This is a genomic window from Mesorhizobium sp. M6A.T.Cr.TU.016.01.1.1 (assembly GCF_003952585.1).
GTDB lineage: Bacteria > Pseudomonadota > Alphaproteobacteria > Rhizobiales > Rhizobiaceae > Mesorhizobium > Mesorhizobium mediterraneum.
In genome coordinates this window covers 4,047,517-4,160,241 of record NZ_CP034452.1, presented here as the reverse complement: position 1 = coordinate 4,160,241, position 112,725 = coordinate 4,047,517, and the positions used below count along the sequence as shown (strand labels likewise).

At 61.7% G+C, this 112,725-nt stretch carries 115 protein-coding genes and 1 tRNA gene (2 of these 116 cut by a window edge); 82 read left to right on the top strand and 34 right to left on the bottom strand.

Features of this window, described 5'->3' with window-relative positions; genetic code table 11:
- The 6 genes from EJ075_RS20020 to EJ075_RS19995 form a co-directional block, all read right to left on the bottom strand.
- A protein-coding gene (locus tag EJ075_RS20020) for an ABC transporter substrate-binding protein (protein WP_126105439.1) crosses the window boundary here: on the bottom strand, window positions 1-513 show its start. The gene continues 1,071 nt to the left of window position 1, outside the view; 513 of the gene's 1,584 nt are visible here — the first part of the coding sequence; the start codon lies at window positions 511-513; its stop codon lies off the left edge, out of view.
- Window positions 514-893: 380 nt separating this feature from the next.
- Entirely contained in the window at window positions 894-1,703 is an 810-nt protein-coding gene (locus EJ075_RS20015) for a formylmethanofuran dehydrogenase subunit C (protein ID WP_095489042.1), read from the bottom strand.
- Window positions 1,700-2,608, bottom strand: a complete 909-nt coding sequence (gene fhcD / locus EJ075_RS20010) for a formylmethanofuran--tetrahydromethanopterin N-formyltransferase (RefSeq protein ID WP_095489041.1) — start codon at window positions 2,606-2,608, stop codon at window positions 1,700-1,702. Before fhcD ends, EJ075_RS20015 begins: the two co-directional genes overlap by 4 nt.
- A complete protein-coding gene (locus EJ075_RS20005) occupies window positions 2,596-4,227 on the bottom strand; it encodes a formylmethanofuran dehydrogenase subunit A (protein WP_095489040.1) in 1,632 nt (543 codons plus the stop codon). Before EJ075_RS20005 ends, fhcD begins: the two co-directional genes overlap by 13 nt.
- Window positions 4,221-5,327, bottom strand: coding sequence for a tungsten formylmethanofuran dehydrogenase (locus EJ075_RS20000; RefSeq protein WP_126105438.1), 1,107 nt, complete (start codon window positions 5,325-5,327; stop codon window positions 4,221-4,223). The genes EJ075_RS20005 and EJ075_RS20000 overlap by 7 nt, the downstream gene beginning before the upstream one ends.
- Before the next feature lie 118 nt (window positions 5,328-5,445).
- On the bottom strand, window positions 5,446-5,826 hold the full coding sequence (locus EJ075_RS19995; RefSeq protein WP_095489038.1) for a 4a-hydroxytetrahydrobiopterin dehydratase: 381 nt from the start codon (window positions 5,824-5,826) through the stop codon (window positions 5,446-5,448).
- 159 nt (window positions 5,827-5,985) lie between these two features.
- Between EJ075_RS19995 and EJ075_RS19990 the strand changes: the two genes are divergently transcribed.
- The 7 genes from EJ075_RS19990 (at window position 5,986) to fae (ending at window position 12,552) form a co-directional block, all read left to right on the top strand.
- Window positions 5,986-6,954, top strand: a complete 969-nt coding sequence (locus tag EJ075_RS19990) for a beta-ribofuranosylaminobenzene 5'-phosphate synthase family protein (RefSeq protein ID WP_126105437.1) — start codon at window positions 5,986-5,988, stop codon at window positions 6,952-6,954.
- A gap of 41 nt (window positions 6,955-6,995) precedes the next feature.
- Complete coding sequence (locus EJ075_RS19985; protein WP_126105436.1) at window positions 6,996-7,889, top strand: NAD(P)-dependent methylenetetrahydromethanopterin dehydrogenase; 894 nt, start codon at window positions 6,996-6,998, stop codon at window positions 7,887-7,889.
- Window positions 7,867-9,015, top strand: coding sequence for an ATP-grasp domain-containing protein (locus tag EJ075_RS19980; RefSeq protein WP_245457960.1), 1,149 nt, complete (start codon window positions 7,867-7,869; stop codon window positions 9,013-9,015). The genes EJ075_RS19985 and EJ075_RS19980 overlap by 23 nt, the downstream gene beginning before the upstream one ends.
- On the top strand, window positions 9,012-9,968 hold the full coding sequence (gene mch, locus EJ075_RS19975; protein WP_126105435.1) for a methenyltetrahydromethanopterin cyclohydrolase: 957 nt from the start codon (window positions 9,012-9,014) through the stop codon (window positions 9,966-9,968). The genes EJ075_RS19980 and mch overlap by 4 nt, the downstream gene beginning before the upstream one ends.
- 14 nt (window positions 9,969-9,982) lie before the next feature.
- A complete protein-coding gene (locus EJ075_RS19970; RefSeq protein ID WP_245457959.1) occupies window positions 9,983-11,014 on the top strand; it encodes a RimK family alpha-L-glutamate ligase in 1,032 nt (343 codons plus the stop codon).
- A 56-nt stretch (window positions 11,015-11,070) separates the two neighbouring features.
- Entirely contained in the window at window positions 11,071-11,877 is an 807-nt protein-coding gene (locus EJ075_RS19965; RefSeq protein WP_126105434.1) for a triphosphoribosyl-dephospho-CoA synthase, read from the top strand.
- Window positions 11,878-12,045: 168 nt separating this feature from the next.
- Complete coding sequence (gene fae, locus EJ075_RS19960; RefSeq protein WP_095489033.1) at window positions 12,046-12,552, top strand: formaldehyde-activating enzyme; 507 nt, start codon at window positions 12,046-12,048, stop codon at window positions 12,550-12,552.
- Between the two features lie 400 nt (window positions 12,553-12,952).
- Here the strand turns inward: fae and EJ075_RS19955 are convergent, their stop codons facing one another.
- On the bottom strand, window positions 12,953-13,651 hold the full coding sequence (locus EJ075_RS19955) for a HisA/HisF-related TIM barrel protein (protein WP_245457958.1): 699 nt from the start codon (window positions 13,649-13,651) through the stop codon (window positions 12,953-12,955).
- 60 nt (window positions 13,652-13,711) lie between these two features.
- Here EJ075_RS19955 and EJ075_RS19950 point away from each other — a divergent pair, with 60 nt between their 5' ends.
- From EJ075_RS19950 to EJ075_RS19940, 3 genes are all read left to right on the top strand, one after another.
- The gene (locus EJ075_RS19950) at window positions 13,712-14,746 is read left to right on the top strand and encodes a hydantoinase/oxoprolinase family protein (RefSeq protein ID WP_126105432.1); all 1,035 of its coding nucleotides are present in this window, start codon (window positions 13,712-13,714) and stop codon (window positions 14,744-14,746) included.
- A 491-nt stretch (window positions 14,747-15,237) separates the two neighbouring features.
- Entirely contained in the window at window positions 15,238-16,710 is a 1,473-nt protein-coding gene (locus EJ075_RS19945) for a TIGR04141 family sporadically distributed protein (RefSeq protein ID WP_164547145.1), read from the top strand.
- Between the two features lie 463 nt (window positions 16,711-17,173).
- Window positions 17,174-18,355, top strand: coding sequence for a hypothetical protein (locus EJ075_RS19940; RefSeq protein ID WP_245457957.1), 1,182 nt, complete (start codon window positions 17,174-17,176; stop codon window positions 18,353-18,355).
- Window positions 18,356-18,584: 229 nt separating this feature from the next.
- Here the strand turns inward: EJ075_RS19940 and EJ075_RS19935 are convergent, their stop codons facing one another.
- From EJ075_RS19935 to EJ075_RS33770, 4 genes are read right to left on the bottom strand one after another with little or no spacing between them, the layout of a single operon-like run.
- Window positions 18,585-19,175, bottom strand: coding sequence for a DUF447 domain-containing protein (locus EJ075_RS19935; RefSeq protein ID WP_126105430.1), 591 nt, complete (start codon window positions 19,173-19,175; stop codon window positions 18,585-18,587).
- A 3-nt stretch (window positions 19,176-19,178) separates the two neighbouring features.
- The gene (locus EJ075_RS19930; RefSeq protein ID WP_126105429.1) at window positions 19,179-20,573 is read right to left on the bottom strand and encodes a DUF6513 domain-containing protein; all 1,395 of its coding nucleotides are present in this window, start codon (window positions 20,571-20,573) and stop codon (window positions 19,179-19,181) included.
- Window positions 20,566-21,117: a flavoprotein gene (locus EJ075_RS19925; RefSeq protein ID WP_126105428.1), complete on the bottom strand. Its 552-nt coding sequence runs from the start codon at window positions 21,115-21,117 to the stop codon at window positions 20,566-20,568. Before EJ075_RS19925 ends, EJ075_RS19930 begins: the two co-directional genes overlap by 8 nt.
- A 3-nt stretch (window positions 21,118-21,120) precedes the next feature.
- Window positions 21,121-22,947: a (5-formylfuran-3-yl)methyl phosphate synthase gene (locus EJ075_RS33770; protein WP_126105427.1), complete on the bottom strand. Its 1,827-nt coding sequence runs from the start codon at window positions 22,945-22,947 to the stop codon at window positions 21,121-21,123.
- A gap of 223 nt (window positions 22,948-23,170) precedes the next feature.
- Between EJ075_RS33770 and EJ075_RS19915 the strand changes: the two genes are divergently transcribed.
- From EJ075_RS19915 to EJ075_RS19890, 6 genes are all read left to right on the top strand, one after another.
- Window positions 23,171-24,421, top strand: a complete 1,251-nt coding sequence (locus EJ075_RS19915; RefSeq protein WP_126105426.1) for an ABC transporter substrate-binding protein — start codon at window positions 23,171-23,173, stop codon at window positions 24,419-24,421.
- Between the two features lie 67 nt (window positions 24,422-24,488).
- Window positions 24,489-25,415: a YVTN family beta-propeller repeat protein gene (locus EJ075_RS19910; protein WP_245458213.1), complete on the top strand. Its 927-nt coding sequence runs from the start codon at window positions 24,489-24,491 to the stop codon at window positions 25,413-25,415.
- Window positions 25,416-25,503: 88 nt separating this feature from the next.
- Window positions 25,504-26,007, top strand: a complete 504-nt coding sequence (locus EJ075_RS19905; RefSeq protein ID WP_126105424.1) for a hypothetical protein — start codon at window positions 25,504-25,506, stop codon at window positions 26,005-26,007.
- A 207-nt stretch (window positions 26,008-26,214) separates the two neighbouring features.
- Window positions 26,215-26,967, top strand: coding sequence for an ATP-binding cassette domain-containing protein (locus tag EJ075_RS19900; RefSeq protein WP_245457956.1), 753 nt, complete (start codon window positions 26,215-26,217; stop codon window positions 26,965-26,967).
- 35 nt (window positions 26,968-27,002) lie between these two features.
- On the top strand, window positions 27,003-27,839 hold the full coding sequence (locus EJ075_RS19895; protein WP_164547300.1) for an ABC transporter permease: 837 nt from the start codon (window positions 27,003-27,005) through the stop codon (window positions 27,837-27,839).
- The gene (locus tag EJ075_RS19890; RefSeq protein ID WP_126105421.1) at window positions 27,839-28,471 is read left to right on the top strand and encodes a hypothetical protein; all 633 of its coding nucleotides are present in this window, start codon (window positions 27,839-27,841) and stop codon (window positions 28,469-28,471) included. Before EJ075_RS19895 ends, EJ075_RS19890 begins: the two co-directional genes overlap by 1 nt.
- 27 nt (window positions 28,472-28,498) lie before the next feature.
- On the opposite strand, the gene EJ075_RS19885 is transcribed toward EJ075_RS19890, so the two are convergent.
- Both EJ075_RS19885 and EJ075_RS19880 read right to left on the bottom strand, forming a co-directional pair.
- Complete coding sequence (locus tag EJ075_RS19885; RefSeq protein WP_126105420.1) at window positions 28,499-28,699, bottom strand: hypothetical protein; 201 nt, start codon at window positions 28,697-28,699, stop codon at window positions 28,499-28,501.
- A gap of 250 nt (window positions 28,700-28,949) precedes the next feature.
- Window positions 28,950-29,891 (bottom strand): LysR family transcriptional regulator, encoded by a 942-nt coding sequence (locus EJ075_RS19880; RefSeq protein ID WP_126105419.1) that lies wholly within the window; start codon window positions 29,889-29,891, stop codon window positions 28,950-28,952.
- A gap of 123 nt (window positions 29,892-30,014) precedes the next feature.
- Here EJ075_RS19880 and EJ075_RS19875 point away from each other — a divergent pair, with 123 nt between their 5' ends.
- From EJ075_RS19875 to gph, 10 genes are all read left to right on the top strand, one after another.
- A complete protein-coding gene (locus tag EJ075_RS19875; RefSeq protein ID WP_126105418.1) occupies window positions 30,015-31,061 on the top strand; it encodes a class 1 fructose-bisphosphatase in 1,047 nt (348 codons plus the stop codon).
- 5 nt (window positions 31,062-31,066) lie between these two features.
- Window positions 31,067-31,939, top strand: coding sequence for a phosphoribulokinase (locus EJ075_RS19870; RefSeq protein WP_126105417.1), 873 nt, complete (start codon window positions 31,067-31,069; stop codon window positions 31,937-31,939).
- 10 nt (window positions 31,940-31,949) lie between these two features.
- A complete protein-coding gene (gene tkt, locus EJ075_RS19865; protein WP_126105416.1) occupies window positions 31,950-33,971 on the top strand; it encodes a transketolase in 2,022 nt (673 codons plus the stop codon).
- A 30-nt stretch (window positions 33,972-34,001) separates the two neighbouring features.
- Window positions 34,002-35,081, top strand: a complete 1,080-nt coding sequence (gene fba, locus EJ075_RS19860) for a class II fructose-bisphosphate aldolase (protein ID WP_126105415.1) — start codon at window positions 34,002-34,004, stop codon at window positions 35,079-35,081.
- 36 nt (window positions 35,082-35,117) lie between these two features.
- A complete protein-coding gene (locus EJ075_RS19855; protein WP_164547299.1) occupies window positions 35,118-36,596 on the top strand; it encodes a ribulose-bisphosphate carboxylase large subunit in 1,479 nt (492 codons plus the stop codon).
- Window positions 36,597-36,614: 18 nt separating this feature from the next.
- Window positions 36,615-37,049: a ribulose bisphosphate carboxylase small subunit gene (locus EJ075_RS19850; protein ID WP_095489012.1), complete on the top strand. Its 435-nt coding sequence runs from the start codon at window positions 36,615-36,617 to the stop codon at window positions 37,047-37,049.
- Window positions 37,050-37,057: 8 nt separating this feature from the next.
- Window positions 37,058-37,996: a CbbX protein gene (gene cbbX, locus EJ075_RS19845; RefSeq protein WP_126105413.1), complete on the top strand. Its 939-nt coding sequence runs from the start codon at window positions 37,058-37,060 to the stop codon at window positions 37,994-37,996.
- 62 nt (window positions 37,997-38,058) lie between these two features.
- Window positions 38,059-38,745 (top strand): ribulose-phosphate 3-epimerase, encoded by a 687-nt coding sequence (rpe, locus tag EJ075_RS19840; RefSeq protein WP_126105412.1) that lies wholly within the window; start codon window positions 38,059-38,061, stop codon window positions 38,743-38,745.
- Window positions 38,746-38,767: 22 nt separating this feature from the next.
- Window positions 38,768-39,325 (top strand): thioredoxin family protein, encoded by a 558-nt coding sequence (locus EJ075_RS19835; RefSeq protein ID WP_126105411.1) that lies wholly within the window; start codon window positions 38,768-38,770, stop codon window positions 39,323-39,325.
- Window positions 39,322-40,023 (top strand): phosphoglycolate phosphatase, encoded by a 702-nt coding sequence (gph, locus tag EJ075_RS19830; protein WP_126105410.1) that lies wholly within the window; start codon window positions 39,322-39,324, stop codon window positions 40,021-40,023. Before EJ075_RS19835 ends, gph begins: the two co-directional genes overlap by 4 nt.
- Window positions 40,024-40,158: 135 nt before the next feature.
- On the opposite strand, the gene EJ075_RS19825 is transcribed toward gph, so the two are convergent.
- The gene (locus EJ075_RS19825; protein ID WP_095489007.1) at window positions 40,159-40,539 is read right to left on the bottom strand and encodes a cytochrome c family protein; all 381 of its coding nucleotides are present in this window, start codon (window positions 40,537-40,539) and stop codon (window positions 40,159-40,161) included.
- A 153-nt stretch (window positions 40,540-40,692) separates the two neighbouring features.
- Between EJ075_RS19825 and EJ075_RS19820 the strand changes: the two genes are divergently transcribed.
- The 7 genes from EJ075_RS19820 to EJ075_RS19790 all read left to right on the top strand — a co-directional run bounded on the left by EJ075_RS19820 (window position 40,693) and on the right by EJ075_RS19790 (window position 45,913).
- Window positions 40,693-41,022 (top strand): hypothetical protein, encoded by a 330-nt coding sequence (locus EJ075_RS19820; RefSeq protein WP_126105409.1) that lies wholly within the window; start codon window positions 40,693-40,695, stop codon window positions 41,020-41,022.
- A gap of 124 nt (window positions 41,023-41,146) precedes the next feature.
- Window positions 41,147-41,356, top strand: a complete 210-nt coding sequence (locus EJ075_RS19815) for a hypothetical protein (RefSeq protein WP_095489006.1) — start codon at window positions 41,147-41,149, stop codon at window positions 41,354-41,356.
- 37 nt (window positions 41,357-41,393) lie between these two features.
- Window positions 41,394-42,398 carry an ABC transporter substrate-binding protein gene (locus tag EJ075_RS19810; protein WP_126105408.1) on the top strand — a complete coding sequence of 335 codons (1,005 nt, stop codon included), beginning with the start codon at window positions 41,394-41,396 and terminating at the stop codon, window positions 42,396-42,398.
- Window positions 42,395-43,216 carry an ABC transporter permease gene (locus EJ075_RS19805; protein WP_126105407.1) on the top strand — a complete coding sequence of 274 codons (822 nt, stop codon included), beginning with the start codon at window positions 42,395-42,397 and terminating at the stop codon, window positions 43,214-43,216. Before EJ075_RS19810 ends, EJ075_RS19805 begins: the two co-directional genes overlap by 4 nt.
- Window positions 43,185-43,925 (top strand): ATP-binding cassette domain-containing protein, encoded by a 741-nt coding sequence (locus tag EJ075_RS19800; RefSeq protein WP_126107385.1) that lies wholly within the window; start codon window positions 43,185-43,187, stop codon window positions 43,923-43,925. Before EJ075_RS19805 ends, EJ075_RS19800 begins: the two co-directional genes overlap by 32 nt.
- Before the next feature lie 35 nt (window positions 43,926-43,960).
- The gene (locus EJ075_RS19795) at window positions 43,961-44,932 is read left to right on the top strand and encodes a quinoprotein relay system zinc metallohydrolase 2 (protein WP_126105406.1); all 972 of its coding nucleotides are present in this window, start codon (window positions 43,961-43,963) and stop codon (window positions 44,930-44,932) included.
- 117 nt (window positions 44,933-45,049) lie between these two features.
- Window positions 45,050-45,913 (top strand): quinoprotein dehydrogenase-associated SoxYZ-like carrier, encoded by an 864-nt coding sequence (locus EJ075_RS19790; protein WP_126105405.1) that lies wholly within the window; start codon window positions 45,050-45,052, stop codon window positions 45,911-45,913.
- 23 nt (window positions 45,914-45,936) lie between these two features.
- Here EJ075_RS19790 and EJ075_RS19785 read toward each other — a convergent pair whose 3' ends face one another.
- Window positions 45,937-46,290 (bottom strand): hypothetical protein, encoded by a 354-nt coding sequence (locus EJ075_RS19785; protein WP_095489000.1) that lies wholly within the window; start codon window positions 46,288-46,290, stop codon window positions 45,937-45,939.
- Window positions 46,291-46,964: 674 nt separating this feature from the next.
- Between EJ075_RS19785 and EJ075_RS19780 the strand changes: the two genes are divergently transcribed.
- The 4 genes from EJ075_RS19780 (at window position 46,965) to EJ075_RS19765 (ending at window position 51,019) form a co-directional block, all read left to right on the top strand.
- A complete protein-coding gene (locus EJ075_RS19780) occupies window positions 46,965-48,863 on the top strand; it encodes a methanol/ethanol family PQQ-dependent dehydrogenase (RefSeq protein ID WP_126105404.1) in 1,899 nt (632 codons plus the stop codon).
- Between the two features lie 180 nt (window positions 48,864-49,043).
- Entirely contained in the window at window positions 49,044-49,568 is a 525-nt protein-coding gene (locus EJ075_RS19775; protein WP_126105403.1) for a c-type cytochrome, methanol metabolism-related, read from the top strand.
- 1 nt (window position 49,569) lies between these two features.
- The gene (locus EJ075_RS19770) at window positions 49,570-50,451 is read left to right on the top strand and encodes a quinoprotein dehydrogenase-associated putative ABC transporter substrate-binding protein (RefSeq protein WP_245457955.1); all 882 of its coding nucleotides are present in this window, start codon (window positions 49,570-49,572) and stop codon (window positions 50,449-50,451) included.
- A gap of 10 nt (window positions 50,452-50,461) precedes the next feature.
- Complete coding sequence (locus tag EJ075_RS19765) at window positions 50,462-51,019, top strand: PQQ-dependent catabolism-associated CXXCW motif protein (protein WP_126105401.1); 558 nt, start codon at window positions 50,462-50,464, stop codon at window positions 51,017-51,019.
- 58 nt (window positions 51,020-51,077) lie between these two features.
- On the opposite strand, the gene EJ075_RS33190 is transcribed toward EJ075_RS19765, so the two are convergent.
- Window positions 51,078-51,215 (bottom strand): hypothetical protein, encoded by a 138-nt coding sequence (locus EJ075_RS33190; RefSeq protein WP_164547143.1) that lies wholly within the window; start codon window positions 51,213-51,215, stop codon window positions 51,078-51,080.
- 220 nt (window positions 51,216-51,435) lie between these two features.
- Between EJ075_RS33190 and pqqB the strand changes: the two genes are divergently transcribed.
- From pqqB to pqqE, 4 genes are read left to right on the top strand one after another with little or no spacing between them, the layout of a single operon-like run.
- Complete coding sequence (gene pqqB, locus EJ075_RS19755; protein ID WP_126105400.1) at window positions 51,436-52,374, top strand: pyrroloquinoline quinone biosynthesis protein PqqB; 939 nt, start codon at window positions 51,436-51,438, stop codon at window positions 52,372-52,374.
- Complete coding sequence (gene pqqC / locus EJ075_RS19750) at window positions 52,371-53,129, top strand: pyrroloquinoline-quinone synthase PqqC (protein WP_126105399.1); 759 nt, start codon at window positions 52,371-52,373, stop codon at window positions 53,127-53,129. Before pqqB ends, pqqC begins: the two co-directional genes overlap by 4 nt.
- A complete protein-coding gene (gene pqqD / locus EJ075_RS19745) occupies window positions 53,126-53,422 on the top strand; it encodes a pyrroloquinoline quinone biosynthesis peptide chaperone PqqD (protein ID WP_126105398.1) in 297 nt (98 codons plus the stop codon). The genes pqqC and pqqD overlap by 4 nt, the downstream gene beginning before the upstream one ends.
- Window positions 53,419-54,540 (top strand): pyrroloquinoline quinone biosynthesis protein PqqE, encoded by a 1,122-nt coding sequence (pqqE, locus tag EJ075_RS19740; protein WP_126105397.1) that lies wholly within the window; start codon window positions 53,419-53,421, stop codon window positions 54,538-54,540. The genes pqqD and pqqE overlap by 4 nt, the downstream gene beginning before the upstream one ends.
- Before the next feature lie 9 nt (window positions 54,541-54,549).
- Here pqqE and folP read toward each other — a convergent pair whose 3' ends face one another.
- On the bottom strand, window positions 54,550-55,389 hold the full coding sequence (gene folP, locus EJ075_RS19735) for a dihydropteroate synthase (RefSeq protein WP_126105396.1): 840 nt from the start codon (window positions 55,387-55,389) through the stop codon (window positions 54,550-54,552).
- Window positions 55,390-55,495: 106 nt separating this feature from the next.
- Here folP and EJ075_RS19730 point away from each other — a divergent pair, with 106 nt between their 5' ends.
- The 13 genes from EJ075_RS19730 to EJ075_RS19670 all read left to right on the top strand — a co-directional run bounded on the left by EJ075_RS19730 (window position 55,496) and on the right by EJ075_RS19670 (window position 72,887).
- On the top strand, window positions 55,496-55,966 hold the full coding sequence (locus EJ075_RS19730) for an SRPBCC family protein (protein WP_126105395.1): 471 nt from the start codon (window positions 55,496-55,498) through the stop codon (window positions 55,964-55,966).
- 23 nt (window positions 55,967-55,989) lie between these two features.
- Window positions 55,990-56,406 carry a GFA family protein gene (locus EJ075_RS19725; protein WP_126105394.1) on the top strand — a complete coding sequence of 139 codons (417 nt, stop codon included), beginning with the start codon at window positions 55,990-55,992 and terminating at the stop codon, window positions 56,404-56,406.
- Window positions 56,407-56,566: 160 nt separating this feature from the next.
- Complete coding sequence (locus EJ075_RS19720; RefSeq protein ID WP_164547142.1) at window positions 56,567-59,689, top strand: AAA family ATPase; 3,123 nt, start codon at window positions 56,567-56,569, stop codon at window positions 59,687-59,689.
- A gap of 29 nt (window positions 59,690-59,718) precedes the next feature.
- Window positions 59,719-60,876: a YcaO-like family protein gene (locus tag EJ075_RS19715; protein ID WP_164547141.1), complete on the top strand. Its 1,158-nt coding sequence runs from the start codon at window positions 59,719-59,721 to the stop codon at window positions 60,874-60,876.
- A gap of 4 nt (window positions 60,877-60,880) precedes the next feature.
- Window positions 60,881-61,609 carry a TfuA-like protein gene (locus tag EJ075_RS19710; RefSeq protein WP_164547140.1) on the top strand — a complete coding sequence of 243 codons (729 nt, stop codon included), beginning with the start codon at window positions 60,881-60,883 and terminating at the stop codon, window positions 61,607-61,609.
- A gap of 151 nt (window positions 61,610-61,760) precedes the next feature.
- Entirely contained in the window at window positions 61,761-62,873 is a 1,113-nt protein-coding gene (locus tag EJ075_RS19705) for a hypothetical protein (protein WP_245457954.1), read from the top strand.
- Window positions 62,874-62,902: 29 nt separating this feature from the next.
- Window positions 62,903-63,595, top strand: coding sequence for a hypothetical protein (locus tag EJ075_RS19700; protein ID WP_126105389.1), 693 nt, complete (start codon window positions 62,903-62,905; stop codon window positions 63,593-63,595).
- A gap of 980 nt (window positions 63,596-64,575) precedes the next feature.
- Window positions 64,576-65,685: an efflux RND transporter periplasmic adaptor subunit gene (locus EJ075_RS19695; RefSeq protein ID WP_245457953.1), complete on the top strand. Its 1,110-nt coding sequence runs from the start codon at window positions 64,576-64,578 to the stop codon at window positions 65,683-65,685.
- Window positions 65,682-68,864, top strand: a complete 3,183-nt coding sequence (locus tag EJ075_RS19690) for a multidrug efflux RND transporter permease subunit (protein WP_126105388.1) — start codon at window positions 65,682-65,684, stop codon at window positions 68,862-68,864. The genes EJ075_RS19695 and EJ075_RS19690 overlap by 4 nt, the downstream gene beginning before the upstream one ends.
- 683 nt (window positions 68,865-69,547) lie before the next feature.
- Entirely contained in the window at window positions 69,548-70,507 is a 960-nt protein-coding gene (locus tag EJ075_RS19685) for a helix-turn-helix domain-containing protein (protein WP_126105387.1), read from the top strand.
- A 145-nt stretch (window positions 70,508-70,652) separates the two neighbouring features.
- Window positions 70,653-72,170 carry an aldehyde dehydrogenase gene (gene adh / locus EJ075_RS19680; protein ID WP_126105386.1) on the top strand — a complete coding sequence of 506 codons (1,518 nt, stop codon included), beginning with the start codon at window positions 70,653-70,655 and terminating at the stop codon, window positions 72,168-72,170.
- 66 nt (window positions 72,171-72,236) lie between these two features.
- Entirely contained in the window at window positions 72,237-72,575 is a 339-nt protein-coding gene (locus tag EJ075_RS19675; RefSeq protein ID WP_095488981.1) for a DUF779 domain-containing protein, read from the top strand.
- Window positions 72,576-72,671: 96 nt separating this feature from the next.
- Entirely contained in the window at window positions 72,672-72,887 is a 216-nt protein-coding gene (locus EJ075_RS19670) for a DUF1858 domain-containing protein (RefSeq protein ID WP_095488980.1), read from the top strand.
- Here the strand turns inward: EJ075_RS19670 and EJ075_RS19665 are convergent.
- Complete coding sequence (locus EJ075_RS19665; protein WP_095488979.1) at window positions 72,884-73,588, bottom strand: Crp/Fnr family transcriptional regulator; 705 nt, start codon at window positions 73,586-73,588, stop codon at window positions 72,884-72,886. The genes EJ075_RS19670 and EJ075_RS19665 overlap by 4 nt on opposite strands.
- 226 nt (window positions 73,589-73,814) lie before the next feature.
- On the opposite strand from EJ075_RS19665, the gene EJ075_RS19660 reads away from it, so the two are divergent.
- From EJ075_RS19660 to EJ075_RS19635, 6 genes are all read left to right on the top strand, one after another.
- Window positions 73,815-75,017: an NnrS family protein gene (locus EJ075_RS19660; RefSeq protein WP_126105385.1), complete on the top strand. Its 1,203-nt coding sequence runs from the start codon at window positions 73,815-73,817 to the stop codon at window positions 75,015-75,017.
- Window positions 75,018-75,162: 145 nt separating this feature from the next.
- Window positions 75,163-75,609 carry a pseudoazurin gene (locus EJ075_RS19655; protein ID WP_126105384.1) on the top strand — a complete coding sequence of 149 codons (447 nt, stop codon included), beginning with the start codon at window positions 75,163-75,165 and terminating at the stop codon, window positions 75,607-75,609.
- A gap of 301 nt (window positions 75,610-75,910) precedes the next feature.
- Window positions 75,911-77,014 (top strand): copper-containing nitrite reductase, encoded by a 1,104-nt coding sequence (gene nirK, locus EJ075_RS19650; protein ID WP_095489237.1) that lies wholly within the window; start codon window positions 75,911-75,913, stop codon window positions 77,012-77,014.
- Between the two features lie 72 nt (window positions 77,015-77,086).
- Entirely contained in the window at window positions 77,087-77,959 is an 873-nt protein-coding gene (locus EJ075_RS19645; RefSeq protein ID WP_126105383.1) for an SUMF1/EgtB/PvdO family nonheme iron enzyme, read from the top strand.
- Window positions 77,960-77,980: 21 nt separating this feature from the next.
- Window positions 77,981-78,493, top strand: coding sequence for a group III truncated hemoglobin (locus EJ075_RS19640; RefSeq protein WP_245458212.1), 513 nt, complete (start codon window positions 77,981-77,983; stop codon window positions 78,491-78,493).
- A 9-nt stretch (window positions 78,494-78,502) separates the two neighbouring features.
- A complete protein-coding gene (locus tag EJ075_RS19635; RefSeq protein WP_126105382.1) occupies window positions 78,503-78,934 on the top strand; it encodes a potassium channel family protein in 432 nt (143 codons plus the stop codon).
- 12 nt (window positions 78,935-78,946) lie between these two features.
- Here the strand turns inward: EJ075_RS19635 and hemN are convergent, their stop codons facing one another.
- On the bottom strand, window positions 78,947-80,296 hold the full coding sequence (hemN, locus tag EJ075_RS19630) for an oxygen-independent coproporphyrinogen III oxidase (RefSeq protein ID WP_126105381.1): 1,350 nt from the start codon (window positions 80,294-80,296) through the stop codon (window positions 78,947-78,949).
- A gap of 156 nt (window positions 80,297-80,452) precedes the next feature.
- Here hemN and EJ075_RS19625 point away from each other — a divergent pair, with 156 nt between their 5' ends.
- Window positions 80,453-81,181 (top strand): Crp/Fnr family transcriptional regulator, encoded by a 729-nt coding sequence (locus EJ075_RS19625; RefSeq protein WP_126107383.1) that lies wholly within the window; start codon window positions 80,453-80,455, stop codon window positions 81,179-81,181.
- On the opposite strand, the gene EJ075_RS34160 is transcribed toward EJ075_RS19625, so the two are convergent.
- A complete protein-coding gene (locus EJ075_RS34160; protein ID WP_348627332.1) occupies window positions 81,178-81,852 on the bottom strand; it encodes a hemerythrin domain-containing protein in 675 nt (224 codons plus the stop codon). The two genes, EJ075_RS19625 and EJ075_RS34160, sit on opposite strands and share 4 nt — an antisense overlap.
- Here EJ075_RS34160 and ccoN point away from each other — a divergent pair.
- The 9 genes from ccoN (at window position 81,851) to EJ075_RS19575 (ending at window position 90,814) form a co-directional block, all read left to right on the top strand.
- Window positions 81,851-83,461 carry a cytochrome-c oxidase, cbb3-type subunit I gene (gene ccoN / locus EJ075_RS19615; RefSeq protein WP_126105380.1) on the top strand — a complete coding sequence of 537 codons (1,611 nt, stop codon included), beginning with the start codon at window positions 81,851-81,853 and terminating at the stop codon, window positions 83,459-83,461. The two genes, EJ075_RS34160 and ccoN, sit on opposite strands and share 2 nt — an antisense overlap.
- Before the next feature lie 9 nt (window positions 83,462-83,470).
- The gene (ccoO, locus tag EJ075_RS19610) at window positions 83,471-84,202 is read left to right on the top strand and encodes a cytochrome-c oxidase, cbb3-type subunit II (protein WP_095488972.1); all 732 of its coding nucleotides are present in this window, start codon (window positions 83,471-83,473) and stop codon (window positions 84,200-84,202) included.
- 11 nt (window positions 84,203-84,213) lie between these two features.
- Entirely contained in the window at window positions 84,214-84,363 is a 150-nt protein-coding gene (locus tag EJ075_RS19605; protein WP_065009122.1) for a CcoQ/FixQ family Cbb3-type cytochrome c oxidase assembly chaperone, read from the top strand.
- A 2-nt stretch (window positions 84,364-84,365) separates the two neighbouring features.
- Window positions 84,366-85,229, top strand: coding sequence for a cytochrome-c oxidase, cbb3-type subunit III (gene ccoP, locus EJ075_RS19600; protein ID WP_126105379.1), 864 nt, complete (start codon window positions 84,366-84,368; stop codon window positions 85,227-85,229).
- Between the two features lie 217 nt (window positions 85,230-85,446).
- Window positions 85,447-87,006, top strand: coding sequence for a cytochrome c oxidase accessory protein CcoG (gene ccoG, locus EJ075_RS19595; protein ID WP_126105378.1), 1,560 nt, complete (start codon window positions 85,447-85,449; stop codon window positions 87,004-87,006).
- A complete protein-coding gene (locus EJ075_RS19590) occupies window positions 87,003-87,500 on the top strand; it encodes a FixH family protein (protein ID WP_126105377.1) in 498 nt (165 codons plus the stop codon). Before ccoG ends, EJ075_RS19590 begins: the two co-directional genes overlap by 4 nt.
- Complete coding sequence (locus tag EJ075_RS19585) at window positions 87,497-89,779, top strand: cation-translocating P-type ATPase (protein ID WP_126105376.1); 2,283 nt, start codon at window positions 87,497-87,499, stop codon at window positions 89,777-89,779. Before EJ075_RS19590 ends, EJ075_RS19585 begins: the two co-directional genes overlap by 4 nt.
- Window positions 89,776-89,931 (top strand): cbb3-type cytochrome oxidase assembly protein CcoS, encoded by a 156-nt coding sequence (ccoS, locus tag EJ075_RS19580; RefSeq protein ID WP_126105375.1) that lies wholly within the window; start codon window positions 89,776-89,778, stop codon window positions 89,929-89,931. Before EJ075_RS19585 ends, ccoS begins: the two co-directional genes overlap by 4 nt.
- Before the next feature lie 184 nt (window positions 89,932-90,115).
- Window positions 90,116-90,814 carry a CBS domain-containing protein gene (locus EJ075_RS19575; protein ID WP_126105374.1) on the top strand — a complete coding sequence of 233 codons (699 nt, stop codon included), beginning with the start codon at window positions 90,116-90,118 and terminating at the stop codon, window positions 90,812-90,814.
- Window positions 90,815-90,874: 60 nt separating this feature from the next.
- Here the strand turns inward: EJ075_RS19575 and EJ075_RS19570 are convergent, their stop codons facing one another.
- From EJ075_RS19570 to EJ075_RS19560, 3 genes are all read right to left on the bottom strand, one after another.
- Window positions 90,875-91,423: a hypothetical protein gene (locus EJ075_RS19570; RefSeq protein WP_126105373.1), complete on the bottom strand. Its 549-nt coding sequence runs from the start codon at window positions 91,421-91,423 to the stop codon at window positions 90,875-90,877.
- Window positions 91,424-91,505: 82 nt separating this feature from the next.
- Window positions 91,506-91,775 (bottom strand): DUF6455 family protein, encoded by a 270-nt coding sequence (locus tag EJ075_RS19565; RefSeq protein WP_095489234.1) that lies wholly within the window; start codon window positions 91,773-91,775, stop codon window positions 91,506-91,508.
- 228 nt (window positions 91,776-92,003) lie between these two features.
- Entirely contained in the window at window positions 92,004-92,816 is an 813-nt protein-coding gene (locus EJ075_RS19560; RefSeq protein ID WP_126105372.1) for a universal stress protein, read from the bottom strand.
- 291 nt (window positions 92,817-93,107) lie between these two features.
- Here EJ075_RS19560 and EJ075_RS19555 point away from each other — a divergent pair, with 291 nt between their 5' ends.
- From EJ075_RS19555 to EJ075_RS19530, 5 genes are all read left to right on the top strand, one after another.
- Window positions 93,108-94,595: a PAS domain S-box protein gene (locus EJ075_RS19555; protein ID WP_245458211.1), complete on the top strand. Its 1,488-nt coding sequence runs from the start codon at window positions 93,108-93,110 to the stop codon at window positions 94,593-94,595.
- Window positions 94,585-95,199, top strand: a complete 615-nt coding sequence (gene fixJ, locus EJ075_RS19550; RefSeq protein WP_126107381.1) for a response regulator FixJ — start codon at window positions 94,585-94,587, stop codon at window positions 95,197-95,199. Before EJ075_RS19555 ends, fixJ begins: the two co-directional genes overlap by 11 nt.
- A 363-nt stretch (window positions 95,200-95,562) precedes the next feature.
- Window positions 95,563-96,009, top strand: a complete 447-nt coding sequence (locus EJ075_RS19540) for a pyridoxamine 5'-phosphate oxidase family protein (protein ID WP_095488962.1) — start codon at window positions 95,563-95,565, stop codon at window positions 96,007-96,009.
- Window positions 96,010-96,019: 10 nt separating this feature from the next.
- Complete coding sequence (locus EJ075_RS19535; RefSeq protein ID WP_095488961.1) at window positions 96,020-97,270, top strand: MgtC/SapB family protein; 1,251 nt, start codon at window positions 96,020-96,022, stop codon at window positions 97,268-97,270.
- A 126-nt stretch (window positions 97,271-97,396) separates the two neighbouring features.
- Window positions 97,397-98,044 carry a helix-turn-helix domain-containing protein gene (locus EJ075_RS19530; protein ID WP_126105371.1) on the top strand — a complete coding sequence of 216 codons (648 nt, stop codon included), beginning with the start codon at window positions 97,397-97,399 and terminating at the stop codon, window positions 98,042-98,044.
- A gap of 406 nt (window positions 98,045-98,450) precedes the next feature.
- On the opposite strand, the gene EJ075_RS19525 is transcribed toward EJ075_RS19530, so the two are convergent.
- Window positions 98,451-98,526 (bottom strand) — tRNA-Ile (locus EJ075_RS19525).
- 237 nt (window positions 98,527-98,763) lie between these two features.
- Here EJ075_RS19525 and EJ075_RS19520 point away from each other — a divergent pair.
- Complete coding sequence (locus EJ075_RS19520; RefSeq protein ID WP_095488959.1) at window positions 98,764-99,474, top strand: SIMPL domain-containing protein; 711 nt, start codon at window positions 98,764-98,766, stop codon at window positions 99,472-99,474.
- Window positions 99,475-99,890: 416 nt separating this feature from the next.
- On the opposite strand, the gene EJ075_RS19515 is transcribed toward EJ075_RS19520, so the two are convergent.
- Together EJ075_RS19515 and EJ075_RS19510 are read right to left on the bottom strand one after the other, a co-directional pair.
- Complete coding sequence (locus EJ075_RS19515; RefSeq protein ID WP_095488958.1) at window positions 99,891-100,259, bottom strand: hypothetical protein; 369 nt, start codon at window positions 100,257-100,259, stop codon at window positions 99,891-99,893.
- A gap of 329 nt (window positions 100,260-100,588) precedes the next feature.
- Window positions 100,589-101,035, bottom strand: coding sequence for a YcgN family cysteine cluster protein (locus tag EJ075_RS19510; RefSeq protein WP_095489233.1), 447 nt, complete (start codon window positions 101,033-101,035; stop codon window positions 100,589-100,591).
- Between the two features lie 199 nt (window positions 101,036-101,234).
- Here EJ075_RS19510 and EJ075_RS19505 point away from each other — a divergent pair, with 199 nt between their 5' ends.
- Window positions 101,235-103,370: an OmpA family protein gene (locus tag EJ075_RS19505; RefSeq protein ID WP_126105370.1), complete on the top strand. Its 2,136-nt coding sequence runs from the start codon at window positions 101,235-101,237 to the stop codon at window positions 103,368-103,370.
- Window positions 103,371-103,786: 416 nt separating this feature from the next.
- On the opposite strand, the gene EJ075_RS19500 is transcribed toward EJ075_RS19505, so the two are convergent.
- A complete protein-coding gene (locus EJ075_RS19500) occupies window positions 103,787-104,653 on the bottom strand; it encodes an NAD(P)-dependent oxidoreductase (RefSeq protein WP_126105369.1) in 867 nt (288 codons plus the stop codon).
- Window positions 104,654-104,818: 165 nt separating this feature from the next.
- Here EJ075_RS19500 and EJ075_RS19495 point away from each other — a divergent pair, with 165 nt between their 5' ends.
- Window positions 104,819-105,085, top strand: coding sequence for a type II toxin-antitoxin system VapB family antitoxin (locus EJ075_RS19495; RefSeq protein WP_126105368.1), 267 nt, complete (start codon window positions 104,819-104,821; stop codon window positions 105,083-105,085).
- Window positions 105,082-105,471, top strand: a complete 390-nt coding sequence (locus tag EJ075_RS19490; RefSeq protein WP_095488954.1) for a type II toxin-antitoxin system VapC family toxin — start codon at window positions 105,082-105,084, stop codon at window positions 105,469-105,471. The genes EJ075_RS19495 and EJ075_RS19490 overlap by 4 nt, the downstream gene beginning before the upstream one ends.
- A gap of 7 nt (window positions 105,472-105,478) precedes the next feature.
- Here EJ075_RS19490 and EJ075_RS19485 read toward each other — a convergent pair whose 3' ends face one another.
- A complete protein-coding gene (locus tag EJ075_RS19485) occupies window positions 105,479-106,147 on the bottom strand; it encodes a response regulator transcription factor (RefSeq protein ID WP_126105367.1) in 669 nt (222 codons plus the stop codon).
- 8 nt (window positions 106,148-106,155) lie between these two features.
- Entirely contained in the window at window positions 106,156-107,028 is an 873-nt protein-coding gene (locus EJ075_RS19480) for a S1C family serine protease (RefSeq protein ID WP_126105366.1), read from the bottom strand.
- Between the two features lie 271 nt (window positions 107,029-107,299).
- Between EJ075_RS19480 and EJ075_RS19470 the strand changes: the two genes are divergently transcribed.
- Window positions 107,300-108,247: a trypsin-like peptidase domain-containing protein gene (locus EJ075_RS19470; protein ID WP_126105365.1), complete on the top strand. Its 948-nt coding sequence runs from the start codon at window positions 107,300-107,302 to the stop codon at window positions 108,245-108,247.
- 119 nt (window positions 108,248-108,366) lie between these two features.
- Here EJ075_RS19470 and EJ075_RS19465 read toward each other — a convergent pair whose 3' ends face one another.
- Window positions 108,367-109,278, bottom strand: coding sequence for an arginase family protein (locus EJ075_RS19465; protein ID WP_206437497.1), 912 nt, complete (start codon window positions 109,276-109,278; stop codon window positions 108,367-108,369).
- 113 nt (window positions 109,279-109,391) lie between these two features.
- On the bottom strand, window positions 109,392-109,814 hold the full coding sequence (locus tag EJ075_RS19460) for a VOC family protein (protein ID WP_126105364.1): 423 nt from the start codon (window positions 109,812-109,814) through the stop codon (window positions 109,392-109,394).
- Window positions 109,815-109,880: 66 nt separating this feature from the next.
- On the opposite strand from EJ075_RS19460, the gene EJ075_RS19455 reads away from it, so the two are divergent.
- A complete protein-coding gene (locus tag EJ075_RS19455; protein ID WP_126105363.1) occupies window positions 109,881-110,507 on the top strand; it encodes a TetR/AcrR family transcriptional regulator in 627 nt (208 codons plus the stop codon).
- On the opposite strand, the gene EJ075_RS19450 is transcribed toward EJ075_RS19455, so the two are convergent.
- Entirely contained in the window at window positions 110,449-111,396 is a 948-nt protein-coding gene (locus EJ075_RS19450; protein ID WP_126105362.1) for a LysR family transcriptional regulator, read from the bottom strand. The genes EJ075_RS19455 and EJ075_RS19450 overlap by 59 nt on opposite strands.
- A gap of 110 nt (window positions 111,397-111,506) precedes the next feature.
- On the opposite strand from EJ075_RS19450, the gene EJ075_RS19445 reads away from it, so the two are divergent.
- Window positions 111,507-112,142, top strand: a complete 636-nt coding sequence (locus EJ075_RS19445) for an FMN-dependent NADH-azoreductase (protein ID WP_095488948.1) — start codon at window positions 111,507-111,509, stop codon at window positions 112,140-112,142.
- 167 nt (window positions 112,143-112,309) lie between these two features.
- Here the strand turns inward: EJ075_RS19445 and EJ075_RS19440 are convergent, their stop codons facing one another.
- Both EJ075_RS19440 and EJ075_RS19435 read right to left on the bottom strand, forming a co-directional pair.
- On the bottom strand, window positions 112,310-112,603 hold the full coding sequence (locus EJ075_RS19440) for an HlyU family transcriptional regulator (RefSeq protein WP_095488947.1): 294 nt from the start codon (window positions 112,601-112,603) through the stop codon (window positions 112,310-112,312).
- A 114-nt stretch (window positions 112,604-112,717) separates the two neighbouring features.
- On the bottom strand, window positions 112,718-112,725 hold the final stretch of the coding sequence (locus EJ075_RS19435; RefSeq protein ID WP_095488946.1) for a PadR family transcriptional regulator. The gene runs 664 nt beyond the window's last position; the window shows 8 of its 672 coding nt (coding positions 665-672); its start codon lies off the right edge, out of view; it ends in the stop codon at window positions 112,718-112,720.

Genomic DNA, 112,725 nt, shown 5'->3' with positions numbered 1-112,725 from the left:
GTGCGCCGGATAGCCGCCCTTCGATGTGTCGACGATCACCGTGTAGTCGTCCGGCGTCGTGATTGTCAGCGTCTCGGTCGGGCCTGGATACCATTGCGCCGGCCGGTCGGGCTGCGAGCCGTATTCGAACGTCGCCTTGACGTCTTCCGCCTTGAACGGCTTTCCGTCGTGGAACTTCACCCCTTCACGCAGCTTGATCTCAAGCTTGGTCGGCTCAAGCAAGGTGATCTTTGTGGCGAGCTCGTAGATGACCTCGTCGGGACTTTCGACGCGCATAGGCGTGCGCGTCAGGAACCCCATGACGAAACCCTCGATGTTCTTCTGCGACAGCGTCGTGTGCGCCGTCGGATCCCAGTTGCCGGTGATGTTCTCGGCCGACAGGAAGACCAGTTGCTTGCCCGCCTGCGCAGCCGCGCCAGAGACCAGGAATTCCGGGTTGATCACCATAAGACCGGCGCCCGCTCCGAACGCCGCCATGCCCTTCATGAAATCACGCCTGCTTGACTCGGTCATATGTCGTTCCCCTTTTTTCATTATGTGGTTTTGTGGTTTTTCTTACGTTAGCCAAAACTCTCCACTTGGCAACACGGATTCTGCTGTGCGCTGCTGATACTGCGCCAAAAAAGCGCAATTGCCTTACAATGTTGATATTTTGGGCATATTGACGCGAAAACGTTCTGCTGGAGAAACGCCGAGATAGCCTCATTGCCCAATAAGGCGGCATTGGATTAGGTTGTGGAGTGGTGTGGTTTCTTCCAAAACGTCGCAAAGCCAAACGCTGCGCGAAAATATCTCGCGGGAAGAAAATCAGCCATTCAACCGGAACATGCAGCCGCAATTTGCGGATGTCGGCTGGAGCATGGCGCTGAAGGCATTTGCGTAATCAACACGCCTCAGCGAGGGAAAAGAACCTCACCCATTCCAAGCACCGCGTTGTCGCCGCCATATTTTTGCGGCGCATTGCCCAGAAGCGGCCGTTTCAAAATACCCTCGGCGATCAGATGGCGATCGACGATGGCGGCAAAAACGCTCTCCGGCGCGCCGCATTCGACGAAGCTCGGCGACAGACTTTTCGGCGCGCGATCGAGCAGGATCGAACCGCGGCGCATCAGGTAGCCGGGCATTTCGCCGGTGCCGCCGGCCACCACCAGCGTGCCGGCGATCATGCGGCTGCCGGCATTGTCGCCTGAACCCTTCAGCACCGCGATCAGGCCGCGCCGCATGCGGTCGGCGGCAAAAGCGCCCGCTTTGCCCCTGACGATCAGCACGCCGCCATTCATGCCGGCCAGCTCCCCGGCGAGCGGCGCACCGAGGTGATCGCCGGCGTTGCCTGTTATTTCAAGCCTGCCGCCGCGCATTCCGGAGCCGGCATGCGGACCCGCATTGCCTTCGATCGTCAGCTTGCCGCCGCGCATGGCGCGCCCGGCCTGGGCGCCGGCATTGCCGACGACACGAACCGAACCGCCCCGCATGCCTTCCGCCACGCGATCGAGGCGCGCGCTTCCACCTTCGAACACGATGTCCAGCGGATCGTTGCCGGCGACGCGAAAAATATCGCCGACCTTCGATCCATGCTTCGACATGCCGATCTGGATTCTTTCGATATCGCGCCTTTCGATCCCGGCAAGCCGCTCTGGCGTCAGCGGCGACAGGTCAAGGCGCTCGGGCGGCTCGGCGACAAGGGTGAAGGTCAGCGCCTTCATGGCAGCATATCCTTCAGCGAATAGATGAATTTGCCGAGCTTGCCGCCGTAATTGCCGGCGCTTATGCGAACCGCGCCTCGCTTCGGCCCGAGCTCGATGACGGCGTTGATGCCGGCCTTCATCGCGGCGGCAACGGCATCGTTGGTCTCGCCATCGATGACGATTTCCAGGACGGCGTTGATGTCGGGACCGAGCTCACTCCTGACGACACCGCGCAGTGTCGGCGCGTAGGCTTCGTTGGCCGAGGCGATCATGCCCTTGTATTTACCGCCGATCTTGGAACCCGAACGGGCAATGCCGCCCGGAAACGGCACGATCGCGCCGGGCACCAGGCCTATCGCGGCGACCGCGGCCTCTGCGGCAACCAAGGCCTTGGCGCTGCTTTCAGCCATGACGAAGAAATTGCCGCCGCCGACGGCATCCTTCGTCAGCCCGGTCGTTGCTTCGCACAGGAATTCGCCATCCATGACGGGAACGCGCCAAAAATGCCGGCCGCCGATTTTCTTGGAGATCTGCCAGCCGTCGCCAAAATAACGCAGCGCCGAACCGAGCTTCAACTCGGCGCTGCCCTCCAGTCCGGCGAAGCAGGCCGAACCCGGCGAGGTCAAGACACACTGGCCGACGCGATTGAGCAGTTGTTTCTGCAGTTCGTCTGTTCCCATCGCAAAGATCATCACGCGGCAGCCGGGCCGGCCATCCGGTGTGGCCGATGGCGGCAGTTCGACGTCGATTGCCGCTTCGCAGCCGCAGCCGATCACCGAGGTGGCAAAGCCGGTCATGGTGATCGCCGCCTGGCGAGCCCATTTCCGGTTCGGCGCGGTGATGATGATGGCGGTCGCGCGCATGCCGAAGGCCTCGGCAAAGGTATCGTCGATCACTATGCCATTTACGCTCACGTTCGGCATGCAACCTCGCCGAATGGCTGTTCGCGCGCGATCGCGGAATCTGGGAAATTGAACCAGTCCAGCGACAGGCCGTAGCGCTGCTGGTGATAGTCCTCCAGACGCCGCACCATTGCCTTGTCCGGCGACGGATTGAGCCTGAGCGCCTTGCCCCACCGGTAATGGGTGATCTCTCCATCCTGCACGACGAGATCGCCATCCTTGAAGACATATGCCGCCTGCCCCAGCATTTTCGCGATGTTCCCGTCCCTGCGGTAGACAGCGATATCGGCTATGGCGCCGGCGCCGAGGTGGCCCCGGTCTGTTAGCCCGAGCAGCTTGGCTGGGGCCGCGCGCGTCATGATGGCAATTTCCTCGAACGTGTATTCGCGGTCGATTGCGGCCAGGGTGGAGAGCGCCATGGCGGATTTTGGGAGTCCGGCAATCATTTCGGTGCGCGCTTCCCGGCTCATCAGCAGCTCGAACAGAGCCGGGTAGACGGTAAAGGGCGCGCCATTGGGATGATCGGTGGTGAAGAAGACACGCCAGGGATCGTTGATCAGGAGAAAAAGCTCGAGCCCGATCGCCCACTGCATCGCGCCATAGAAATCCTTGCCATAGCTGTAGGGCACGATGCCGCCGCCATTGCCGTCGCCGTCATGAATGACGGATTTCTTCGGGCTCGCGCTGCCACGCGCCGAAAACTGCCGCATGACGTCGGAGGAGACGGTGACCGTCTGGCCGAACATCACCTGGCCGATATCGATGGTGACTTCCGGCGTCGCGTTGACCAGTTCGGCGAGACGCGCCGCGGCCGAGGAAAACCTGCGCTTGCCTTCCGTGCCGTAGCCATAGAACTGGAGGTGGGCGAGGTGCATCGGCAACCCCTCCGCTGCCGCGATCGTCGCGGCCGCCGTGTCCGCCGATCCGGGACTGCCCAGATTGTTGCAATGGACATGCAGAGGGTGCGGGACGCCAAGGCTGTCGACGGCGGCCTGCAGCGTCTTGACGATCTTGCGCGAGCTGACGCCATAGGAAGGCACCACATCGTCCAGCGAGAAGGTGCGGACGTTTTCCTTGAAGGCGGCCGCCGCGCCGGCGTTGATCACCTTGACCCCAAGCGCCCGTGTCGAGGCGACTGTCCAGGCGACATAGTCCTCGATCATTTGAGACGAAGCGTCGTCGCGGATCATTGACAGCAGGAAATCGTCGTTGCCGAGAATGGCGAGCGTCGCCTTGTCGATGATCGGGATGTCGGCCAATTCGAGATGGGTGTGAAGTGCCGCTCCCGGCGACATAGCCGGCTCGACGACCGTGGTGAAACCCATCTTGGCGTAGAGGCAGCCGGTCTGGAAGGTCGACCAGCCGGCATTGGAGAGCGGCGTCGTCGCCGGCCGCGCCTGATGCGCGGCATGCTGCTCGGGCAGGAGCAGCCGTGCCGTGTTCACATTGCCGCCACCGATGTGGGAATGGATGTCGATGGCGCCCGCCATCACGACGCAGCCGGCAGCGTCGATGGTCCGGTCGGCAGCGCCCCCCGCCGGCGCCGCAACGATCTTATCGTCCCTGATCCAGAGGTCGCCCTTGCCGAGACGACCGTTGACCGGATCGATGATGTCGCCGCCCGCAATTTTCGTCAGCATGGCAACGCGGCCTCGGCGGAGACATGACTGGCGACCAGGCGGATGACAGTCGCAGCGGAGGGCAGTTCGGACGCCGCTCGCGCATCGATCGACCTTAGCGAACCGGTGCGGCTGGAATAGACCACCGCCTCGTGATCGACGCCCGCTTCGCCGATGGCGATGGTGACCGCAGCGCCCGCGACCGGCTTCTGCGTTTTCGCCAACGCGATCAGCGCCATGCGGTTCCTTTTCTTCTGCGGCTGGACAATTGAGGAGGAGATCCGCAGGTGCAGGTCGGCTTCGCCGGCAGCGATCATGCGCGCGACATCGTAACGCCAGGGATCGAATTCCGGGAAGCCGCGCGCAAAGCCCGTGCGCAGCGGAAAACCCGCCATCCAGGTCGAGGCGAGCGCGCTTCCCCATCCGTTTTCGCGCGCCGGCAGATGAAGGCCGGATGCGCGTGATTTGCGGTTGAGATCGGCGATCAGTCCTTGCAGCATCTCCAGCGCCAGCCCTTCGGTTGCGTCGCCTGAAAACAGGAAGACTGGAAAATGCGCAGCCTCCAGGGCTTTGGCGAAATCGTCGAAGTTCGACACCGGCTGCGAAGTCTGACGCCCCCTGCACTGCGTCCTCAGCGCCGCCAGCGTCGCGCCGAGGCTTGCCTCGCCGCAGGAGAGGAGCGTCGCCGTCCGCCCGTTGCTCAACGGCGGCGCAGACGCCCCGTTCGACCCGACCAGAAAGATTTCACGTTGATTCTTGCCTGTGAGATCGGGGGCCGAGAGATCGGGAACCGTGGCCGAGAGTTCGCCGACAAATTCATGATGGATTTGCGGGAGTTCGCCCACGATCACCACGACATCGGCGCGCCGGCGCGTCTCGCCGGGCGCGACGGTCATCGCGCCTTTGTCGGTAAAAAGCGCGGTCTCCCGGGAAACTGCCGCGCCATCGGCATGATCGTATGCCGCGCCAACCCGCTCAGCCAGCGCGATCGCCGCCCTGGTGCCGTGTATATCCGTATCCAAGCTGAAAACCGGGCACCGGCTCGACCCCAACAACGCAGCGGCATGTGCAGCCGCGCGCTCGACCAGCGTTTCCCGGTTGCCGATCCAAGCAACCGCCATTCACTACGCTACTTTCTGGTGCCGGCCCGATCCTAGACGAAACTGGATCGGCCGTGAACCCCGCCTGCCAGCAGATTAGCGAATGTTTTCATACGCCATCAACAAATTCCGACCGCGCTTAATCATATTTGATGTAAGCGAAGCGCTGATCGGTCGGCGGAGTGCCTTCCAGCGCGCCGCCTTCCTTGGCCGGCTGCCACTGGACAACATCCTCGATCTTTTTGGCCAGCTCGAAGTCTTTGTCGGTGATGCCCTTCGCTGCATGGTTCATCAGGCGCACCTCGACCCAGGCATAGGACGCCGTGATGTCGGGATGGTGCCACGCCGCCTCGGCGAGATGGCCGACCGTGTTGATCACCATCAGTGTCGATTTCCAGCTGTGGGTCTTGTATTTGCGCCGGATCCAGCCGTTCTCGTAGCGCCACTTCGGCAGCTCCTTCTCGAGCCGGTCGGCGATCTCGGCTTCCGAATAGACCTTTTCCTTAGCTGTCTCGCTCATCTCGACCTCCGCGAATGGCCCGGTCCGTTTTCGCGCCGGGGCCAAAGAAGATAAAACGAATGCACTCTCTCCGGCTTGCCCCTTCTACGAAAACAGCTATCATGGCGACGGGCACCTAAACTTCCATGATGCGTCTATGATGCACCCATCGGGGGGTAGATGTCGAATTCTGTCACCATACGAGTGCCCTCCCGCCTGCACCTTGGCTTCCTCGATCTCAATGGTGATACCGGACGTCGCTTTGGCAGCGTCGGGCTACCTCTGAGCGAACCCGAAACCGTCGTCACCCTGTCTCGATCCAGCGAGACCATCGTCGAAGGCCCCGAGAGCCGTCGCGCCGGCGAACATTTGTCGACGCTCTGCAGCCATCTCGGCGTTCGCGGTCAGCACCGGCTGGTGGTCGAGCAGTCGATCCCGAGCCATGCCGGCCTCGGCTCCGGCACGCAGATCGCCCTTGCCGTCGCCTCGGCGCTGCGCACGCTCCACCAACTGCCTCTCGATATCGGCGGCGACGCGACCCTGCTCGATCGGGGCGGCCGATCCGGCATCGGCATCGCCAGTTTCGAAAGCGGTGGTGTCATTGTCGACGCCGGCAAGGACGACAGCGGCAGGCCGCCGCCGGTCGTGGCGCGATTGCCGTTTCCGGAAGAGTGGCGCGTCATCCTGATCCTCGACCATGGCGGGCATGGACTGCATGGCGATGCCGAGATCGCGGCGTTTCGCTCGCTGCCACCCTTCCCGGCATCCGGCAGCGGCGAGATCTGCCGGCGGGTGCTGATGGGCATGATGCCGGCTCTGGTCGAGCACGACCTTCCAGCCTTCGGCGCCGCCGTCGCCGCGATCCAGATGCTGATCGGCACCCATTTCGCCCCGGCGCAAGGCGGCGTTTTCACCTCCAAGCGGGTCGAGAGGGTGGCCCATGCTCTCAATGAAGCAGGCGCCGTCGGCATCGGGCAGAGCTCATGGGGGCCAACAGGGTTTGCCTTCGCCCCATCGCAAGACGCCGCAGTCAGGTTCGTCAGCGCGGTTCAGCAGACAGTTGAGCCCGGCATCGAGATCAGGATCGTCAAGGGCAGGAATTCCGGCGCGAAGATCAGTTCGACCAAACTTGATCTCGTCGGCAGCTGACGGCTCGGCAACACGATCAGGTTCAAGAAGAAAGGCGAGAAATGGCCCGCAAACATATCCTGCACATGCTGACGCCGTTGAAACACATGAGCCCTTTCGACGTGAACATGGCGCTCGATGCAGGCTTCGACGCCGTCGTCCCCTATGTCGACGTAAGCCTCGGCGAGGTGACAGGCCTCGTGCAGGACGCGATCTTTTCGCGCCCGCCCGATGCAGGGGTCGATACCGGCATCTTCATCGCCGGCAAGGATGCCTCGCTGGCGCTCGACATGTTCGACGCAGCGCGAAAGGCGATGGTGCCGCCTTTCCAGGTTTCGGTATTCGCCGATCCGGCCGGCTCGTTCACCACGGCCGCGGCGATGGTGGCCAAGGTCGAAAAAGCGCTGGAGAAGAAATTCGAGCGCGGGCTGAAAGACACGAGGATCGCTGTTTTCGGCGCCACCGGCGTCGTCGGCTTCTGCACAGCCGTCATCGCTGCCAGGGAAGGCGCCCGGGTCACGCTGGTCGGTCATGACGGCATCGAAAGGGTCGGGCAGATCGCGGCTGAGATCAAAAGCCGATTCAAGATCGCCGTCGATGCGGCTGATGGGTCGAGCGACGCCCGGAAGACGAAGCTGGTCGAGGCGAGCGAGGTGATCCTGGCTTGCGCCAAGGCCGGCGTCCAGGTGGTCTCGAAAGCCCAGTTGAAAGACGACGGCCTGCTCATTGCCGCCGACGTCAATGCGGTTCCGCCGGCCGGCATCGAAGGCGTGGCCGTCAACGCCAATAGCGATCCGCTCGAAGCGGCAAAAGCTGTCGGCATTGGTCCGCTTGCCATCGGCAACGTGAAATACAAGGTCGAATTCGGCCTCTTCAAAAGAATGATCGAATCCGAAAAAACCATCACGCTCGATTTCCAGGAAGCATTTTCCCTTGCACGCGAGATTGCCAAGTAACGCCGGATCCCTCCTGATCGCGGCGATTTCAGGCCGGGCGCTGGCTGCTGCCGCGCGCCGCGCCGGCTATCGTCCGCTGGTCGCCGATTTCTTTTGCGACACCGACACGGTCGCGCTCGCCGAACGCGCGGCGATGCTGCCGGGCGACCTGCAGGGCGGTATCGACGGCGAGCGCATCGTCGAGACGCTTCGGCAATTGGCTGGAGACGACCGGCCGGTCGCCATCGTCCTGGGCTCGGGCTTCGAGCGGATGACGGAGACTGTAGACGAGATCGCGCGCCATTTTCCGCTCGCCGGCAATAGTGGCGCCGCGATCCGCCGGATCAAGGACCCGCAATTGCTGGCCGCCGATTGCGCCGAAATCGGCATCCCGCATCCGCAATTCCGATGGGACCGGCCGCCCGATCCGGAGAACTGGGTGGTCAAGACCGCGGGCGGCGCCGGCGGCACGCATATCAGACGGGCCGCCGGAGAAACCCCGATATTACAGTGTCAGGCCCCTGGCGGCCGCTATTTCCAGCGTTTCGTTGCCGGCCGCAGCATCTCGGCCCTGTTCGTCGGCGACGGCAAAACCGCCGATATCGTCGGCTTCAGCCAACAATGGGCGTCCCCCGCCCCGGCAGCGCCCTACCGCTATGGCGGCGCCGTGCGGTTGAGACGCTTCGATCGCAGGCAGGCGGCGATGATCCGCGGCTGGCTTTCAGGCCTGGCGCGCCGCGCCGGCCTGGTTGGATTGTGCAGCGCCGATCTCATTCGCGGACCGGATGGCTACAAGCTCATCGAGATCAACCCGAGGCCAGGCGCCACGCTCGACATTTTCGACGATGCCGACGCGCCGCTGATCGAAGCGCATCTGCGCGCTGCGGCAGGCAGGGCCTACCACCTGCCGCGCTTCGTCGATTCGATGGCATCGATGGTGACCTACGCCGCGGCGCCGATCGCCCAGTTTCCATCGATTGCCTGGCCTGAATGGACTGCGGACCATCAGTCGCCCGGCACCCGTCTTATTGCTGGCGATCCTGTCTGCACCATCTTCGCGCGCGGTCCGAGCGCCGATTTGACCAGGCGGCTCATCAAGGGCCAAGCCAGCCGGTTGCAACACCAATGGGAAGGAGACCGGACATGAAAGATGGTTCGGCATTCCTGAACGACAATGCGCAGCGCATCATCGACGGCATGATCGGCAACGCCGAACGCCTGCGTATCGCCGTTTCCAGGGGGCCATTGGGCGAGTGCCTGATCGATGCCGGCGCCAAGGCCACCGGCGGCGTCGAGGCCGGGCTGCGCATGGCGGAAGCCGCGATGGGCGGGCTCGGCAGCATCTCGGTCTGCATGGACCGCGCGTCGGAGAAATGGCCGTTGACCATCGAAGTGCGGTCCTCGCAGCCGGTGCTTGCCTGCCTGGGCAGCCAGTATGCGGGCTGGAACCTGTCGAGCCAGGGCTATTTCGCCATGGGATCGGGACCGGCGCGGGCGCTCGCCCGCGTCGAGCCGCTGTTCGAAGCGCTTTCCTATCGCGACACCGCGTCATCCGCCGTGCTTATCCTGGAGACCGCCGAACCGCCCCCCCAAGCGATCGTCGAGAAGGTCGGCAAGGCGACCGGACTGCCAACCGAAAAGCTCACCTTCCTCTATGCGCCAACACAAAGCCTTGCGGGCAGCGTGCAGATCGTTGCGCGCGCGCTCGAGGTCGCCTTGCACAAGAGCAACGATCTCAAGTTTCCGCTGGACAATATCGTCGACGGCATCGGTACTGCGCCTATCCCCGCCCCCCATCCGGATTTCCTGACCGCCATGGGCAGAACCAACGACGCCATCATCTATGGCGGCAGCGTTCAGCTCTTCGTAAAAGGCTCGGCGAAAGACGCCAGGGAGCTCGCGGAGCGACTGCCGAGCCGCGCCTCTCGGGACCACGGCCACCCTTTCGCCGAGGTTTTCAAGCGGTTCAAGGGTGATTTCTATGCCATCGATCCACTGCTGTTCAGCCCGGCCGAAGTGATCGTCACGGCGATCGAGACCGGCGACACGTTTCGCGCCGGCGAGCGTGATCTGCGGATGCTCGAACGGAGCCTCGGCTAGACCATGGCGGTGCAATGGATTCGTCTGTCATCCGCCTGCCGGGCCGCTCGCTCGGGCTTTCGGTATACCGGTATCCGAGGCCTAACATGATCCCCCGCATCCTGATCGTCAGCGATAATTCGGACGCTCGCGCCAAAGGCCTGGCGGCAAGGCTGGACCGGCGGGGCGCCGTTGTCGCAACCGTGCCGCTGGCGGCGATCGCGTTCGACACCGGCAGCCCGAGCGGACTGTCGATCCCCGGCTTCGACGGCGCGCTGCCCGATGCCGTGCTGGTCCGTTCGATCGCCGCCGGATCGTTCGAAGCGGTCACCCGGCGCCTCGGCGTGCTGCACGCATTCGCCAAGCTTTCCATTCCGGTGTGGAATTCCGCCCAGGCGATAGAACGCTGCGTCGACAAGTCGATGACGACCTTCCTCCTGAAGAATGCCGGCCTGCCGACGCCGCCGACATTCGCGGTCGAGGGACGTGCCATGGCCGAAGCGATCGCCGAACGCGAACTGCCGTTCACGCCGCTGGTGCTGAAGCCGCTTTTCGGCGCGCAGGGCCGCGGCATCAGGCTGATCGAAACATTGTCCGACCTCCCCGCCGACGAGGAGGTGAACAGCGTCTACTATCTCCAGCATTACGTGCCGCGTCCCGGGCCTCCTTTCCGCGATTTTCGCGTTTTCGTCTGCGCCGGCGAAGTCCTGGCGATGATGAGCCGGCGTGGCGACGACTGGATCACCAACATCAATCGCGGGGCGGTGCCCGAGCAGGTCTCGGGGCACGGCGAAACCGAACTGGCGGCGCTGGCAAGAGCCGCCGCCGCCGCTATGTCAGCGGATTTCGCCGGCGTCGATATCGTGCCGGCGGCCGACGGCAAGCTGTTCGTGCTGGAGGTCAACAGCATGCCCGCCTGGTCCGGGCTTCAATCGGTCGTCGCGGTGAACATCGCCGATGCGATTGCCGACGCCCTGCTGAAATTCCTGGCCGATCGCCGAGCTGATCGCCCAGAGGGGGCGGCGGCGGCGCGCCCCTACCGCCTCACCGCGCCGGCGAATTCGTGACGAGCCGGGCGCTTTCGCGAGAACGCCTCCGGGTTGCCTACAAGGACGCCTGTCGGATGGAGATCGAGGCGCTGAAACCGGGCAACGTCCACCTGTTCGCCGACGGGCACGGCATGTCCGCCGCTCAGTTCATGATGAGCGCAGAGGTCTCGTCGGGGCCGCTGACCGATCCTCGCCTGCCGGTCGGACAGCGTATGCTGGAAGCGGTCCGCGCGACACGTCTGGCGGTCGCCACCAATACCAACCTCGGTATCATCCTTCTGGCGGCGCCTCTGCTATGCGCCGCCGAAATGACGGGCGCTCCACTGCACGACAATCGACTGCACGACAATCTCGACGCGGTGCTGCGCGCAATGAGCATGGACGATACGAGGGCGGTGTTCGAGGCGATCGTCACGGCCGCGCCAGGCGGCCTAGGAGAGGCCGCGAACGATGTACGGCAAGAGCCGAAGGTTCATCTGCTCGAAGCCATGCGGGAGGCGGCCGACCGCGACATGATCGCCCGCCAGTATGTTACCTGTTTCGGCGACGTGTTCGGCGTCGGGCTTGCGGCTCTGGAAGCGGCGTTGGCACGCGGGGAAGGCGGCATGTGGCCGACGGTGTTCGCCTATATGGCGTTTCTCGCCGGCTTCCCCGACAGTCATGTGATGCGCAACCATGGCGCTGAAGCCGCAAATCAGGCGCGGCAAGAAGCCCTTGCCGTTCAGGCGGCGCTCCATGCCAACGACGACGAAGCGTCACGCATTCGTCGGCTCATGGAACTCGACCGCCGGCTGAAGGCGGACAAGGTCAACCCCGGCACCTCGGCCGACCTGACCGTGGCTACTCTTTTAGTCCACCTCCTCGGCGTTCAGCTTGCATAATCGCAACGTTGGTGGTTGACTTTCAGGAGCGGAAGCTGGGCTTCCGCGGCTATCCAGCCAACCGGTCCGGATGTCCGGGCGCTGCCAACAAGGATAGCTGTCCATCGAGCGCTCGCTCGGTTTGCGGCGTCTTTGGACACCATAACTGTGTCTTGGAGGAAAATTGGCATGGCAAAGATCTCGAAAGTAATGGTCGGTGAATCGCTGGTAGGAGACGGCAACGAAGTGGCGCATGTCGACCTGCTCATCGGCCCGCGGGGGAGCGCGGTCGAAACGGCATTTTGCAACGCGCTTACCAACAACAAGGACGGCTTTACCTCCCTTTTGGCGGTGATCGCGCCCAATCTTCAGTGCAAGCCCAACACCGTGATGTTCAATAAGGTCACGATCAAGGGCGCCAAGCAGGCCGTGCAGATGTTCGGCCCGGCCCAGCATGCGGTCGCAAAGGCAGTGCAGGATAGCGTCGCCGAGGGGATCATTCCTGCCAGCGAGGCGGACGATCTGTTCATCTGCGTCGGCGTTTTCATCCACTGGGACGCGGCGGACGACGCCAAGATCCAGAAGTACAATTACGAAGCGACGAAGGAAGCCATCCAACGCGCCGTCGCGGGAACACCGACGGCCGCCGAAGCCACGGATAAGCGGGACCAGGTGAAGCATCCATTCGCGGCTTAGACAAGAGACAGCCCCGCACAGGCAAAACCCTCCGCTGAGCCGGATGGTCTGTTGCGCCGCCTGAAAAAGCTACTGGGCCTTTAGAGACTGTTTTCGAAATTCGCTCTGGCGAGTCATATGGTGGTGGTTTCGAGAACCGGAGCGCAGCGGACATTTGGGTCCGTGAGCACCGGAAGCGCAGAAAACGCCATCAGATGGCCGCCGGAGCAGAGTTTCCAAACGGTCTCGTAGAGCATCGGACCCAAAGCCTGCCCTCAGGTCTGACCCGAGGGTCGGGAATCGTTTTTGGGAAATCCGATGCTCCAGCAAAGAGATAGGGCGGCGACACGATCGACTGAGAGTCCGCCGCTCTAAATCCAAAGTCCCAGGTTGCGAGACCGAAGGTCGAGGTCACACGATGTCAGGCGCCAAGCGTCGCGAGGTGTTCGGGCGTGAGCGTGCCGTCGTGCAGCGAGGTCGCGACCAGCGCAGCAGTGATACCGAGTGACGAAAGGGCGCGAATGTCAGCCTCGTTGCGCACCCCGCCGGCCGCGATCACGGAGCGGCTTCCAGCCTTTGCCTTGATCGCCTCGAGCCGCGTGAAATCGGGACCGGAGGCGGAGCCGACCTTGGCCAGTGTCATGACGATCACCTTTTGCGGCCAAAGCTCCGGCTCGTCGAGAAATGATGCCGGACCGCGAAACCCGTCGTCGAAGAAATCCAGCGACAGGATAAGGTCTGGATGATCGCAAAAACGCCGGAACAGCGCGTCGTCTCCCTGCGATTCGGAACCCAGGACCGGGTAAAGCCAGGGCTCGGCAAGTGCTGCCGAAAGGGTTTTCTCGTCGGCGATGCCGGCATCGACCCAAAGCTCCGGCGGCTCCGCCATCGCCTTCAGCCGGGCAAGCGGGCCGCTGTTTGGCGTTCCGCCTTCGATGGCATCCAGATCGGCGATATAGAAGGTCGGAAAAGGGTAAAGCCCGCGCAAGCCCTCGGCGACCGCGACGACATCGGCAGTTTGGCTGAGCGGCGTAACGATCGGCCTGTAGCGATCGCGTTTTCCTTGGTGGGCGCGGACCACTTCGCCGCCTTTCAGGTCGAGAACCGGAATGATACGCAACGCTTTTCTCGCTAACCAACTGTCCCTGCGCAACTGTCCCCTGTGATGAAAGCTTGAAGTGTGGAAAAAAGAAAGAGCATCATTGCCGGCTTCGATATCGGCGGCGCGCATCTGAAGGTGACGCGCGCGCAAGACGGCCGCATCGTCGAGGCCGTAACGATCGCCACGCCGCTTTGGCTCGGGCTCGACAAGCTGGCCTCGGCATTCGAGGAAACGGCGCCGATTTATGCGGGCGCCGATCTCAACGCATTCACCATGACCGGCGAACTGGCTGACATCTTTCCGTCCCGCGATGCCGGCGTCGCAGCTCTGCTGGATGAGATTTCAAGCCGTTTCCCAGGCGAAAAACTGATCTATGCCGGGCCGTTCGGCTTCGTCGGGGTCGAGGAGGCAGCGCGGCTGAGCACCGATGTCGCCTCCGCCAACTGGCACGCGACAGCGTCGTTGGTGGCCAAACGCGCCGGCGATGCCCTGTTCGTCGACATGGGCTCCACCACCACCGACATTATCGCCGTCAAAAATGGCGCCGTCGCCAATGACGGCTACACCGATGCCGGACGGCTGCTGACCGGCGAACTGGTTTATACCGGCTTCACCAGGACGTTCCTGTTCGGTGTGGCCTCATCTGCCCCCGTCCGTGGCAGGCTGACACCACTGATGAACGAGTATTTCGCCTCGATCGCCGACGCGCACCGGATCCTGGGGGTGCTCGACGAGAAGGACGACAGGCACGCTACCGCCGACGGCAAGGAAAAGACGATCGACGGTTCGATCGCGCGGCTGGCGCGCATGATTGGGCGCGACGCCGCCGACCTGACACCGCCGGAATGGCGTGAAATCGCGCGCTGGTTCAGCGAGCAGCAATTGCGCAAGATCCACGACGCGGCATCCCTGGTTGCCGGCCCCCTTGCCCCGGATGTGCCGATCGTTAGCGCCGGAACCGGCCGCTGGCAGATCAGGCGGCTGGCCGAACGCATGGAGCGCCGCTTCGTCGATTTCGCCGAGATCATTCCCGCAGATGACACCGTTCGCGGCGAAGCGAGCAGCGTGGCGCCCGCGTCAGCGGTGGCGCTGCTGGCGGGATCTCAATCGTAGGCGCTATATCATGGCCATCCGATCAATCGGGGAGATGAGATACTGCCCTGGCTGAATCTCCGCAATTAAATATCTGCGGCCGGGAGCTGCCAATCCGCTAGCGGCCCAGAACCGGCGGACGGCAAGGCCTCTCAGTTCGGTCGGCCAGCATCTACGTTGCTGCTCCCATAAACCGCCCAAGCAGTTCAGTCGAACGTAGTTTCAGTCGAACGTAGTAAGGGAGAGCCTAGCCGGCTCGGCCGGGACGCCAGTGCAATCTGGCAGCGAGTGACGGACTCTGATAATAGTCTTCGGGGGGAAGCTAAAATGGCTGGAGAAAAGGCGCGTCTTCGCACGCTCAACGTTCGCTTAATGCGTGAAGGCCGAACTATAGATCATGCGTTCACGCCCACTTTTGCTCAGGGAAGCGACCGCGCGCTGGCGCAGCGGCCCTGGAATGGCGCGGAAGGGGCATCGCTGTATATCGGTCAGATCTATTCCAACCAGCCATCTTGGGTAGATTTTCTCAGCCCCACAGTGCGGATCTGCCGGCAGACATTTTTGCCAGCGGTGCGGGGGCGGCGGTGTTCTTGCCGATCGGAGACAGAATTGCCGCCATTTGCTTCGGGCACGTCCACATTGCGCTCAACGATGATGCTTTTGAGCGCCAGTTCGGATTGAAGGTCACTCTCAATACAGTGCCTAGAGGTCAGCTTCGCACGCTCGATCTTGCTACGCCTGACGCCGTGACGTGTCAAAAACGTGTGCAGGCGAGCCGCGACAGCGATCTGCAGGCCTTTGGTGTGGATATGTTGCGGGACTTGGCGCGCGTTGCAGGCGGTACGCCAACTGACTTAACTTTCGCTCGGTTTGTCGCGGGGAAAGACAGCCTATCGATCACGTGCGAAGTCAAAGCCGACGGTCTCCAGCAAAAGTGCGCTGAAATAATCAAAACTTATAAGAAGGTCGATTATCAGAGGGAGTTTGCCTGGGTCGACAATATGCGAATCGTGCATGAGAAGGACACGATCAAACTGCTCGATGGGCAACTTGAAGAGGCGTTAGGAAAACTGAGAGATGGGCAAGCCTCTCAGCTTCACATGGCACCTCCCGAAATCGTCAACTACACCGAAGGGAACGAACTCCACTACAACGGCTTTGGCTCACACGGCACGACGTTTCATAGCCTTTCTATTGATGATTATGTGGCGGAACTAAACCGTTGCGATTTTGACGACGAGTTCTCGGAGCTGAAGGCCAACCATCGGATCAAGGCCAAGGGAGATGGTGAGGACGAATTCAGTGAAAAATGGCGGGTCTACGATTGCTTCGTTTTCGAGACCTCGCTCGGTGTCGGCGACAAAGAAAAGCACTACGTACTTTTCGCAGGCGATTGGTACGTCGTCGAGAAACGCTTCAAGAAACTGGTAGAGGATTATTTCGACGCGCTTGAAAAGGTCGAAATCATTGGGGCGACGACGTGTGCCAACGAGCGGGACCTGATCGCAGATATTGAAGCGAATCGGCCAGAGTTGCTCAAGCTTGATCAGCAGAAAATCAATCCCTCTGGGGTGCGTTACGGCAATTTGGAGCCGTGTGACTTCCTTTCCAAGAACGGCGAATTCATTCACCTGAAGGACGGGGACTCTTCCGGTCCAATTAGCCACGTGTGGATGCAAGGTCTAGTCAGTGCTGAAGCCTTTGTGAGCGACGCGAAGTTTCGCAAGACGCTTCGCGCAAAGGTGAAGAGTCTTGGCCAAGGCTTCGAAGCGCAGCTTCCAAAAAGCGGGGAGCCCGTCGACCGAACAAAGTTCAAGGTTGTCTACGGCGTGATGAGGAAGCCGTACGCGGATGGAACCTTGGGCCTTCCTTTTTTCAGCAAGGTGAGCCTCCAGGCGGCCGCGCAACGCATTGAACAATTCGGATTTGCAATCGCAATCGAGTTGATTGAGAAGCCCGCCGGCGAGGCCGCCGAAGACGAATAATAGCTGGTGACGTTCCGCACACGGCGACGATGCATTAGCGGCATGCCCCTGATGAGGCGTTGAAACTTCATCTCTGCGCTCCGAATGTCATCTTTGCCTGATCAGAGCATGAAAGCTGTCGGCCCGCTGTCGGCGCCAGAGAAGACCGTCAAAACCTCGCCCAAAATTTGCCGTTTCACGCAGCACACCGCTAATGCCGCAACTTGCCGTTCGGTATGGACGCACCCAGGATCGGGTGCCGGTTAGGTAAACTCCGCGATTCTTAGCACTAGACGTCACCGGTTACAGATTCGATTGACGAAGCCACGAAACCATGCTCGCTTTCCAAGCTGGGGGAGAAGGTATGGCCTATCGGAAGCTACCGCTAGCATCGTTGATCGTAAATCCAGCCAATGATCGACATGGTGAACTTGAGAACGAAACCGCCGCGATAGCACAGCTCTTTGCCGCGCAAGAGCCGCATATGCGCAACCTTGCCAAGGACCTTGTCGCCAAGGGCGAAATCTTTGAGCCGCCGCTCGTCTTCCCCTCAGGCGACAAATATGTCGTCGCCGACGGCAATCGCCGCACCACCTGCCTCAAATTGCTAGCCGCGCCACGTCGCGCGCCGACAGTCGAGCTGCAGCAATTCTTCGCCGACTGCCGCAAGAACTGGCAGGGCGCCTTTCCCGACAAGATCGAATGCCGGGTGGAGAACGACCGCGACCGCGTCGACGACATCCTGTTTCGGCGCCACACCGGCGTGCAGGGCGGCATCGGCCAGAGCACCTGGAACGACCGGATGAAAGCCAACTTCGTCATCCGCACAGGCAAGGGTGGCGGCCTCAACGTCGCCGACGAGATCGAGAAGCGGCTGAAGGAGGCGAAGCTGCTGCCGGCGCGTAAGATTCCGCGCTCCAATCTCAATCGCCTGCTCTCGGCGGAGTCGCTGCGAAATCGACTCGGCATCTCGGTACGCAAGGGCAAGCTTGACATCATCCGCGACGAGACGGAGACGCTAGCGGCGCTGCACCGGGTGGCCAGCGATCTCGCGAACCGTGTCATCACCTTGGATAGTATCTGGGACACCGAATCCAAGCTCGCCTATATCGACGCGCTAGAGGCCGAACGGGTGCTGCCGAAGGTCGCGCGCAAGCCGCAGCCAAGGACGCAGGCCGCTCCTACGCCCGTGCCGCCGCAGCCGAGCCCGGCACCCCCGCGTCCGCCGGCTTGGCCGCATCTGATCCCCGACGTGAGCTATGGCGTCACTTGGCCGGCGCATCTTCAGCGGCACCGGGCGATCTGGGAGGAACTGCAATACAAGCTCGACGTAGGCGAGACACCTAACGCGGTGTCGGTGCTGCTGCGCGTGCTGCTCGAGCTGTCGATCGACAATTATGTGAAGCGCCGCCAGCCCACGGGGGTTCTGGAAACTGACAAGCTGGCAGTCAAGGGCGGCAAGGTCGCCGCCGATCTCCAGGCTGCGGGCAAGATCGACAAGAAATATCTCGGCGCGATCACCAAACTCAAGCAAGGCGAGGAAATCGTCTCGCTCGACACTTTGAATCGCTATGTCCACTCGCCCAATTTTAGCGTGTCCCCCGACCATCTAAAGATGCTCTGGGCGACGCTCGCCGACTTTGTCGTGCTCTGCCTCGAGGCGTGAAAGCCCTGTCTATCCCTGAATTTGCCGGGACGAATTGCCCCGTTTGAGGTCCGCTTTGACTATCGTCTCCCCCGGAAGCCGCCTTCCCGCTAGCGGCCCCACTCCGGTCATCGTGCATACCGGGCTCAATGACCGCAAAGGGTCAACACCGCCGTTTGAGATCACCGCCACCGTGTATCATGCTAAAACGCGTCAGCCCGGACGCTTACTCTGGTTCAGCATATCGGGCTCAGCCCCGTACTTCCTCGCCGCCGGACTCCTCGCCCGACAGGTGAGCACCGACGCGCTGCATCAGCCAGCCCCAGGCTTCCTTTTCGCCCTCGCCCGCGGTTTTTTCGATGGCGATCGAAAGGTAGGCGATTTCCGCCTCGATCTTGTCGCGCGGCAGCATGCCGAGCCGGCTGACCAGTATGGCCAGTTCCAGCACTGCCGCCTTGGCGCGGTTGAAGCCGGTGAACGGCGCATGCGTTTCCTCCCGCACCACCCGGCAGAAATGGCGAGGTCGCATACCATCGTCATCGACACTTTCGACTTCAAGGACCGAGTGCGCGAGCGCCGCCTCGAGCCGCGGCACCGGAAACCCGTCGACCGCAACGGTTGGCCAATGCTTGCGGCCGGTCAGGCAGCCGGCAAAGATGCGCACGTCGTCGGTGTAATTGGCGATGGCGAACGGCACTTCGGCGAGATTGTCGAGCGTCACCGACGGCCGGAACGGCGCGATGACCCAGCCGTCCTTCTCGGCGATGATGCCGATCGGCGCGATGTGGACGTCGCCGGCCTTGTTGACGGTGGTGATGATCGTTTCGCTGATATAGGGCATGGTTTAGCGCTCTTTCTTCGCGCGAAGCGTGTGGCCCGCTTCCGCAAGACGGGTGCGGTCGATTTCGGGAGCCGGCGCGGCCACGCCCCATGCGAGCGGCTCGTCCTGCACATAGCGCTTGCCGAGGCGCCACGCGATCTCGGCTTTCATCAGTTCCGCGCCGAGATAGAACGCGTGCGCGCCATCCGCCTCAACGCCAAGCCCGGCAAAGAGTTCGAACGCATCCGTGGCCATCGCATGCCCCTTGCCGTTGAAGACATGGATGCCGTCTTCGGCGGTCATGATGCGGAAGTTGGTGTCGCGCACCTCGGCTGCCAATGCATCGATATCCCCGGTCGAGGCCGTGAACGGCTTGCGGTCGTGGACCTGCAGGAGCCCCGGATGGTAACTGCGCGGCAGCGCACCGTCGTTCTTGGCGGCAAACAGGATGCGGCGGGCAATATCGTGCTCCTCGATCGTTCGCAGCGTGTGCGGGCTGACATGCACGGCAAGCACGTTTCGGATCTGAAGTTCCGAGCAGAGCCCGGCCAGAACGGCGGTAACGCCGGAACTGTCGGCGTCGGTCAATTCGGTGAGATTGCCGGTGCCCATCAGCAGCTCGACCTCGGGCCAGCGGCGGCGCGCCTCGATGAAGCGCGCAAGTGAGGCGGCAAAGCCGAAATGGATCGGGTCGAGCACAGGGTCGGCGATGAAGGCGACGCCGGCCTTTTGCGCCGCTTCGATGGCCCGGCCGAGCGAATCCAGATCGCCGGGGGTGGACGGGATCAACACTGGCACGGCCTTGTGGTCGAAGGCCAACGGCAGCGTGTTTTCGTCGAGGCTGAGCAGATAGTCCGCGCCGGCGCGTGCGCCGATCGAAAGCTCGTCCGTGCTGGCCGAATCAACACTGACCAGAAACCCCTGTGCTTTCAGCTCGAGCACGGCCTTTTCCAGCAATGGAAACGGCGTTTCCGGCAGGCAGCCGAGATCGATGACATCGGCGCCGGCCGCAGCCAGCGTCCGTGCCCTCGCCACCAGCGCCTCGACCGACAGCATCGGCGCATCGACGATTTCGGCGAAGATGCGCATGTCGTGATGCGAAAGATCAGGCGGCTCGCCCGCCCGGCCGAGAAAACCCGGCAGATCGGCGATCTCGTCGGGACCGCGGACGAAGGGCACGCCGAAATGGCTCGACAGATGCTCGATGTCCCCGCGATAGCGGCCGGGCAGGATGACGCGGTCGGTGCCGCCGGTCAGGGTGAGCCGCCGCTTGATGATGTCTTCGCTCATCAGCGCCGCGACCTTGACGCCGATGTCGATGATCTCCCACGCAAATTCGGTTTCGCCCAACCCGGCCAGCAGCCTTTCCAGCCGGACCTTGGCCAAATGACCGGTAAGAAAGGCCAGCCGCTCAGCCATGGCTTGCGAGTTCGGCGTGGCGCCGTCTGACCGAGGCTTCGAGTTCGGCGAGCGACTCGACCACCTCGGTCCGCTCGAAACTCTTCAGCTGGTTGGTATTCTCCAGGTCGATGCTGCGCGGATAGACCTTGACCAGACCATGCGGCGCCATGGTCTCGAGTTCCGGCGCGGTGTCGCAGGCAAAGACGATGGCTGGCACCCGGCATTTTCCGGCCTGGGCAAAGACGTTGGTGGCGAGCGTGTCGGAAATGCCGTGCACGCATTTGGCGACCGTGTTGGAACTGGCCGGCGCCACCACGACCGTGTGATAGACACCGTGATAGAATTCGCCGACCGGGATCGCGCTCGCCGTCTTGTCGTGCAGCACGCGCGTCGTCTCCGGGAAATCGAGCTTGAGCTTGTACATGCGCAGCACTTCGTTGGCGGCTTTCGACACGAAGACATCGCAATGCTCGAGTTGGTGAATAAGTGCGAAGCTCTCCGTAAAAAAATGACCGGAACCGGTCAGAACCCATGCCCAGCGCGGCGTATGCAGCTTCGCCATCGCCTACCCTGCTTTTCTTGCCGGCCGGGTCGGAGCCGCGATCGCGATGCCGGGCAGATCGCCCGACGCGAGCAGCGCCCCGGCCTCGGCGGCATCTTTCGGGCCGGCGAGATGGAAATCGACACCGTTGGGCAGCATGGCGGCGAAGCCGGCGTCGACGATGCCTCTGGCCGTCAGGCCGTCGATAGTGTCGCTGCCGAAGAAAGCGCCGGTTTGCTTGATCAGGAGCAGCGCCTTCGCGCCGAGCTTGCCGGCAAGCCAGGCGGCAAGGGAATCGGAAGTCATGTCCCAGGAAGCCGGAATGTCCGGCGCCGGCAGAGCCAATGACGACGGTAGCCACACCGGGACTTTCCCCTCATCCAATGCTCGCACCATTTCGTCCAGCGACCGTGCCGGCACCAGCCTTTCATGCCGGTCGAGGATGACCTGGCCGAATTGCTCCATGGCGAGGATCGCCATGGCGTGGGCAGCGGCGTCGGAAAAATCCATGTAAATCTGGCTCTCTCGCACCTGGTCGGCAAACTGCCCGCCGCCGGGCACGATCACGATGGGCAGCTTGGAGCCTGCCAGCGCCGCGATCCAGTTCTCCATTTCCACCGCACGGGCCGTGCTGCCGCCGAGCTTGACAATGGTTGGCCTGATGACCTCAGGCCTTTGCTGTCGCGGCTGGGAAACAGCGCTTTGGTCTTTTCGGCCGGTAGGGCCGGAGGCAACGCCGCGGCCTGCCGCTTGGCGCTTGCGCTCGATCTCGACGCCGACGCCGCCTGGGCCGAGTTCGAGTTTTTCCACCCTTACCGTGACGCGCACCACACGCGGGTTCTCCAGAATATACGTCGCCACCTGCTCGGCCAGCGCCTCGCTAAGCTGGATATGGCCTCGCGCGACGATGGTGCGAATGCCGTCCATGATGATGTCGTAGGAGAATACATGGCGCATGTCTTCGGGATGATCGGTGACCTGCAGCACGTCGGCGGTCACGTCGAAACGCACCTTTTGTGTATGGCCGTGCTCGAAGCTGTAGGCGCCGATCTGGACCGGCAGGACAAAGTCCCGCACGAAGATCTTGTCCGTGCCCAGTGTCGGGTCGGTGCCGGGCGAATAGCCCCTCGCCGCGAGCAGGCGGTAGTCGACGCTCGACGGGCCGCCGGCCCGGGATTCTTGCGGTACCAATTCGCGGATCTGCGAAACCGCCTCGGCGCTGATCGAACCCGCGCGGCCGGCGTCGCCGCACAGCGCCCCGCGAAAACCGAGAAAATCGGGAGCGAAGGGCAACAGGCGCGGAATGTCGGGGGCTTCCAGCGATCCGCTCAGTCCAACCATCAGACCAAGCGATTTGGCGCGATCGACGAACCCCGGGATACGCTCGGGCGGCAGATGATCGAGCAGCCGGCCGTTTGCCTTGTTCGCAGTGTCGACCATGGCGCCATGGAAGCGATGTTTGGCAAACACCGGCAAAAGCTCGAAATCCGGCACTAGGTCGGCGAAAAGCACGGCGATCAGCTTCGTTCGCGCGGCGAGCGGCGCGAGCGCCTCCGCACAAGCGGCGGCGTTTGCCGACGGAAAGAAGCCTATCTTGACGTAATCGACGCCGGTGGCAGCGATCTCTTCGGCCTTGGCGCGGATCGTTTCGGGTTCCATCGGCAGATCGCCGCAGACCGCGCTGACCGGCGCCCGGCCGGCGATGAATGAGGTAGCCTGGCCAATGATTTCGGTGGGTACCGCCCCAAGGGCCCCAGCTTTCGGATCCTTCAGGTCTATGATGTCGACGCGGCCTGAGAGCGCGATCTCCGCCTCGTCGACGCCGGTGACGCTGCCCAGCATTTTGGTCATTGGACTTTCTCCGGCATGAGGGACGGGACGCTCTCGGGCCCGAATACCGAAATCCGCCCAGTTGCCGCTCCGGCGACAAGGCATGACGCTAAAGCAGACGCGATAAGTCCACTTTCAGGGTTTGATAAATTTTGCGGGTCAGCTAAGCTCATCACGGGCACCTTGACTTCGCGCCGGTCCGACAACAATCGGACTTTAGCGCAAGAACGGGTAATTTTTATCGATGACGAGCGCGGTGCCGGGCACTCTCGCGGCCTTTTTGTGCTTTTTTTCCCTGACCGTCAACGTTCCGGGCGCGCTGGCCCAGGAAGCGACGGGCGAGCAACCGACCGCAACGGCCAAGCCGGAAAAAAAGCTAACCGAAATCAAGATAGGCTATTTGCGCGCTTACGCGCCGCAGCTGGCCTTGTCGGTGCTCGACGTCCCGCCGCGCGATGAAGGTGTTGCCGGCGGCAATGTGGCGATTGCCGACAACAACACGACCGGCAGCTTCCTCGGCCAGAAATTCAGCCTCGACGTGACCGAGGTAAAGCCGGACGCGGACGTCGTTCCGGCCTTCCAGGACATGATCGCCAAAGGCGACCGCTACGTGGTCGCGGACCTCTCGGCCAGGCAATTGCTGTCGATCGCCGATCTTGCCCGCGACAACGGCGTGTTGATCTTCAATGCCGGCGCCACCGACGACAGTCTTCGCGAGGAAGAATGCCGCGCCAACATCTTCCACACCATCCCGACGCGCAGCATGCTGGCCGACGGGCTGGCGCAATATCTCATCTGGAAGCAATGGCGGCGCTGGGTGCTGATCTACGGCTCGCACGAGCGCGACCAGCTTTTTGCCGAGGCGCTACGTCGGGCGGCGACGCGCTTCGGCGGCGAGATCGTCGGCGAAAAGGAATTCAAGGACACCGGCACGGCACGGCGGACCGATTCCGGCGTCGTCCAGATCCAGCGGCAGATGCCTGTCTTCACCCAGGACCTGCCGGAGCACGATGTGTTGCTGGTCGCCGACGAAAGCGAGGTGTTCGGCACCTACGTGCCGTTCCGCACCTGGATTCCGCGGCCGGTCGCCGGCACCGCCGGCCTCACCCCGTCGGCCTGGCATCCGGCCAGCGAGCAATGGGGCGGCACCCAGATCCAGAACCGCTTCGCCAAGGCAAACGGCCGCCGCATGGTGTCGAAGGACATGGCGGCATGGACCGCGGTGCGCATCCTCGGCGAGGCGGCGACCCGCACCCAGGGCGCCGATCCGCGGAAGATGGCCGACTTCATCCGCTCCGACGATTTTTCGATCGCCGCCTTCAAAGGGCAGAAACTGACCTTCCGCAAGTGGAACCAGCAATTGCGGCAGCCGATCTTCCTCGGCGATGGCCGATCGGTCGTCTCGACATCGCCGCAGGAAGGTTTTTTGCACCAGGTGTCGGAGCTCGACACGCTCGGGGTCGATGAGCCGGAAACAAAATGCGTGCTTAAGTAGAGCCAATTGGGAGGGAATTTCAGTGCACAGAGGAGCTTATGCGCTCGCCATTCTGGCGACCGGCTTCATGACCGGCCCAGCGTCGGCCTACATGGCCTATGTTTCCAACGAGAAAGACAACACGATGAGCGTCGTCGACACCGCGACGATGCAGGTGGTGAAGACCGTCAATGTCGGGCAGCGTCCGCGCGGCATCACCATCTCGCATGACGGCAAGCACGTCTATCTCTGCGCCAGCGACGATGATTCCATCGAGGTGATCGACACGGCAACCCTGGAGATCGTCGATACCTTGCCTTCCGGGCCTGACCCGGAGCTCTTCGTGCTCTCGCCTGACGGCAAGACACTCTACGTCGCCAATGAGGACGACAATCTCGTCACCGTCATCGACATAGAGGGCAAGAAGGTGCTGTCTGAGATCCCGGTCGGCGTCGAACCGGAAGGCATGGGCGTCAGCCCGGACGGAAAGACCATGATCAACACGTCGGAAACGACGAACATGGCGCATTTCATCGATACGTCGACCCACGAGATCACCGACAACGTGCTGGTGGATGCGCGCCCGCGCTTCGTCGAGTTCACGCCCGACGGCAAACAGGCCTGGGTGAGTGCCGAGATCGGTGGCACGGTTTCGGTGATCGACAATCAAACGCGCGAAGTTGTCCAGAAGATCACCTTCGAGGTTGCCGGCCTGAGGGCCGAATCCATCCAGCCGGTTGGTGTGCGCATTACCGCCGACGGCAAGAAAGCCTATGTGGCGCTCGGACCGGCCAACCGCGTCGCGGTGGTCAATACCGAGACATATGAGGTCGAGAAATACGTGCTGGTTGGCCAACGCGTCTGGCAGCTCGCCTTCACCCCGGACCAGAAGACCATCATCTCGACCAACGGCGTGTCGAACGACATCACCTTCATCGACGTGGCGACCGACGAGCCGGTGCAGTCGGTGACCGTCGGCGCGCTGCCGTGGGGCGTCGTCGTCTCTCCCAATTGAATGAGCCCACCCAATCGAATCAACCCACCCAGTCGAATCAACCCGATTGAATCAAACAGGCAGAAAAACAGCAGAAGGGCAGGCAATCATGCGGAAATTTCGGGTAGTCGCTTTCGCCGCGCTGGTGGGCATGGCACTCACGCAGGGCCAGGTCTGGGCGCAGGACAACGACGGCGATGACGATGACGCGGCCGCCAGTGCGGCCACCAAAACGGATGCCAGTCCCGGAGCCGAAAAGGCAACCCGGGCCAGCAAGGACGTGCCGGAACTTATCCTCGGCACCAAGGAAGACCAGTTCACCGCCAACCAGAAGGACTTCCAGCTGATCGCCGGCCAGGGCTATCGTTGGAAGATCACGGCGGCGGGCGGGCTGGAGTACAAATTCCATACCGACCTGTTCCGCAATGTGTGGAACAACCAGATCGTCATCAACGACCTCGAGGTGCACATGAACGGCGCACCCGCATGGCTCGAATTCGACGCCGACGGCACCATCCAGGTACAGTTCACCACCGTGAGGCCCGGCATCTACACATGGTCGGTGCCCGACCTTGCCGACAGGGGCATGAAAGGCACGATCACGATCAAGTAGGGTCACCGGAAAGCAGGACCTGTGCGATCGGGCCCGGTGCGCCAGACTGTCGGTGCGCCAGACTCCCGGTGTGCCAGACTTCCGGTGTGCCAGACTTCCGGTGTGCCAGACTTCCGGTGTGCCAGATTTCCGGTGTGCTAGACTATCGTCGACGACAGGGAGCGAGCCGGCGTGCAGCATGTGAGGACAAGCGGACCAGGAGATGAGGTGGCGGCGCTCGATGTCGCCGGCGTCAGCCATTCCTATGGTCCGAAGCGGGCGCTCAACGACGTCTCATTCTCGATCGCGCCGGCGACCTTCACCGTTCTTCTCGGCCTCAACGGCGCCGGCAAGACAACTCTGTTCTCGCTGATCAGCCATCTTTACGACACGCGCCGCGGATCGATCCGCATCTTCGGCCACGACGTCAGCCGTGCTTCGGGCGAAGCGCTCCGGCGTGTCGGCATCGTGTTCCAGGCCCGCACGCTCGACCTCGATCTCAGCGTCCACCAGAACCTCTCCTACCACGCCTCGCTGCATGGCATTGGAGGACGCGAGGCGCGGCAGCGCATTGCCGCGCTGCTCGATATTGTCGACATGCCAGGCCGTCAGCATGACAAGGCACGCAGCCTTTCCGGTGGCCAGATGCGGCGCATAGAGATCGCCAGGGCGCTGCTCCACCGCCCTGCCCTGCTGCTGCTCGACGAGGCGACCGTCGGTCTCGACATCCAGTCGCGCGCCGGCATTCTCGCCACCATTCGCAAGCTCGTCGAAACCGAAGGTATTGGCGTGCTGTGGGCGACGCATCTGATCGACGAGGTTGAAGACGGCGACCATGTCGTCGTGCTGCGGCAGGGTGAGCTGGTCGCCAAGGGCAAGGTGGCCGATGTCGTCAGGACGAGCGGCGCCACGTCGATCCGCGACGCCTTTTCGAAGCTCAGCCGCATCGAAACGGCCGGCACCGCGGAGATATCGCCATGAGCGCTCCCGCAATGCCCGAAAAAGTCGCCGGCATCATGCCGGCGAGGTTCGAGAAATTCGGCCTCGGCCACTATCTCATTTGCCTCAAAGGCGTCGTCCTGCGGGAATGCCTGCGCTTCCTGCACCAGCGCGAGCGCTTCATATCCTCGCTGGTTCGGCCGCTCATCTGGCTGTTCATTTTTGCCGCCGGGTTCCGCCAGGTGCTCGGTGTATCGATCATCCCGCCCTACAAGACCTACGTGCTTTACGAGGTCTACATCACGCCGGGCCTGTGCGGCATGATCCTGCTGTTCTCGGGCATGCAGTCTTCGCTGTCGATGGTCTATGACCGCGAGATGGGCAACATGCGCACCTTGCTGGTCAGCCCCTTCCCGCGTTGGTTCCTGCTGGTCTCCAAGATGCTCGCCGGCGTCTCGGTATCGATCGCGCAGGTCTACGCGTTCCTGATCGTTGCCTGGTTCTGGGGCGTCAAGGCGCCGCCGCTCGGCTATCTCATGGTGCTGCCGGCGCTGTTCCTGTCGGGCATGATGCTTTGCGCCCTCGGCATGCTTTTGTCCTCGATGATCAAGCAGCTCGAAAACTTCGCCGGCATCATGAACTTCGTTATCTTTCCCGGCTATTTCGCCTCTCCGGCGCTCTATCCCTTGTGGCGCATCCAGGAGGCGAGCCCGCTGCTTTACAAGATCTGCCTCGCCAATCCGTTCACCTATGCCGTCGAACTGATCCGCTTCGCCTTTTACGGCCAGATTGACTGGCTGTCGCTGGGCGTCGTTGCCGGCTGCACGGTTCTGTTCCTTGCCGCCGCCATCATCGCCTACGACCCTTCGCGCGGCCTGATAAGCCGGAAACAGGACACGGGAGGAAATGCCTGATGGCACGAATGAGCCTTGTTCGCAGCCTGGCTGTGGCTGCCATGCTCGCGCCGAGCATGAACGCCAAGGCGGCGGCGAACAACGATCCGGACTGGCCCTGCATACAGCGCAAGGTGCCGCAGCTCTCGCTCGGCCAGATCTGGAACGGGCCGGAGCTTCCTCCCGCGGCGAAGGACCTGTCGAAGGACCCTGCCGTCTCCGCTCTGGTCGAGGAGGTGGCTGCCCGCAGGATGCCGATTGCCGAAGCCCAAAAGAAGATCAAGGACTTCGCCGCCTCCTTGCCGGCCGAGCAGCTTGCGCCGAAAATGGCGATGCTGGTGCAAGGCATGTTCGATCATATGGACACTGAGCGTTCGCACGTGATCTCAGGCATTTCCCGCTACGCCCACAAGCAGCTCGAAATGGCCGCCGCCTTGCGCAAGGAAGCGTCCGACGTCGATGCGCTGCGGGAAAAGCCCGATGCAGATCCAGACGAGATCGAACGGCGAACCGAACAGCTGAAATTCGCAACGCGAATTTTCAACGAACGCATCCAATCGCTGACTTACGTCTGTGATGTGCCGACGATAATCGAGCAGCGGCTATATCAACTGTCCAAGGTCGTTTCGGAAACGCTCGCCGCGAAGAAGTAGAATCTCATTCGATCTTCGCGGCGGATCTCACGATTCCCGGCCGGGCAGCACGCGCCAGCGCCGCACGAAATAACCGGGATGCGTCTCGATCCACTGGGCCACCAGCGGCTGCGCCTGCATGAAGGCGGTCCCGGGATTCATCGCCAGGCCGTCTACCATCTGTTCGCGTTGTTCACAGGTCTGCGGCACATCCGTCAAGCAGACCATCATAACGAGCGTGTAAAGCATTACCCCTTGTCCCCATCGAATTCCCGAACCCCATGCCCGGGAGGTTTCCGAAATACCGACCAGTCTGCAGGGGTCGCACATACAGATCGCTTACGGCTGGAAAGGACGTGGCCCCTGTTCTTTCGCACTGCAACATAACATATCGCTTATCTAACGCCAACGATCGTCGGGCGTTCTCCACTCCCTTCTCGGAGCTATCTCGCGATCTCTGGCGTTTGGTCTGTCGGTCGTTCAACTCGCCCGTCCAAGGTCATCCCGCTCTGGCATGCGGATAGAGCTTGCCGAACAGGGGCAGGAACATCGCGCCCTTGCGCATCAGGAAATCGTGGAACGTCGCCATGGCCGGTGAGATCGCATGATCGCTGCGCATCACCGAAAACCATTGCCGGCGGATCGGCATGCCGACAACGTCGAGGATGACCAGCCGGCCGGCTTCGGTTTCGGCGGCGATGGTGTGGGCTGAGATGAAGGCGATGCCGAGCCCGGCCATCACCGCCTGCTTGATCGTCTCGTTCGAGCCCATCTCGACGCCGAGATCGTCGATGCGGCCGGGCACGTCGCTCAGGAATATTTCCAGCGAGATGCGCGTGCCGGAGCCGGGCTCACGAATGAGGAAGTGCTCTTCGGCGATCCGCTCCTTGGATATCTCGCGCGCCGAGGCCAGCGGGTGGTCGGGCGGCGCAATGATGACCAGCGGGTGATCGCCGAAGACCGAAGCACGCACCGGGACTTCCTTCGCCGGGCGTCCCATCAGCGCAATGTCGATGTCGTGGTTCTTCAGCCTGTCGATCGTTTCGGCGCGGTTGCCGATGGCAAGCCGCATGTCGATGTCGGGATGTTCCTTCATGAAGCCGGCCATGAGCCGCGGTGCGAAATATTTGGCGGTGGAAACGACGCCGAGCCTCAAGCTGCCGATACGCACGCCCTTGATCGCATCCATCTTGTCTTCGAGCAGGCGAAGTCGTTCCTCGATCGCCTGCGCCGTCTCGACGAAGGCCAGGCCTGCGGCAGTGGGACGCATGCCGTCCGACGTCCGGTCGAACAAGGCCAGCTGGAACTCCTCCTCCACTTGCCGCAACTGGATTGTCACCGCTGGAGGAGACAGGCCTAACACCTTGGCTGCACTGACGATTTTCCCGTGGCTGATGATCGCCTGGACGGTCTTGAATTGCTTGAGCGTGAGGTTTCTCATATGCCATACTAAATATTTTTTACTGCGGAAGTAAAGTTATTGAATTTTACTTATCCAGTGCCGTTTGTTCTCATTTCCCAATCCGGCCGATCCGAGGAGATGCGGCTGGATCGGGAGGTTACGATGCCAGCGGCAACGCTCGACGCTTTTCTGAATTCCTATCTCGGCCCACCGGACGAGTTGCGCTCGGCAGTCGTAGCAACCATCCGCCAGCTGACGCAGGCCGCCACCCAGATCCGCAACACCATCAATCAAGGGGTGCTCGGCACCGCCTTTGCCGGCACCCGCGGCGCCAATGCCGACGGCGACATCCAGAAGGATCTCGACATCTTCGCCGACGACATCTTCCTCGACGCCATGCGCCACGCTCCGGTCGCGCTCTACGCCTCCGAGGAACTGGAGCAGCCGGTCCTGCTCGACAGCAAAGCGCCTCTCGCCATCGCCATCGACCCGCTCGACGGCTCCTCCAACATCGACACCAACGTGTCGATTGGAACGATTTTCTCGCTCCTCCCTGCAACTGGCGCGCCGGACGGAAATCCGGCCGCCTCTTTTTTGCAGGCAGGCGTGAACCAGCTGGGCGCCGGTTTCTTCATCTACGGGCCGCAGCTGGCGCTGGTTCTGTCGCTCGGCAGCGGCACGCATGTCTTCGTTCTCTCGACCAGGCTCGGCACCTTCGTCCAGGCCTACGAGAGCCGGATCATCCCGCAGCGCACCCAGGAGTTCGCCATCAACGCCGCCAATTACCGGCATTGGGACGAGGCGGTGCGGCTCTACATCGACGATTGCCTCGAAGGTATCGAAGGCCCACGAGAGAAGGAGTTCAACATGCGCTGGATCGCCTCCCTGGTCGCCGACTGCTACCGCATATTGATGCGCGGCGGTGTATTCCTGTATCCAGGCGACAAGCGCAAGGGTTACCGCCAGGGACGGCTGCGCCTCGTCTATGAGGCCAACCCGATCGCCTATCTCATCGAACAGGCGGCCGGTGCCGCCACCGATACGATGACCCGCATCCTCGAAATCGAACCGGAGAGCCTGCATCAGCGCGTGCCCGTGGTGTTCGGATCGGCGCGGGAAGTCGCGCGCATCACCCGCTATCACACCGAGCCCAGCGCCATCGGCGAGCGTGCGCCGCTGTTCAGCCGCCGCGGCCTGTTCAGGGCCTGAGCACCATGTCGGCAAAGCACCCCATCATCACCATCACCGGGTCGTCGGGCGCAGGTACCACCTCGGTCAAGCGCATCTTCGATCTGATCTTCCGGCGCGAGAATATCGAGGCCGCCTTCATCGAAGGCGACGCCTTTCACCGCTACGACCGCGCCACGATGAAAACAAAGGTGGCCGAGGAAGAGAAGGCGGGCAATCCGAACTTCACCCACTTCAATGCCGAGGCCAACGAACTCGCAATCCTCGAAGAAGTGTTTGAGGAATATGGCCGCCGGGGAACCGGAAAGACCCGCACCTACATCCATGACGAGGACGAGGAAAAGCAATACGGCACGCCGCCGGGACATTTTACCGAATGGCGCGAATTCCCGCCGAGCGACCTGCTCTTCTACGAGGGCCTGCATGGCTGCGTCGTCACCGACAAGATCAATCTGGCCAAGCACGCGGACCTTAGGATCGGTGTGGTGCCGGTCATAAATCTCGAATGGATCCAGAAGATCCACCGCGACCGCGCAACGCGCGGCTATTCCACCGAGGCGGTGATGGACGTGATCCTGCGCCGCATGCCGGACTATGTCCGCTACATCGTCCCGCAATTCTCGCAGACCGCCATCAACTTCCAGCGCGTGCCGATCGTCGACACGTCCAATCCATTCATCGCGCGCTGGATTCCGACGCCTGACGAATCGATGCTGGTCATCCGCTTCGCCAATCCCCGCGGCATCGATTTCCCCTACCTGCTTTCGATGATCCACGACTCGTTCATGTCGCGGCCGAATTCCATCGTGGTGCCAGGCAACAAGCTCGACCTTGCCATGCAGCTGATCCTGACGCCGCTGATCCTGCAATTGATCGAACGCAAGAACCGTGTGTCGTGAGGAGGACGCCATGAACAGCCAAGCAGCAGCATTGAAGCCCGTCGCCGCCGTCTCGGAGCGGGACATGGCGAACGCCATTCGCGCACTGGCGATGGACAGCGTCCAAAAGGCCAATTCCGGTCATCCGGGCATGCCGATGGGCATGGCCGATGTCGCGACGGTGCTGTTCAGCCGCTTCATCAACATCGATCCGTCGGCGCCCAACTGGCCCGATCGCGACCGCTTCGTGCTTTCGGCCGGGCACGGCTCGATGCTGCAATATGCGCTGCATTACCTGCTCGGCTTCGAAGACATGCCGATCGAGGAATTGCAGCGGTTTCGCCAGCTGGGCAGCCGCACCGCCGGACATCCGGAATATGGCCATGCGCTTGGCATCGAGACGACGACCGGCCCGCTCGGACAAGGCATTTCGACGGCCGTCGGCATGGCGCTGGCGGAGCGCATGCTTGCTGCCCGCCACGGCGCCGACCTCGTTGACCATTTCACCTACGTGATCGCCGGCGACGGCTGCCTGCAGGAAGGCATCAGCCACGAGGCGATCGACCTTGCCGGTCACCTGAAGCTCTCTCGGCTGATCGTCTTCTGGGACGACAATGCGATCTCGATCGACGGACCGACGTCGCTGTCGACATCGATGGACCAGCCGGCCCGGTTCAAGGCCGCTGGATGGCATGTCCAATCGGTGGACGGTCACGATATGGAAGCTGTCGCTGCGGCAATCGAAGCAGCACAGCAGTCGGATCGGCCGTGCCTGATCGCCTGCCGCACGGTGATCGGCAAGGGCGCGCCCAATCTGGGCGGCTCGGAAAAGACGCATGGCGCGCCGCTGGGCGATGCGGAGATCGCCGCGACGCGCGAAAACATCGGCTGGGCCTACGCGCCGTTCGAGGTGCCGGACGACATCCTTTTCACCTGGCGCGAGATTGCCGAGCGCGGGCAAGCGGCGCGGCACGCCTGGGAGCAGCGGCTTGCCGCCTCGTCCCGGCGCGAGGCCTTCGAGAGTGCGGTCGCCGGCCACCTGCCCGACGCGGTCTTCGAAGCGCTCGGCGCTTTCCGCAAGGAGCATATCGAGAAGGCGACCAAGGTTGCCACGCGAAAAGCCTCCGAAATGGCGCTCGGCGCCATCAACGCCGCAACCGACCTGACCGTCGGCGGCTCCGCCGATCTGACGCATTCGAACCTGACGATCACCAAGGGGATGGATCGCATAGCGCCCGATGACTATGCCGGCCGCTACATCCACTACGGTATCCGCGAGCACGGCATGGCCGCGGCCATGAACGGCATCGCGCTGCATGGCGGCTTCGTGCCTTATGGCGGCACGTTCCTGTGCTTTGCCGACTATGCACGCGGCGCGATGCGGCTCTCGGCGCTGATGGGCCAGCGCGTCGTCTATGTGATGACGCATGATTCCATCGGTCTCGGCGAGGATGGCCCGACCCACCAGCCGGTCGAGCACCTGGCGATGCTGCGGGCCACGCCGAACCTCAACGTCTTTCGTCCGGCCGACATCATCGAAACGGCGGAGTGCTGGGAACTGGCCCTGAAGAGCAAGAACCGGCCGAGCGTGCTGGTGCTTTCGCGCCAGAACCTGCCGATGCTGCGCCAGGCACATAGCGACGAGCCACATAGCGACGAGAACCGGTCGAGCCAGGGCGCCTACGTCCTGCACGAGCCAGCCGAGCACCGCGCCGTGACGCTGATCGCCACCGGCTCGGAGGTCGAGATCGCCGTGGCCGCCGCCGAACGGCTGGAGACCGAGCACGGCATCGCCGCCGCGGTCGTCTCGATGCCGTGCTGGGAGCTCTTCGAGGAACAGGATGCGGACTACCGCAAGGCCGTCCTCGGCTCGGCGCCGCGCATTGCCGTCGAAGCCGCAACACGACTCGGCTGGGACCGCTGGATCGGCGACACCGGCGCTTTCGTCGGCATGGCCGGTTTCGGCGCCAGCGCCCCTGCCCCGGATCTCTACCGGCATTTCGACATCACGCCCGAAGCCATCGCCGCAGCGGCGCTGAAGCTCATCATCTAGCCCAACTTCCGCAGCTAAGAGGACCCGACAATGGCCCGCATCACCCTTCGCCAGCTTCTCGACCATGCCGCCGAGCATGGCTACGGCGTACCGGCATTCAACATCAACAACATGGAACAGGGCCTTGCCATCATGGAGGCGGCCAAGGCCTGCGACGCGCCGGTCATCATCCAGGCCTCACGCGGCGCCCGCTCCTATGCCAACGACATCATGCTGGCCAAGATGATGGAGGCGTTGACCGAAATGCATCCGGCCATTCCGCTATGCATCCATCAGGATCACGGCAACAACGAAGCCACCTGCCTTTCGGCGATTCGCCACGGCTTCACCTCGGTGATGATGGACGGCTCGCTGATGGCGGACGCCAAGACGCCGGCGAGCTACGATTACAACGTCGCCATCACCGAACGTGTCGCACGCATGGCGCATTGGGTCGGCGCTTCCGTCGAAGGCGAGCTCGGCGTGCTCGGCTCGCTGGAAACCGGCCAGGGCGAGGCCGAGGACGGCCACGGCGCCGAAGGTGCGCTTTCCCACGACCAGCTTTTGACCGATCCCGATCAGGCGGTCGACTTCGTCACCGCCACCCAGGTCGACGCGCTGGCGATCGCCTGCGGTACCTCGCACGGCGCCTACAAATTCAGCCGCAAGCCCGACGGTGGCATCCTCGCCATGCAGGTGATCGAGGCGATCCACGAAAAGCTGCCCAACACGCATCTGGTCATGCATGGCTCTTCCTCGGTGCCGCAGGAACTGCAAGACGTCATCAACAGATATGGCGGCGAGATGCCCCAGACGTTTGGCGTTCCGGTCGAGGAGATCGAGCGCGGCATCCGTTACGGCGTGCGCAAGGTCAACATCGACACCGATTGCCGCATGGCCATGGCCGGGCAGTTCCGCCGCGTCGCGACGGAAGACCCGCGCGAATTCGATCCGCGCAAATTCCTGAAACCCGCCATGGATGCCCTGCGCGACCTTTGCCGCGATCGCTTCGAGCGCTTCGGCACCGCCGGCAACGCCTCGAAGATCAGGGTCATCGCCATGGACGAGATGGCCAAACGTTACGCCGCGGGAAAGCTCGACCCGCAAATCGCAACCGCGAAAGCCGCCTGAGCGGCAAACAGGAGACCTGTCATGAACAAGATCGACATGCCGTCAGCGGGCACGCTCAAGGAAGGCAGCGAACGCTACAAGTCGGGCGTCATCCCCTACAAGAAGATGGGCTATTGGGAGCCGGACTACCGGCCCAAGGAGACCGACCTGATCGCCATGTTTCGGATCACGCCGCAGCCCGGCGTCGACCACGAGGAGGCGGCCGCCGCCATCGCCGGCGAATCCTCTACCGCGACATGGACCGTGGTGTGGACCGACAGGCTGACCGCCTGCGAGCTCTACCGCGCCAAGGCGTTCAAATCCGAGCCGGTGCCGAACACAGGTCCCGGCACCAAGACCGAGCAGCAATACTTCGCCTACATCGCCTACGACCTCGACCTGTTCGAGCCGGGCTCAATCGCCAACCTGACTGCATCGATCATCGGCAACGTGTTCGGCTTCAAGGCGGTCAAGGCCTTGCGGCTCGAGGACATGCGCGTCCCGGTGGCTTACCTCAAAACCTTCCAGGGCCCGGCGACCGGTATCGTGGTGGAACGCGAGCGGCTCGACAAGTTCGGCCGGCCGCTGCTCGGCGCGACGACGAAGCCGAAGCTTGGCCTGTCGGGCCGCAACTACGGCCGCGTCGTCTACGAGGCGCTGAAGGGTGGCCTCGACTTCGTCAAGGACGACGAGAACATCAACTCGCAGCCCTTCATGCACTGGCGCGACCGCTTCCTCTACTGCATGGAGGCTGTGAACAAGGCGTCGGCCGCCACCGGCGAGGTCAAGGGCCATTATCTCAACGTCACCGCCGGCACGATGGAGGAGATGTACGAGCGCGCCGAATTCGCAAAACAGCTTGGCTCCTGCATCGTCATGATCGACCTCGTCATTGGCTACACGGCGATCCAGTCGATGGCCAAGTGGGCACGCCGCAACGACATGATCCTGCACCTGCACCGCGCCGGCAACTCGACCTATTCGCGCCAGAAGAACCACGGCATGAATTTTCGCGTCATCTGCAAATGGATGCGGATGGCCGGCGTCGATCACATCCATGCCGGCACGGTGGTCGGCAAGCTGGAAGGCGACCCGCTGATGATCAAGGGTTTTTATGACACGCTGCGCGAGGAGCGCACGCCGCAGAACCTCGAAACCGGGCTGTTCTTCGATCAGGACTGGGCCTCGCTCAACAAGGTGATGCCCGTCGCCTCGGGCGGCATCCATGCCGGCCAGATGCACCAGTTGATCCATTATCTCGGCGAGGACGTCATTCTGCAGTTCGGCGGCGGCACGATCGGCCATCCAGACGGCATCCAGGCCGGTGCGACGGCCAATCGCGTCGCGTTGGAGGCGATGATCCTCGCCCGCAACGAGGGCCGCGACTATCTGCGCGAAGGGACCAAAATCCTCGAACAGGCGGCCAGATGGTGCACGCCGCTGAAGGCGGCCCTGGAGACCTGGAAGGACGTCACTTTCAACTACGAATCGACCGACACGGCCGACTTCGTGCCAACCGCAACGCCCAGCTTCTAGACGAAAGGAACCGTCGCCATGATGACCAATCCGGGAAACAAGGTCACGCAGGGACAGTTTTCGTTCCTGCCCGACCTGACCGATGAGCAGATTTCGGCGCAGATCAAATACGCGCTGAAAAACCACTGGGCGGTCAGCGTCGAGTACACGGACGATCCGCATCCGCGAAACACCTATTGGGAAATGTACGGCAACCCGATGTTCGACCTGAAGGACCCGGCGGGCATCCTGCTTGAAATCAACAATTGCCGGAAAGCCATGGCCAACATGTATGTCCGGGTCACCGCCTTCGATTCGACCAAGGGCTGGGAAGCGCCGCGCATGTCGTTCATCGTCAACCGGCCGCCCAGCGAACCCGGGTTCCGGCTGCTGCGCCAGGAGCGTGACGGCCGCAGCCAGGGCTATTCGATCGTGCCTTACGCGACCGACAGGCCCGAAGGCGAGCGGAGCTAGGCGAAACCATGCTGGACGCGATAGCAAAGGGCGCTGCCGCGCAGGACGAATCGGTCGATCTGCAGGCCGAGTTCGAGGCGTCCAACATCGATGAGGTGATGGACAAGCTCGACCGCGAACTCGTTGGCCTGAAGCCCATCAAGACCCGCATCCGCGAGATCGCGGCGCTGCTCCTGGTCGACCGGCTTCGCCGCAAGTTCGGGCTGACCTCGGGCGCGCCGACGCTGCACATGAACTTTACGGGAAATCCCGGCACCGGAAAGACCACCGTGGCGCTGAGGATGGCCGAAATCCTGCATCGTCTCGGTTATGTCCGCGAAGGCCACATGGTCGCGGTGACGCGAGACGATCTCGTCGGCCAGTATGTGGGCCACACCGCGCCCAAGACCCGCGAGGTGATCAAGCGCGCCATGGGCGGGGTGCTTTTCATCGACGAGGCCTACTATCTCTACAAGCCCGAGAACGAACGCGACTACGGCCAGGAATCGATCGAAATCCTGCTGCAATGCATGGAGAACAACCGTGACGATCTGGTTGTGATTCTTGCCGGCTACAAGAACAAGATGGACCGCTTCTTCGACAGCAATCCCGGCATGCGCTCGCGCATCGCCCACCACCTCGATTTTCCCGACTACGGCGTCGGCGAGCTCAAATCGATCGCCGAGATCATGCTGGCGGAACAGAATTACCGTCTCAGCGAGGCGGCGGCCAAGGCGCTCGAAGAGTATCTCCCGATCCGCATGCGGCTGCCGCATTTCTCCAACGCTCGCTCGGTCCGCAATGGGCTCGACCGGGCGCGGCTTCGCCAGGCCAACCGGCTTTTCGCGTCGCGCGACCGGGCGTTGACGAAAACCGACCTTATCACCATTGAGGAATCCGATATTCGCGGCAGCCGCGTGTTCGCGGAAGGCAAGCTCGAAGGCGAACCGGAGACGAAGGCGCGCTGACAAGGTGACGCCGGTTGGTGTGCAGCGACCGGAAACGGAAGATAGAATGGGAGCCGACGACCATGGGTACCAAGACAATCATCGCGCCCTCGGTGCTTTCTGCGGACTTCTCGCGGCTCGGCGACGAGGTCGAAACGGTCGTCCGGGCGGGCGCCGACTGGATCCATCTCGACGTGATGGATGGCCATTTCGTGCCCAACATCACCTTCGGTCCGCCGGTGATCAAGGCGATCCGTGATCGAACGGACAAGATCTTCGATTGCCATCTGATGATCGCGCCAGCCGACGCCTATCTCGCCGCCTTCGCTGATGCCGGCTGCGACATCATCACGGTGCATGCCGAGGCCGGGCCGCATCTCGACCGTTCGCTGCAGGCAATCAGGAATCTCGGCAAGAAGGCCGGCGTGTCGCTGAACCCGTCGACACCGGAAAGCGTCATCGAATATGTGCTCGACCGGCTCGATCTGGTGCTTCTGATGACCGTCAATCCAGGCTTCGGCGGCCAAGCGTTCATTCCGGCGGTCGTCGACAAGGTCAGGCGGGTCAAGGCGCTGATCGGCCATCGTCCGATCGACATCGAGATCGACGGCGGCGTCACGCCCGAGACTGCTCCGCTGGTCACCGCGGCCGGCGCCAATGTGCTGGTCGCGGGCTCGGCCATTTTCATGGGCGGCACCGAGGCTGCCTATCGCGCCAATATCGACGCCATCAGGCAGGCGGCCGACGGGGCGATCCGGAAAGCTGCGTAAACCGTCACATCGGAGGGCAAATATGGCGGCAATTCCACCTGTCTGCGATTTCGGCTGGCAAGCCATCGATGCCGTTTTGCCCGGCGTCGACGGCAAATCGCATTCGATCTTCAGCCATGCCGGCCCGAACGGGCTGGTGGTGGCCTTCATCTGCAATCACTGCCCTTATGTGAAGGCGGTGATTTCACGCATCGTCCGCGATGCCAACGACCTCAAGGCGCAAGGCATCGGCTTTGTCGCGATCAACGCCAACGATGCCGACGCCTACCCCGATGATTCCTTCGACAACATGAAGCTTTTCGCCAGGACGAACGGCTTCACCTTCCCCTACCTCCACGACGAGCGCCAAGAGGTGGCGCGTGCCTATGGAGCCGTTTGCACTCCGGATTTCTTCGGGCTCAACAGCGAGTTGACGCTGCAATATCGCGGCCGGCTGGACGCGGCGCGGCGCGACGCCGGACCGCCCGGGCTGAGGCGCGACCTGTTCGAGGCGATGAAGCAAATTGCCCGAACCGGAGACGGACCGCTCGACCAGATCGCTTCGATCGGCTGCTCGATCAAGTGGAAGGACGCCGCATGAACGTCGGCGCAGGCAGGCCGTTTCGATCGCCCAAGGCGATCCTGTTCGATCTCGACGGCACGCTGGTCGATTCGGCGCCTGACATAACGGCCGCAGTCAACGAATTGCTGGCCGGCCGCGATCTGCCGCCGCTGAGCCTGGAGCAGGTCAAGGCCATGATCGGCGGCGGCGTCAGGAGACTGATCGAGCGAGCCTTCGCGGCTTCCGGCACGCCGCTTCTCGGGAGCGCGCTCGATGAGGCCAACCGCGCCATGGCGCCGATCTACCGCAGACATCTGACCGGCCTGACAAGGCTGATGCCTGGCGTCAGGGAGGTTCTCACGCACTTCCACTTGAGTGGAATAGCCATGGGCGTGGTGACCAACAAGCCGCAGTTGGCGGCCCGCGAAATCCTGCTGCATTTTGGGCTGACGGACTATCTCGGCGCGATCGTCGGCGGAGATGCGGTGACATCCTTGAAACCGGCGCCCGACGCTCTGCTGCTGGCGCTCGACCAGCTTCAGGTCGAGCCTCGTGACACGCTGATGGTCGGAGACAGCAGCGCCGACGTGGCCGCCGCGCGCGCCGCCGGCATGCCCGTCATTCTGCTGCGTGGCGGCTACACCCAAATTGCCGTTGAAGAGCTTGGCGCCGACCTCGTTTGCGACGGTCTGCTCGACCTGCCGTCCGCCATGCAGAGGCTGCAAGACGCCGCTTGACCAGCGGCGCCAACCACCAGGGTGGGCGCCGGCCGAACGCAGTTTCGAACGGCCGGCGAAGTCGCGTTACTTCGTGCGAAGAACCGGGTTATTTCCTGCGGAAAAACCGGGTTATTTCCTAACGGAAAAACCGGGTTATTTGGAGAATTGCTTCAGATAGGCGATGACGTTGGCAAGATCCTCGTCCTTCTTGAGGCCGGGAAACGCCATCTTTGTGCCTTTGATCATGGCCTTGGGATCGCGAAGATAGGTCGTCAGCGTGGCTTCGTCCCATTTGACGCCGGATCCCCCCGCCTCGGTCATGGGCTTGGAATACTTAAACCCCGGATGCGTGCCGGCCGTCCGGCCGATAACGCCGCTCAACGACGGACCGATCTTGTTCTTGTCCTCGTCGACGACGTGGCAGGCCTTGCATTTGGCGAAGACCTTTTCACCCGCGGCGGCATCCTGCGCCTGAGATTGGTTCGTGATAAACGTCGCAACGGACACGACGGCGAAAAATGCGATTGCACGCATGGCATTTCCTCATTGATCGTCAAGGTGCCCTGGACGATTTGCGCAGGCCGTTGTTTTTGATCATCGGCATGCGTCGTTTTATGGCAGAGCGAAAACTTCTCCCCTTGTGGAGTTGCAACGCCTGCATCTTGGAAGCTACCCGGCAGACGAGGGATGTCAACCATACTGAAGTTCAGGGCAATCGCTTCAGACCAATTGCCGATCGTGGCGCGGTCAGCGAAGCTGCCTATCTCCCCCGCAAGGTGGGAGATTGGACGCCGCTTCGGCTTTCGCCAACCACCAACGCTGGAAGACTGGGCAAGAGGAGTGCAACCTGAAGCGATTGCCCTCGTATTTTCATTGCTTTGTGACGGCAGCTATGCTAGGAATTTATTCATGGTGCTGATTTGCGCCAACGACCCGCCGCCGAGGCGGGTTTTTTTGTTTCAGGCTTCGGCGCCCCGTCCATTCGCCTTTATTGACGGCCATTGGGCGAACGCGTAGCCTAAAACCATTCCGGTTTTCCATGGGCACCTCGGGACTCCGGCAGTTGGCGATTTTGTCCAGGCTCGCAGATCGAGCCGGATCTCGCCGAAGCGGGCGTCTTCAAGCGCGCAAGAGGTGCTGAATGGATATGGTCGACCTCATACTAACGGTTTGCCTGATTGCCAATCCGGGCAACTGCCGAGACGAACATCTCTATTTCGAGAGCCGTGGCTCTCTGTTCCAATGTATGATGCTGGCGCCCAGCGAAATCGCGAAATGGTCGCAGGAACACCCGACCCTCAAGGTCAAGCGCTGGAAATGCGCTTCGCCGAGCAAGGACCGTGCGATCTGATCGGCGCCCGGCTTATCCTGGCCCGGGAGGAGGCATCATGATGATTTCGCGTCGAGGAACGCTCCGTCTGGCAGCTCTTGGAACAGCCGCGGCGCTTGTCTCAAGGCCCTCCTTCGCCACGACCCCCTCCTTCGCCATGGGCAAGGTTCGCATCGGCGTGCTGAAGTTCGGCACCGTGAGCTGGGCGCTTGACACCATGAAGCAGCACAAGTTCGATGCAGCCAACGGCATCGATCTGGAGATCGTCGATTTCGCCGGCGAGGATGCAACCAACGTCGCGATTCTGGCCGGCGCGATCGACATGATCGTCTCCGACTGGTTGTGGGTCTCGCGCCAGCGCTCGGAAGGCGTCGACCTCACATTGGTCCCCTATTCGACTGCCGTCGGCGCGATCATGGTGAAGGAGCAATCGCCGATCCGGACGATCACCGATCTCAAGGGAAAAAAGATCGGCGTCGCCGGCGGGCCTCTCGATAAAAGCTGGCTGCTGATCCAGGCACTGGCCAGACGCGATCACGGCCTCGACCTGCCGGCAACCAGCGACATCGTCTTTGGCGCGCCGCCGCTGATTTCGGAAAAGGCGATGCAAGGCGAACTCGATGCGGTGCTCAATTTCTGGCATTTTTGCGCCCGGCTCGAGGCCAACGGCTTTCGTCGGCTGATCGGCGCGGATGATGCGGCGAAAGCGCTCGGGGCCTCGGGCGCCGTGTCAGCGCTCGGCTATGTCTTTCATGACAAATGGGCGAGCGAAAATCTGGCCACCGTCCGGGGCTTCATCAAGGCTTCCGCGCAGTCCAAGGACTTGCTGGCCAAATCCGACGATGAGTGGCTGCGCCTTGCGCCGATTATCCGCGCGCAAGGCGAGGAATTGGCCAAACTGCGTGACCGCTATCGCGAAGGCATTCCCAGACGCCCCGTCGCCGAGGATGCGGCCGACGCAGGCAAACTCTACCGCGTGCTGGCCGAGATCGGCGGCGAAAAGCTGGTCGGCCACGCGCCGGAGATGGCGCCCGGCACGTTCTGGCAGGAACCCCCGAAATGACCGCACCTGACACCGGCGATCGCACGCCTGGCGCTGCAGCCGGCAGCCAATCCAGGTTTGCAACGGCGCTGACACCCGTGCTGACGGTCGCGGTCTCTCTGCTCGGGCTTTGCCTGCTGTGGGGTTTTGCGGCAAGTGCCTGGCCGAGCCGTGCCTTTCCAGGGCCGGGACAGGTCTGGCAGGTGCTGCTCGCCGAGGCGGCAAACGGCGACCTTTTCTATCATCTCGGCGCGACACTCGGCCGGGTTGCCGCGGCATATGTCATCGCGATGGTCGTTGGCTCGGTCATCGGTGTTCTCCTCGGCAGCTACCGCAGCGCAGACCGGTTCTTCAGTCCCTGGGTGATCCTGTTTCTCAACATTCCCGCGCTGGTGGTCATCGTGCTCGCCTATATCTGGTTCGGCCTCAACGAAGCGGCGGCGATTGGCGCGGTTGCCGTGAACAAGATCCCGAATGTCGTGGTGACGATGCGCGAAGGCGCCAGGGCGCTTGATCCGAACTATGCCGAAATGGCCGTCGTCTACCGCTTCGGTCTTCTCGACCGCATCCGCCATGTCCTGCTGCCGCAGTTGCAGCCCTATCTTGCCGCCGCCTCACGATCCGGCATCGCTCTCATCTGGAAGATCGTCCTGGTGGTCGAGCTGCTCGGCCGCTCCAACGGCGTCGGCTTCCAGATCTATCTTTATTTCCAGCTTTTCGACGTCGCCGCCATTCTTGCCTACACGCTGGCTTTCGTGGCGGTGATGCTTGTCATCGAACTTCTTGTGGTGCAGCCCGTTGAACGACATGCAACCCGTTGGCGGCGTCGTCCCGCTTAGGGTCGACATCGCCGAAAAGATCTTCAGGTCCGCGCAAGGCGTCTCGATCACGGCGCTTAGGGACCTTTCCTTCGAGGTTCGGCAAGGCGAATTTGCCTGCTTGCTGGGGCCGTCGGGCTGCGGCAAGACCACGACGCTGCGCATCCTGCTTGGATTGGACAAAGATTTTTCCGGCACCTTCCAACTGCCTGAAGGCGGCTCCAACCGGATCGCCGCCGTATTCCAGGAGCCGATTCTGCTGCCATGGCGGACAGTGGAGCAGAATGTCAGGCTGGCACTGCCGAAAAGCCTGAGAACGAAGAACCTCGACGGGCTGTTCGACACGCTCGGTCTCGGCGGCATGCGCTCGCTCTATCCGGCGGAGCTTTCGCTCGGCCTTGCGCGCCGGGCAGCCCTGGCCAGGGCCTTCGCCACCGAACCGGCAGTGCTTTTCCTGGACGAACCCTTTGCCTCGCTCGACGAACGGACCGCCGAGCGGCTTCGGCACCTACTTTTGACCGTGTGGTCGGCGCGGCCTACGACCGCCCTGATGGTCACGCACAATCTCCGCGAGGCCCTAATGCTGTCGGATCGCATCATCGTGCTCGCGCAGCGGCCAGCCCATGTGCTCGGCATGTTCGACGTAAGGCTGCCGCGGCACTATCGCAATCCACAGGTGATGAGCGACCTTTTGCGGTCGTTCCACCAAAAATTTCCGGGCGTGGTCTGATCGCCTTACAGCTCGAATGCGTATCGGGGGAAGTCATGCCGATCGATAGGGTACGACGCAAGCTTGTGAGCGGCTTCGCCTGCACCGCGGTTAGCGCCGCGATGCTGCCCTGTTGCCTCGGGCGGGCTGCTCTCGCCGCTGCCGGCGGCCTTGAATTCACGGTCAGGAACGTCGCCGACGGCGTCTTCGCTTTCCAGGGCGTGGATGAATTGATGAACGCCGCCAACCAAGGCGCGATCTCGAACCTGGGCGTCGTCGTCGGGACCGATGCCGTTGCCGTCATCGACAGCGGCGGCAGCATGGTCGAGGCGAACGCCTTCATCGCCGCGGTCGGCAAAATAAGCCCCAAGCCGGTTCGCTACCTGATCAACACCCACATGCACCCCGACCACATCTTCGGCAACGCGGCATTCCGGGAGATCGGCACGACCATCGTCGGCCATCACAATCTGCCGCGCGCGCTTGAGGCGCGCGGCGCGTTCTACCTGCAAAGCTTTCGCCAACAGATCGGCGACGCGCTCATGAAAGGGGTCGAGATCATACCGCCGACGATGCTGGTCGATGATCGCCTGCAGCTCGACCTCGGCGGGCGCGTGCTCGAATTGCAGGCATGGAAAGCGGCGCACACCGACAACGACCTGACCGTCTTCGACAGCGCGACCCGCACGCTGTTTGCCGGCGATCTCGTTTTCGTCGGTTCCTTGCCGACGCTCGACGGATCGCTGCTTGGCTGGCTTCGCCAGATGGATGCGCTCGCCGCGATCGGCGCCGCGCGTGCCGTGCCGGGTCATGGCCCGGTGCCGGCCGACTGGCCGGAGGCGCTGACGGCGGAGCGGCGCTATTTCGAGGTTCTGGCGCGCGATATTCGCAGGGCGATCGCCGACGGGATGCCGCTCAGCGAGTCCGTCAAGACCGCCGGCGCAAGCGAACGGGGCAAGTGGCGTCTGTTCGACGAGTATAATGAGCGCAATGCAACGGCCGCCTTTGCCGAACTCGAATGGGAATAGACCGCACGACAAGCGCTGGACGTGGACGAGGTCGATCGATTTGCCAACACATCGTCAAGGGCTTATCCTCAATATCAGCCTGGGCACCACCTCTCTGACATTGGTGGAGGCATCGAAATGCAGAACCACGCTTACCGGAGCCGGCAGCTCGCCTTGCCGCTCGCGGCCATCTTCGCCGCGATCATCTTGGCCGTCGGCACGCTCGTTGGTTCCTCCGGAGCCGCCAACGCGCAGCAAACAACAGCATCTTCGGACAGAATCTGGCAGGATCTGAAAGGCGACGTGTTCGGCGATCGGGCAATTCTGGTCGATAGCGGCGTCGTCAGGATCGAGGCGCCGAAGCGGGCGCAGGATGCCGCCATCGTGCCCGTCGACATCTATATCGACCCCGCCAAGGCGCCTGACGGCATCAAATCCGTCACCTTGATCATCGACGTCAATCCGGCACCGGTGGCGGCGACGTTCCAGATCGGCAAGGACGCCGGCGTGACGCATCTGTCGACGCGTGTGCGCGTCAACGACTATTCCTATCTGCGTGCCATAGCAGAAACGCAGGGTGGCGAGCTCCACATGGCCCAGACCTTCGTCAAGGCATCGGGCGGATGCTCGGCCCCGGCGGTCAAGAACCAGGACGAGGCGCTGGCGACGATGGGGCAGATGAAGCTGCGCCAATTCCCGCCTCAAGAGACGATGACAAAGGCACAGGAATTGCAGTTGATGATCCGGCACCCGAACAATTCGGGCCTGCAGCGCAACCCGCTGACCCAGTATTTCATCCCCGCGCATTTTGTTCAGAAACTATCGATCTCGCAGGCAGACCGGCCGATTCTCTCGATGGAAGGTGGAATATCGATTTCGGAAGATCCCAATTTCCGATTCGATTTCACGGCGCACGGCAATGGCCAAATCCAGGTCGAAGCTATCGATACGGATGGCAAGGTATTTCGCAATCAATGGCCACTGGAGGCTACGGGGCTCTGAAGCCGCGTGCGCAACGCGTTTGTTTAAAAGCAGCGCACGTCGGCTTCCGCCTGCGCGCGCTTCAGTTCCGTGCTCGCGGCTTTTGCCGGCGCGCTTTCGCGAAACAGTCCCGAACGCTCCCCTGTCGTCAGGGACATGCTCTTGAAGGTCTCGGCCCTTTCATAATCCTCGAACGGAAGGATCGAGGCGATGACGTCGATCGAGCAGGAACAGCTCTCCAGCGCCCGACGTGTCTGGCCATTCGTCTGCATGCAGCCGAGCACATAGTCGACAACCGTCACCGTCGGGTAATCGCCGGCGGCGCCGGCCGGATTGGCGAAGGCCAGGGCCGATGTAAGCAACAGCGGCAAGGTCGAAAAGCCGACATATCTGAGCATAGGGAAACCCTCCGTTTGGCCCGGACGTGACAGATCGAGCCCGATGGATCGAGACGGATCACAGCACCAGTTGGCCTCGTGCCACCACGCCAGTCAAGTTCTCATGCAGGCCGTATAGTACCAAAGGAGCAGGGCCGTGCCGGCTGGCAAAAGGCCTCCTCGACGACACGATCACCCCCTCCGAATCCCGGTGCCGACCTTCATTTCATGTCTCCTCCACTATCGGCACCCCGAGCGACACGCGCATACTTAATTTCACACGATCCAATGAATATTCATAAATAAAATTTAATACATTCCGTCCAAAAAATACGCAAAATTGGGTAACTTATATAAATCCAGCCTCATTCACAGTCGATCAATAGCTTTCTGTATGAGTTTTTTCATATCTATTTCTCTATATTGCAGTGCAACATAGACGGAAGTGATTTTTCTTGCCTTCCGCTTGGGGATGACATAGCTTCATCCTGTTTCCGGCTTCAAGGGCGTCACCGTCATTAGGGAGCGGCGACAGTCTTTCGTAGGCCAAGTGGGATGGGCAGTAACGGTGCCCTCTGCTCATTCGGCTTAGGTCGTGACACGCTGCCGGAAATACTTCCCCCACATGAATCGCTTGGGCAAGCCCTCGTGGGCTCAACGGACGATTCGTCATTGTGAACCCTGGGAGGACTTTGATGCGTGTATTTGCGAAAACTGCCTACCTACTAACGACCGCGGCGCTCATGTCGTTCGGCGCGGTCCACATGACGTCGGCCAATGAAGAACTAATGAAAATGGCCGAAAACCCCAAGGACTGGGTGATGCAGACGGGTGACTACGCCAACACCCGCTTTTCCAAACTTAACCAGATCACCAAGGACAACGTGAAGAACCTGCAGGTCAAGTGGAGCTTCTCCACTGGCGTGCTGCGCGGCCATGAAGGCGGGCCGCTGATTATCGGCGATGTGATGTATGTCCACGCGCCGTTCCCGAACACCGTCTATGCTCTCGATCTCAACAATGACGGAAAGATCCTCTGGAAATACGAGCCCAAGCAAGACCCCAATGTTATTGGGATCATGTGCTGCGACACGGTCAATCGTGGCGTCGCCTATGGTGACGGCAAGATCATTCTAAACCAGGCCGACACCACCGTTGTGGCGCTCGATGCCAAGACCGGCAAGGTCGTCTGGTCAGTCAAGAACGGCGAGCAGACCGACGGCGGAAAGGGCGAATCCGGCACGTCAGCACCCGTAGTCGTCAAGGACAAGGTGCTGGTCGGCGTCTCCGGCGCTGAATTCGGCGTTCGCGGCTGGTTGGCCGCCTACAATCTGGCAGATGGCAAGCTCGCCTGGAAAGCCTATTCGGAAGGTCCGGACGCAGACACCCTGATCGATCCCGAGAAGACCACCCATCTCGGCAAACCTGTCGGAAAGGATTCCGGCACGAACACCTGGGAAGGCGAGCAGTGGAAGACAGGCGGCGGCACGACATGGGGATGGTATTCCTATGATCCCAAGCTGAACCTGGTTTACTATGGTACCGGCAATCCCTCGACATGGAACCCGGTCCAGCGCCCAGGCGACAATCGCTGGTCCATGACAATCATGGCTCGCGATGCGGATACTGGTGTTGCCAAATGGCTCTACCAGATGACCCCGCATGACGAATGGGACTTTGACGGCATCAACGAGATGATTCTCGTCGATGGCATGGAGGTCGGCGGCGCCAAGCGCGACGTGCTGGTGCATTTCGACCGCAATGGCTTTGCCTACACCATGGATCGCGCCAATGGCGAACTTCTCGTCGCCAAGAAATACGATCCGGCAGTGAACTGGGCGACGGAAGTCAACATGGACCCCAGCAGCGACCAGTATGGCCGCCCGCAGGTCGTGGCCAAATATTCGACCCAGGCGAACGGCGAAGATACCAACACGACGGGCATCTGCCCGGCGGCGCTTGGAACCAAGGACCAGCAACCGGCGGCCTATTCGCCGAAGACCGGCCTGTTCTACGTGCCGACAAACCATGTCTGCATGGACTATGAGCCTTATAAGGTGAGCTACACTGCCGGTCAGCCTTACGTGGGCGCCACCGTGTCGATGTATCCTCCCCCTGGAGCCGACCACATGGGCAACTTCATTGCCTGGGATGCTGCCAAGGGCGAGATCGTCTGGTCTAAGCCCGAGAAGTTCTCGGTGTGGTCGGGCGCGCTGGCAACCGACGGCGACGTCGTCTTCTACGGCACGCTCGAGGGCTACATCAAGGCGGTCGATCATGACGGGAATGAACTCTACAAGTTCAAGACCCCGTCCGGCATCATCGGCAACATCACGGCCTACGAGCATGGCGGCAAGCAGTACATCGCCGTTCTGTCCGGCGTCGGTGGATGGGCCGGTATCGGTCTGGCAGGTGGACTGCTTTCGCCCGATAACGCCGCTGCCTGGCATGGCGCCGTCGATCAGGGCCGTGCGCAAGGCGACGAGACCGCTGTCGTTGGGACCGCTGGTCTGGGTGCGGTCGGTGGCTACGCAGCACTTGCCGACTACACGACGCTGGGCGGCCAGCTCACCGTCTTCGGTCTCCCGGACTGACACACGGGAACCTTAGGCACGCCTCGGGTCTTGTGAAAAGACCAAGGCTTTGAAAAGCGAGAGCCCGGATCACCGGGAAGCCAGGACCGGGCTCTCGATTTCGCTGCGCACCCAAAATATCGATCAATGCCGCTTCACGACAGCAAACCCGTGTCCGTGGCACATGAAGGAAGACACTGAATGTCAGTTCGCATTGTAATTTCCGCTCTCGCTCTGGCTCTGCTGCCTCTGGCAAGCTCAAGTCTCGCACAAGCCCAGGACAGCGCGGAAAAAGCCAAGGCGGTGACGGAAGAAGACGGCAAGTATTTGGATGCGGAGGGAAATCCGACCTACAAGATCGAAAACGGAACTGTGGATTGGTACACGTTCAGCGGTTATCGCCGGTATCATTCCGATTGCCATGTCTGTCACGGACCAGACGGCACAGGTTCGAGCTATGCGCCGGCCCTGGTCAACAGCCTGAAAACCATGGATTACGGCACGTTCCTCTCGATTGTCGCCGAAGGCCGCAAGAATGTCGGCGGCGGCAAGGAGAATGTCATGCCTGCCTTTGGCGACAACAAGAACGTCTATTGCTACATGGACGATCTCTACGTCTACCTCCGCGCCCGCGCCGACGGTGCGGCGCCCCGCGGCAGACCGCCGAAGAAAGCAGACAAGCCACAAGCAGCGAAGGATGCCGAAGCGTCCTGTATGGGTGGATGATATGATTGGCCGTGATGCCATGATTGGTTGCGATGCATTGAAGCTGCGTTTTGTGCTGTCGATCCTCGGCGCACTCGCCTTGCTGCCTTCGAACGCCAAGGCGCAGGACGCCGGCCTTGGTGCTGCAGGAGAACTGGTCGACCCCGATATTCTGCGCGTCTGCGCCGATCCTTCGAACATGCCTTTCACCGACAAGAGCGGCGAAGGCTTCGAAAACAAGCTGGCCGAACTGGTTGCAGCGAAAACCGGTCGGAAGTCCGTCGTCTACACATGGTTTCCCGTTGTCGCCGGCTTCGTGCGCAACACGCTGGTCGCCAACCGATGCGACATCATCATGGGCTATGCCCAGGGCGACGAACTGGTGCAGAACACCAACGCCTACTATCGCTCCTCCTATGTGCTGGTGCACCCGAAGGGCAACGGCATGGAAGGTGTCGAGACGATCGAGGATCCGAAACTCACCGGCAAGAAGATCGGTGTCGTCGAAAGCACGCCACCGACTGCCAACATGGCTGCCAACAAGCTCTTGCGAACGGCAAAAATCTATCCGCTGGCGGTGGATACGCGCCTCACCCCTTCCATGGGAGAGGTCATGATCAAGGACATGCTCGCCGGCAAGATCGACGCGGCGGTCGTTTGGGGACCGATGGCGGGCTACTATGCCAAGGAACTCGGCGCCGACCTCACGATCGTTCCGCTGGTGAAGGAAAAAACCGGCTCGCGCATGTCCTATCGTATCACCATGGGCGTGCGTCCATCCGACCAGGAATGGAAGCGGACGCTCAACCGGGTGATCAGGGAAAACCAGGCGGAGATCAACAGGATCCTGCTGGACTACAATGTGCCGCTGATCGACGAACACGATAATCCGATCACGCAATGACGATGCCGGTATGAAGGGAAAGGAGACGATTTTGCTGGTCGCTGCGGGCCTTCTCAGTCTGACCGAACCGATGTGGGCTGGCGATATCGCCGAGCCCGGCGGCTACCGGATGGACGAATATCGGGCGCCGGTGCCGCAGACGCTGCAAGGCGCAAGCGTGGTGACGACGGCTGAGGCGGAGGCGCTGTGGCGGGAGAAGAAGGCGGTGTTCTTCGACGTCATGCCCAGCACGCCGAAGCCGGCCAATTTGCCGGCAGGAACGATTTGGAGAGAGGCGATCAGAAAGGACATCCCGGGCAGCATCTGGCTGGCCAACGTCGGTTACGGCGCTATCTCCGAGGAGACCGCCAGCTATTTTCGCCAAGGCCTCGCGGCCGAAGCCGGTGCCGACAAGTCGCGCGCTATCCTGTTCTATTGCATGACGAATTGCTGGATGTCCTGGAATGCCGCGAAACGGGCCGTCGAATGGGGCTACAGTTCGGTGATCTGGTATCCGCTCGGCGCCGATGGATGGGAGCGTGCAAACCTTCCGCTGGAGGAGAAGAAGCCTTACGTGATCAGCAATTGAAGCATGAGCATTGTTATTTTCGAACGTCTTGTTTTTCGATTTTTCAGAACCTACCGTTTCATTTGTCCATTTTGAGAGCTGATGGACGAGCCATTGCAATGGTGCCCAGCAATGGTTGACTGAGAAAAGGATCGGCCCCTTCGGGCTGGTAGAAGAGGAGAAATGCCATGAAGAAGAGCTGGACAAAACCGACCATGTGCCAAGTTGCTGCGGGCTTCGAAATTTCGCGGTATCTGCCTGCTGAAATTCCTCCCAAGAAGTAGCCCGCAGAGGTGCGTGTCCCTGGCAACGGGGACACGCACTTTCTTGCCGCGCGAGATCTTCGTGGAAGGCGTAGACGCGTTCGATGCGGGCGCGAAGCCATTCGCGGCTGAAAATTTGTTGCTGGTTGAACAAGCCGCAGAGCGGGCATTGCAATGCGCTTGAAGATCATCGGCTCGGCGGCAGGCGGCGGCTTTCCGCAATGGAATTGCAACTATCGCCTGAGCCGCGCGGCTCGCAGCGGGGTGGCTGGCGTGCATTCGCGAACCCAATCAAGCATCGCCGCGTCAGCGGACGGGGCCGGCTGGGTTCTCTTCAACGCCTCGCCCGATATTCGCCAACAGATTGCGCAAACGCCCGAATTGCAGCCCGCGCTCGATGCGCCGCTGCGTTCGACGCCTATCCGTGCGGTGGTGCTGACCAATGCCGATGTCGATCATGTCGCCGGCCTGCTCAGCCTGCGTGAGCGGCAGCCTTTCGCTATCTATGCAACGACACAGGTTCTGGCGACGCTGGAGGCGAATTCGATTTTCAATGTTCTCGATCCGGCGCTCGTGCCGCGACGCATCTTACCGCCGGGAGAAGAACTGGCGATCTGCGACGCAGACGGCCACGACACCGGCGTGGCTGTCGAGAGCTTTCCCGTGCCCGGGAAGATAGCGCTCTATCTCGAGGAAAGAAGCCGGCCTGATGCCAATTTCAGTTCCGACGCCGGCGACACGATCGGCGTCCGTATCGCCGGCGCCGGCAGTCGCGGCTCCGTCTTCTATATACCGGGCTGCGCGCGCATCGATGCTACCCTGCGCACGCGCCTAGCCGATGCCGCCGGCCTTCTGTTCGACGGCACGGTTTACCTGGACGACGAGATGATTGCCGCCGGCGTCGGCCAAAAAACCGGTGCGCGCATGGGGCATCTGGCAATGTCGGGAGACGCGGGCTCGATCGCCGGCCTGGCCGATGTGAGGATAGGCCGCCGTGTCTTCGTCCATATCAACAACACCAACCCTGTTCTGGACGAGAATTCCGCCGAACACGCAGCGGTCAAGGCGGCTGGCTGGGAAGTCGCCCGCGACGGGATGGAGATGGAATTTTGAGTGATTTCCACGACGCGGCCAGGAACGGCCTGTCCTCCAGCCAGCTCGAAGCCGTGCTGCGTCAGGTCGGTGCCGAGCGCTATCACAACCGCCATCCTTTCCATCACAGGATGACCAGCGGTGCGCTGTCGCGGACCGAGATGCAGGCCTGGGCGCTGAACCGCTATTGCTATCAGGCTGTCATCCCGCGCAAGGATGCCATGATCCTCGCACATGCCGAGGACCCGGCGTTTCGCGCCGCCTGGCGCAAGCGCATCGAGGACCATGACGGTGAGGACGGCTGGAGCGGCGGCATCGCACGCTGGCTGCATCTGGCGACCTCGCTCGGTCTCGATGCCGATGCGGTGAAGAGCGAAAGGCTGGCGCTGCCGGCGACACGTTTCGCGGTCGGCGCTTACCTCTCCTTTTGCACGAACCGGACGCTGTTCGAGGCGGTCGCGTCGTCGCTGACCGAGATGTTCTCGCCGCTCATCATCGGCGAGCGGGTGCCGGCGATGCTGGCCAAATACGATTACATCACCGAGGACACCCTGGCCTATTTCAGCCGGCGGCCCGAACAGGCCTCGCGCGACGCCGACTTCGCCCTCGCCTACGTGCTCGGTCATGCCGACACGGCGGAACGCCAGCAGCAGGCGATCGATGCATTGGTGTTCAAATGCGATATACTGTGGGCCATGCTCGACGCGCTTCAACACGCCTATGGCGAGCCGGGAAACATACCGCCCGGCGCCTTCCGTCCGGAGGCAGCCCTATGATGGCGCTGCGCGAAAGAGCCATTGTGTCGCCGCAGTCGGTGCCATCGTTGCCGCAGCACGTGCGCATACAGTACGACCCGGTGCGGCAGGCGTTCGCCGTGCTTTCGCCCGAAAAAATATTTTGGCCGAACGACATCAGCCTCGACATATTGCGCCGCTGCGATGGACGGTCCACGGTCGGCCACATCATTGCCGGCCTTGCCGCGGATTATGACGCCGGACAGGAGGCCGTGGCCGCCGACGTCGTCGCCTTCCTGCAGGAATGGTCGGACAAGCTGCTGGTGAAGCTATGAGCGAGCCCCTTCTCCCTCCGATCGGCATGTTGGCGGAACTGACGCATCGCTGCCCGCTGCAATGCCCTTATTGCTCCAATCCGCTCGAATTGCTGAAGGCCAATCGCGAACTCGATACACAGACCTGGCTCGACCTGTTCTCGCAGGCCGCCGATCTCGGCGTTCTCCAGGTGCATCTGTCCGGCGGCGAACCGACGCTGCGCCGCGACCTTGAGCAATTGATCGCCGGGCTTTCGGCGCGCGGCGTCTACACCAACCTGATCACCGCCGGCGTCGGTATTGCCGAAGGCCGCATCGAGGCGTTTGCCGATGCCGGGCTCGACCATCTGCAATTGAGCTTTCAAGGCGCACGGCCCGCGACCACCGACCGTATCGGCAACCACAAGGGCGGCCACGAAAAGAAGCTGGAGACGGCGCGCCGGGCTCGCGCGGCCGGCCTGCCGCTTACCATCAACGCGCCGATCCATCGCCACAACATCGAGGAGGTGCCGGAATTCATCGATCTGGCGCTTTCGCTGGGCGCGGAGCGGCTCGAGATCGCCAACGTGCAGTATGCCGGCTGGGCGCTGACCAATCGCGATCAACTGATGCCTGAGCGTGATGCAGTTGAACGGCAGGCGGAGATCGTCGCGGCGGCACGCGAACGGCTGACCGGCATCATGAACATCGATTTCGTCCCGCCGGATTATTTCGCCATCTATCCCAAGCCGTGCATGGGCGGCTGGGCGCGAGACGCCTTCATGGTGACGCCGGACGGCACCGTGCTGCCATGCCATGCCGCACAGACCATCCCGTCGCTCAGCTTCGAGCGTTTTGGACCGCGCAGCCTGGCCGATATCTGGACCGATTCGCCAGCATTCAATGCCTTTCGCGGCACCGACTGGATGCAGCAGCCCTGCCGCAGCTGCGAACGGCGTGAAATCGACTGGGGCGGCTGCCGCTGCCAGGCGATGGCAATCGCCGGCGATGCCGCCGCGACGGACCCGGCTTGCGCGAAATCGCCGATCCATGCGCGCATGGCAATGCTGATCGACGAAGCCCAGCGTGCTGCGGCAGTTCCTTCGAAGGACGAACAATTCGTCTACCGGCGGATCGGCGTCGTGACCGAGCCCGCCTGACGCGCTCTTCTATTCCACGGTCTCGCGCTCGCGCTCGCGCACCGCGTCGGCGAAGGCCAGCGCATCGCGGTTGACCGCGACATTGTGCACGCGAAAGATCGAAGCGCCCTTCAACCGCAGGATGACGCTTGTCGCCGCTGTGCCGACGTCGCGCCCCTCGTCAGTTCCGCCGACCAGGTGACGGGCAAGACGCTTGCGTGACGTGCCGACCAGCAATGGAAAACCGAGAGCGCGCAATTCGCCGAAGCGAGCCATGAGCTCAAGGTTTTCCTCTCCATCCTTGGCGAAGGCGAAGCCCGGGTCCAGCACGATCCGATCATCTGGGATGCCGGCATGGCGCGCGATCTCCAGCGATCTGTTCAGGAACAGGAACTGGTCGGCGATCACATCCGCCAGTTTTTCGCGGTCTCGCCCGGTGTGCATGATGACGAGACCGGCGCCGGTTTCCGCCGCGACGTGCGCGATGTCTGGTTCGCGCTGCAAGCCATGCACGTCGTTGACGATATGTGCGCCCGCCGCGACCGCCAGACGCGCCGTCTCGGCCCGATAGGTGTCGACGGAAACGAGGCTGCTGCCGTCGGACGACAGCGCCTCGATGACCGGCAGGATGCGCGATTGTTCCTCCTGCGCCGAAACGGCGCCGGCGCCGGGCCGGGTGGACTCGCCGCCGACATCGATGATCGCCGCACCCTCGCCGATCATGCGCCGCGCCTGCTGGAGCGCCCGCTCCGGCCGATCGAATTCTCCCCCGTCGGAAAAACTGTCGGGCGTGACGTTCAAAATCCCCATCAGCAACGATTTCGCGCCAAGATCGAGATGCCGTCCATGAGCAAGGTGCCAGCGCATCATGCATCAACCTTCTGTCATATCAGAAGCCATTCGCGACACGATTGTCACTCACACGATCGCGGTTCCCCCATCTATCTATGCTCGTGAAACAAAAAGGAGCCTAGCAATGACCAAGGAAGCGATCAGCTTTACTTACTATATCGTTTCGACGCCGGGAAAGGTGTTTGAGGCCATAACGAAACCAGACCTCGCACGGCGCTACTGGGGCCACGAGAACGTCTCTGACTGGAAGCCCGGTTCGAGCTGGGAGCATATCCGCGCCAATGATGAGCGGAGCGTCGAGCTCGTCGGCAAGGTCGTCGAGATCTCCGCGCCGACCCGTCTCGTGATCACCTGGGCAAACGCTTCGCAGGCGTCCGATCCGGCGAGCTACAGCCGGGTGACCTTCGAGGTCGAGGAATACGAGGCCATGGTCCGGCTGACCGTCACCCATGACGAGCTCGAAGCCGGTAGCGGGATGGCGAACGGCATCAAGCGCGGCTGGCCGATCGTCCTCTCCAGCCTGAAATCCTTCCTCGAAACGGGTCAAGCGATCGATGTCTTCGCGAAGCCGCGCGCGTCCGAACGGGCGGCCTGACCGCGAAACAGGGAGCCGAGCACATGAGCATTCTCTACACCGGCGGATGCGCGTGCGGCGCGGTTCGCTACGAGGCTAAGGCAACCCCCATCTTCGAGAACCACTGCCACTGCCGTGATTGCCAGAAAAGAAGCGGCACCGGTCATGGATCCTATCTGACGTTTTCGTCGCGAGCGGACGTGACGATCACCGGCACGACGACGGAGTGGCGTGTCGCGGCGGACAACGGGAATGTGAAAATCCATTCCTTCTGCCCGGTCTGCGGAACCCCTGTCTACCTGACGTACACCGCCATGCCGGACCCGATCACGGTCCATGCAGCAAGCCTTGACGATCCGGGCCGGTTCAATCCGACCGTGGTGACGTACGGTATCCGGGCCCTCCCCTGGGACAGGATGGAAACCGGGCTGAAGACGTTCGAGAAGATGCCATCAGGCTAACCGGCGTCAGGGAGCGTGACGCACATCGTCCGAAGTATCGCTTATGATGAGGGTCGTCCGAGCGCTCTGGTGAATATTAGCGCATTTGATAGTATCGCTCCCACTCCGCCAGCCAAGGCACCGCAGCATGTCGGAAAAGGGTCGAGTAGAGCCTCCAATCGTGGCCCTTGCCAAGGGCGTTCTGAGCAAGGTCGACAGTAGTGTGTCCGACGTTCGCAGCGAGCGGCGCGTTATGACAGCTCTCTGTTATGATCTGGTCGGATCAACCGACCTGCTCGCAGTTTTGGATATCGAGGACTATGAAGAACTGATGTCGGCCTTTCGGCGTGCGGCAAGACAGGCAATCTCTTCGTGCTCGGGCGTTGTCGACAGCGAGGCCGGCGACGGCGGTGTCGCACTTTTTCCGGCAGAGATGGAGGCAAAGGACGCGGCTTCGCAAGCGATCCGGGCAGGACTCGAAATCATTGAAGCGTGCAAGCGGGTCGGGCTGGAGAAAGACCATACGGACCTACATGTTCGGGTCGGGATTGCCACATCCATGACCCTCGTTCACGGGGACGGCGGTGACCCGGCGCATGCCAGCGTCACCGGCCCTGCTTTGGCCATGGCGACGCGGCTCCAGGCTATGGCTCAGCCGGATGCAATATTGGTGTCCGATGAGACCCGAAATCTGGCGCGGCGGTCCCACGTTTTCAGTTTTCGTGGCATTCACGTTATTAAGGGTTTCGCGGAGCCGGAGCGGATTTGGCGTGCCATCAGCCACAAGCGGGACGTTGACCGCTTCTTCGCCTTCGGGCGTTTGAACAATACGTTTATAGGCCGTGGGGACGAACTGGCCACCATCGCCGCATGTTGGCATGATGCCGTCGCCGGCAAGGGCGGCGCCATTTTAGTTCAGGGTGAGGCCGGTATCGGCAAGTCTCGCCTGCTTTATGAAGTCCGCAAGAAGACACGCTTTCAGCGGGCAAAATTGCTGCTTTTTCAATGTCAGCCCGGCGGCTCCCACTCGGCCCTTTATCCTCTGCTGCAAAATGTTCGGAGTGACCTGGCTGGCAAAGAGGGTCGGCTGGAGACTTCAGACGTAGCGCAGGTCTTCGCAAATCAAAGCGTTCACGATGACGAAGTGGTCGACATCTTCTCGTTTCTACTTGGGGCTGAAGGGTCGAATCCCGGTCTGAAGGAGGCTGATCTCAAGGTCATCCGGGAGAAAGCCGCCTGGGCAGTTCGCAGAAGCATAGAAGCCATATGCGAACACGGACCACTCATCCTGGTTGTCGAAGACATACATTGGATCGACCTCACGTCGAGGCAATTGCTGGCGGAACTTGCACTCTTCATCCATAGGGTGCCCGTGCTTCTCATAATGACTGCGCGACCTGGGACTTATTTAGGGTTCCGGGACTTGCCGCATATTACTTTGAAGCCGCTCGATCGCGAGGAAACGCGACAGGCGATCATGGCCATGCGGCCGGAAATCGGGGCAGCCGCGCATTCGGAACTCATTAGCATGGTGGAGGAGGTAACCGGGGGCGTGCCTCTTTTCATCGAGGAAATCTGCCAATGGATCGCCGAGAATGCAGCCTCCATAACGGATCGCCTTGCGCCGGCCGGCTCATCGAGCCGAATATCGGTGTTTGAAGGCATCCTTCAAGCCAGGCTGGAAGCCCTGGGCCCTGCAAAGGATGTGGCACGAGCGGCCGCCGTCGCCGGCAATCGTTTCAATCTGGAATTGCTCCAGAAGCTGTTGCCGGAATACAGTGACGAGACGATCGGGAATGCACTGGACACCCTCATCGAGGCGGGATTCCTGATCCGGGTCAGGCCTTCCGGCGAGCCCGACTATGGATTTCGTCATGCCCTGATCCGGGAGACAATCTACAATGCATTGCTGCGGAGGAGACGGCAGGCCCTCCATCAGTCGCTTTTCTCCGCTGTCGGCCGCGACCGAAATCTGGCCCCGTGGCTGGGTACGGCTGAACTGGCAGAACATGCTGAACGCGCTGGCCTTATCGAGGAAGCGATCGATCAGTTCATCGCAGCCGGCCGGGAAAGTTACGTCCGCTCTGCAATGGCCGAGGCGAGACAGATTCTCGACCATGCCATGACCCTTTGCCAGCGAGTGAGAGGGCCGGACAAGCAGGATGTTTTGCGCCTCGCCGCGATGATGCCGCTCGGGCCGATACTTACAGCCACGGAAGGTCCAAACTCGCTGCCGGCCCGCAAACTTTACGAGGACGGGGTAGAGATCGCCAGGCGGCGGCCACTCGCCGAGCGTGCGAAGTGGTTTCCGATCTACTGGGGTTGGTGGTTCACCGGCCCCACCATCGACGGGGAACGCGCACGGGCCGTCCTCACCGACCTCAGGGATGTCGACGACCCCGAAGTGCAGTTTCAGGCCAGACACTGCGTTTGGGCAATCGAATTCAATCTTGGGCATCACAAGAACTGCATCGCGGCGGTCGACGAAGGACTTGCGCTCTATGGGACGGGCCAAAGGGCAGGGAATGCCACTCTGTTCGGCGGCCACGACGCCAGAGTCTGCGGCCTGTCGCATAGGGGTCTCTCTCAATGGTTTACCGGCCGGGCCGCAAGCGCAGTTCGGTCGTTGGCTGAAGCCAGGCGCTGGGCAATGCAAACGGCGCATGTTGGTAGTATCGCCCATGTCTACATCAACGAAGCGATGCTTGATTGCTATCGCCGCGATTTCTCGGCGCTGCGAGGCGTCATCGCCGATATCCGCGAATTGACGAAGCGCCACCATCTGCCCTCCCTTGCCGCCTTGGCGCAAATTCTCGAAGGCTGGTGCGAAGGAAATGCTGCTCGGGTAGAGCAAGGCAGGGACCAGATCAAAGAGGGCCTCGCGATCCACGGCGAACTCCAGACGCCGGAAGACTATCCTGTCTATTACGGCATGCTGGCGGAACTTCTGGCCCGGACAGGCGAGACTGACGAGGCCCTTACGCTTGTCTCTTCCGCGGCTGCGGAAGCCGAAGCAGGTGGCAGTCTTTCTTGGCTCGCCGAACTCTATCGGCGAAAGGCCCATCTCCTTCTACTTAGAGGTTCCTCAGGCATGGAGGTTGTTGCCGCGCTCTCCAAAAGCCTGGCTACCGCCGATGAGCAAAACGCGGTGCCAATCCTGCTCAATGCATACGAGATGCTCAGGACATGGGGCGTATCAGAGGAACTATCCCGGCAGTACCGCAGTCGCGTCGACCTGGCGAAATCAGCCATCGAGCAAGGTGCGGCGTTGTTCGTCAATCTAGAACCAAGCCTGCGCCACTAGCCTGCGCGGCTGGGAGATCGGGAGCCTCCATGCTGGAACGATACGAGCGCTCGGGTCCTCCGCCGCGCGAAGCACTCATGCGGCTAATGACGATGCGCGAGCTCTTGGGCATCACACGGATTGCAGACATCACAGGTCTCGACGTGCTCGACATACCCGTGGTTCAGGCGGTCAGGCCTTTCTCCCTTTTAAATTCCGTTTCGCAAGGCAAGGGGCCGACCAGAACCGAAGCTGCGGTATCGGCCATTCTCGAGGCCGCAGAGTCCTACTTTGCCGAGCGCTTGGCGCACTACGACCCCATCGCGGCCTCCGCAGACTCCCTGAATATTCCTCCTGAAAGATTCGAAGCCCATCTCCAGCCAGGTGTCGACCCGGGCTGGCGCAGCAGGGAGATAGCTTGGATTCATGCCGAGAATATCCTCAAGGGTGGTCTGCAGGATTGGGTCCCATTCGAGCTTGTACACACTGCCTACGTGTTCCCGCCGCGGCCCCACGAGGAAATCTTCGCTTCATCGACGTCCGGCCTGGCGGCCTCCTTCGAGGAAACAGACTCTATTCTGCACGGGATAATGGAATGCATCGAGCGCGACGCACTCACGCGGGCGGAGCGAATCCATGGCTTTTTCCAGCGCCGTCGAATTGACCCGAGAACGATCGACGATCCGACAGTTGCGAGCCTTCTCGAAAGCCTGGAAGCCAAAGGCCTGCTGGTCGGGCTTTGGCACGCCCCCTCACCGCTGGGACTACCGGTGATCTGGTGCCATCTCATGGAGGATCGGCCGCCGGAAACTGCAATTCTTCACCATCCGGCAGAGGGCTCGGCTGCAGGTTTCGATGCCGCGTCCGCGATCGTTCACGCAATCTACGAGGCGGCGCAGTCGCGACTGACGGCGATCTCCGGCGCCCGTGATGACCTGACGCGCGCGTCCTATCCAAAATATCCCGACTGGCAAAAAATTGCGGCGCACCGACGCCTCCTGTCCGACGGCCCTCGCGACGTACATTTCCATGCGATTGCCGGGCAGAATTACACCAGCGCCGGAAATAGGATGTCCGCTCTTCTCGCAAAGATCGAGGGCGCAGGAATCGATACAGTGTACATGATTCAGCTCGATACGAGACCGCTCGGCGACCTGTCAGTCGTAAGGATCGTCATACCGGCCTTAACGCCGCTGTTGCATGGCTAGGCAAATGCGTCCCAAGCTGGTCTTTGCCGGTCCCACCCTGTCACAGGGCGAAGTGCTGGAAGTGGTGGAGGCGATCTGCCTTCCGCCGGCTGTGCAGGGTTCGATCATTGCGGCCGTGCAGCATTTTGATCCGAGTGCGATAGTCATCATCGACGGCGGCTTTCAGTCGGAGCCGGCGGTCCGGCACAAGGAAATCCTTTGGGCAATAGCGAAAGGTGTTCCGGTAATAGGCGCGGCGAGCATGGGGGCTCTTCGCGCTGCGGAACTCTTTCCATACATGCAGGGAGTGGGGCTCATCTACCGGTGGTATCGTCGTTTTGCGTTTGCGCCTGACGATGCAGTGGCCGTGCTGCACGGACCATGGGGGGTAAACTCCGCGCCCATAACCCACGCGCTGATCGATCTTCGCATGACTGTTCGCAGGGCCTGCCGTCGAGGCATCATTTCGGCTGAATACAGAACCAGCCTGGAGCGCGCCGCGCGAGCTCTCAACTTTCGCGAGCGCACGCTCGCCCGCATGGTCGGTGACGCCTTGTCATGCGAAGGTGATCTCGTTGTCGAGAAATATCAGGAGATCCTCGCCGCAGCTTTCGTTCAGCAAAAGAAGCAGGATGCGCGTGATGCACTCCGGCTATTGGATCACGGTTTATTCAAGGAGCCTGCACCCCTGCCAGATTTCCAATTGACGGCGGCTTTCTTTAAGGATCTCGACGAAGCCGGGTTAGAGATTTGAAAGCATCAGGGCGAGAATTCTCAATCTCAATTTACAATACGTAAGATTTTGCTAATGTATTAAAATGAGAGGGGCTGAGCTACTAGGAACGCTCGATCGATCCAACGATGAAAGTCGCTCCGTCGGCACGCGCTTCCTGCTATTTCCGCAGGTGCCCCACCTTGCCAATTACGGCACACCCGAGACCGTCTGGATATCGACCCCGCCGGGCCGGTTACGCCCCGGTCCGGAGGACCATCGCATCTATGTCCGCGATCCGCTCCTCGACAAGGAACCTTACGAGTATCCCTATCTGCCGCCCTTCGTTGGCGAGGTCTTCCCGTCGGCGGAACCCGCCTACGACGGTCACTTCGACCGGATTTCATTGAATTCACGTCAGTTCCTGGCGGCACACGCCTTCGGGGCAGTCAGCCGGGTCCTGGACATCTGGGAAAGCTACCTTGGGCGGCCGATTACCTGGTACTTCGCCGAAACCTATGAGCGGCTGGAGATCATTCCGTGGGTCGACTGGAACAACGCCCAGTCTGGCTACGGTTATCTGGAACTCGGCGTGGACAGGGCGCCCGACGGTCGAAATTATCCCTATGCCCTCAACTTCGATACGATTGCGCATGAGGTCGGCCACGCGATTCTGTTTTCCCTTTTTGGAGTGCCGGCAAATGGCTTGAAGACCGGCGACTTCGCGTCGTTCCATGAGGCGAGCGCCGACATAACGTCGCTTCTGTCCTTCCTGCATTTCGATAGCGGTCTCGACCGGCTGCTCCGCCACAGCAACGGCAACCTCCTCGTCCTGAACGAACTCAACCGCATCGCCGAACTGATCGGTGACCGGCAGATTCGCCTCGCCAGCAATTCGCGCCGCATGTCTGAAGTCTCCGACGAAATCCATGACAGGTCGCGGCCTTTCACGGGGGCGGTATTCGATACGATCGTAGACACCTATCACGCAAATCTCGTGGGTGATGGACTAGCCGACGAGCGGCTTCTCGATATCGACATCAGGGATATCGACGAGGCCGCCATGCAGCTCATCTCGGATTTCACAGCGCTGGCCTTCCGTGCCAGGCCGTTCCTGTTCAAGAGCGCGCTCACCCGCGCGCGGGACGACGTGGCGCTGGCTCTCGCACGGGCCTGGTCCGGCCTCGATGCGGACGATCTGACATTTGAGAATGCCGCGATGGCCATTGCCGAAGCCGGCAGCCGCATCGCGCCAGCGCTGGGCGCTAAGTTCGAGGAAAACTTCAGGTGGCGAGAAATTTCATGAACTGAATTGTCAAAGCGAGGAGGACTGACATGAGTGACGACTATCACCGTCCGACACTGACATTCCCCAACGGTGCATACAATGCAACGCAGGTCAGGCTCTACGGAATTGAGGCGGAAATTGGTATTTCCATTCCCGGACAGGCCAGCGAAATCTCGAACACCAACATTTATGTCCAAACAGCACATGACGTTAGCGCCGACGAACGGGAAGTCAACGCAGCGAAAGAAGTACTTAAGAAAGCCACATCGAATAAGGTCCGCCGCGGCATAATGCTCGGCCAAGGCAACTTGCCTAGTATACCGATAAGAGCCAGCTTCAGTATTAAATTGGATATAAAGGAATTTGGCACAGCCGTTGTGACTGTGACTGCACAAACATATATGCTGGGCAGCAAGCCAGAGAAAGAGCTTTCTTGCGGGTTGATTGTCGGCTACGCCTACGAAGGTCATACATTTGACCTGCCAAAACCCAAGATAATGCTAGTTAATAAGTTCCCAGAATTGGAGATTCCAAAGGATGACTCCGACTACAAATTGAAAGAAGATGCAGGTTATGCTGTCTGGATCGTTGATAAACTCGACCAATGCGTGGAGATTGAAATTAACCAAGGCTTTGTCGAACAGCTTGTTCTCGAGGCCAACCTTCCGGGCAAGCGCTCACCGACCATGTATGCTGCGAGGCAGGCGCTCGGGCACCGCAGCGGAAGGCTGACTGAGTAGTGATAGATCCTGCTACTTCGCGGCCCGTCGAGGGGTTGTGTCAGCCGGCCCGAGCTTGGTGCAGTCGGAAACGATAACCTCGCGGAGCTTGGGGCGTCGAGCTGGCTGCGGCGCTGCACAATCGAACTCGGGGCTTGGCACCCGGGCTCGGTTCGGGTCGCTTCGCTGCAATTGTAGGAGGCGACGGGTCCGTTTTTCGGCAGGTGAAACCGGCAAAATACGTCGGAGGCGAGATCCCAAGCCCATGGCGAAAGCCGCCCGGCAGTGTGCGCACAACCATCGGAAGATCGCCAGCACCGTCGCTGGAGCACTGCACGTCACGGACATGATCGCGCCTCGGTGTCCACGACGGTGCCACGACCGCCATAGCGTTCCTCCTTTGCCGCGAGCCGTGCGGTTCCCAGCCCGGAGAGCGACGTGTTTTGCGGGGTCATCGGTCATCGGTATCATGTCATCACAAGCACCCAAGGGCAGGCGAGCGGCGCAAGTTGTCTCGGCAACCGGACATTCATTCCGGCAGCAAGCAAAGTCGGCAATGGGTCAAAAAACCCGCCTATTCGCACGTCGTCGCCTCCGATCACCGCACGCACTGCATGGAGGTCTTTCGAAGCCAGAATTCTTGAGTTAGGTCTGCGTCCAGTGCTTTCGACGAGAAGGAGAAAAAGGCTCAACCAGTCCTCCCGACAGAACCGCCGCACGTCGGGATGCGCAATGGCTTGTCAGATACGCTTTAGCTCGAGCGCATGGCGATGCTTACGCAGCGCGGATAAACGCAGGCTGTCGGTTGTGGCGGTCAGTTCAAAAAGATTGATTTGTGCGGTACACCCGCTGCCTAGATGTTATGGCTTCGCATGAAGGGCCGATTACGAGGGGTAACCATGGTTCACACTGCACGCCTCCGCCACGATTCTCTGGCCGCCCCCTCCAGCAGAAACGTCCCTGCAAAATGGCTCGCCGCCGCGGCCTTCGCGGCGATTGGCTTGCTCGCGACCCCGGCCGCACAGGCGCAGGAAGCGCCTCCCGCGCCCGTCGTCACGGTAGCCAAGCCGGTGGTGCGCGATATCGTCGAGGACGATGAGTTCGTCGGCCGTTTCGAAGCCGTCGACCAGGTTTCGCTGCGCTCCCGCGTCGGCGGCTATCTCGACCAGGTCCATTTCCAGGACGGTACGCTGGTCAAGCGGGGCGACCTCCTGTTCACCATCGACCAGCGGCCGTTCAAGGCGGCGCTGAACCAGGCGCAGGCGCAGGTCGACTCGGCCAAGACCCTGGTCGAATTCAGCAAGATGCAGTTCGAGCGCGCCGAGACCCTGTCGCGCGAAGGCAACATACCGGTTTCGACACTGGACGACCGCCGCCGCGAATATCTCGCCGCCCAAGCGCAACTGGACGGCGCGGAGGCGGCACTTGAAAACGCAAGTCTCGATCTCGAATTCACCGAGATCAAGGCGCCGTTTTCCGGCCGGGTCAACCGCCGGCTCGTCTCGCCGGGCAATCTGGTGCAGGCCGACCAGACCGTGCTGACCACCATCGTCTCGATCGACCCGATCGACTTCTATTTCGACATCGATGAGCGGTCCTACTTCGCTTATGCGCGCGACGCCCGCGAGCGCGGCGGCGTCATGCAGGAGGGCGCCGGCGGCGTCGATGTTGTCGTCCGTGTCGCCGACCGTGATGAAGCGACGTTCAAGGGCAAGCTCGACTTCGCCGAGAACCGTCTGGACGAAGCTACCGGCACGATGCGGGTCAGGGCGCGCTTCGACAACAAGGACGGCGTGCTGCAGCCGGGCATGTTCGGCCGCATCAACGTGCCCGCCTCGCTGCCTCATCCGGGCGTGCTTCTGCCTGATGAGGCGATCGGCGCCGACCAGAACCGCCGCATCGTCTTCGTTGTCGACGAGGCAGGCCTGATCTCGGCCAAGCCGGTGCGCACCGGCCCGCGCATTGACGGCTATCGCGTTATCCGCGAGGGCCTCACCGGCGAAGAGACCGTGGTAACCAACGGGCTGGTGCGAGTGCGACCGGGCGTCACCGTCAAGCCCGAGATGACCACGTTGCCGCCCAAGGTTGAAGCCGAAGGGCAGACGCAATGAACTTCGCCCATTTCTTCGTCAACCGCCCGATCTTCGCAGTGGTGCTGTCGATCGTGCTCGTGCTCGTCGGCGGCATCGCCTATACGCAGCTTCCGGTCGCGCAATATCCCGAAATCGCGCCACCGACCATCGTGGTGCGCGCCTCCTATCCGGGCGCCGACGCCGAGACGGTCGCCGCGACCGTGGCGACGCCGATCGAACAGGAAATCAACGGCGTCGAGCACATGCTCTACATGTCGTCGTATTCCTCCGGCGAAGGCTCGATGTCGCTCACCATCACCTTCCGCCCCGGCACCGATCTCGACGCGGCGCAGGTGCTGGTCCAGAACCGCGTCTCGATCGCCGAAGCGCGCCTGCCGGAAGAGGTGCGCCGGCTCGGCATCACCACGGCGAAAAGTTCGCCCGACCTGATGATGGTCATTCATATGCTGTCGCCCGACGACACATATGATCAGCTCTACGTCTCGAATTATGCGCGTTCGCGCGTGCGCGACGTCCTGCTGAGACTGGACGGCGTCGGCGACGTGCAGATCTTCGGCGAGCGCGAATATTCGCTGCGCGTCTGGCTCGACCCGGAAAAGCTGTCCGCCTACGGAATGACCGCAGGCGACGTAGTCCAGGCGCTGCGCGACCAGAATGTCCAGGTGTCGGGCGGCTCGATCGGCGCGCCGCCGATTGGCGACGGCTCGGCCTTCCAGTATACGGTCACCACGCAAGGGCGCTTCGAAGACGCGCGCGACTTCCGCTACGTCATAGTCAAGTCGACCGAGGACGGCCGCTTGATCTCCCTGCAGGATGTGGCGCGCATAGAGCTCGGCGCCAGGGACTACGTCACCAATTCCTATCTCAACAACAAGGCGGCGGTGGCGCTCGGCATCTTCCAGCGGCCGGGCACCAATGCCTTGGCCTCGGCGGAAGAAATCCAGGAGACCATCGCGGCGCTTTCGGAGGATTTCCCGAAGGGGCTGGCCTACGAGATCATCTACAATCCGACCGAGTTCATCGCTGAATCTATCAACGAGGTCTATGTCACCATCGCCGAGGCGATCCTGCTGGTGGTGATCGTCATCATCGTGTTCCTGCAGTCGTGGCGCATGGCGATCGTGCCGATCGTGGCGATACCGGTCTCGCTGATCGGCACGCTTGCCGTGCTGCTCGCCTTCGGCTTCTCGCTCAACATGCTCACTCTGTTCGGGCTGGTGCTGGCGGTCGGCATCGTTGTCGACGACGCCATCGTGGTTGTGGAAAATATCGAGCGGAACATCCGGCTGGGGCTCGCCCCGCGCGCCGCTGCGCACAAGACCATGGATGAAGTGGGAAACGCGGTCCTCGCGATCTCGCTGGTGCTGATCTCCGTCTTCGTTCCGGCGGCTTTCATTCCCGGGATTTCCGGCCAGTTCTACCTGCAGTTCGCCATCACCATCGCGGTCTCCACCGCGATCTCCGCATTCAACTCGCTGACGCTTTCGCCGGCTCTCGCTGGCGTCCTTTTCAAGCCGCACACCGAGGAACATTCGAACTTCTTCCTGGCAAGGTTCGGCCGCGCTCTGGCGAACGGGTTCAACAACGGGTTCGACAGGATGGCGGACGGCTATGCGTGGCTGGTGCACAGACTGGTCGGCACGGCTCTGGCGCTTGCCGCCATGCTGCTCGTCTTCGCAGGACTGCTCTACGCGACCTATCACATGCTGCAGACGGTGCCGCGTGGCTTCATCCCGAACATGGACCAGGGTTATGCGATCGTCGTCGTGCAATTGCCGGAGGGCTCTTCGCTCGCCCGAACGGACGCAATCATCCAGAAGGCGTCGGATATCATCCGCGAGACGCCGGGTGTCGCCAATGCCGTCGCCTTCGCAGGATTCAACGGCGCGACATTCACCAACGCCAGCAATTCCGGCGTGATCTTCGCGCCATTCAAGAGCTTCGAGGAACGGCTCGAGAGCGGCGATACTTCCGACAAGATCATCGGCACGCTGTTTGGCAGCCTGCAAAGCATCCAGGAGGCCTTCATCATCGCGCTGCCGCCGCCGCCAGTGCGGGGCATCGGCAACTCCGGCGGCTTCAAGATGATGCTCCAGGAGCGCAACAGCGCCGACATGCGGCCGATTCTGGCGCTGGCCAACGAAATCGCCGGCAAGGCCAACCAGACGCCCGGGTTGACGGGCGTCTTCACCACCTTCTCGGCCTCCAGCCCGCAATTCTTCCTGGCGATCGACCGCGACAAGGCGCGCATGCTGAACGTGCCGATCCCCAACATCTTCGAGACGCTGTCGATCAATCTAGGCACCGCCTACGTCAACGATTTCAATGCTTTCGGTCGCGTCTACCAAGTGCGGGCGCAAGCCGACCAGGCTTTCCGCATCGATCGCGACGACATATTGAAGCTGAAGGTGCGCTCGGCGGCCGGCGACCTGGTGCCGCTCGGCACACTGGTCGAGATCCGCGACGTCACCGGTCCCTCGCTCGTGCAACGCTACAACATGTATGTCTCCGTGCCGCTTCAGGGCAATGCAGCGCCGGGTGTCGCCACGGGCACGGCGCTCGACCTGATGGAGGGGATCGCAGCCGAATCGCTGCCGCAGGGCACTTCCTTCGAATGGACTGAACTCGCCTTCCAGGAGCGGCAGACCGGCAACACGGCGGTGTTCATCTTCGGCCTGTCGGTTCTGTTCGTCTTTCTGGTGCTCGCCGCGCTATACGAAAGCTGGATTACGCCATTCGCGATCGTGCTTATCGTCCCGCTCAGCGTGCTGGCCGCCCTCTTGGGCGTCGCCTTCCGCGGTCTCGACAACAACATCCTCGTGCAGATCGGGCTGATCGTGCTCATCGGCCTGGCGGCGAAGAACGCGATCCTGATCGTCGAGTTCGCGCGCCAAGGTGAGGAGCGTGGCCTTGACGCCGTCGAGGCGGCTGTCGAGGCCTGCCGGCTGCGGCTGCGGCCGATCCTGATGACGGCATTCGCCTTCATCCTGGGCGTGGTGCCGCTAGTGATCGCCAGCGGGCCTGGCGCGGAAATGCGCCAATCGCTCGGCACGGCCGTGTTCTCCGGCATGCTGGGCGTGACATTGTTCGGCCTCTTCCTGACGCCGGTCTTCTACGTTGCTCTGCGCAGGACATTCCGGCGCAGGCGGCCTGAAGCCGGCCCGACCTTGGCTTCCGAGAGCGGCGCAGCCGAGTAGACGCCGAGCCGATGAGGCGCCGGGTTCAGACTGAAGCCGGACCGGCGGGTTCCCGAATCTCGCGGAGGGATGGATCGGCGATCCATCCCTCGAGCGGATCGAGATGTTCCGGCGCGCCGTACGCTCGCTTCACATCGTCCACGCCCAAGCCGTCTGGATCGCGCAGAAAAGCGCATCTAGCCGATCGCCGCTGGGGTCGTCGGCCGGCCGACGAACAGGAGCGAAAATAGAGGATAGAAACAGGCACAAGATCGCTTCTCCTGCCCTTGGATCGTGGTCAAGTGTTGCCAACTACCCGGCGCTAACCCGCGGAAATGTCGCTGCTATTCTGAGACGGGGGAAAAACCCGGAAATCGAGCAGACTGAATGGTGGGCCCGGAAGATGCATTAAAGCCGTTGATTTCATTGACTTTTTCGTGGGCCAAAATCAAAAAGCTTCCCGTATTGTTCCGCACGGTCCCGCGGCTGGTCATGGTCGTTCCTCTTTGCTCTCGATCAATGAATGCCCAATTCGTGCTGGTAGGCTTTGGGGGCACCGGCGAGGAACGACTATCGATTGGCCAAAATCACTAACTGCCAGGAGAACATAGAGGATTTACCCCATCTGGTTCTTCTGTCGAATTGACAACGCGGTGATTGAAATCGGAACCTGGTGCGACAAGAAGCGGGGATGGGAGGATAGCATGGGCGAGGATCTATCCGGTCATCATGCCGATCGCATTCAGGCCGCGATCGCTTCGGACGCGGCGGCGAAGTCCGCGCTGGTTGCCTCCTGGCGGCGGTCTTCCAGTTTGCACCGGCTCGATCCAGCCGATCGCAGTCCTCCCCGCTACCTAACGGATGCGGAATTGGGGGAGGCCCGACAACGCATCGAGCCGCTCATTCGGGCTGCCCAATCGAGCCTCGACAGACTCTATTTTGCGGTGGGCGGGGTCGGGTGCTGTGTCCTGCTCGCCGATCGCAACGGGGTGCCAGTAGAACGGCGCGGCGCGCCTGTGGATGACGAGACGTTTCATTCCTGGGGGTTGTGGACCGGCTCCGTCTGGAACGAGGAGAGCCAGGGCACCAACGGGATCGGCACCTGTCTGGTCGAACAGCGTGCGCTGACGATCCACCGCGACCAGCATTTTCAAACGCGCAACACGGGGCTGAGCTGCACCACTGCTCCAATCTACGATCATGAAGGGAATCTTGTGGCCGCGCTTGACGTCTCTTCCTGCCGGGCCGATCTGACCGAGGCCTTTGCCAGTCTTATTTCGGTGGCAGTGGTCGACGCGGTGCGTCGGATCGAGGCCGAGAACTTCAGGATGGCGTTTCCCAAGGCGCGAATTCTTTTGGCGCCGGTGACCGACAAGGCGCTGATCGCCGTTGATGCGGACGACCTTGTGGTCGGCGCGACCCGGTCGGCTCGCCTGGCGCTTGGAATTACCCAACATTGTCTCGACAAGCCGATGCCCGCAACCGATCTGCTCGGTTGGGCTGAGAGCGGCCACGAAGTTCTCGCCGAAGCGGAGCGCGGTGTTCTCCAGCGGGCGCTCGCGCGCGCAGACGGAAATGTGTCGGCTGCGGCTCAGGCGCTTGGCATCAGCCGCGCGACGCTTCATCGCAAGCTCAACCGCCTGGATGTCCACCGGTCTCACTGACCTTCGAATCCTCGCCTGACTGTCGCAATTCTGCGACACATCCCGCTCGGCCACTGTCGTCGACACGGTGACAATCGCGGCGGAAATCGCAAGTCTCTCTTCCGAAGCGTCGCATCCCGCGACGTCAGCTTTGGGAGGAAGACACATGAACAAGGTTGAATTCTCACGCTCGGTCAAGGCGCCCTTCGACAAGCGCTACGGCAATTTCATCGGTGGCAAATGGGCCGAGCCGCGCTCCGGCCGCTACTTCGAAAACTACTCGCCGGTGAACGGTCAGTTGCTGTGCGAAGTGGCGCGTTCGGATGCGCAGGACATCGAGGCAGCGCTTGACGCGGCCCATGCCGCCAAGGACGCCTGGGCACGCACCAGCGTTGCCGAGCGGTCGCTCATGCTCAACCGCATCGCCGACCGCATGGAGGAAAACCTCGATCTCCTCGCTCGCGCCGAAACCTGGGATAACGGCAAGCCGATCCGCGAGACGACCGCGGCTGACCTGCCTTTGGCCATCGACCATTTCCGCTATTTCGCTGGCGCCTTGCGTGGCCAGGAAGGCAGCCTTTCCCAGATCGACGACGATACCGTCGCCTATCATTTCCATGAGCCGCTCGGCGTGGTCGGCCAGATCATCCCCTGGAACTTCCCGCTGCTGATGGCATGCTGGAAACTTGCTCCCGCGCTTGCCGCCGGAAACTGCGTCGTGCTGAAGCCTGCCGAGCAGACGCCGGCCGCCATCTTGCTGTGGGCCGATCTTGTCGGCGATCTGCTGCCGCCGGGCGTGCTCAACATCGTCAACGGCTTCGGCCTCGAGGCCGGCAAGCCGCTCGCATCGTCACCGCGCATTGCCAAGATCGCCTTTACCGGCGAGACCACGACCGGCCGGCTGATCATGCAATATGCCAGCCAGAACCTGATCCCGGTCACGCTGGAACTGGGCGGCAAGTCGCCCAACATCTTCTTTAGGGATGTCGTCGCCGAGGACGACGATTTCTTCGACAAGGCGATCGAAGGCTTCGTCATGTTCGCGCTGAACCAGGGCGAGGTCTGCACCTGCCCGAGCCGCGCGCTCATTCACGAATCGATCTACGACACGTTCATGGAACGCGCCCTCAAGCGCGTCGAGGCGATCGTGCAGGGAGATCCGCTGGACCCGGCGACGATGATCGGTGCCCAGGCCTCGTCCGAGCAACTGGAAAAGATCCTGTCCTACATCGACATCGGCCGCCAGGAAGGAGCCGAGGTTTTGACCGGCGGCGCCCGCAATGTGCTGCCCGGCGATTTGGCGGGCGGCTACTACGTCAAGCCGACGGTGTTCAAGGGCCACAACAAGATGCGAATCTTCCAGGAGGAGATTTTCGGGCCGGTGGTTTCGGTTACGACCTTCAAGGACGACGACGAAGCGCTGGCGATAGCCAACGATACTCTCTACGGCCTCGGCGCCGGCGTCTGGACGCGAGATGCCAACCGTGCCTATCGCTTCGGCCGGGCAATCCAGGCCGGGCGCGTTTGGACCAACTGCTATCACGCCTATCCGGCACATGCAGCTTTCGGCGGCTACAAGCAGTCCGGCATCGGACGCGAGACGCACAAGATGATGCTCGACCACTACCAGCAGACCAAGAACATGCTGGTAAGCTATAGCCCGAAGAAGCTCGGCTTCTTCTGATCGCCTTTTGGCTCACAGGCGCGGCTCCGCAGGGGGCCGCGCCCAAACTGGAAATCGAAAAAAGCGATGCATGCCAAGGTCACGGCAACGCCGGCAGCGCTTGAATTGATCGCGGAGATCGTGGCCGAGCACGGTCCGGTGCTGTTCCATCAATCCGGCGGCTGCTGCGATGGTTCTTCGCCGATGTGCTATCCGCGTGCCGGCTTCATCGTCAGCGACCATGACGTGCTGCTCGGTCACATCGGCGAAACGCCGTTCTACATCGGTGCGTCGCAATTCGAGGCCTGGAAACATACCGACCTCATTATCGACGTGGTGCCTGGCCGCGGCGGCATGTTCTCGCTGGACAACGGGCGGGAGAAGCGGTTCCTGACGCGGTCGACGATCTGCGCCGTTCAACCGTGATGAGGGTGCATCGGCCTGTTTCCTCTTTGTCTCAGCGCAACGAGCATCCCGCGAAGCGGATGCAATATGTCCGCTTCCAAAGCGCGGACAAGCAGCATGAAACACAAATTCAGCGACGATGCGACGATGGACGAAATCATGAGTAGGTCGCCGGCGGCCATCCGGGTCGTGCTCCAGCACGGCATGCTTTGCGTCGGCTGCCCGATTGCTTCGTTTCACACAGTTTCCGACGCGGCACGGGAGCACGATCTGAGTGAAGAAGAACTCCGTTGCGACCTGCTGGCGGTGACGAACGCCGGCGTCCCGGATTAGCCTTTTTCTTCACGGCCCTCCGCGATTAGAAGGAGTCGGTGAGGTTCGACCACGGTCACCCGCTGGCGTCCGCTTTTGACCAATCCCTGGTCTTCCCATGCCGAGAGCAGCCGGCTCACCGTATGGAGCGTTGTTCCCGTCATCTCGGCAATGTCCTGACGTGAGATGGGGAAGTCGATCAGGATGCCCTCCTCGGTCTTTTTGCCCGTCTGCTTGATCAGCTTGAGCAGCGCATGGGCGACGCGCTGATCCACCTGCTCGGTGGACATCTCGATGACGCGCGTATGGGCATCCTGCAGCCTGCTGCCCACGGCCTTGTAGGTGTTGGCGCTGAAACTGGGGAAATCGGCGGCGAACGCCGGCCACAGGCGGCTCGGCCAGGCAAGAACTACGCAATCGACGGCAGCTATCGCATTTGCCGGATAAGTGGTGCGGCCAAGCGCATGGGCGATGCCCATCAACTCGCCTGGACTTATGTATCGCACCGTCACCTCGTGGCCGTCAGGCGTCGATTTCACGACGCGCACATGTCCGTCGAGCAGCAGGAAAAACGAATGTGCTTCCTGCTCCTGCTGGAACACCGGGTGGTCCTTGGCAATCCTCTGTGACCGGGCCTGGCCGACAATACGGTCGAGATCCGTGGCGGCTATGCCTTCAAAGACAGACAACCCGGCAATCAGCGAGCGATCGAGGCTACCCAACTCCGTTCCTCCCGAACTTGACCACGGCGACGCATCCAGGTCGCCTGGTCGGAGAATGTCTCATGGGCGACCGATGGGCGGCAAGAGGCGCGCGCCTTTCCTGAAATTCCCGATCTTGTTTGCGCAGCGGCAAATTCCGTCTGCCAGGCCAGGATAGAACGACCGAAGTGGCAGCCGTCGACATGACCTGTCACGTCCGCCCGTAGCTTTCATTTCAGGGGATATCATGGCAATTCCACGCACGCGGCCAAGCGCCTATCCGGCAGTTCTCTCTTACGGTTTCCGGCCATTTTTTCTCCTCGGTTCCCTGCAGGCCGGCGCAGCTATCCTGTTCTGGCTGCCTTTGTTCTACGGCAAGCTCGAAGCCTCCAGCGTCTTCTCGCCCGTGGACTGGCATGTCCACGAGTTGCTGTTTGGTTATCTGGCGGCTGTTGTGACGGGTTTCCTGCTAACTGCAATCCCGAACTGGACCGGACGTCTTCCCGTGCAGGGCCCTCCCCTGCTGGCGCTCGCATTGCTTTGGTGCGCGGGACGGTTCGTCGTCTTCTTTTCGGCGGAGACAGGGTGGTTGCTCGGCGCCATCATAGACTGCGCCTTTCTTCTCGCGGTTGTCGCCGCCGCCGCAACGGAAATCATCGCCGGCCGAAACTGGCGAAACCTCAAGGTCCTTCTGCCTGTGACGGTGCTTCTGGCAGCGAATATGACGTTTCATGCCGAGGCGCACTATCAAGGCGTGTCCGACATCGGCCGCCGCCTCGGTCTTGGCGCAGCGGTGGTCCTCATCATGATCATAGGTGGCCGCATTATTCCCTCCTTCACCCGCAATTGGCTGGCGCGCGAGAGACCGGGACGGCTTCCGGTCCCGTTCGGCAGGTTCGACGTGGGAGCGATCACGCTCTCAGCAGCGGGATTGATGGCCTGGGCCTTTCTTCCAGACAGTGCTGGCACCGGGGCAATGCTGATCTTGGGGGCGATTCTCAATACCATTCGGCTTGCCCGGTGGGCCGGAGACCGAGCGCTGCGCGATCCTCTGGTGCTGATCCTGCATGTCGCGTTCGCCTTCGTGCCGGTCGGCCTCCTGATTGCCGGCCTCGCTGTCTTCGTGCCCGAGAAAGTGCCCGCAGTAGCCGGCATTCATGCGTTCGGCGTCGGAGCGGTTGCATGTATAACGCTCGCCGTCATGACCCGCGCCACGCTCGGACACACAGGTCGCGAACTGCGGGCAAGCATCGGCACTTGTGTGATCTTTGTCGCGATCGCGCTTGCGGCCCTTTTTCGCATCGGAGCTGCATTCTCACCGGCGCAAGCGATGCTTCTCCACATTTCGGCGGCGCTATGGGTCGCATCCTTCATCGGCTACGCGGGCCTATTCGGCGGGATGCTCATTCGACCACGTTTGCAAGCGAGGCAGCCGAGAACCGCCGTTTGAAGGCCGACCGGGTCCTTAGACCAGGCAGCTCTCTCCCATGCACATTTCGCATGCCAATTTGCGCCAGCGCAAATTTCCAAGTCTCCCGGTCACGTAGAAGAGCGCAACGGTTGATGCCGTGATGAACAAAGAAAGGATCCCCCCAATGAAATTGCCACTAATCGCCGCGGCCATCGCCCTGCTCTCCATCGCCGGTGCGGCAAATGCCGAAGAACATGTCGTGCAGATGCTGAACAAGGGAGAGAAGGGCTTAATGGTCTACCAGCCTGCCTTTGTTCGGGCGGCGCCTGGAGACACGATCAAGTTCGTGCCGACCGACAAGTCCCACAACGCCGAAAGCATCAAGGGTATGATCCCGGACGGAGCGGAAGCTTTCAAGGGCAAGCCCAACGCGGAAATTGCCGTGACCGTGACCCAGGAGGGGGTCTATGGCGTGAAGTGCGCTCCACACTACGGTATGGGCATGGTTGCGCTGATCGTGGTCGGCAAGCCCGTCAACCTGGCAGCAGCGGAAGCCGTCAAGCAGGTCGGAAAAGCCAAACCGGTATTCGCCGAACTGTTCGCCGAAGTGACCAAGACCGCCTCTAACTAATCTTTTTCACAGATTCCCTCCGGTTCGGCGGCCGGGGGGAAGGCCGGGTGGACCAGGGGAGAGGTCCAGCCCGGCCTATTTCATTCCCGATTTCATGCAGCAGAGCCGATGCCCTCCGATCTGATGGGAGTTGCCCTCTCTCAGGCGCGGCTTCCCATCCGGTTCGGCGTCCACGTTGGTACATGCAGTCTCCAAAACACAGAAAATTGCATCAACGTTTTGGATTTGCGTTAGCGCAAAGACTTGGCCGGAGCCGAGACTATTCTGACGACATCGAATGGCCGAAACCAAGGAGATGGAAATGCTTACGAGACGCGAAGCTTTGTTGGGTTCTGTTCTTACCGCAGCCGCGGTCGCCACTGTTGGTGCAATGCCGGCCGTGGCAAGCGCCAAGGATGTCGCCGGGCTGCCCCGTGAAAAGGTAACCATGGTCCCGCCGCCGTTCGTCCATGCTCATGATCAGGTCGCCAAGGGCGGTCCAAAGGTCGTCGAATTCATCATGACGATCGAGGAAAAGCCGGTGGTTATCGACGCCGACGGCACGCAGCTCAATGCAATGACCTACAACGGCTCGATTCCCGGTCCTCTGATGGTCGTGCATGAAGGCGACTATCTCGAGCTCACGCTCGTCAACCCCGACACCAGCACCCTCGCCCACAACATCGATTTCCACGCCGCTACCGGCGCGCTTGGCGGTGGCGAATTGACGCTGGTCAATCCGGGCGAGCAGGTCACGCTGCGCTTCAAGGCGACCCGGAGTGGAACGTTCGTCTACCACTGCGCACCCGGCGGCGCGATGATCCCATGGCACGTGGTGTCGGGCATGAGCGGGGCGGTGATGGTGCTGCCGCGCGACGGCCTCAAGGACGACAAGGGCAGGCCGGTCCGCTACGACCGCATCTATTACGTCGGCGAGAACGATTTCTACATCCCGCGCGACGAGCAAGGGCAATTCAAGAAGTACGAGTCGGCCGGCGACAATTACGAAGAAACCATGAGGGTCATGCGCGGGCTGATCCCGACGCATGTCGTGTTCAACGGCAAGGCCGGTTCCTTGACCGGGGACAATGCCATGAAGGCAAAGGTCGGCGAAACGATATTGATCGTTCATTCGCAGGCGAACCGCGACACGCGTCCGCACCTGATCGGCGGGCATGGCGACTTTGTCTGGGAACAGGGCAAGTTCGCCAACCCTCCCGCGAAAGACCTGGAAACCTGGTTCATTCGTGGCGGATCGGCCGGCGCGGCGCTCTACACGTTCCTGCAGCCAGGCATCTACGCCTATGTGAACCATAATTTGATCGAGGCAGTCGAACTCGGCGCGACCGCGCACTTTACCGTCGAGGGAAACTGGGACGACGATCTGATGATGCAGGTCGAACCGCCCAAGGCGATCGCCTCGTAGACGGGAGATCCGATCCTCAGTGCAACCCGGCGGCGGAGCCAAAGGGTTGTACTCGCAGCCGGACTTGATGCCATGTCCTTCGACCCTGTCTTCACCTTCGGGACAATTGCGGCTGCCACACTGATCAGCATGGGCATAGCCCATACGTTCGGCGAGAGTCCCCTGAAGTTCTCCCAACCGGTCGCCGTAAGCGAACTGGTGGTCCTGGGACCCGGCTCGTTTGAGCACCCACAGGCTGGGGAATTCCTCAAGGAGAACCATCCTGTCGCAGCGCCCGTCGTGCAAACCTCCATCGACGCGCCACTGGAAATCATGAAATACCAAGTCAGTGTATCGGAATATGGACGTTGTGTGGCGGACGGCGCCTGCAAGCCAGCAGACGCACGCAATGTCGGACACCTTCCGGTCACCGGTGTGAGCTATCTCGATGCCGAAGCCTACGCGAGGTGGTTCTCGGCGCGGACAGGAGGGACATGGCGGTTGCCGACAGACGTGGAGTGGGCCTATGCGGCCAGTGAACGGTTCCGAGGTGACATTGAGGGCGGCGAAAGCGACCCGAACAACCCGGCGCGCCGGTGGCTGACACAGTATCGCCTGGAGGCCTCGCTCGGACGGAAACCTGATCCAGAGCCGAGGGCTCAAGGGTCCTTCGGTACCAATTCAAAAGGCCTAGCGGATATTGCGGGAAACGTCTGGGAATGGACCTCGACATGTTATTCCCACGCCACGATAGATATTGATGGTAAGCGGACCGTGAGTTCGATCGACAATTGCGGCGTGCACGTCGTTGAGGGGTTCCACCGCACCTATATGTCGAACTTCATCCGGGACGGAAAGAGCGGCGGTTGCGCAGTCGGCACGCCGCCCGACAATCTGGGTTTCCGGCTTGTCCGCGACCAGCCCAGTCTCGTGCAGGTTGCCCTTCGGCGCCTGGGCTTCTCCTGACAGCATAAACAAGAGTGCATGATGACATTGAAATCAGCTTTGGATCGGGCGCGCCCGATCGCGGAACAGCCTCTGAACCATACTGGCGTCGATCGAAAGTCTGTCGGAAAACTGGTCCGCGAATTCTACGCAAAAGTCAGAAGCGACGAGCGTCTGGGGCCGATTTTCGCGCGCGAGATCACCGGCGACTGGGAGCCCCATCTCGAGAAAATGACGGACTTCTGGTGTTCCGTCATCCTCAAGAGCGGCGATTATCACGGACGCCCGGTGCCGGCGCACCTCAAACTCAAGGACGTTACCGAGGCCGATTTCGAGATCTGGCAGGGCCTGTTCGGCCAGACGGCGGCTGAACTCTTCGCTCCGGAGCTGGCGGCGGTGTTTGTCGACCGAGCCGAGCGGATCGCGACAAGCCTGAAGCTGGCGATGTTCTTTCGTCCCGCTCCCGCCGAGACCGTCTGTGGCGAACAGGCTGGCCTCGGCGAAACTCGGCCGGTTTTGATTTCGCGCAAGGAATGCACCCCGAGAGATTCCTAATTTCGTCGCATGGCCCTCAATCTCTTCGTCGGCACGATCGTCATAAGCATGACGGTCCTGATTCATACCTTCGGTCTGATCGCCGTTACCCATGCGATGGGGCATCTGGTGGCACGGTTTCGCATGCACGGCCGCCGCAGCCGTATAGTCGCGATGATCAGTGTAGTGATGGGGCTGTTTGCCATCATAACCACTGAGGTTTGGCTATGGGCAGGGCTCTATCGATTGCTCGATATCTTTGCCGACTTCGAAACCGCACTGTATTTCTCGACCATTACCTTTTCGACGGTCGGCTATGGCGATGTCGTACCCGCTCACGGGTGGCGCGTGCTGGCGGCGCTCGAGGGGGTGAACGGGTTTCTGCTCATTGGCTGGTCGACCGCCTATCTGATCGCGGCTGGCACCCGAATCGGCCCATTCAAGACCGGGGAGCATTTCTGATCAGGTCGGTGCTCAGACTGCCACCGAATGCTTGGCTTTACCGGTTTCGAAATATTTGTCGAACCTGGCCGCTATACTGCGAACAAAGGGACGATTTTCCACCGGCACTACGAAACTGTCGCCATTCAGTTCCAGCAACCGAGCAGGATCACGAAGGGCGACGGAACTCGCCTGGAGCAGAAGCTTCTGGCCGATTTCGCCGAAGCGTTCGACCAGATCGATCGCCGAGAAGGCGAAATCGCACATCAGCCTTTCGATAATCCAGCCGCGCACGCGGTCATCTTCCGACAACTCGATGCCGCGCACGGCAGCCAGACCTCCCTGCTCCACCATGCGTCCGTATTCGGCGGTCGCCGGCATGTTCTGTGCATAGCCCTGGCGGAACTGGCTGATCGATGAAGGACCAAGCCCGATCAGTGTCTCACAGCGATCCTCGGTATAGCCCTGGAAGTTCCGGTGCAAGGTTCCGGTCCGTGCCGCAACGGCCAGCGCATCACCGGATCTGGCGAAATGATCGAACCCCACGGGTTGATACCCTGCCTTCAGCATAAGGCCAGCGGCAATTTGCGATTGAGCGAAGCGTTCGACCGAATTCGGCAGCCACGCTTCGTCGATCATCGTCTGGTGCTTCTTGAACCAGGGCACATGCGCATAGCCGAAAAGCGCCATCCTGTCCGGCCCCAGAGTCAGCGCCTGCGCCACGGTGGAGGAGACGCTGTCCCGGGTCTGATGCGGCAAGCCGTAGAGCAGGTCGAGATTGACTGATTCGACGCCGCGCGAACGAACGCCCTCGACAACCGCTTTGGTCTGCAGAAAGCTCTGCTCGCGGTTGATCGCCTTCTGCACCTTAAGATCGAAATCCTGGACGCCGAGGCTCGCCCGCGTCATGCCGATTTCGGCGAGTGCACCGAGGCGAGCATCGTCCATATCGTTGGGTTCGATTTCGACACTGATCTTGGCGCCGGGAAGAAACTCGAAACTGTTGCGCAGGACAGTTCCCAGCGCCACCATATCCTCGGGTTTGAGCATCGTCGGCGAGCCACCGCCGAAATGGACGGCACCCACACGGCCCTTGCCTCCGACAAGACTGGCGACGGTAGCTATTTCAGCGTGCAGTGAGCGCAGATACGTGGTCACCGGTTCGTAATGGCGTGTCTGCTTGGTGTGGCACGCACAGAACCAACAAAGCTTGTCGCAGTAGGGGATGTGCAGGTACAGCGAGATCTCGCAGCCATCATCGAGCCCCTGCAGCCAACCACGATAGACGGCAGCATCAACGCCTGAATGAAAATGCGGCGCGGTCGGGTAACTGGTGTAGCGGGGGACATTCTCGCCAAGTCTGGCAGCCATTTCCGGTCGCATGTCGCCTTCCATCATCCTTGCAAGGCTGAATTCTGGCTGCAGATCCGCACCGTCGCCTTGATTTCGGTCAAGGCCCTCCGCGGACAAACTGCCGCAACAGATTTTCTGCCGCCGATGCTATCTTACGGGCACCTTGGATCCGTCGGGACGATTATGATGACAGTGCGGCAGGACGTTCACAGTGCCGATATTCCTGTGCTTTGCCAGTCTTGCGAGGCACGGCATCGCGGCGTCTGCGGTGCGCTCGATCCCGACCAGTTGGTCGGGCTCGCCAAGACCTCGTCGAGGCACAAGATCGAGCCGGGGATCGAACTGATTGGCGACGCCGAGACCGTCGACAGCTTTTCGAATGTGCTTTCGGGTGTGGTGAAGCTGACAAAGAGCCTTTCGGACGGACGCCAGCAGATCGTCGGCCTCCAGTTTGCGCCCGACTTTTTGGGACGGCCGTTCAAGGTGGAAAGCGCGATCAACGCGGAAGCCGCAACCGCCGTTTCCCTGTGTTCGTTTCCGAAGGCCGCCATCGAACGGATGATGAAGGAATCGCCGGAACTCGAGCATCGCCTGCTCAAGCAGACGCTGAACGAGCTCGACGAAGCACGCGACTGGATGGTGACGCTGGGGCGCAAGACCGCTTCGGAAAAGGTGGCGAGCTTTCTCCTGATGATCGCCAGGAACATCGATCCCACGGTCGACCTCACCGCCAAGTCGGCGACTTTCGACCTGCCGATGACACGCGCCGACATTGCCGATTTCCTCGGCCTGACGATCGAGACGGTGAGCCGCCAGTTGACCAGGCTAAGAACGGACGGCGTGATCCGGATCGAGAACAACCGGCATGTGACGATCGACAGCCTGGGCCGGCTGGAGCGACGCTCCGGCGCCTAGATTACGCCCTGATCGACGATTCCGATCGCCGGCAAGGCATGCTCGCGCTCAAACGCGATATGACGGCGCATGCTTTCGAAAAAGCCGCGCAGCATGAAGCCGACCGCCTCGGCATTCTCGACTGTCTCGCCATGGCCGATCGCCAGCAGGATTTCAGTCACCTCGCCGGCAAAGCATTCATCTTCGACGTGTTCGGCGCGCAATCGCCGGGTTGAGGCAAGGTTGGCATTGCCGCCTGTAGCGGCTTCATAGGCTGGGAAGATGATCGTTTCTTCATATTGATGAATATTGCGCAACAATGGGACGATTGCGTTGGCTGTGCCAAGGCACTTCAGGCGATCGACGTTCGGCAAGGCGTCCGCGATTTTCTCCAGAGCATCACAGAGCTGCAGCTTTTCCCTGTGCGCGCGCTTCATCACTGCGCTTGGGATTGCCTCTCTGCCGGATCGGCCAGCTAGCATCGAATTCTCGCGGCGCACTTCGAACAGCGACGATCCCCGCTCTTTCTCTTCGTTCAATGGCCGCCTCCAACTCGTTCGCAAAACCAACGCTGCCCAATCCAAAACCATGCAGCTTTGATTTGAATCAAGGCGGCGAGGATGCAGCCGGGGAATTGGTGTTGCTGCGGATTGGCGTCCGCGCAATCGGAATCCGACATCGGGGACTGTCATGAAGTTCGGCACAGAAATCGTCGCTTTGGGCCTTTTCGCGTTTGTGGCTCTAGTGGCCGCCGGCTTCGGTGTGGACGAGCCGTTTCGCCAGCACATGTGGGTGCTTTTCTTCCTGCTGCTTGGCTTTGTCATCGTCCTCCTGCGCAACACCAGCTTTGCGCCGGCCGCATCGGTCGATCCTTCTGCCTACATGGACGGGCCAATCCGCTACGGCGCCATCGCCACCATGTTCTGGGGCGTTGTCGGCATGCTTGTGGGTGTGGTCATCGCGCTGCAGCTCGCCTACCCGGATCTCAACATCGAGCCTTGGTTCAACTTCGGCCGCCTGCGGCCATTGCACACATCCGGCGTCGTTTTTGCCTTCGGCGGCAACGCGCTCATCTGCACGTCCATGTATGTCGTGCAACGCACCAGCCGCGCCCGGCTGTTCGGCGGCAATCTCGCCTGGTTCGTGTTCTGGGGTTATCAGCTTTTCATCGTCATGGCCGCGACCGGCTACCTGCTCGGCATCACCGAGAGCCGCGAATATGCCGAGCCCGAATGGTATGTGGACATATGGCTGACCATCGTCTGGGTCGCCTACCTCGTCCTGTTCCTCGGCACCATCCTGAAACGCAAGGAACCGCATATCTACGTCGCCAACTGGTTCTATCTGTCCTTCATCGTGACCATCGCGATGCTGCACCTGATCAACAACCTATCGATGCCGGCGTCTCTCCTGGGCTCGAAGAGCTACTCGGCCTTCTCCGGCGTCCAGGACGCCTTGACGCAATGGTGGTACGGGCACAATGCCGTCGGCTTTTTCCTGACAGCCGGCTTTCTTGGCATGATGTATTATTTCGTGCCCAAGCAGGCGAACCGGCCAGTCTATTCCTACCGGCTGTCTATCATCCACTTCTGGGCGATCATCTTTCTCTATATCTGGGCTGGGCCGCATCACCTGCACTACACCGCCCTGCCCGACTGGGCGCAAACGCTCGGCATGGTGTTTTCGATCATGCTTTGGATGCCCTCCTGGGGAGGCATGATCAACGGCCTGATGACGCTGTCCGGCGCTTGGGACAAGCTCCGCACCGACCCGATCATCCGCATGATGGTTATGGCCATCGCCTTCTACGGCATGTCGACCTTTGAAGGTCCGATGATGTCGATCAAAGCCGTCAATTCGCTGTCGCACTACACCGACTGGACCATCGGGCATGTCCATTCGGGCGCGCTCGGCTGGGTAGGCATGATCTCGTTCGGCGCGATCTACTACATGGTGCCGAAGCTGTGGAACCGTGAACGGCTCTATTCGCTGCGGCTCGTTACCTGGCACTTCTGGCTGGCGACCCTCGGGATCGTCGTCTACGCCGCGGTGATGTGGGTTTCCGGCATCATGCAGGGCCTGATGTGGCGCGAGTACGATGAGCAGGGCTTCCTGGTCTATTCCTTCGCCGAGACCGTGGCCGCCATGCATCCCTACTACGTCATGCGCGCCGTGGGTGGCGCGATGTATCTCGCCGGTGCTGTCATCATGACCTGGAACATCACCATGACTATCCTCGGCTACCAACGCGAGGAGGAGCCGATGCCAGCCTCCATCCCCTCCCTTCAGCCCGCACAATAAGGAGCCAAAATGGGCTTGATGGACAAACACGCGATCATCGAGAAGAACGCCACGCTTCTTCTCGTTGGTTCCCTCCTGGTGGTGACAGTCGGCGGTATCGTCGAAATCGCACCGCTCTTCTATCTCGACAACACGATCGAGAAGGTCGAGGGCATGCGGCCCTATTCGCCGCTCGAACTCGCCGGGCGCAATATCTATGTGCGTGAGGGCTGCTACCTCTGTCACAGCCAGATGATCAGGCCGTTCCGTGACGAAGTCGAGCGCTATGGTCACTACAGCCTGGCGGCCGAGTCGATGTACGACCACCCGTTCCAGTGGGGATCGAAGCGCACGGGGCCGGACCTCGCCAGGGTCGGAGATCGCTACTCGAACGAGTGGCACGTTCAGCATCTTATCGAACCGCGTTCGGTGGTGCCGGAATCGATCATGCCGAGCTATGCCTTCCTGAAGGATACCGCGATCGAGGTGAAGGACTTCTCGACGCACCTTATCGCAAACAGGCGTGTCGGTGTCCCCTACTCCGAAGACATGATCGCTCACGCCAGAGATGACATGATCGCGCAGGCCGATCCCAATGCCAACACATCCGAGCTGGAAGGCCGCTATCCGAAGGCGAAGCTCGGCGACTTCGACGGCAATCCGCAACAGGTCAGCGAGATGGATGCCCTGGTCGCTTACCTGCAGATGCTCGGCACGCTGGTCGATTTCAAGACCTACGACGAAGCCGCTGGCTACCGCTGAGGAGAAGGACCATGGATTACCACTGGATGAGAGAGTTCGCCGACAGTTGGGCCCTGCTCGCCATGGCGCTTTTCTTCGTCGGAACGGTCGCCTTCGCATTCCGTCCCGGGAGTGGCAAGCAGGCCGATGAAGCCGCCCGCATTCCTCTGAAGGACGACTGATCATGAGCGATGAACATATCGACGAAGTGTCGGGCATCTCTACCACCGGCCACGAGTGGGATGGTATCAGGGAGCTCAACAACCCACTTCCGCGCTGGTGGGTCATAACGTTCTACATCACCATCGTCTGGGCGATCGGCTACACCATCGCCTATCCGGCATGGCCGATGCTGACCTCGGCGACCAAGGGCGTGCTTGGCTATTCGAGCCGCGGCGACGTCAACAACGAGCTTGCTGCGGCCGAGATCGCCAAGGCGAAATATGCCGCAGCGATACAATCGAAAACCGTCTCGGAGATTGCCGGCGACGACGCGTTGCGCGAATTCGCTGTTGCCGCCGGCAGCGCTGCGTACAAGGTCAATTGCGTGCAGTGCCACGCTTCCGGTGCCCAGGGGTCGAAGGGCTTTCCCAACCTCAATGACGATGACTGGTTGTGGGGCGGCACGGCCGAGCAGATTCAGCAGACGATCACACATGGCATACGCTTCGCATCCGCCCCGGATACACGCCTGTCGGAAATGCCGGCTTTTGGCGAGATCATCAGCGGCGACCAGGTCGCACAGGTCAGCACCTATGTCGCCAGCCTGTCCGCCTCGGTTCAAGATGCAAAACTGGTCGAGCCGGGCGCCAAGGTTTTCGCCGAAAATTGCGTGGCCTGCCATGGCGACAATGCAAAAGGCAACAAGGAGCTCGGCGCACCCGATCTGACCGATGCGATCTGGCTCTACGGGTCCAACGAAATGGCAATCGCCGCGCAGGTCCGCGCACCCAAGCACGGCGTTATGCCGGCCTGGATTGAGCGTCTCGGCGAGACCAAGGTCAAGGAGCTTGCGGTCTATATCCATTCGCTTGGTGGTGGGGAATAGAGGGGGGTTCTATTCCCGGCCCTCCGCCAGCCAAGCGACGAGGCCCGGCTTGCGCCGGGCCTCGATTGCATTCGATGTCCGACGATTGACTTGCATCAACGCGCAGCAGGCTGCCCCGCCGCAAAGCTTGAGTTCAACGCGGCATTTCGCGCACCGGCCAAACAACTAAGTCCGACTGCGCGCCCCGAAATCGTAAGCTGCGCGACTGGAGACACTGGTGCTGGATAATACGCAGGTAGAACGGCTCGAAGCCGAGGCGGTCAACTCCGCCAAGGTCCGCCAGCCGCTGTATGCACCGCGCAAGAAGATCTTCCCCAAGCGCGCCTCGGGCAGCTTTCGCCGCTTCAAATGGCTGGTGATGGCGATCACCCTGGGCATCTACTACCTGACGCCCTGGCTGCGCTGGGATCGAGGTCCGTTTGCTCCCGATCAGGCCGTGCTGATCGATCTTGCCAACCGCCGCTTCTATTTCTTCTTCATCGAGATTTGGCCGCAGGAATTCTACTATGTGGCCGGTCTTCTCGTTATGGCCGGCATCGGCCTTTTCCTGATCACATCCACAGTTGGCAGAGCCTGGTGCGGCTATACCTGCCCGCAGACCGTATGGGTCGATCTGTTTCTGGTTGTAGAGCGTGCGATCGAGGGAGATCGCAACGCCCGCATAAAGCTCGACGCCGGACCGTGGACTGCGCGCAAGTTTGTGCTGCGTGTATCGAAACACGCCATCTGGCTGGTCATAGCGGCAGCGACCGGCGGTGCCTGGATCTTCTATTTCGCCGATGCGCCAACGCTGATTGGCGAGGTCTTCACCGGCACCGCTGCGCCGGTCGCCTACATCACCATCGGCGTGCTGACGGCAACCACCTACACATTCGGCGGGCTGATGCGCGAACAGGTCTGCACCTATATGTGCCCGTGGCCGCGCATCCAGGCGGCCATGCTCGACGAAAATTCGCTGACCGTGACCTATAATGACTGGCGCGGCGAACCTCGGTCGCGGCACGCCAAGAAGGTCCAGGCCGCGGGGCAGCCGGTCGGAGACTGCGTCGATTGCAATGCCTGTGTCGCCGTCTGCCCGATGGGGATCGACATTCGCGATGGCCAGCAGCTCGAATGCATCACTTGCGCGCTGTGCATCGATGCCTGCGATAGCGTCATGGACAAGCTCGGCAAGGAGCGCGGGCTGATCTCCTATGCGACGCTGTCCGATTACAACGCCAACATGGCGGTGGCGATAGCAGGCGGGTCTTGCTCGGTGAACCCGTCGCTCGTCCGGACCGACGGCGGCGCATTCTCCGAAAAATTAGCCCATTTCCATATCCGCAAGATCTTCCGGCCGCGCACCTTCATCTACATGGGCGCGTGGTCGGCGGTCGGCATTGCGCTGCTCTATTCGCTGCTGACGCGCGACCGGCTCGAGGTCAACGTTCTGCACGACCGCAACCCGCAATTCGTCACGCTGTCCGACGGTTCAATCCGCAACGGCTACACCGTAAAGCTGCTCAACATGATCCCCGAGCAAAGGACGATCGTTGTCACGATGCAGGGCCTGCGGGGAGCCGAAATGAGCGTCGTTGGTATCGACCTTCCCGCAGACCGGTCCTTCGCCGTCGCGGCCGAACCCGACCGCCTGAAGATGCTGAAGGTTTTCGTGCGCCAGCCGGCGGACCGGGTCGGAGGCGCAACGCAAACGTTCAAATTCCGCGTCGAGGACAAGGCGAGTTTCGAAACGGACGAATACACCGCCACCTTCAATGCCCCGGAGATCGCCAGATGAGCGCCAAGACGCAAAAAACCCGCGAATTCACCGGCAGGCATATGCTGGCCACCATTCTCGCCTTTTTTGGTGTGGTCATCGCAGTCAATCTGACAATGGCGACATTCGCCAGCACAAGCTGGACCGGTCTTGTCGTCGAAAACACCTATGTGGCCAGCCAGCAATTCAACCGAAAGGCCGAGGAAGGGCGCGCACAGGCGGCGCTCGGCTGGATTGGCAAATTGACGATCTCTTGGGGCGAAGTCCGCTACAGTCTCAGCGATGCCGCTGGCAAGCCGGTTCCCTTGCGTAGTGTCAAGGTGCTGTTTCGTCATCCTGCCTATGAGGGCGCGGACAAAGCCGTCACTCTCGCCGCTGCCTCGGGCCAGGAATTTGCCGCGCAGCACACGCTAAGGGATGGCGTCTGGATCGTGGAAGTCGACACCGATGCCGGTCTGGCAGAGCCTTATCGCGAAGTTCGCCGGATCATGATTTCCCAGGGAGCACTGCGATGAGCTGCTGTGCGCCGGGCGCTGAAATGGCGCTGGATCTGGACGGAGCGACATCCAGCTTGCCATCGAGCCAGGAGATCAGGTTGGCAAGCCGCTCGCTTGGCAATGACCTTCGCCAGACCGATCTGTCGGTGCCGACGGTTCACTGCGCGGCCTGCATCCAGGCGATCGAGACGGCTCTCGGGAAGCTCGATCGCGTCGAGGGCGTTCGGGTCAACCTGTCGACGAAACGCGTATCGATCCATTGGCGTGGGGATGAGGTTCCGCCATTCGCCGCTGCACTTGGACGGCTAGGCTACCCGGCACATCTGTTCGACCCGCAGGTTGGCGAGAAGGATAAAACACTCTCGGAGCTGATCCGGGCCGTCGCCGTCGCTGGCTTTGCTGCGGGCAACATCATGCTGCTTTCCGTCTCGGTCTGGTCAGGCGCTGAAGGGGCTACGCGTGACCTGTTCCATTGGGTCTCGGCGCTGATCGCCATCCCGGCGCTCGCCTTCGCCGGCGGCATCTATTTCCGCTCGGCATGGAACGCGTTGCGTCATGGTCGCATGAACATGGATGTGCCGATTGCGTTTGGAGTTTCGCTCGCCTATGCCATGAGCCTCTACGAAACCATCAACCATGGCGACCACGCCTATTTCGACGCGTCGGTGTCCCTGCTGTTCTTCCTGTTGATCGGCCGCACGCTGGATCACGTGATGCGAGAGCGTGCCCGGACCGCCGTGAACGGCCTGTCACGGCTGGCGGCGCGGGGCGCCATGGTGCTGCGCGAGGATGGTTCGCGCGACTACCTGCCGGTTGAGGAGATCGAACCCGGCTTGCGGCTGCTGATCACTGCCGGCGAAAGGATACCCGTCGACGGCAAGATCATTCGAGGCTCTTCGGATCTCGACTGTTCACTGGTTTCCGGTGAAAGCACACCCAGAACCGTGTCGTCAGGGGAAACCGTGCAGGCCGGCACACTCAATCTCACTGGCCCGCTGACCATCGAAGCAACAGCCGCCGCAAAGGATTCCTTCCTGGCCGAGATGGTCCGGCTGATGGAGGCCGCAGAGGGCGGTCGCGCGCATTATCGCAGGATCGCCGACCGCGTTTCAGCGCTCTATGCTCCAGTGGTCCATCTGACCGCCTTGGTGACGTTCCTTGGCTGGATGGCGGCGAACGGCGATTGGCACCAGGCAGTAACGATCGCCATCGCCGTTCTCATTATCACCTGCCCGTGTGCGCTCGGTCTCGCCGTGCCGATCGTGCAGGTAGTCGCTGCGCGGCGTCTGTTCGAAAGCGGCGTCATGGTCAAGGATGGTTCGGCCATGGAGCGTCTGGCGGCGATCGACACGGCGGTGTTCGACAAGACAGGAACGCTTACGCTCGGACAGCCCCGGCTCGTCAACGCGTCGTCCATCGATCCGGCCATGCTGGCCATCGCAGGCGACATGGCCGTGCATTCCCGCCATCCGCTCTCAAGGGCCATAGCCGGCTCTGCGGGCTTTGCCGGTCAGCCGAAGCTCGAGTCCGTCAGCGAGCACCCTGGTTTCGGGATCGAAGCCACCGCCGCTGGCAGCACCTGGCGGCTTGGCCGGCGCGGCTGGGCCGGGTGGAAGGCCAGAACCGCCGGCGAAAGCGGATACGGCGGAACGGTTCTGACCAAAGATGGGATCATTGTCGCGTCCTTTGTCTTCGAGGACGCGCTGCGTGAAGACGCCAGAGCGGCCATCGAGCAATTGAACAACGCCCGGATTTCCGTGGAAATGCTGTCGGGCGATACCGCAGCTGCCTGCGGCGAGGTCGCGGCGACGTTGGGCATCCATCACTTTGTTCCGGCGCTGCTTCCTTCGGGCAAGGTCGAGTATATCGAAACGCTGTCGAAGGACGGCCACAAGGTGCTGATGATTGGCGACGGCCTTAACGACACCCCTGCGCTGGGCGCGGCACACGTCTCGATCGCTCCAGCCACGGCGGCCGATGTCGGCCGCAAAGCAGCCGATTTCGTCTTCCTACGCGAAAGCCTTTCTGCAGTACCCCTTGCCCTCGACGTCTCGCGAAGGGCCGGACGACTGATCCGGCAAAACATCGCCATAGCAATCGTCTACAACACCATCGCCGTGCCGATCGCCATTCTGGGGCACGTCACGCCGCTGATCGCGGCAATCGCGATGTCGGCTTCGTCGCTGCTTGTCATTGGCAATGCGCTGAGGCTGCAAGGCTCTGCCGCGAGCCCACCGGAGACGATTCGTACGCGCGGCAAACGTTCCAGTATCGGCGCATTGGCACGATCCTCATGACGACGCTTGTCTATCTCATACCCGTAGCTCTTTTTCTCGGCGCGCTGGGTCTGTCCGGCTTCCTGTGGGCCTTGAGGAGCGGTCAATACGAGGATCTCGACGGAGCCGCCGAGCGGATCCTTATCGATCGGGATGACAAGCTAGACAACTGATCGGGAGCCAAGGTGCGGATAACGCCGCTGGTACCGCAAACTTCGCCACTGCATGTGTCTGGCTCGAATATAAGACAGACCGGATGTTTGGCCGGCCGACGTTGCTGCTCCCAGAAAGTGACTCAGATCAAGGCACGCGACGCAGGGACCTCGATAATCAGGGAAGATGTTTGAGGAGGCAGGTATGCAAGCCGAAGCCATAATGACGACACCGGTCGTCGGAATAGAGCCGTCCGCGTCGATCACCGAAGCGGCCGGGCTGATGCTCTCCAAGAAGATCAGCGGCCTGCCCGTCATTCGCAGGGACGGTACGCTAGTGGGCATCGTCAGCGAAGGTGATTTCTTGCGCCGGGGAGAACTCGGCACGAAGCGTAAGCGCTCGCGTTGGCTGGAGCTTCTTGTGAGCCCCGGGCGAGCCGCTGATGAATATGTTCAAGCCAACGGACGACGGATCGAGGAGGTCATGACAGAAGACCTCGTCACAGCATCCCCCGGGGCATCGATCGCCGAGATCGTCGAGCTCATGACGCGCCGCCACGTCAAACGCATTCCGGTTGTCGATGGGGGAAAAGTCGTCGGGATCATCACCCGCACCGACCTTTTGCGTGCATTGCTCAACGTCCTGCCGGATGCGGGCCCGGCGTTCGTCGACGACGAACAGATCCGTCAGAAAATTATTGCCGAGCTTGCGACTCAGAAATGGGCCGGCAAGGAAATGATCTGCGTCACGGTGGGCAATGGCGTGGTCGAACTGAGCGGCGCGATCTTCGACGAACGCGAACGCCAGGCAGCCATCGTCGCCGCCGAAAACGTCGCCGGCGTCAAAGCCGTAAAGGATAACCTTTTCTGCGCGGAGCCGCTGTCGGTGGTGCTTGTCTCTTAGTTGCGGACTGCAGCATTGCGTGACCCCAGCATTCGAATTGGAAGAATGTCCGCATTGAACCTAAGTCGCAGCTACCGCTATTAATGGTCGAAGCAGCAACAAGGCGAATGCGATAAGCACCGCGCCCGCGACCCTGTCTGCCATCTCTCCGGCTCCGTTCAGACGCCTACCGAGCAAAAGCCACATTGACCCGGTGGCGGCTGTGGTCACCAAGAGTACGATCCAGAAGAAGCCCAGTTCGTACGGCCTCGCGTCCACCGGCACGATTGCCAGACAATAGATAAAGGCTTTCGGATTGAGGGCAGTAGTTACTATAACAGAAAGGCCATCCCCGTCTTCGGATGCGTCGATCTGGTCGCGGCCTATCAGACGCAGGCCAAGAATTACGAGCCATAGGGCTGCGACCAGCTTGAGTACCTGGATGGCGCCGGACGGCAGCAAGGGTCGCAGCGAAAACCAGCAGGCTGCTGCGATCCCGTATCCACAGGCCTGTGCGACCAAGAGTGCGATCGCCTTATCTCGCTTGGCCGCACCCGCCACCAAAAGAGCATTGGTTGGCCCGGGCGCAATAAAGAGCAGAAATGCTTCTAGAAGAAATAGATTGTCCAAACTGCCTGGTCCCATGGGATGCAAATCTATCGGCATAAGTTCCGTTTGCGTTCACTCGTCAGACGCATTTGTGGTGACCTTTCTAGCGTTGGCCGGCTGCGTGTTGAAGCCGTGCGATCAGGTCGCGGTTGCGGCAGTAATCCGGCGGATCATCGGCTTGCTGGTGCTCGTCGAGCCAGGTCGAGCATTCGTCCTGATGGCCGCAGGAGCGGCAGCGATCCACCGCCCGATTGGTGACGGCCGCATGGTCCGCCACGACTTTCAATTGTCTGTCGACGCCGAGCCTCCGCATCATGCGGCCCATCAAGGCCGTCCTGGCGTCAATCGAAATCAGGTAGTCGAGAAACGTCATGTCGTTCACTCCTGCATTTTGGCAATCATTGCTACATTGGCGGCTGACGACATTGATCTTGGTCAACAGGATGCTCCGTTGCCGACTCGACAGTGGATCTTGCAAACGGGTGCGTTGTCGGTTGCCAACTTCAGAGCGCGAAAGCAGCGCCATCTTCGACGAAAACGGGTGCCGGATGGGGTTGATTCCGGCCCGTCGATTAGGGCGGTGAGTGGGTTCGACAGACCTTCAATACGACAGGAAGCGATTGATGCCGTTTTCTTCGATCAGCGTGCGGGTGACGCCGCCGAAGGCCCATTCCCGGAGGCGGCTATGGCCGTAAGCACCGGAGACGATCAGATCAGCGTGGATCGAGCGCGCAAACGCCAGCAGATGGTCGCCATCCGCCTCGCCAGTGAGCAGTTCTGTTTGTGGCATGATGCCATGGTTTTCTAGATAAGCCGCGACATCGGCGAGGCTGTATCGGGCGCTTTCGCTGCGGTCGGTATCGATCGTGGCGACGATGACCTCATTGGCCCGGGCCAGGAAAGGCAATGCATCCGCTATCGCCCGTCGCGCCTCCCTGGTGTCTTTCCAGGCGACCAACACGGTCTTTGCCAAAACATGTTCGACATTGCTTGCGGCGACAAGGACTGGCCGGCCTGTGCCGAGAGCAAGGCTCCCGACATCCACGGCGCGATAGACATTTTCTCCCTCCTCGCCGCTGGTAACGATGAGGTCGGCCGCGCGGGCGGAGACGCTAAGGAAGCGGGTCGGGTTGCAGACTTCCTGCCCCCATTCGCTGCTGATCGAAGCAGGAACCAGCCTCTCGAATTCGGCACGCAGTTCGGCAAGCCGCTTTTCGATTTCCGTCCGCTGGATCTGCATGATCTCGCCTTCATAGACCATGCCGTCGCCGGTCGCGACGAGCGGCGGGACGTCTGCAGCCGCCAGGCCGATAAGGTGAGTCCCGAAGCGTTCCGCAAGCTCGATCCCCAACTTCACCATGGATGTAGGAGGTGCATCTACGGCAAGGTTTAGAATAATTGACTTGTAGGACATCGCGGTCGCCTATCGCTGGAGCGCTTGAATGCGATAATGAAGTGGCATCCGCCGGCACTCGACGCCTTGATGCGAGTCAAAAACGCTACCTACCCAATCGGCCGCGGCTCGCTGTTTTGATCGGTTTGCATTGCTGGAAGAGATGTGCAGCAAAGCGATGAATGATAACTAGACTGCGTTGCGGGTTCCCGGATCAAAGGACTTCATTTGGACGACAAACAAACACGTGACTTGTCAACCGGCGCTCGCGGTGAAGGGCCGGCCACGGCCGATCACGACCGGCTCTCCCTGATGTTCGAGCGGGCCCCGGGGTTCATGACGTTGATGCGTGAGCCGGGTCATGTCTTCGAATTGACCAATGCCGCCTATCAGCGCCTGATCGGTGAACGGCAGGTCATTGGAAAGTCGGTACGCGAGGCCCTGCCCGAGCTTGAAGGCCAAGGCTTCTATGAACTGCTGGACCAGGCATACGCAACTGGTGAACCCTATATTGGCCGGGGGGTGAAAGTCGCTCTTCGCAACAAGGATGACGAGCCGACCGAAGAGCATATCCTCGATTTCGTCTATCAGCCCATCAAGGCCGAGGATGGTCGCATCACGGCTATTTTTGTCGAAGGCACGGACGTCAGCGAACTTTCCTATGCAAACGCCGCCCTTCGATTGCGCGAAGATCATTTGCGCTCGATCCTGGCGACGGTGCCCGACGCAATGGTCGTCATCGACGAACAAGGCCGTATTCAGTCCTTCAGCACGGCTGCCGAAACACTGTTCGGGTACCAGTCCAGCGAAGTCCTCGGTCAAAATGTCAGTCTGCTGATGCCGTCGCCCTATCGCGAAGAGCATGACGCCTATCTGCACCGCTACCTTACTACCGGAGAGCGCCGGATCATCGGGCTCGGCCGCACGGTGACGGGAATGCGCAAGGATGGCTCGACCTTTCCCATGGAACTTTCGGTTGGTGAGATGCATCCCGGGACCGGCCGCTTCTTTACCGGCTTCTGCCGCGACCTGACCGAACGCCACAAGGCGGAAGCCAGAATACAGGAGCAGCAGCAGGAGCTTCTCCATATGGCGCGGTTTACCGCGCTCGGCGAAATGGCCTCGACGTTGGCACATGAAATCAACCAGCCGCTCACGGCCATTACGAATTACCTCAAAGGCAGCCGGCGGCTTCTCGAAAAGAGCACGGAAGAGAACGCGCCGATGTTGAGGGAGGCCGTCGAAAAAGCAGCGGAACAGGCCTTGAGGGCCGGAGATGTCATTCGCCACCTTCGCGACTTCGTCGCGAGAGGCGAGAGCGAGCGGCAGATCGAACGTCTGCCGGCGCTGATCGAGGAAGCCGCTTCGCTGGCCCTGGTCGGCGCAAGGGAAATTGATGTCCGCGTCACCTACCAACTCGATCCTGCAGCCGAACTCGTCTTGACGGACCGCATCCAGATTCAACAGGTTTTGCTCAACCTGATGCGCAACGCGGTCGAGGCAATGCAAGGCGTCCCACGCCGCGAGTTGCACGTGACGACCGTTGCCAGGGATGACGGGATGGCCGAGGTGAGTGTGATCGACACTGGCACGGGCCTGGCGCCGGAGGTCTCGGCTCAGCTTTTCCAGCCATTTGTCACCACCAAAAAGCAGGGCATGGGCGTTGGCCTCTCCATTTGCCGCACTATCGTCGAATCGCACGGTGGTCACATCTGGGCCGAGGCAATGCCCGCTGGAGGAACCGCTTTCCGGTTTACCCTGCGCATCGTGCAGAAGGAAGAAGTCGCCAATGGCCAGTAACGATCTTGTGCATGTGGTCGACGACGACGTCGAGGTTCGCAAGTCGCTTGGTTTTCTTCTGGCGACGGCGGACTTCGCCGTGCGCCTTTACGAATCGGCGTCGGCTTTTCTGGCCACAGCGACGGGCAATCTCGACGGCTGTATCGTGACGGACGTTCGCATGCCCGGCATTGACGGGATCGAGTTCCTGCGACAGCTCAGATCCCGCGGACATTCGATCCCGGTCATTGTCATGACCGGTCATGCCGATGTTGCGCTCGCCGTTCAGGCGATGAAAGAAGGTGCCGCCGATTTCATCGAAAAACCTTTCGACGACGATATTCTGATCGATGCGATCCGCTCTGCGTTGGGCAACCGCAACCAGGTCCATGCAGCTCACCCTCAATCCGCCGAGATACGTGCTCGCTTGTCGACATTGTCGGAGCGGGAGAAGCAGGTGCTGGACGGGCTGGTGTCGGGCCTGCCCAACAAGACGATCGCCTACGATTTGGGGATCAGCCCACGAACAGTCGAGATCCACCGCGCCAATGTCATGAGCAAGATGAATGCAAGCAGCCTGTCGCATCTCGTGCGGATGGCACTGATTGTCGAATCTCAAGCCTAAGGGTGGTCGCTAAGGGCGTCGCTCTTGCCGGCCGCAACCCGCTCCGGCGCCCACTCTCTCCAATGGGTCGGACGGATGTCGATACGCGCACCGGTCGCGGCATTCTTCCAGCCCTCCGTCCCTCGTATGCAGGGAAATACGAGCGCATGCTCGCCATCCTCGTCGAAGACGGCCAGTTCGAGATTGCGACCAAACGGAGCGCTTAGGATTGGCTTCCACATCCGCCTAGGATGCGCAGAGACAGCAAGCGCGCCTTGATCTGGATCATTTTCCGGAGTCGCCGAATGCGCGACTATGCGCCTCGCCGCCTGCGAGCCGGGCCGAAAGCACCCAGCAGGCCGCGAGACGTAGGAGATCGCACCGATGCTGATCCGCACACTTTCCGCGCTGGAATGTACGAAATTGCTGACAGCAAATCGTGTAGGCCGCCTGGCGTGCGCGAAGGACGGGCAACCCTATGTCGTGCCGTTATACTATGCGCATGCAGACAACCATCTGTACGCGTTCTCGATGCCTGGCAAGAAGATCGACTGGATGCGAGCCAATCCGCTTGTGTGCGTCCAGGTCGACGAACACGGCCAAGGTCGAGGATGGAAAAGCGTTGTTGTCGACGGCCGATACGAAGAGCTGCCTGATAGGGTCGGTCACAAGGCTGAGCGCGACCATGCATGGACTGTGCTAAGCAAATACGCGAACTGGTGGGAGCCAGGCGCCCTCAAACCCGTGATACCTCCGATTTCAGACAGCGCGCCGCATGTTTTCTTCCGAATCCTGATCCAGCAGGTGTCGGGCAGGGAAGCAGGCGAGTAAACTGCCGCCCATGGATCCACTCATCGCCCGGCTGGGACTGGCCTTGGCAATTGGCCTGCTCGTCGGACTGGAGCGTGGCTGGCGGGAGCGAGGCGCTCCCGACCGCAGCCGTACGGCTGGAATTCGCACTTTCGGCATATCCGGCTTGCTCGGCGGCATTCTCGCAGCTCTGGCGGAAGCGCTTGGCGCGGTTTCAGTGCTGGTGGGAGGATTTGTCGCCTTCGCCGCGATCTTTGCGTGGTACAAGGCGCGCGAGGCGGCTCATGACAAGGATTTCAGCGTTACGGCAGTGATCGCCGCGCTCGGCGTTTTCGCACTCGGTGCGCTATCGGTCGCCGGTGACTATCGTGTTGCCGCTGCCGGAGGGGCTGCACTTGCGGCGGTCCTTGCCAGTCGCGAGATCCTGCACGGGCTCTTGAAGCGACTGACCTGGATCGAACTGCGCTCGGCGCTGATCCTGGCGGTGATGACGGCGATCGTCTTGCCCTTACTGCCAAACCGGACGATGGATCCTTGGGGCGGCTTCAACCCCTGGGAAATCTGGTTCCTGACGGTGCTGATGGCATCGATTTCGTTCGCCGGCTACGTTGCCGTCCGCGTTCTCGGAACCACACGTGGTCTGCTTGTCAGCTCGCTCGTTGGTGCAATCGTTTCGTCCACAGCGGTGACCGCGGCGCTTGCCCGCAACGCCGCGTCAGCGGGCGACGCTCTGCCACTCGCCGGAGCAGCTTCGCTGGCTGCGATGGTTTCGGTGCTGCGTGTTTGTGCCGTGGTTCTGATCATCGAGCCAAGCGTGTTTACGTCGGTCGGTATCCCGGCCATTGCTGCTGCGCTTGTTTTCGCTGCCTGCGGCGCAATCCTGTTGATCCGCAGCGGCGAGGATAGCAAAAGTGGCGGGCTTGCGCGAAACCCATTCGAATTGGGTCCGCTGCTGCTCTTCGCTCTGCTCTTTGCAATCGTCGCGACTGCGAGTGCAGCGTTGGCAGCTCAATTTGGCGGGCGCGGCTTGCTGGCGACCTCGGCGCTAGCCGGTGCGTTCGATGTTGATGTCTCGGTGCTCGGTGCGTTGCGTCTGGTCAAGCAGTCGGTTCCCGCCGAGACGATCGGGCAGGCCGTGCTGGTGGCGTTGGCGGCAAACGCGATCGGCCGCCTGTCATTGGCGGTATCTGCCGGTCCGATCGGGTTCTGGTTGCCTTTGGCCGGTGCAACCCTGATAGCTGCCGCAGTTGGTTATTTCGCCATGGCGCTGTGTGGCGTCTGAGCCCATTCAGATTCTCCACCACGTCTGTGACTTGGCTCTAGGTAGTTCCCCGTAGGGACATAACCGAATTTCGCAGCCTGCGGATTCGGGCGATTGCTGTGACACGGATTAACCGGGGAAACAGCCATGCACGCCTACACGACCTCGCGAATCGCAGCACAGTCACGGACGCCTCAGCCGCACCCGTCGGAGGTATTCCATCCGGCACTGCTGCAGCCACTCAGCTTCTTCTCCGCTGGTGCCGAAATCTATGCTCAGGGGGAAAAGGCTGGGGCCTTCTACCAGGTCGAGTTTGGCGCCGTGCGCATCTATCGCCTGCTCGCCGACGGCCGCCGGCAGATCAGTGCTTTCCACCTGGCTGGAGAGACTTTCGGCTTCGAAGCCGGCACGACGCATCATTTCTTCGCCGAAGCGGTCAACGCCACTGGCATCCGCGTCTTTCGTCTTGCCGCTGGGGCTGACATGTCTGGTCAACTGCTGCCGTTGGCGCTCAAAGGCCTGACAAGAGCACAGGAACACCTCCTGGTTCTAGGTCGCCAGAACGCCACAGAGCGCGTCGCGGCGTTCCTGGTCGATATGGCGGAGCGCCAAGGGGATCTGCGCCAGGTCGAGCTGCCGATGTCTCGTATGGATATCGGCGACTATCTCGGCCTCACCATCGAGACCGTGTCGAGGGTTTTCACCAAGCTGAAGGAAAGAGGCGTCATTCGTTTGATTAACCTGCGTTGCGTCGAAATCGTTAAGCAGGACGCGCTGCACCTTATGAGTGAATGAGTCCAACTCTGGTTATAGCAAGGAAACGCGCGGCTATGGGGGGAGCGAATAGGCTTCGAGCAATACGACCCGGGCCCCTTGCCGTTCCCGGCGGACAAGCCACTTTGCAGCGCCATCGGCGACTCGATCGGCCCGAGATCAGCCGAATGACGAGCGCTTTGGAGTCTTTTTGAGCCTTCGGCCGAAGGCAGAACCGCCTAATTGCACGTCGTTACCGCCGATTGCCGCATGCATCGTTCCAAGGTCTTTTGAAACCAGGGGTCTGGAGCTAGGTGTGACGGGTGCCATCAACGAGACGGAGAAAATTGACGAACGGGCCCAAAACCATTTCCTTCAAAACTAGCGGACTTAACCGACAACGTTCAATTCGATCTCGAAGAATTAAGCGTAAGTAAATTTAATATTTTGGTGGGCCCGGAGGGACTCGAACCCCCAACCAAGCGGTTATGAGCCGCCGGCTCTAACCATTGAGCTACAGGCCCCACACGCGGCTGGATTAATGTTTTTCCCCGAGCCGCACAAGGCTTTCCTAACTGGCTGGCCGAGATCGCCCAAATCAGCCCATATTCAGACATTAGAGCGACGTGCGTCCACTTAGACGCACAAAGTACGCTCTAACGCTTTGAATCTACGCATCGTGCTTTCCGAAATCGATTCCGATTTTCGGGCCGACGCGGTAGTCGACAAGCGCGACTGGATCGCAGACCGAGGAGATTTTTATGACCAGACATCTTTTGCCCTTGGCGCTCGCCGCCGCAATCGCTTTTCCGGCGATGGCCGGCGCGGCCGATTCGCCGCCCCCGCCCCGCATCATCGTCACCGGCGAAGGCGAAGCGACCGCGGCCCCCGATCTGGCGCTGCTGACGCTCAGCGTCATGCGCGAAGCCAAGACCGCGCGCGCCGCGCTCGATGCCAACAACGACGCCATGGCATCCGTGATCGCAGCTATGAAGTCGGCTGGCATCAAGGAGCGCGACCTGCAGACAGCCGGCATCCAGATCAGCCCGCGCTACAACTATACCAACAAGCCGGACGGCAGCCAGGAAGCCGAACTCATCGCCTACCAGGTGACCAACACACTTTCGGTGCGTATCCGCGACATCGACAAAACAGGCGAGATTCTCGACAAGGCGGTATCGCTCGGCGTCAACCAGGGCGGCGGCATCTCGTTTTCCAACGAGAACCCGGCTGCCACCGTCGCCGAAGCCCGCAAAAAAGCGGTCGCCGACGCCATGGCCAAGGCCAAGACGCTGGCCGAAGCCGCCGGCGTCAACGTCGGGCGCGTGCTGGAAATCACCGACCAGAACGTCGCGCCGCCGCCGATACCGATGAACGCCAAGGCCTTCGACGCGGCCCGCGCATCGGTTCCGGTGGAGGCCGGCGAGAATTCCTACACGGTGCAGGTCACCGTCACTTTCGAGTTGAAGTGACCGTCGCCTGAAGGTCCGGCCCGTAGTTCAGCGTTGCTGAAGCGCGGGCAACCGGCAACATCGATCCTACTGCATCAAAAAACCCCGGAGGACTGATCCTCCGGGGTTTTTTCGAGCCGCACCCTTCCGTCTCAGCGGAAAGGGGCTCTGCTACTCCAGACCGACCTTCGCAGAAGGTCGTGTCTCCAGACCGACCTTCGCAGAAGGTCGTGTCTCCAGACCGACCTTCGCAGAAGGTCGTGTCTCCAGACCGACCTTCGCAGAAGGTCGTGTCTCCAGACCGACCTTCGCAGAAGGTCATGTCCAAGCTGATCTTCGCAGAAGATCATGCTTCTGAGCTGATCCTTTCCGAAGCGGATTCGGAAAGATCATCCTTAAACAAGACCGCCGTTGCCGGTCGGCAACGTGCCGAACACTTACCGGTAGATAACTGGGCAGCCGCGCTCGTTGGCGAACACGATCACCACCCGATCGCCATACTGACGGCCCGCGACCTTGACCGTACGGCGGTTGACGTCGATGATGCGGGCGCGGCGCAGGCCCATGCGCTCGGCTTTGTTGACAGCGCGCTCCGGCGAGCAGGACCGGCGCCAGTAGCGGTCGCGGTCACGGCGGCGTTCGCGGTAGAAACCATCGTCGTCGCCGGTATAGACGCCGACGCGCGGATCGTCGTTATTGCCGAAGCCGAGATAGATGCTATCTGCATGAGCAGTGGCGGGGATAGCGGCAAGCGTGCCGAGGCTGATAAGCGCCGAAAGGGTCGCCGTCTTGATCGTGTTGAACATTGTCTTCTCTCCTTGTTCAGGGCTTCCGCCCGTCTGATCGAACCAATGGGCCGAGAACCAATACGCCTTGGTCGAACCGATGGGGAGGAGAATGCGCCTGCGTATCTGAACTTTTTACGAACCGGCCGTTCATTTCGGGTTCATGTGGCAACAAGAAATCGTTGCGCAGTCTTCTCCGCAATCCGGCTCTGAATCCTGGCCGGTTCTGAATTATCTGGCCGGTTCTGAACCATTTGGCCGGTTCTGAACTGAACTATTTGGCCGGTTCTGAACCATCTCGACAGAAACGCCCTGTCGCGCAGCCGGTTCCGGGACTTAAGGCCCGGAACCTAGGGCTCATCGTCCAGCATGTGCTCGAAATAGTCGTCCGGCTCGGCAAGATCGGTCTCGCTGGCGCTGACGCGGCCGCGCATCGAAATGCCGGCCTCATGCACCGTCTCGGCACTTCCCGACACCAGCCTGTGCCACCAGTAGAGATCGTGGCCCTCGGCGACCAGCCGGTAGGCGCAGGTTTTGGGCAGCCAGCTGATGGTGCGCACATTCTGCGGCGTCAGCCCGACGCAGTCCGGGACCCGCGCCAGCCGGTTGGCATAGTCCGAGCAGCGGCAAGTTTCGGCATCGAACAGCCGGCAGCCGACGCTCGTCCAGTAGATCTCGCCGCTGTCTTCGTCCTCAAGTTTCGACAGGCAGCATTTGCCACAGCCGTCGCAAAGCGATTCCCACTCGGCCGGCGTCATCGCTTCGAGCGACTTGGTTTTCCAGAACGGCGTTTCCATCGACGGGATCTGGCCCCCGCTGGCGCCAAGGTCAAGCACCACGACAGGCGTAAACCCTGCCAGCACCATAGGAATGACACGAAGTCGCCTTCAAAACGCCGGCCAATCGCCCTTCGCGGCCGTTAATGCCCGCTAACCGGAACCAATCCGGTTGATGAACAGTTTGGGCCGGGATGGGACGCCAAAAGGAGGATTTCTAATGAAACGCCAACCACGGATTCTGGCAGGCACGGCACTTGGCCTGTTGATGGCGTCCGCGCCGTTGGGCGCATTCCCGCTGCAAGGCAACGCCGCGTTCGGCCCGCCGCAGCGTGCCGCAACGCCGTTGATCCTGGCGCAATCGAATTGCCCCGAAGGCGAGTCGGCGGAAGGCTGCGCACAGCAGGCGGAACCGGAGCAGAGGCCTCGCAAGAAGCGCGAGCGGCAGAGCGAATCAGCTCCCATGGAGCAGGCGGCGCCTTCCGGGGACGAGCAAGAGGGCAATCAACGCAGAAAGAAGCGCGACCGGCAGCAGCAGATTGAAGCCGCACCCGCCGAACAGGCCGCCCCGGCCGAAGAGCAAAAACCGCGCAGAAAGAAGCGCGACCAACAGCAGATCGAAGCAGCACCGGCCGATCAGCCAGCAGAACAGGCGGCGCCTGCGAGCGACGAACAGCAGCCCAAGCCGCGCAGAAAGAAGCGCGACCGGCAACAGCAGATTGAAGCCGCACCCGCCGAACAGCCAGCCGAACAGGCCGCGCCTGCGAACGACGAACAGCAGCCCAAGCCACGCAGGAAGAAGCGCGACCAGCAACAGCAGATCGAGGCCGCACCCGCCGAAGAGCCCGCCGGGCAGGCGGCGCCTCGCGAAAAGGCCGCACCTGCAAATGACAACGAGCAGGTCACGCCGCGCAGGAAGAAGCGGGACCAGGATCAGCAGATCGAAGCCGCACCATCCGAACAGCCGGCCAAGAAGGAAACACCCGCCGGCGAGCCTGCCCCGCAGGCCGAGCCGCTTCCCACTCCAACCGACCGGCAAGCGGCTCCTGCCGAGGGCGAACAGCCTTTGGACCAAGCCAGAAAGCGCGGCAAGAAGCCTATCGGCGAACAGCCGGTGACGGGAGAGCAGCCCACAACCGGCGAGCAGCCCGCCGAGGGTGAACAGGCCGCGCCCGCCGAAGGGGAAGGTCCGGCCCAGGGCGAGGCTCCCGTGTTCGACAGCCAGAAGGATGCCGTGCGCAAGCGCAGAGGCGGCAGGGACAACGCGCAAGAGACGGGCGGCCAGGACGCGGGCGGTCAGCCCACCCAGCAGAACGGCGAGCAGGCGGAAGCCCCGAAGCCGGCTCCCGTCGACCAGGGACCGCCGCCCACCGACGACAGGGCGGCCCAGCAGGAGCTCAAGCTTGAGAGGATGGTTCCGGTGACGGAGGAAAAGGGCAAACGCGTTGAGCGTGCGCCCGACGATGAGGACATTCGCCGCCGTCCACGCCCGCGCGGGGTCGACGTCGTCAGGGAACTCGGCGACCGCGTTATCCTCCAGTTCAACAACCAGACGATCGTGGAAAGCGACGATGCCCCGCGCATGCACCGTGGCGCGAGGAACGTCTACTATGAGGAGCTGTCGGGCGATCGCACCCGGGAAATCGTCGAGCGTGACAATGGAATCCAGATCGTCACCATCCGCAACCGCTACGGCGACGTCATCCAGCGTTCACGCATCGCGCCCGACGGACGCGAATATGTGCTGAGCTATGTCGACGAGCGGTACTATGACGACGATAGCGACTGGCGCGATCCGGGCGACGACCTGCCGCCGATTCGGATCGACATTCCGCGCGAGGAGTACATTTTGGACGCCGAAGACATCGAGGATCCGGGCGACTACTATACCTTCCTCGAACAGCCGCCGGTGGAGCGTGTGCAGCGCCTCTACTCGATCGACGAGGTCAAGCGCTCGGCCCGCGTGCGCGACATCGCCCGCCGCATCGACCTCGACACGCTGAACTTCGAATTCGGCTCAGCCTCGATCCCCGAAACCGAGGTGCAGAAACTGGAAGGCGTCGCCAGCGCGATGGAGAAGCTGCTCGAGAAGAACCCGGCGGAAACCTTCCTGATCGAAGGCCATACCGATGCCGTCGGCAGGCCGGAGGCGAACCTCGCTCTATCCGACCGTCGCGCGGAGGCTGTCGCCGAAGCCTTGACCAATGCCTTCAGCATCCCGCCGGAGAACCTGACGACACAGGGCTATGGCGAGGAGTATCTCAAGGTCAACACGTCGGAGCCTAACCGCGAGAACCGTCGCGTCGCCATCCGCCGCATCACCTCGCTGGTGGCGCCGGTCGCTAGCGCGAATTAGGCCATGGTCCCTAAAAGTGGAAACCGGTTTTCGGAAAGACCATGGCCAACTTTAAAGCAACGATTCCAGAAACCTGAACTGGTTTCTGGAATCTATACGGGAAGACGTAGCCCACCCCGGTTTCACCGGGATGGGCGATTTCCGGGAATGAGCCAAGGGTAAAGGAGAATGTAGGTCGCGATTTTGACCAGGGATTGAATCGCGAGGTCGTCCACCCCAGATTCTGTATAGGGCTTCCCTGCCCTGTCCCGACTCCAGCGGGACACATGAGCCCCGCCGGTGTCCCCTCCCCGGCGGGGTTTTCGTTTCGGGCTCGGTGTTGAACTGAAGCCTTGCGAGGCCCAGATAATTCCTCACGGTGGCCCTCCGCCTCAAAGCCAACAAGGCCGAGGAGTGAGAGCGGCGCCCGGTGCCCGTCAGTAGATACTTTTGATGTTGGTTTCCGAATTGGCAAACACCTCGTCGGGCACGAAGAAGTCACCGGCGAGCGGACCTGTCGCATCAGGGGCATAGATCGAAAAATCGCTGACGCCTTCGGCGCGCAGCACCTCCTCGTCGATGTAGAAATTGCCGGTCGCCTCGCGCGACGGCCTAAGCAGGATCGCATGCGCGGCATCGGCCATGATGTCGGGCGAACGGCTCATCGCTGCCACCGTCGCCCCGCCCAAAAGATTGCGCACCGCTGCCGTATCGATCGTCGAGATCGGCCACAGCGAATTGACGGCGATGCCGTCCCGAGCGAACTCCGCGCTCATGCCCAGCGTGCACATCGACATGCCGAATTTGGCCATCGTATAGGCGACATGGTTCTTGAACCATTTGGCCTTCACGTCGAGCGGCGGCGCCAGATTCAAGATGTGAGGATTGGCAGCCAACTTCAGGTGCGGAATGCACATTTTGGAAACCAGAAACGTGCCGCGCGTGTTGATCTGGTGCATCAGATCGTAGCGCTTCATGTCGGTTTCCAGCGTGCCGGTAAGCTGGATGGCGCTGGCATTGTTAATGCAGATGTCGATGCCGCCGAATTTTTCGACGGTCCGGGCGACCGCCTCGGCCACCTGCTCCTCCTCGCGTATGTCGCATAATGCCGGCAGCGCCTTGCCACCGGCCTGCTCGATCTCTTGCGCCGCCGTATAGATGGTGCCCGGCAGCTTCGGGTGCGGTTCGGCGGTCTTGGCCGCGATCGTCACATTGGCGCCGTCGCGCGCAGCGCGCAGCGCGATCGCCAGCCCGATGCCGCGCGACCCGCCGGAGATGAACAGCGTCTTTCCCTTGAGCGACATATCCTTCCGCCTCCCTTGCAAATCTGTTGGTAGCGATCCTTGCTCGCGCAGTCGCAGGATACAAGAGCGGGGATCATCGAGGGATGGTGACGCTTCGGAGGCGCGACGAATCCATGGACTCAACAGCGGAGAGTATATATTCTGTAAAAAGAGGTGGAATATAGAATGGCCCTGTCGATCAAGAACACGGAAGTCGAGCAATTGGCGCGGGAACTTGCCCGCCGCCGTCGCGTGTCGGTGACGGAAGCGATCCGCCAAAGCCTCGAGCGCGAAGTTGCGCGCGAGCGGCTTGTGCCGCGCCACGAGGCCGACGACCTTTTTCAGCGATTGATGGCGATTTCCGACAGTGCGGGAAAAATCCCCAAACGAGAAAATGCAATGACCGACGACGAAGTCCTCGGTTACGACGAGTTCGGGATCCCGACGAAATGATCATCGATTCCTCGGCCCTTGTCGCCGTTCTGCGCGCGGAGCCTGATCACGAGCGTTTCGTGCTGGCCATCGCACAGGCCAAAAGGCGGCTGTTGGCCGCACCAACGTTTCTTGAAACGACGATGGTTCTCGCCGGCGGCTGGCAGGATGAAATTCTTGATCGCCTCGACTCCTTCCTGCGCGTGGCCTCGATCGAGACGATCGCCTTCACCGCCGACCACGCAGCCGTCGCCCGTCAGGCCTTTCTGCGCTATGGCAAGGGCCGGCATCCGGCCGCTCTCAACTTCGGCGACTGCATCTCCTATGCCACGGCTCGCCTCGAAGCCATGCCGTTGCTGTTCAAAGGCGACGATTTCCGGCTGACGGATATCGAACCGGCTGTGTAGTCCATCGTCACACCAGCACCAAGCCTTGCCGCATGGCGATGGCGATCGCGTCAGTGCGGTTGGCCGCACCGAGCTTGATCAGGATCGCCGCGACGTGGAACTTCGCCGTATGCACGGAGATATTCAAGCGCCGCGCGATCACCTTGTTGGGCGCGCCCTCGGCCAGCAGTGCCAGCACTTCGCTCTCGCGCGGAGAAAGCGCCGGCCTGGCGGCTCCATCGTCGACCGGCTCCTCGTCCAACGGGTCGCCGTCATGGAAGGCGAAATCATCATCATGCCGGCCAGGCACGCGGCGGCCGCCGCCTGAAATCCTGTAACCCGCAGCGGCAAGCCGGACGGCAGCGGCAACCAACAGGTCGTCAGCCGCCGGCGGCAGGACGGCGAAAAGATTGTCGTCTGTCGGCTCGTGGCCGGTCCGCCGGGACAGCAGCACCCGAGGTATGGCGGGATCGATGGCCAGGCCTTGCAGGTTCCGCTCGTCGACGACAGCGACGTCCGCTCGCTCGCCGCCATCGCTGCTGCCGGCCGTGACAGGCAGCAGATCCCCGCTCGCGGCGAGCGCGGAAGACAGGTGCTCGGCATGCGCCGCATCGCCAAGCGCGATCAGCACGGTTAGCCGCCGCTCCGCCACCACGCCATCCGCGGTCCTGTCCCTTATGATCGCCTCAACAGCCATCGATCCTCTCAGCTCAGCGGCTTTTCGCCGATGGTCAGCACGACATCGCGCTGTTCGCCGCCGCGCACCACGCCGAGCGTCACCGACGCGCCGGCGCTGTCCGGCCCGAGCCTGCGGATCAGTTCGCGCGGACCATGCACCGCCTCGCCGTTCCACGACACGATGATGTCGCCGAGATGCAGGCCGGCGGCTTTTGCCGGGCCATTGTCGTCGAGGCTCATCACCATGGCGCCATGCGAGTCGCCGCTGCGGATCGGGTGCAGGCCGGCGCCGAGATAGCCGCGCGCGACATGGCCCTTCTCGCGCAGCGTCGCAACCGCCCGTTCGATCGTCTCGTAAGGCATGACCAGCGCCCGCCGGCGCGGCCCGAACAGGAGCATGCCGATCAGTGCGCCCTTGGCGTCGAGCACCGGGCCGCCCTCGAAACGGCCGCCGGCATTGACGGCCAGATTGATGCGCCGGTCGATCGTGCCGCCGCGCATTGAGCGCCAGGCCGGACCGACCTCACCGACCGTGCCGAATGCGGCGAGCGTCGCACCGTCGCTATTGCCGACCGCGATGGCCAGATTACCCGGCCGCACCGAGCCTGCCTTGGCCAACGGCGGCACGTCCGGCGCGCCGGTCGGCTTCAGAAGTGTGGTGCCAGTGGACGGATCGCGGCCGACCAGCTCAACCTTCACCTTGTCGCCCGAAAAAAGCGTCAGCTCGATCTCTTCGCCGGCCTCCACCGCTTCCTCGGCGGTGACAAAATAGCCGTCGCGCCAATGGAAGGCGGTCGCCGTGCGATGCTGATGCGTGGCGAAGCTCGCCGTCACCGGCGCCGCTGCTGCGGCGATATCGGCGATGGCGTCGGAAAATGCGCTCAGATTGAAGTCGCTCATGATGGTCTCCTGGGTTTTTATCGCATCGGCCCGAAAATCGGAATCGATTTTCGGAAAGCACGATGCGAGAACTCAAAATCTTAGAGCGTACTTTGAGCGTCCAATGGACGCTCGTCGCTCTACCCCAGATATCGCTTGGCAGCGCATTCGCCGGTACTCGCCTGACGGCTAGTTGGGCGTTGGACTGGCCATCTGGTCAGGTCGCGACCGATCCGGCCGCTCCGCACATATAGGCATCCTTCATCTTGCTCTAAAGACACGGAGCCCTGCCATGTCCCTCCCCGCCCAGCAATTGCAATTCGACGATGCGCTGCTCGATGATTATTCGGCAACGGTTGCCGATGCTGTGGACCGCATCGGCCCCGCCGTCTGCCGTATCGAACGCATCGGTGGTGCCGGCGGTCAAGGCTCCGGCTTCGTTATCACGCCCGACGGGCTGGTCGTCACCAACTTCCACGTGGTCGGCGATGCCCGCACCGTCCGCGTCACCATGCCGGACGGTGCATCCAGGGAAGGCCGTGTTCTCGGCCGCGACCCCGATACCGACATCGCGCTGGTGCGTGCCGACGGCAGCTTTGCCGATATCGCGCCGCTCGGCGATTCCAAGCGCCTGCGGCGCGGCCAGATCGCCATTGCCATCGGCAACCCGCTCGGCTTCGAATGGACCGTCACATCAGGTGTCGTCTCAGCGCTCGGCCGCTCGATGCGCGCCTCCACCGGCCGGTTGATCGACGACGTCATCCAGACCGATGCCGCACTCAATCCCGGCAATTCAGGCGGACCGCTGGTGTCGTCGGCGGGCGAGGTCATCGGCGTCAACACCGCCATGATCCATGGCGCGCAAGGCATCGCCTTCGCGGTTGCCTCCAACACCGCCAATTTCGTCATTTCGGAGATCATCCGCTTCGGCCGCGTGCGCCGCGCCTTCATCGGTGTCTCGGCAGATACGACAAACCTGCCGCGCCGCGCCGCCCTTCTGTCGCAAGTGTCGAGCAGCACGGCCGTGCGCCTGCGCAGCGTCGAGGCGAACAGCCCGGCGGCCAAGGCCGGCCTCAGGGAAGGCGACATCATCGCCGCCATCGACGGCCGCCCGGTCACCGGCGTCGACGATCTGGTGCGCATCCTCGATGCCGAGCGCATCGGCCGCGAAACGCTGTGCACGGTGGTGCGCCGCTCCGGCATCACTCAGGTCACGGTGATGCCGGTGGCGCGAAACTGACTACCGCATCGCCCGAAAATCGAAATCGATTTCCGGAAAGCACAATGCGCAGATTCAATGTGTTAGAGCGTGGTTTGTGCGTCCAAGTGGTTTGTGCGTCCAAGTGGACGCACGTCGCTCTATCGCGGTGCAAAGATCCGGCCGAGCAGCGAAACCAGCAGCACGGCCAGTTCGCCGGTCGGATCGAGGTCCGGATCGAAAATGGTCATATCCATTCCGGTGCAGCGCGGATTCGCTACCAGCGCCGCGAGGATGGCGACGAGATCGTCGGGATCGATGCCGGGGCTGCCTGGTGAATCCACCGCCGGCATCACTGTCTGATCGAGCGCATCGACGTCAAAATGCAGCCAATAGGGCCAGCCGCTTCGCGCCAGCGTGGTCCAGGTCTTTTTCAGAACCTTTGCCGCGCCAAGCTCTCGCACGGCAAAGACGTCGATCAGCGTCATCGCGGTCGAATTGATGTCCGGCCAGGCGAAGTCGGGGTTTCGGTTCTCGCGTTCGCCGATCTGAATCACATGTTCGTCCGCAACAAGCGGGCTTGCGATATCAGGCCAGTCGGTCAGCAGCGGCTCGCCACGTCCGGTGGCGAGCGCAAGGTCCATGCCGGCGGCCGAGCCGAGCGAAGCGTTGATGTCGTAGTTGCCCGGATGGCGGAAATCGCTGTGGCCGTCGACATGGACCAATGCCAGCGGACCGGATCGCCGTGCAGCAGCCAGTGCGCCGAGCAGGACCGCACAGTCGCCGCCGACGACCAGCGGGAACTCGCCTCGCCCCAGCGCGCCGGCAACAACTTCGGCGAGGCCGAGATTGAAACTGCGTATCGCGTTGCCGTTGCGCAGCCGGGTGCCCGGCTGCGGCTCCGTGCTATAGGCGGGCCGATCAAGATCAACCACTTTGAGGGGCGAAAGCGTCTCGATCAAGCCAGCTTCGGTCAACGCCTGCGGCGCACGCCACGTCCCCGGTATATGACCTGGCCGCAGTGGGCGGAGGCCAAGGTTTGAGGGTGCGCGGACAAGGCAGATTTCACGCATGGAATAGGTCCAAGGCTGACGAGCCTCAGCATAGACCGCAAAGACATGACCGGCCACGCGGCTGGAGCCTTCACGTCACATCTACAGACAGTTCCTGCCAGCAGCTATCCCGCTTAGCCCGCCGCCCCTTCAACAAACTGCTCCAGAAACTCCGCGCTCGGCGGGATCGGCTTGATCACGTCGATCAGCACGCCATTGGGATCTCTGGTGATAAAATGGCGCTGGCCGAAGGGTTCGTCGCGGAGCGTTCGCAGGATCGGCAGGCCGGCAGCAAGGATCCGCTCGTAGACTGCATCCGGGTCTCTGACTTCGAAATTGATCAGCAGGCCGGAGGTACGGCCGCGCCCTTCTTCCGGGATCGTTTCGTGATCGCCCTGGACGATGCCGAGATTGACGCGGCGATCCTCGGCGGATTGCAGATGCACGTACCAGTCGCTCTCGAACAGCGGCTTGAAGCTGAAGTGCTTGATATAGAAGGCTTTCGTGCCGGCAACGTCGCCCGTCATCAGCACTGGATAATAGCTCGTCGTCTTCATCTTTCCTTCTCCCGTCAAATAACATACAGTCTGCATGTAAGTTCAATTAACATACAGGCTGCATGTATGCAACAGGAATCCGCGCGCCGCTCCAACCGCGATCGCACCGAAGCGACGCGCGCCGACCTGATCGCCGCGGCGCGAAAGCTGTTCACCGAAAAGTCTTATGCAGAGACCGGCACGCCCGAGATCGTGGCTGCGGCCGGCGTCACGCGCGGCGCTCTCTATCATCACTTTGCCGACAAGCAGGCGCTGTTTGCCGCGGTGGTCGAGCAGGAGGCGGCTGCTGTGGCGCAAGAGATCGAGCGCGCCTCACCGCCCTCGCTGTTTGCCCGCGATGCGCTGATCGCTGGTTCGGATGCCTACCTTGCCGCCATGCGCGCACCTGGCCGCACCCGGCTGCTGCTGCTCGACGGACCGGCCGTGCTCGGCCGCGCCGCAATGGACGAAATCGACAACCGCCACGGCAACCGCTCGCTTCGCGAGGGCCTTGTGGCGGCAATGCGCGCGCAGACCATGGTGAGGTTGCCGGTGGAAGCGCTGACCGCGCTGCTCGCCGCCGCCTTCGACCGTGCTGCTCTTGCGGTCGAAGCAGGCGCCGAAACCGGCCCCTATCGCGAGGTGCTTGTCGCCCTTATCGACGGACTGTCTCCGACTCATCTTCAGGCACCTCGCCCGGCTCGAACTCGTTGAAGCAGCCGAGTTGGCGTTTGAACTCGTAGATCAGCCAAGCCGCCGCCGGTTTCGGATTGCGGTCGGCGCGATGCATGGCATAGAGCGCTGCCCGCACCTCACTGTAGGGCTCTAGGTCGAGTTCGACCAACCGACCGCTTGCCAGATCGTCGGCGATCAGCCAGCGCGGCAGCCCGCCCCAACCCAACCCTTCGCGCATCAGCGCATGCTTGGTGCGCACATCGGTCAGCCGCCAGGTGCGGTAGGCAAAGACGCCGTAGTCGCGCCCCCGCGTGCGCTCCGACTGGTCGCTGACGACAAGCTGGATATGTTCGCGCACCTCCTCGAGCGGCACCGGCCGTGGAAGCAGCGCCAAGGGGTGGCTGGGCGCGGCAGCGGGCACCAAAGTGGTGAAGCCGATCCGCAAAAGGTTGACGTCGGCTTCGCCCAAAATGCCGCCAACGCCGAGATCGGCCTGTCCGCCCACGACATGGTCAAGGATCAGGCCGAGCGAGCCTATATGCAGGCGCAACATCACGGTCGGAAACTGCGCCTCGAATGCCTTCAGCACCCGAACCAGTACCGGCAATGGCAGCGTCACGTCGACCGACATACTGACTTCCGCCTCCAGCCCTTGCTTATGGCCGTCGACACGCGAGCGGATGCGCTGCAGCATGCCGACCATGCGCCGCGCATCTTCCAGCGTCGCCCGGCCGACATCGGTCAGCTGCGGTTCGCGCGTGCCCTCGCGCTCGAAGAGCTTCAGCCCAAGCTGCGCCTCCAGATTGGCGATGGCGTAGCTGATGACCGATTGCGCGCGGTTGAGCTTGCGGCCGGCGGCGGAGAAGCTGCCGGTATCGGCGACGGCCACAAGGATCTGGAGTTGGTCGAGCGTCGGATTGGGTTGCAATGCCTTATCCAGATTGTAGATGGATTATATAGAAAATATACCAGTTTTTCAAATGGGTCGATGGACCCATATCTGGCGGGACAAATCATTCCAATCCTGGAGAGCCCGCTATGTCCATCCTTCTTGTCACGTCGAGCCCGCGCGGCACTGCCTCACATTCCACCCGCATCGCCACCGAGCTCGCGGAAAAGCTGCTCGCCGCCGATCCCTCGGCCAAGCTGGCCGTGCGCGACCTTGTCGCCAACCCGCTGCCGCATATCGATCCGGACTATTCGACCGGCATCTTTACGCCCGTCGAAGCCCGCACCCAGCGCCAGGCCGAAGTCGTCGGCGTTTCCGACGCCGTGCTGGATGAGCTGTTTGCGGCCGACACCATCATCCTGGCCACCGGTTTCATCAATTTCGGCATCTCGTCGACCCTGAAATCCTGGGTGGATCACGTCGCCCGCTCCGGCAAGACTTTCGCTTATGGCGAGGATGGCCCGAAGGGGCTCGTCACCGGCAAGAAGGTCTACATTGTCCTTGCCTCGGGCGGCATCTATTCGGAAGGCGCCGCCGTGCAGTTGGACCACGCCATCCCTTACCTGCGTAGCGTGCTTGGCTTCATCGGCATAACCGACGTCGACGTCATCCGCATCGAAGGCGTCAGCATGGGTCCCGAGGCCATCACGGCCGCTCTGGCCAAGGCATCCGCCAAGGTGGATGCCTTGGTGGCCTCGACCGGAGCGGTCGCCACTGCCGCGTAGAGCGCGAGCAACTGCTAACCAGAATTGAAAAAGGCAGGCGCCCGGCGCCTGCCTTTTTGCCATCCGCCTGATGCCCGACGAGGCGTCGGCAGATCCTACAGCTCAAGGGCAGCGACAAGGCTTTTCTGACGTCGCTCCGAAGTCGCGCGACATCGCCATTTGCCAGGCTAACCGAACATCTTCTCGCCCTGCTCGTCGACGAGCTGGATGCCCTTCTTGATCGAGATGTCGACAGCGTCGTCGAGCCCGGCAAAACGGTCGGCGCGGATGAATTTGTGCTCCTTCATCACGCCGTCGATTTCCTTCGAAACCACCCCGCAGGTCTGGTATTGGCCCTCCGCCTTGTAGGGCGTGGCGCTGATCAGAAATCCCTTGTGCTCGATCTGCTTTGCCGGTGCAGCGCTTTTTGGCTCGCCCACGTCACTGCCGCCACCGCCAAAAAGACGCTTCAGAAAAGACATGGGGTATCCTCCAACGCAATCATCCTGCATCACATAGCGTGGTGCAGGATGATTTTCACTAGCGGTCCTTAGGCAAACGGGCAAGGGGCCGCATCCGGCCCGGCCTACCAGAGATCAGTCGC

Coding starts and splice junctions, on each gene's coding strand:
- EJ075_RS19520 (WP_095488959.1), top strand. CDS start 98,764: ATGACCAGACATCTTTTGCCCTTGGCGCTCGCCGCCGCAATCGCTTTT.
- EJ075_RS19635 (WP_126105382.1), top strand. CDS start 78,503: ATGGCCCTCAATCTCTTCGTCGGCACGATCGTCATAAGCATGACGGTC.
- EJ075_RS19815 (WP_095489006.1), top strand. CDS start 41,147: ATGGATATGGTCGACCTCATACTAACGGTTTGCCTGATTGCCAATCCG.
- EJ075_RS19875 (WP_126105418.1), top strand. CDS start 30,015: ATGCCAGCGGCAACGCTCGACGCTTTTCTGAATTCCTATCTCGGCCCA.
- EJ075_RS19535 (WP_095488961.1), top strand. CDS start 96,020: ATGGATCCACTCATCGCCCGGCTGGGACTGGCCTTGGCAATTGGCCTG.
- cbbX (WP_126105413.1), top strand. CDS start 37,058: ATGCTGGACGCGATAGCAAAGGGCGCTGCCGCGCAGGACGAATCGGTC.
- EJ075_RS19910 (WP_245458213.1), top strand. CDS start 24,489: ATGACCGGCCCAGCGTCGGCCTACATGGCCTATGTTTCCAACGAGAAA.
- EJ075_RS19790 (WP_126105405.1), top strand. CDS start 45,050: ATGCAGAACCACGCTTACCGGAGCCGGCAGCTCGCCTTGCCGCTCGCG.
- EJ075_RS19820 (WP_126105409.1), top strand. CDS start 40,693: ATGTCAACCATACTGAAGTTCAGGGCAATCGCTTCAGACCAATTGCCG.
- EJ075_RS19825 (WP_095489007.1), bottom strand. CDS start 40,539: ATGCGTGCAATCGCATTTTTCGCCGTCGTGTCCGTTGCGACGTTTATC.
- EJ075_RS20005 (WP_095489040.1), bottom strand. CDS start 4,227: ATGCTGACGAAAATTGCGGGCGGCGACATCATCGATCCGGTCAACGGT.
- EJ075_RS19810 (WP_126105408.1), top strand. CDS start 41,394: ATGATGATTTCGCGTCGAGGAACGCTCCGTCTGGCAGCTCTTGGAACA.
- EJ075_RS19575 (WP_126105374.1), top strand. CDS start 90,116: ATGCAAGCCGAAGCCATAATGACGACACCGGTCGTCGGAATAGAGCCG.
- EJ075_RS33190 (WP_164547143.1), bottom strand. CDS start 51,215: ATGGTCGGTTTTGTCCAGCTCTTCTTCATGGCATTTCTCCTCTTCTAC.
- EJ075_RS33770 (WP_126105427.1), bottom strand. CDS start 22,947: ATGACCAAAATGCTGGGCAGCGTCACCGGCGTCGACGAGGCGGAGATC.
- EJ075_RS19715 (WP_164547141.1), top strand. CDS start 59,719: ATGCTGGAACGATACGAGCGCTCGGGTCCTCCGCCGCGCGAAGCACTC.
- EJ075_RS19995 (WP_095489038.1), bottom strand. CDS start 5,826: ATGAGCGAGACAGCTAAGGAAAAGGTCTATTCGGAAGCCGAGATCGCC.
- pqqD (WP_126105398.1), top strand. CDS start 53,126: ATGATGGCGCTGCGCGAAAGAGCCATTGTGTCGCCGCAGTCGGTGCCA.
- EJ075_RS19970 (WP_245457959.1), top strand. CDS start 9,983: ATGGATTCGTCTGTCATCCGCCTGCCGGGCCGCTCGCTCGGGCTTTCG.
- EJ075_RS19510 (WP_095489233.1), bottom strand. CDS start 101,035: ATGGAAACGCCGTTCTGGAAAACCAAGTCGCTCGAAGCGATGACGCCG.
- EJ075_RS19670 (WP_095488980.1), top strand. CDS start 72,672: ATGAAACACAAATTCAGCGACGATGCGACGATGGACGAAATCATGAGT.
- EJ075_RS19940 (WP_245457957.1), top strand. CDS start 17,174: ATGCGCAACCTTGCCAAGGACCTTGTCGCCAAGGGCGAAATCTTTGAG.
- EJ075_RS19465 (WP_206437497.1), bottom strand. CDS start 109,278: ATGCGTGAAATCTGCCTTGTCCGCGCACCCTCAAACCTTGGCCTCCGC.
- EJ075_RS19555 (WP_245458211.1), top strand. CDS start 93,108: ATGTTCGAGCGGGCCCCGGGGTTCATGACGTTGATGCGTGAGCCGGGT.
- EJ075_RS19585 (WP_126105376.1), top strand. CDS start 87,497: ATGAGCTGCTGTGCGCCGGGCGCTGAAATGGCGCTGGATCTGGACGGA.
- EJ075_RS19785 (WP_095489000.1), bottom strand. CDS start 46,290: ATGCTCAGATATGTCGGCTTTTCGACCTTGCCGCTGTTGCTTACATCG.
- EJ075_RS19530 (WP_126105371.1), top strand. CDS start 97,397: ATGCACGCCTACACGACCTCGCGAATCGCAGCACAGTCACGGACGCCT.
- EJ075_RS19460 (WP_126105364.1), bottom strand. CDS start 109,814: ATGAAGACGACGAGCTATTATCCAGTGCTGATGACGGGCGACGTTGCC.
- EJ075_RS19725 (WP_126105394.1), top strand. CDS start 55,990: ATGAGCATTCTCTACACCGGCGGATGCGCGTGCGGCGCGGTTCGCTAC.
- ccoN (WP_126105380.1), top strand. CDS start 81,851: ATGAAGTTCGGCACAGAAATCGTCGCTTTGGGCCTTTTCGCGTTTGTG.
- EJ075_RS19590 (WP_126105377.1), top strand. CDS start 87,003: ATGAGCGCCAAGACGCAAAAAACCCGCGAATTCACCGGCAGGCATATG.
- EJ075_RS19805 (WP_126105407.1), top strand. CDS start 42,395: ATGACCGCACCTGACACCGGCGATCGCACGCCTGGCGCTGCAGCCGGC.
- EJ075_RS34160 (WP_348627332.1), bottom strand. CDS start 81,852: ATGACAGTCCCCGATGTCGGATTCCGATTGCGCGGACGCCAATCCGCA.
- EJ075_RS19885 (WP_126105420.1), bottom strand. CDS start 28,699: ATGCTTTACACGCTCGTTATGATGGTCTGCTTGACGGATGTGCCGCAG.
- EJ075_RS19710 (WP_164547140.1), top strand. CDS start 60,881: ATGCGTCCCAAGCTGGTCTTTGCCGGTCCCACCCTGTCACAGGGCGAA.
- EJ075_RS19455 (WP_126105363.1), top strand. CDS start 109,881: ATGCAACAGGAATCCGCGCGCCGCTCCAACCGCGATCGCACCGAAGCG.
- EJ075_RS19685 (WP_126105387.1), top strand. CDS start 69,548: ATGGGCGAGGATCTATCCGGTCATCATGCCGATCGCATTCAGGCCGCG.
- fhcD (WP_095489041.1), bottom strand. CDS start 2,608: ATGCCGAACGTGAGCGTAAATGGCATAGTGATCGACGATACCTTTGCC.
- EJ075_RS20015 (WP_095489042.1), bottom strand. CDS start 1,703: ATGAAGGCGCTGACCTTCACCCTTGTCGCCGAGCCGCCCGAGCGCCTT.
- EJ075_RS19485 (WP_126105367.1), bottom strand. CDS start 106,147: ATGGCTGTTGAGGCGATCATAAGGGACAGGACCGCGGATGGCGTGGTG.
- folP (WP_126105396.1), bottom strand. CDS start 55,389: ATGATGCGCTGGCACCTTGCTCATGGACGGCATCTCGATCTTGGCGCG.
- EJ075_RS19675 (WP_095488981.1), top strand. CDS start 72,237: ATGCATGCCAAGGTCACGGCAACGCCGGCAGCGCTTGAATTGATCGCG.
- EJ075_RS19690 (WP_126105388.1), top strand. CDS start 65,682: ATGAACTTCGCCCATTTCTTCGTCAACCGCCCGATCTTCGCAGTGGTG.
- pqqE (WP_126105397.1), top strand. CDS start 53,419: ATGAGCGAGCCCCTTCTCCCTCCGATCGGCATGTTGGCGGAACTGACG.
- EJ075_RS19780 (WP_126105404.1), top strand. CDS start 46,965: ATGCGTGTATTTGCGAAAACTGCCTACCTACTAACGACCGCGGCGCTC.
- EJ075_RS19800 (WP_126107385.1), top strand. CDS start 43,185: ATGCAACCCGTTGGCGGCGTCGTCCCGCTTAGGGTCGACATCGCCGAA.
- EJ075_RS19560 (WP_126105372.1), bottom strand. CDS start 92,816: ATGTCCTACAAGTCAATTATTCTAAACCTTGCCGTAGATGCACCTCCT.
- EJ075_RS19925 (WP_126105428.1), bottom strand. CDS start 21,117: ATGGCGAAGCTGCATACGCCGCGCTGGGCATGGGTTCTGACCGGTTCC.
- EJ075_RS19700 (WP_126105389.1), top strand. CDS start 62,903: ATGAGTGACGACTATCACCGTCCGACACTGACATTCCCCAACGGTGCA.
- EJ075_RS19440 (WP_095488947.1), bottom strand. CDS start 112,603: ATGTCTTTTCTGAAGCGTCTTTTTGGCGGTGGCGGCAGTGACGTGGGC.
- gph (WP_126105410.1), top strand. CDS start 39,322: ATGAACGTCGGCGCAGGCAGGCCGTTTCGATCGCCCAAGGCGATCCTG.
- EJ075_RS19795 (WP_126105406.1), top strand. CDS start 43,961: ATGCCGATCGATAGGGTACGACGCAAGCTTGTGAGCGGCTTCGCCTGC.
- EJ075_RS19660 (WP_126105385.1), top strand. CDS start 73,815: ATGGCAATTCCACGCACGCGGCCAAGCGCCTATCCGGCAGTTCTCTCT.
- EJ075_RS19770 (WP_245457955.1), top strand. CDS start 49,570: ATGATTGGCCGTGATGCCATGATTGGTTGCGATGCATTGAAGCTGCGT.
- EJ075_RS19835 (WP_126105411.1), top strand. CDS start 38,768: ATGGCGGCAATTCCACCTGTCTGCGATTTCGGCTGGCAAGCCATCGAT.
- EJ075_RS19625 (WP_126107383.1), top strand. CDS start 80,453: ATGACAGTGCGGCAGGACGTTCACAGTGCCGATATTCCTGTGCTTTGC.
- EJ075_RS19470 (WP_126105365.1), top strand. CDS start 107,300: ATGTCCCTCCCCGCCCAGCAATTGCAATTCGACGATGCGCTGCTCGAT.
- EJ075_RS19515 (WP_095488958.1), bottom strand. CDS start 100,259: ATGTTCAACACGATCAAGACGGCGACCCTTTCGGCGCTTATCAGCCTC.
- EJ075_RS19855 (WP_164547299.1), top strand. CDS start 35,118: ATGCCGTCAGCGGGCACGCTCAAGGAAGGCAGCGAACGCTACAAGTCG.
- EJ075_RS19935 (WP_126105430.1), bottom strand. CDS start 19,175: ATGCCCTATATCAGCGAAACGATCATCACCACCGTCAACAAGGCCGGC.
- EJ075_RS19890 (WP_126105421.1), top strand. CDS start 27,839: ATGGCACGAATGAGCCTTGTTCGCAGCCTGGCTGTGGCTGCCATGCTC.
- EJ075_RS19895 (WP_164547300.1), top strand. CDS start 27,003: ATGCCGGCGAGGTTCGAGAAATTCGGCCTCGGCCACTATCTCATTTGC.
- EJ075_RS19505 (WP_126105370.1), top strand. CDS start 101,235: ATGAAACGCCAACCACGGATTCTGGCAGGCACGGCACTTGGCCTGTTG.
- tkt (WP_126105416.1), top strand. CDS start 31,950: ATGAACAGCCAAGCAGCAGCATTGAAGCCCGTCGCCGCCGTCTCGGAG.
- hemN (WP_126105381.1), bottom strand. CDS start 80,296: ATGCGACCGGAAATGGCTGCCAGACTTGGCGAGAATGTCCCCCGCTAC.
- nirK (WP_095489237.1), top strand. CDS start 75,911: ATGCTTACGAGACGCGAAGCTTTGTTGGGTTCTGTTCTTACCGCAGCC.
- ccoS (WP_126105375.1), top strand. CDS start 89,776: ATGACGACGCTTGTCTATCTCATACCCGTAGCTCTTTTTCTCGGCGCG.
- ccoP (WP_126105379.1), top strand. CDS start 84,366: ATGAGCGATGAACATATCGACGAAGTGTCGGGCATCTCTACCACCGGC.
- EJ075_RS19870 (WP_126105417.1), top strand. CDS start 31,067: ATGTCGGCAAAGCACCCCATCATCACCATCACCGGGTCGTCGGGCGCA.
- fixJ (WP_126107381.1), top strand. CDS start 94,585: ATGGCCAGTAACGATCTTGTGCATGTGGTCGACGACGACGTCGAGGTT.
- EJ075_RS19500 (WP_126105369.1), bottom strand. CDS start 104,653: ATGTCGCTCAAGGGAAAGACGCTGTTCATCTCCGGCGGGTCGCGCGGC.
- fae (WP_095489033.1), top strand. CDS start 12,046: ATGGCAAAGATCTCGAAAGTAATGGTCGGTGAATCGCTGGTAGGAGAC.
- EJ075_RS19730 (WP_126105395.1), top strand. CDS start 55,496: ATGACCAAGGAAGCGATCAGCTTTACTTACTATATCGTTTCGACGCCG.
- EJ075_RS19775 (WP_126105403.1), top strand. CDS start 49,044: ATGTCAGTTCGCATTGTAATTTCCGCTCTCGCTCTGGCTCTGCTGCCT.
- EJ075_RS19540 (WP_095488962.1), top strand. CDS start 95,563: ATGCTGATCCGCACACTTTCCGCGCTGGAATGTACGAAATTGCTGACA.
- EJ075_RS19930 (WP_126105429.1), bottom strand. CDS start 20,573: ATGGCTGAGCGGCTGGCCTTTCTTACCGGTCATTTGGCCAAGGTCCGG.
- EJ075_RS19965 (WP_126105434.1), top strand. CDS start 11,071: ATGGAGATCGAGGCGCTGAAACCGGGCAACGTCCACCTGTTCGCCGAC.
- EJ075_RS20000 (WP_126105438.1), bottom strand. CDS start 5,327: ATGGCGGTTGCTTGGATCGGCAACCGGGAAACGCTGGTCGAGCGCGCG.
- EJ075_RS19490 (WP_095488954.1), top strand. CDS start 105,082: ATGATCATCGATTCCTCGGCCCTTGTCGCCGTTCTGCGCGCGGAGCCT.
- EJ075_RS19480 (WP_126105366.1), bottom strand. CDS start 107,028: ATGAGCGACTTCAATCTGAGCGCATTTTCCGACGCCATCGCCGATATC.
- EJ075_RS19655 (WP_126105384.1), top strand. CDS start 75,163: ATGAAATTGCCACTAATCGCCGCGGCCATCGCCCTGCTCTCCATCGCC.
- pqqB (WP_126105400.1), top strand. CDS start 51,436: ATGCGCTTGAAGATCATCGGCTCGGCGGCAGGCGGCGGCTTTCCGCAA.
- adh (WP_126105386.1), top strand. CDS start 70,653: ATGAACAAGGTTGAATTCTCACGCTCGGTCAAGGCGCCCTTCGACAAG.
- EJ075_RS19905 (WP_126105424.1), top strand. CDS start 25,504: ATGCGGAAATTTCGGGTAGTCGCTTTCGCCGCGCTGGTGGGCATGGCA.
- EJ075_RS19990 (WP_126105437.1), top strand. CDS start 5,986: ATGTCGAATTCTGTCACCATACGAGTGCCCTCCCGCCTGCACCTTGGC.
- EJ075_RS19640 (WP_245458212.1), top strand. CDS start 77,981: ATGACATTGAAATCAGCTTTGGATCGGGCGCGCCCGATCGCGGAACAG.
- rpe (WP_126105412.1), top strand. CDS start 38,059: ATGGGTACCAAGACAATCATCGCGCCCTCGGTGCTTTCTGCGGACTTC.
- EJ075_RS19880 (WP_126105419.1), bottom strand. CDS start 29,891: ATGAGAAACCTCACGCTCAAGCAATTCAAGACCGTCCAGGCGATCATC.
- ccoO (WP_095488972.1), top strand. CDS start 83,471: ATGGGCTTGATGGACAAACACGCGATCATCGAGAAGAACGCCACGCTT.
- EJ075_RS19445 (WP_095488948.1), top strand. CDS start 111,507: ATGTCCATCCTTCTTGTCACGTCGAGCCCGCGCGGCACTGCCTCACAT.
- EJ075_RS19850 (WP_095489012.1), top strand. CDS start 36,615: ATGATGACCAATCCGGGAAACAAGGTCACGCAGGGACAGTTTTCGTTC.
- EJ075_RS19915 (WP_126105426.1), top strand. CDS start 23,171: ATGACGAGCGCGGTGCCGGGCACTCTCGCGGCCTTTTTGTGCTTTTTT.
- EJ075_RS19605 (WP_065009122.1), top strand. CDS start 84,214: ATGGATTACCACTGGATGAGAGAGTTCGCCGACAGTTGGGCCCTGCTC.
- EJ075_RS19565 (WP_095489234.1), bottom strand. CDS start 91,775: ATGACGTTTCTCGACTACCTGATTTCGATTGACGCCAGGACGGCCTTG.
- mch (WP_126105435.1), top strand. CDS start 9,012: ATGAAAGATGGTTCGGCATTCCTGAACGACAATGCGCAGCGCATCATC.
- fba (WP_126105415.1), top strand. CDS start 34,002: ATGGCCCGCATCACCCTTCGCCAGCTTCTCGACCATGCCGCCGAGCAT.
- EJ075_RS19645 (WP_126105383.1), top strand. CDS start 77,087: ATGTCCTTCGACCCTGTCTTCACCTTCGGGACAATTGCGGCTGCCACA.
- EJ075_RS19765 (WP_126105401.1), top strand. CDS start 50,462: ATGAAGGGAAAGGAGACGATTTTGCTGGTCGCTGCGGGCCTTCTCAGT.
- EJ075_RS19495 (WP_126105368.1), top strand. CDS start 104,819: ATGGCCCTGTCGATCAAGAACACGGAAGTCGAGCAATTGGCGCGGGAA.
- EJ075_RS19985 (WP_126105436.1), top strand. CDS start 6,996: ATGGCCCGCAAACATATCCTGCACATGCTGACGCCGTTGAAACACATG.